The 100809-nt window shown below is 74.5% G+C and carries 89 protein-coding genes and 2 pseudogenes (1 of these 91 cut by a window edge); 46 read left to right on the top strand and 45 right to left on the bottom strand.

The features are described 5' to 3' along the window. On the top strand, positions 1-25 hold the final stretch of the coding sequence (locus ACIA6B_RS28820; RefSeq protein WP_396778096.1) for an inositol monophosphatase family protein. Its footprint begins 872 nt before the window's first position; only the last 25 of its 897 coding nucleotides appear in the window; its start codon lies beyond the left edge, outside the window; the stop codon is at positions 23-25. Between the two features lie 30 nt (positions 26-55). On the opposite strand, the gene ACIA6B_RS28825 is transcribed toward ACIA6B_RS28820, so the two are convergent. Next, positions 56-1012, bottom strand: coding sequence for an SDR family NAD(P)-dependent oxidoreductase (locus ACIA6B_RS28825; RefSeq protein ID WP_396778098.1), 957 nt, complete (start codon positions 1010-1012; stop codon positions 56-58). Between the two features lie 123 nt (positions 1013-1135). Between ACIA6B_RS28825 and ACIA6B_RS28830 the strand changes: the two genes are divergently transcribed. Next, on the top strand, positions 1136-1468 hold the full coding sequence (locus ACIA6B_RS28830) for a winged helix-turn-helix transcriptional regulator (protein ID WP_396778100.1): 333 nt from the start codon (positions 1136-1138) through the stop codon (positions 1466-1468). A 41-nt stretch (positions 1469-1509) separates the two neighbouring features. Here ACIA6B_RS28830 and ACIA6B_RS28835 read toward each other — a convergent pair whose 3' ends face one another. The 3 genes and pseudogenes from ACIA6B_RS28835 to ACIA6B_RS28845 form a co-directional block, all read right to left on the bottom strand. Then, positions 1510-2232, bottom strand: a complete 723-nt coding sequence (locus tag ACIA6B_RS28835) for a methyltransferase domain-containing protein (protein WP_396778102.1) — start codon at positions 2230-2232, stop codon at positions 1510-1512. A gap of 92 nt (positions 2233-2324) precedes the next feature. Continuing rightward, positions 2325-2984: pseudogene (locus ACIA6B_RS28840) on the bottom strand (DUF2064 domain-containing protein); the annotation flags it as partial. Continuing rightward, positions 2981-3655: a glycosyltransferase family 2 protein gene (locus tag ACIA6B_RS28845; protein ID WP_396778104.1), complete on the bottom strand. Its 675-nt coding sequence runs from the start codon at positions 3653-3655 to the stop codon at positions 2981-2983. The pseudogene ACIA6B_RS28840 and the gene ACIA6B_RS28845, both read right to left, overlap by 4 nt. Before the next feature lie 145 nt (positions 3656-3800). Here ACIA6B_RS28845 and ACIA6B_RS28850 point away from each other — a divergent pair, with 145 nt between their 5' ends. Further along, a complete protein-coding gene (locus ACIA6B_RS28850; protein WP_396778106.1) occupies positions 3801-5294 on the top strand; it encodes a hypothetical protein in 1494 nt (497 codons plus the stop codon). Between the two features lie 162 nt (positions 5295-5456). Here ACIA6B_RS28850 and ACIA6B_RS28855 read toward each other — a convergent pair whose 3' ends face one another. Further along, positions 5457-6527, bottom strand: a complete 1071-nt coding sequence (locus ACIA6B_RS28855; RefSeq protein ID WP_396778108.1) for an NAD-dependent epimerase/dehydratase family protein — start codon at positions 6525-6527, stop codon at positions 5457-5459. A gap of 216 nt (positions 6528-6743) precedes the next feature. Between ACIA6B_RS28855 and ACIA6B_RS28860 the strand changes: the two genes are divergently transcribed. Beyond that, the gene (locus ACIA6B_RS28860) at positions 6744-8084 is read left to right on the top strand and encodes a molybdopterin-dependent oxidoreductase (protein ID WP_396778110.1); all 1341 of its coding nucleotides are present in this window, start codon (positions 6744-6746) and stop codon (positions 8082-8084) included. After that, complete coding sequence (locus ACIA6B_RS28865) at positions 8077-8511, top strand: hypothetical protein (RefSeq protein WP_396778112.1); 435 nt, start codon at positions 8077-8079, stop codon at positions 8509-8511. Before ACIA6B_RS28860 ends, ACIA6B_RS28865 begins: the two co-directional genes overlap by 8 nt. Positions 8512-9013: 502 nt before the next feature. Here the strand turns inward: ACIA6B_RS28865 and ACIA6B_RS28870 are convergent. After that, the gene (locus ACIA6B_RS28870) at positions 9014-10246 is read right to left on the bottom strand and encodes an SLC13 family permease (RefSeq protein WP_396778114.1); all 1233 of its coding nucleotides are present in this window, start codon (positions 10244-10246) and stop codon (positions 9014-9016) included. Positions 10247-10355: 109 nt separating this feature from the next. On the opposite strand from ACIA6B_RS28870, the gene ACIA6B_RS28875 reads away from it, so the two are divergent. Continuing rightward, positions 10356-16136, top strand: coding sequence for a TIR domain-containing protein (locus ACIA6B_RS28875; RefSeq protein WP_396778116.1), 5781 nt, complete (start codon positions 10356-10358; stop codon positions 16134-16136). 58 nt (positions 16137-16194) lie between these two features. Here the strand turns inward: ACIA6B_RS28875 and ACIA6B_RS28880 are convergent, their stop codons facing one another. From ACIA6B_RS28880 to smpB, 6 genes are all read right to left on the bottom strand, one after another. Beyond that, positions 16195-16839 carry a GNAT family N-acetyltransferase gene (locus ACIA6B_RS28880; protein ID WP_396778118.1) on the bottom strand — a complete coding sequence of 215 codons (645 nt, stop codon included), beginning with the start codon at positions 16837-16839 and terminating at the stop codon, positions 16195-16197. Positions 16840-16939: 100 nt separating this feature from the next. Continuing rightward, a complete protein-coding gene (locus ACIA6B_RS28885; RefSeq protein ID WP_396778120.1) occupies positions 16940-18175 on the bottom strand; it encodes a ricin-type beta-trefoil lectin domain protein in 1236 nt (411 codons plus the stop codon). Positions 18176-18289: 114 nt separating this feature from the next. Continuing rightward, the gene (locus ACIA6B_RS28890; protein WP_396778122.1) at positions 18290-19552 is read right to left on the bottom strand and encodes an MFS transporter; all 1263 of its coding nucleotides are present in this window, start codon (positions 19550-19552) and stop codon (positions 18290-18292) included. Next, a complete protein-coding gene (locus tag ACIA6B_RS28895; RefSeq protein ID WP_396778123.1) occupies positions 19549-20124 on the bottom strand; it encodes a helix-turn-helix domain-containing protein in 576 nt (191 codons plus the stop codon). Before ACIA6B_RS28895 ends, ACIA6B_RS28890 begins: the two co-directional genes overlap by 4 nt. 46 nt (positions 20125-20170) lie before the next feature. Next, positions 20171-20608: a VOC family protein gene (locus ACIA6B_RS28900; RefSeq protein ID WP_396778125.1), complete on the bottom strand. Its 438-nt coding sequence runs from the start codon at positions 20606-20608 to the stop codon at positions 20171-20173. An 82-nt stretch (positions 20609-20690) separates the two neighbouring features. Next, positions 20691-21182, bottom strand: a complete 492-nt coding sequence (gene smpB / locus ACIA6B_RS28905; protein ID WP_396778127.1) for an SsrA-binding protein SmpB — start codon at positions 21180-21182, stop codon at positions 20691-20693. Positions 21183-21715: 533 nt separating this feature from the next. On the opposite strand from smpB, the gene ACIA6B_RS28910 reads away from it, so the two are divergent. Next, complete coding sequence (locus ACIA6B_RS28910) at positions 21716-22360, top strand: PKD domain-containing protein (protein ID WP_396778251.1); 645 nt, start codon at positions 21716-21718, stop codon at positions 22358-22360. 46 nt (positions 22361-22406) lie between these two features. Here the strand turns inward: ACIA6B_RS28910 and ACIA6B_RS28915 are convergent, their stop codons facing one another. The 3 genes from ACIA6B_RS28915 to ACIA6B_RS28925 are packed head-to-tail and all read right to left on the bottom strand — an operon-like array spanning position 22407 to position 24582. Further along, positions 22407-23039 (bottom strand): lysoplasmalogenase, encoded by a 633-nt coding sequence (locus ACIA6B_RS28915; RefSeq protein WP_396778129.1) that lies wholly within the window; start codon positions 23037-23039, stop codon positions 22407-22409. Then, positions 23036-23863 (bottom strand): sterol desaturase family protein, encoded by an 828-nt coding sequence (locus ACIA6B_RS28920; RefSeq protein WP_396778131.1) that lies wholly within the window; start codon positions 23861-23863, stop codon positions 23036-23038. Before ACIA6B_RS28920 ends, ACIA6B_RS28915 begins: the two co-directional genes overlap by 4 nt. After that, on the bottom strand, positions 23860-24582 hold the full coding sequence (locus ACIA6B_RS28925) for a FadR/GntR family transcriptional regulator (protein WP_396778133.1): 723 nt from the start codon (positions 24580-24582) through the stop codon (positions 23860-23862). The genes ACIA6B_RS28920 and ACIA6B_RS28925 overlap by 4 nt, the downstream gene beginning before the upstream one ends. 144 nt (positions 24583-24726) lie before the next feature. Here ACIA6B_RS28925 and htpG point away from each other — a divergent pair, with 144 nt between their 5' ends. After that, on the top strand, positions 24727-26619 hold the full coding sequence (gene htpG / locus ACIA6B_RS28930; protein WP_396778135.1) for a molecular chaperone HtpG: 1893 nt from the start codon (positions 24727-24729) through the stop codon (positions 26617-26619). Between the two features lie 55 nt (positions 26620-26674). On the opposite strand, the gene ACIA6B_RS28935 is transcribed toward htpG, so the two are convergent. Continuing rightward, positions 26675-28237: an LLM class flavin-dependent oxidoreductase gene (locus tag ACIA6B_RS28935; RefSeq protein WP_396778137.1), complete on the bottom strand. Its 1563-nt coding sequence runs from the start codon at positions 28235-28237 to the stop codon at positions 26675-26677. Between the two features lie 209 nt (positions 28238-28446). On the opposite strand from ACIA6B_RS28935, the gene ACIA6B_RS28940 reads away from it, so the two are divergent. Then, positions 28447-28896 carry a YbaB/EbfC family nucleoid-associated protein gene (locus ACIA6B_RS28940; protein WP_281941528.1) on the top strand — a complete coding sequence of 150 codons (450 nt, stop codon included), beginning with the start codon at positions 28447-28449 and terminating at the stop codon, positions 28894-28896. Positions 28897-28974: 78 nt separating this feature from the next. Here the strand turns inward: ACIA6B_RS28940 and ACIA6B_RS28945 are convergent, their stop codons facing one another. Next, positions 28975-31038, bottom strand: coding sequence for a M4 family metallopeptidase (locus ACIA6B_RS28945; RefSeq protein ID WP_396778139.1), 2064 nt, complete (start codon positions 31036-31038; stop codon positions 28975-28977). A 430-nt stretch (positions 31039-31468) separates the two neighbouring features. Between ACIA6B_RS28945 and ACIA6B_RS28950 the strand changes: the two genes are divergently transcribed. The 4 genes from ACIA6B_RS28950 to ACIA6B_RS28965 all read left to right on the top strand — a co-directional run bounded on the left by ACIA6B_RS28950 (position 31469) and on the right by ACIA6B_RS28965 (position 36440). Beyond that, a complete protein-coding gene (locus tag ACIA6B_RS28950) occupies positions 31469-32386 on the top strand; it encodes a diacylglycerol/lipid kinase family protein (RefSeq protein WP_396778141.1) in 918 nt (305 codons plus the stop codon). Between the two features lie 43 nt (positions 32387-32429). Continuing rightward, complete coding sequence (locus tag ACIA6B_RS28955) at positions 32430-33218, top strand: nucleotidyltransferase domain-containing protein (RefSeq protein ID WP_396778143.1); 789 nt, start codon at positions 32430-32432, stop codon at positions 33216-33218. A gap of 110 nt (positions 33219-33328) precedes the next feature. Then, complete coding sequence (locus tag ACIA6B_RS28960; RefSeq protein ID WP_396778145.1) at positions 33329-36157, top strand: FAD-binding and (Fe-S)-binding domain-containing protein; 2829 nt, start codon at positions 33329-33331, stop codon at positions 36155-36157. A 121-nt stretch (positions 36158-36278) separates the two neighbouring features. Further along, positions 36279-36440 (top strand): hypothetical protein, encoded by a 162-nt coding sequence (locus tag ACIA6B_RS28965; protein WP_396778147.1) that lies wholly within the window; start codon positions 36279-36281, stop codon positions 36438-36440. A 46-nt stretch (positions 36441-36486) separates the two neighbouring features. Here the strand turns inward: ACIA6B_RS28965 and ACIA6B_RS28970 are convergent, their stop codons facing one another. Next, positions 36487-39492, bottom strand: coding sequence for a glycosyl hydrolase (locus tag ACIA6B_RS28970; RefSeq protein ID WP_396778149.1), 3006 nt, complete (start codon positions 39490-39492; stop codon positions 36487-36489). A gap of 226 nt (positions 39493-39718) precedes the next feature. Further along, a complete protein-coding gene (locus ACIA6B_RS28975) occupies positions 39719-40000 on the bottom strand; it encodes a hypothetical protein (protein WP_396778151.1) in 282 nt (93 codons plus the stop codon). Between the two features lie 96 nt (positions 40001-40096). On the opposite strand from ACIA6B_RS28975, the gene ACIA6B_RS28980 reads away from it, so the two are divergent. Together ACIA6B_RS28980 and ACIA6B_RS28985 are read left to right on the top strand one after the other, a co-directional pair. After that, positions 40097-40717, top strand: a complete 621-nt coding sequence (locus tag ACIA6B_RS28980; protein ID WP_396778152.1) for an L-threonylcarbamoyladenylate synthase — start codon at positions 40097-40099, stop codon at positions 40715-40717. Positions 40718-40793: 76 nt separating this feature from the next. After that, a complete protein-coding gene (locus tag ACIA6B_RS28985) occupies positions 40794-42368 on the top strand; it encodes a Na+/H+ antiporter (protein ID WP_396778154.1) in 1575 nt (524 codons plus the stop codon). A gap of 181 nt (positions 42369-42549) precedes the next feature. On the opposite strand, the gene ACIA6B_RS28990 is transcribed toward ACIA6B_RS28985, so the two are convergent. Continuing rightward, entirely contained in the window at positions 42550-43992 is a 1443-nt protein-coding gene (locus ACIA6B_RS28990; protein ID WP_396778155.1) for an endo-1,4-beta-xylanase, read from the bottom strand. A 409-nt stretch (positions 43993-44401) separates the two neighbouring features. On the opposite strand from ACIA6B_RS28990, the gene ACIA6B_RS28995 reads away from it, so the two are divergent. Then, positions 44402-45247 (top strand): S1 family peptidase, encoded by an 846-nt coding sequence (locus tag ACIA6B_RS28995; protein WP_396778157.1) that lies wholly within the window; start codon positions 44402-44404, stop codon positions 45245-45247. 54 nt (positions 45248-45301) lie between these two features. On the opposite strand, the gene ACIA6B_RS29000 is transcribed toward ACIA6B_RS28995, so the two are convergent. Next, positions 45302-45634 (bottom strand): putative quinol monooxygenase, encoded by a 333-nt coding sequence (locus ACIA6B_RS29000; protein ID WP_396778159.1) that lies wholly within the window; start codon positions 45632-45634, stop codon positions 45302-45304. 121 nt (positions 45635-45755) lie between these two features. Between ACIA6B_RS29000 and ACIA6B_RS29005 the strand changes: the two genes are divergently transcribed. Beyond that, positions 45756-46061, top strand: coding sequence for a DUF1330 domain-containing protein (locus ACIA6B_RS29005; protein ID WP_396778161.1), 306 nt, complete (start codon positions 45756-45758; stop codon positions 46059-46061). A gap of 218 nt (positions 46062-46279) precedes the next feature. Beyond that, positions 46280-47908, top strand: coding sequence for an ABC-F family ATP-binding cassette domain-containing protein (locus tag ACIA6B_RS29010; RefSeq protein ID WP_396778162.1), 1629 nt, complete (start codon positions 46280-46282; stop codon positions 47906-47908). Positions 47909-47912: 4 nt separating this feature from the next. Here ACIA6B_RS29010 and ACIA6B_RS29015 read toward each other — a convergent pair whose 3' ends face one another. Both ACIA6B_RS29015 and ACIA6B_RS29020 read right to left on the bottom strand, forming a co-directional pair. Further along, entirely contained in the window at positions 47913-48572 is a 660-nt protein-coding gene (locus tag ACIA6B_RS29015; RefSeq protein ID WP_396778164.1) for a response regulator, read from the bottom strand. After that, positions 48560-49849 carry a histidine kinase gene (locus ACIA6B_RS29020; RefSeq protein ID WP_396778166.1) on the bottom strand — a complete coding sequence of 430 codons (1290 nt, stop codon included), beginning with the start codon at positions 49847-49849 and terminating at the stop codon, positions 48560-48562. The genes ACIA6B_RS29015 and ACIA6B_RS29020 overlap by 13 nt, the downstream gene beginning before the upstream one ends. A gap of 119 nt (positions 49850-49968) precedes the next feature. Here ACIA6B_RS29020 and ACIA6B_RS29025 point away from each other — a divergent pair, with 119 nt between their 5' ends. The 5 genes from ACIA6B_RS29025 (at position 49969) to ACIA6B_RS29045 (ending at position 54366) form a co-directional block, all read left to right on the top strand. Beyond that, entirely contained in the window at positions 49969-50256 is a 288-nt protein-coding gene (locus ACIA6B_RS29025) for a DUF1905 domain-containing protein (RefSeq protein ID WP_396778167.1), read from the top strand. Then, positions 50253-51023: an SIR2 family NAD-dependent protein deacylase gene (locus ACIA6B_RS29030; protein WP_396778168.1), complete on the top strand. Its 771-nt coding sequence runs from the start codon at positions 50253-50255 to the stop codon at positions 51021-51023. The genes ACIA6B_RS29025 and ACIA6B_RS29030 overlap by 4 nt, the downstream gene beginning before the upstream one ends. A 113-nt stretch (positions 51024-51136) precedes the next feature. Further along, positions 51137-52489: an extracellular solute-binding protein gene (locus ACIA6B_RS29035; RefSeq protein WP_396778170.1), complete on the top strand. Its 1353-nt coding sequence runs from the start codon at positions 51137-51139 to the stop codon at positions 52487-52489. Positions 52490-52498: 9 nt separating this feature from the next. Beyond that, complete coding sequence (locus ACIA6B_RS29040) at positions 52499-53452, top strand: carbohydrate ABC transporter permease (protein WP_396778172.1); 954 nt, start codon at positions 52499-52501, stop codon at positions 53450-53452. Further along, positions 53449-54366, top strand: coding sequence for a carbohydrate ABC transporter permease (locus tag ACIA6B_RS29045; RefSeq protein ID WP_396778174.1), 918 nt, complete (start codon positions 53449-53451; stop codon positions 54364-54366). Before ACIA6B_RS29040 ends, ACIA6B_RS29045 begins: the two co-directional genes overlap by 4 nt. Positions 54367-54369: 3 nt before the next feature. Here ACIA6B_RS29045 and ACIA6B_RS29050 read toward each other — a convergent pair whose 3' ends face one another. Then, on the bottom strand, positions 54370-54915 hold the full coding sequence (locus ACIA6B_RS29050) for a hypothetical protein (RefSeq protein ID WP_396778176.1): 546 nt from the start codon (positions 54913-54915) through the stop codon (positions 54370-54372). 73 nt (positions 54916-54988) lie between these two features. On the opposite strand from ACIA6B_RS29050, the gene ACIA6B_RS29055 reads away from it, so the two are divergent. The 5 genes from ACIA6B_RS29055 (at position 54989) to ACIA6B_RS29075 (ending at position 58810) form a co-directional block, all read left to right on the top strand. Then, on the top strand, positions 54989-55588 hold the full coding sequence (locus ACIA6B_RS29055; RefSeq protein ID WP_396778178.1) for a TetR/AcrR family transcriptional regulator: 600 nt from the start codon (positions 54989-54991) through the stop codon (positions 55586-55588). A gap of 10 nt (positions 55589-55598) precedes the next feature. Further along, the gene (locus tag ACIA6B_RS29060; RefSeq protein ID WP_396778180.1) at positions 55599-56528 is read left to right on the top strand and encodes a diacylglycerol/lipid kinase family protein; all 930 of its coding nucleotides are present in this window, start codon (positions 55599-55601) and stop codon (positions 56526-56528) included. Between the two features lie 80 nt (positions 56529-56608). Further along, positions 56609-57361, top strand: a complete 753-nt coding sequence (locus tag ACIA6B_RS29065; RefSeq protein ID WP_396778182.1) for a dienelactone hydrolase family protein — start codon at positions 56609-56611, stop codon at positions 57359-57361. Positions 57362-57392: 31 nt separating this feature from the next. Further along, positions 57393-58019: a maleylpyruvate isomerase family mycothiol-dependent enzyme gene (locus ACIA6B_RS29070; protein WP_396778184.1), complete on the top strand. Its 627-nt coding sequence runs from the start codon at positions 57393-57395 to the stop codon at positions 58017-58019. Positions 58020-58096: 77 nt separating this feature from the next. Then, positions 58097-58810, top strand: coding sequence for an RraA family protein (locus ACIA6B_RS29075; RefSeq protein WP_396778186.1), 714 nt, complete (start codon positions 58097-58099; stop codon positions 58808-58810). Between the two features lie 4 nt (positions 58811-58814). On the opposite strand, the gene ACIA6B_RS29080 is transcribed toward ACIA6B_RS29075, so the two are convergent. From ACIA6B_RS29080 to ACIA6B_RS29110, 7 genes are all read right to left on the bottom strand, one after another. Then, positions 58815-59441, bottom strand: coding sequence for a response regulator transcription factor (locus ACIA6B_RS29080; RefSeq protein ID WP_281941476.1), 627 nt, complete (start codon positions 59439-59441; stop codon positions 58815-58817). After that, on the bottom strand, positions 59438-60667 hold the full coding sequence (locus tag ACIA6B_RS29085) for a sensor histidine kinase (RefSeq protein WP_396778188.1): 1230 nt from the start codon (positions 60665-60667) through the stop codon (positions 59438-59440). Before ACIA6B_RS29085 ends, ACIA6B_RS29080 begins: the two co-directional genes overlap by 4 nt. Positions 60668-60676: 9 nt before the next feature. After that, the gene (locus ACIA6B_RS29090) at positions 60677-61129 is read right to left on the bottom strand and encodes an ABA4-like family protein (protein ID WP_396778190.1); all 453 of its coding nucleotides are present in this window, start codon (positions 61127-61129) and stop codon (positions 60677-60679) included. Then, positions 61129-62058 (bottom strand): hypothetical protein, encoded by a 930-nt coding sequence (locus ACIA6B_RS29095; protein ID WP_396778191.1) that lies wholly within the window; start codon positions 62056-62058, stop codon positions 61129-61131. Before ACIA6B_RS29095 ends, ACIA6B_RS29090 begins: the two co-directional genes overlap by 1 nt. A 104-nt stretch (positions 62059-62162) precedes the next feature. Continuing rightward, positions 62163-63350 carry a DNA polymerase IV gene (dinB, locus tag ACIA6B_RS29100; protein WP_396778193.1) on the bottom strand — a complete coding sequence of 396 codons (1188 nt, stop codon included), beginning with the start codon at positions 63348-63350 and terminating at the stop codon, positions 62163-62165. A 95-nt stretch (positions 63351-63445) separates the two neighbouring features. Then, the gene (locus ACIA6B_RS29105) at positions 63446-66631 is read right to left on the bottom strand and encodes a penicillin acylase family protein (protein ID WP_396778195.1); all 3186 of its coding nucleotides are present in this window, start codon (positions 66629-66631) and stop codon (positions 63446-63448) included. A 269-nt stretch (positions 66632-66900) separates the two neighbouring features. Beyond that, positions 66901-68034 (bottom strand): N-acetylmuramoyl-L-alanine amidase, encoded by a 1134-nt coding sequence (locus ACIA6B_RS29110; protein WP_396778197.1) that lies wholly within the window; start codon positions 68032-68034, stop codon positions 66901-66903. 154 nt (positions 68035-68188) lie between these two features. On the opposite strand from ACIA6B_RS29110, the gene ACIA6B_RS29115 reads away from it, so the two are divergent. The 6 genes and pseudogenes from ACIA6B_RS29115 to ACIA6B_RS29140 all read left to right on the top strand — a co-directional run bounded on the left by ACIA6B_RS29115 (position 68189) and on the right by ACIA6B_RS29140 (position 77571). Further along, positions 68189-69967 carry a hypothetical protein gene (locus ACIA6B_RS29115; protein WP_396778198.1) on the top strand — a complete coding sequence of 593 codons (1779 nt, stop codon included), beginning with the start codon at positions 68189-68191 and terminating at the stop codon, positions 69965-69967. A gap of 238 nt (positions 69968-70205) precedes the next feature. After that, positions 70206-71855, top strand: coding sequence for a serine/threonine-protein kinase (locus ACIA6B_RS29120; RefSeq protein WP_396778200.1), 1650 nt, complete (start codon positions 70206-70208; stop codon positions 71853-71855). Between the two features lie 53 nt (positions 71856-71908). Further along, positions 71909-72985: a hypothetical protein gene (locus tag ACIA6B_RS29125; RefSeq protein ID WP_396778202.1), complete on the top strand. Its 1077-nt coding sequence runs from the start codon at positions 71909-71911 to the stop codon at positions 72983-72985. Between the two features lie 53 nt (positions 72986-73038). Next, positions 73039-73833 (top strand): annotated as a pseudogene (locus ACIA6B_RS29130) (hypothetical protein); the annotation flags it as partial. A gap of 508 nt (positions 73834-74341) precedes the next feature. Beyond that, on the top strand, positions 74342-75652 hold the full coding sequence (locus ACIA6B_RS29135) for an MFS transporter (protein ID WP_396778203.1): 1311 nt from the start codon (positions 74342-74344) through the stop codon (positions 75650-75652). A gap of 56 nt (positions 75653-75708) precedes the next feature. Beyond that, positions 75709-77571, top strand: a complete 1863-nt coding sequence (locus ACIA6B_RS29140; protein ID WP_396778205.1) for a transketolase — start codon at positions 75709-75711, stop codon at positions 77569-77571. 83 nt (positions 77572-77654) lie between these two features. On the opposite strand, the gene ACIA6B_RS29145 is transcribed toward ACIA6B_RS29140, so the two are convergent. Further along, positions 77655-78044 (bottom strand): YchJ family protein, encoded by a 390-nt coding sequence (locus ACIA6B_RS29145; RefSeq protein ID WP_396778207.1) that lies wholly within the window; start codon positions 78042-78044, stop codon positions 77655-77657. Positions 78045-78212: 168 nt separating this feature from the next. Between ACIA6B_RS29145 and ACIA6B_RS29150 the strand changes: the two genes are divergently transcribed. After that, on the top strand, positions 78213-79268 hold the full coding sequence (locus ACIA6B_RS29150; protein ID WP_396778209.1) for a phosphotransferase family protein: 1056 nt from the start codon (positions 78213-78215) through the stop codon (positions 79266-79268). Positions 79269-79359: 91 nt separating this feature from the next. On the opposite strand, the gene ACIA6B_RS29155 is transcribed toward ACIA6B_RS29150, so the two are convergent. Then, positions 79360-79590 carry a hypothetical protein gene (locus ACIA6B_RS29155; protein ID WP_396778211.1) on the bottom strand — a complete coding sequence of 77 codons (231 nt, stop codon included), beginning with the start codon at positions 79588-79590 and terminating at the stop codon, positions 79360-79362. A gap of 73 nt (positions 79591-79663) precedes the next feature. Here ACIA6B_RS29155 and ACIA6B_RS29160 point away from each other — a divergent pair, with 73 nt between their 5' ends. Then, positions 79664-80359 (top strand): TetR/AcrR family transcriptional regulator, encoded by a 696-nt coding sequence (locus ACIA6B_RS29160; protein WP_396778213.1) that lies wholly within the window; start codon positions 79664-79666, stop codon positions 80357-80359. Between the two features lie 10 nt (positions 80360-80369). Here ACIA6B_RS29160 and ACIA6B_RS29165 read toward each other — a convergent pair whose 3' ends face one another. The 5 genes from ACIA6B_RS29165 to ACIA6B_RS29185 all read right to left on the bottom strand — a co-directional run bounded on the left by ACIA6B_RS29165 (position 80370) and on the right by ACIA6B_RS29185 (position 84893). Then, positions 80370-81467, bottom strand: coding sequence for a magnesium and cobalt transport protein CorA (locus ACIA6B_RS29165; RefSeq protein ID WP_396778215.1), 1098 nt, complete (start codon positions 81465-81467; stop codon positions 80370-80372). 75 nt (positions 81468-81542) lie between these two features. After that, positions 81543-82193 carry a class F sortase gene (locus ACIA6B_RS29170; RefSeq protein ID WP_396778253.1) on the bottom strand — a complete coding sequence of 217 codons (651 nt, stop codon included), beginning with the start codon at positions 82191-82193 and terminating at the stop codon, positions 81543-81545. 75 nt (positions 82194-82268) lie between these two features. Then, positions 82269-82754: a hypothetical protein gene (locus ACIA6B_RS29175; protein ID WP_396778217.1), complete on the bottom strand. Its 486-nt coding sequence runs from the start codon at positions 82752-82754 to the stop codon at positions 82269-82271. A gap of 254 nt (positions 82755-83008) precedes the next feature. Continuing rightward, positions 83009-83671 (bottom strand): response regulator transcription factor, encoded by a 663-nt coding sequence (locus ACIA6B_RS29180; RefSeq protein WP_281941436.1) that lies wholly within the window; start codon positions 83669-83671, stop codon positions 83009-83011. Between the two features lie 115 nt (positions 83672-83786). Further along, positions 83787-84893 (bottom strand): sensor histidine kinase, encoded by a 1107-nt coding sequence (locus ACIA6B_RS29185; protein ID WP_396778219.1) that lies wholly within the window; start codon positions 84891-84893, stop codon positions 83787-83789. 171 nt (positions 84894-85064) lie between these two features. Between ACIA6B_RS29185 and ACIA6B_RS29190 the strand changes: the two genes are divergently transcribed. From ACIA6B_RS29190 to ACIA6B_RS29205, 4 genes are all read left to right on the top strand, one after another. Continuing rightward, positions 85065-85481, top strand: a complete 417-nt coding sequence (locus tag ACIA6B_RS29190) for a DUF6069 family protein (RefSeq protein ID WP_396778221.1) — start codon at positions 85065-85067, stop codon at positions 85479-85481. A 182-nt stretch (positions 85482-85663) separates the two neighbouring features. Then, entirely contained in the window at positions 85664-86074 is a 411-nt protein-coding gene (locus ACIA6B_RS29195) for a YciI family protein (protein ID WP_396778254.1), read from the top strand. Between the two features lie 8 nt (positions 86075-86082). After that, positions 86083-87219, top strand: a complete 1137-nt coding sequence (locus ACIA6B_RS29200) for an RNA polymerase sigma factor (RefSeq protein WP_396778256.1) — start codon at positions 86083-86085, stop codon at positions 87217-87219. Between the two features lie 88 nt (positions 87220-87307). Continuing rightward, positions 87308-87853, top strand: a complete 546-nt coding sequence (locus tag ACIA6B_RS29205; protein WP_396778223.1) for a hypothetical protein — start codon at positions 87308-87310, stop codon at positions 87851-87853. A 44-nt stretch (positions 87854-87897) separates the two neighbouring features. Here the strand turns inward: ACIA6B_RS29205 and ACIA6B_RS29210 are convergent, their stop codons facing one another. After that, positions 87898-89079, bottom strand: a complete 1182-nt coding sequence (locus ACIA6B_RS29210; protein ID WP_396778225.1) for an aromatic acid exporter family protein — start codon at positions 89077-89079, stop codon at positions 87898-87900. Between the two features lie 147 nt (positions 89080-89226). Beyond that, positions 89227-90285, bottom strand: coding sequence for a Gfo/Idh/MocA family oxidoreductase (locus ACIA6B_RS29215; RefSeq protein ID WP_396778227.1), 1059 nt, complete (start codon positions 90283-90285; stop codon positions 89227-89229). Between the two features lie 81 nt (positions 90286-90366). On the opposite strand from ACIA6B_RS29215, the gene ACIA6B_RS29220 reads away from it, so the two are divergent. Further along, positions 90367-91590, top strand: coding sequence for a lycopene cyclase family protein (locus ACIA6B_RS29220; RefSeq protein ID WP_396778229.1), 1224 nt, complete (start codon positions 90367-90369; stop codon positions 91588-91590). On the opposite strand, the gene ACIA6B_RS29225 is transcribed toward ACIA6B_RS29220, so the two are convergent. Together ACIA6B_RS29225 and ACIA6B_RS29230 are read right to left on the bottom strand one after the other, a co-directional pair. Further along, complete coding sequence (locus ACIA6B_RS29225) at positions 91528-92655, bottom strand: serine hydrolase domain-containing protein (RefSeq protein ID WP_396778231.1); 1128 nt, start codon at positions 92653-92655, stop codon at positions 91528-91530. The two genes, ACIA6B_RS29220 and ACIA6B_RS29225, sit on opposite strands and share 63 nt — an antisense overlap. 2 nt (positions 92656-92657) lie before the next feature. Next, positions 92658-93431, bottom strand: coding sequence for a tyrosine-protein phosphatase (locus ACIA6B_RS29230; protein WP_396778233.1), 774 nt, complete (start codon positions 93429-93431; stop codon positions 92658-92660). Positions 93432-93535: 104 nt separating this feature from the next. Here ACIA6B_RS29230 and rnhA point away from each other — a divergent pair, with 104 nt between their 5' ends. Next, the gene (rnhA, locus tag ACIA6B_RS29235) at positions 93536-94102 is read left to right on the top strand and encodes a ribonuclease HI (protein WP_396778235.1); all 567 of its coding nucleotides are present in this window, start codon (positions 93536-93538) and stop codon (positions 94100-94102) included. Here rnhA and ACIA6B_RS29240 read toward each other — a convergent pair. The 3 genes from ACIA6B_RS29240 to ACIA6B_RS29250 form a co-directional block, all read right to left on the bottom strand. Next, complete coding sequence (locus ACIA6B_RS29240; protein WP_396778237.1) at positions 94021-94281, bottom strand: hypothetical protein; 261 nt, start codon at positions 94279-94281, stop codon at positions 94021-94023. The two genes, rnhA and ACIA6B_RS29240, sit on opposite strands and share 82 nt — an antisense overlap. Before the next feature lie 36 nt (positions 94282-94317). Beyond that, positions 94318-94554, bottom strand: a complete 237-nt coding sequence (locus ACIA6B_RS29245) for a preprotein translocase YidC (protein WP_281941412.1) — start codon at positions 94552-94554, stop codon at positions 94318-94320. A 257-nt stretch (positions 94555-94811) separates the two neighbouring features. Next, positions 94812-95693: a pentapeptide repeat-containing protein gene (locus ACIA6B_RS29250; protein ID WP_396778239.1), complete on the bottom strand. Its 882-nt coding sequence runs from the start codon at positions 95691-95693 to the stop codon at positions 94812-94814. Positions 95694-96090: 397 nt separating this feature from the next. Between ACIA6B_RS29250 and ACIA6B_RS29255 the strand changes: the two genes are divergently transcribed. From ACIA6B_RS29255 to ACIA6B_RS29270, 4 genes are all read left to right on the top strand, one after another. Further along, positions 96091-97110 carry an ABC transporter permease gene (locus ACIA6B_RS29255; protein WP_396778241.1) on the top strand — a complete coding sequence of 340 codons (1020 nt, stop codon included), beginning with the start codon at positions 96091-96093 and terminating at the stop codon, positions 97108-97110. A gap of 60 nt (positions 97111-97170) precedes the next feature. Then, positions 97171-98916, top strand: a complete 1746-nt coding sequence (locus tag ACIA6B_RS29260) for an ABC transporter substrate-binding protein (RefSeq protein ID WP_396778243.1) — start codon at positions 97171-97173, stop codon at positions 98914-98916. 61 nt (positions 98917-98977) lie between these two features. Further along, positions 98978-99967, top strand: a complete 990-nt coding sequence (locus tag ACIA6B_RS29265; protein WP_396778245.1) for an ABC transporter permease — start codon at positions 98978-98980, stop codon at positions 99965-99967. Between the two features lie 15 nt (positions 99968-99982). After that, positions 99983-100809, top strand: an 827-nt coding sequence (locus ACIA6B_RS29270; RefSeq protein WP_396778247.1) for an ABC transporter ATP-binding protein, incomplete at its 3' end; no start/stop codon positions are given.

Raw genomic sequence — 100809 nt, forward strand, 5'->3', positions numbered from 1 at the left:
CAGCCTGGGCACGGTCGGCTGGTGAGACATCCGCGGTGCGCGTGGCCGGCCCGGCTCACCGGGTGCCGTCCCTACGCGTGACCGGTGTCGGATCGGCATCGGCCAGGATCTGTTCGGTCATGCCGGCGAGGCGTCGCGCCGCGGTCGGGTCGAGGGTCTTCAGGTCGAGCGGCACGGGCCTGCCGCGGTCGACTGCCGTCAACGGGACCGTGGGTGGCGAGTCGAGAAACTCGTGCACCGGCGCGATCGCCCGTGCCACCGGCCGGGCGGCAACCGAGGCGAGGGCCTTGATGACGGCCCGGGTCAGGGGGTTGACCTGCTCCATCGCGGAGTCGCCGCTGCGGGTGAACCCGGGGTGGTAGAGGACGTAGCGAACCCGCTCGCCGAACCGGCCCGCCATCGACACTCCCAGGAGATCGTTGGCGCGTGCTGCCTGGAGTTGTGCCGCGATGGTGCGATATCGGTTCCGCAGCTGCGGATCGTCCCAGTTGATCTTTCCGGAGGTGAGTCCGACACCGGCGATGTTGACGATCACCGGCTTCGAGGCCGCCGACAGCGCGGGCATCAGGCCGTGGCCCAGGAGGTGGCGGCTCAGGTAGTAGAGCGCGAAGGTCGATTCGAATCCGTCGCCGGTCTCGACGCGCCGAGGTGACTGGCGGTTCGCCGCCAGCACCAGGCCGTCGACGGTCCGGTAGGTGGCCGCGACATGATCGATCACCGCCTGGTTGCCGGCGATCGTGCTGAGGTCGGCCGCCAGGAACTCGACCCGGTCACCCGCCCCGGACGCCGTGGCCTCGGCAAGCAGGGACTCGCCCTTGGCCGGGTTGCTCCCGATCGCGAGGACCCGGTCGCCGCGTGCCGCTCGGCCGAGCACGACGCCTCGTCCCATGCCGTCGCTGCCTCCGGTGACGACAACGGTCCGGCCCCGCGCTGCCGCATCCGGGCCGGTGCCGTCGTGCTGAGGGGTGGCCATCTCTTCTCCCTGGTTACTCTTGGTAAGTACCGCCATCATCGGTAACCCGGCTGGATCGCGGAAGAAGGCAGTTCAATGTCAGCAGCGAACACCGATGTGCCTGCCCCACTCGACACCGTGTTGCCGAGCCCGGTGCCCGGGGACGAGCACGATCAGTGCCCGGTGACCGACGTCCTGCGCCGGGTCGGGGACAAGTGGACGGTCCTCGTGGTGGTCCTGCTCGGGCAGCGACCGCATCGGTTCAACGACCTTCACCGAGGCATCGAGGCGATCAGTCAGCGCATGCTCACCCGCACGCTGCGCGGGTTGGAGAAGGACGGACTGGTCCACCGGGAGGTCTTCGCGACGACCCCGCCCAGCGTCGAGTACCGCCTCACACCCCTCGGCAGATCCCTCTTGGAGCCGCTGTCGGGCCTGGCCAGATGGGCCATCGCGCATCAACCAGCCATCGCGGCCAGCAGGCGCGTCAACAACCTCCCGCCCCGTACCGGCTGACGGGCGGCGGTAGCGCCGTGCCACGGTGCGGGGATCGGCGGTCAGGCCCCGGCCAGCTCGGCGAACCACCGGCCGTCCGCCGAGCGCAGGTCCCGCACGGCCAGCCCGGCGGTCGTGGCCGGGCCGTGCACCGCATGGGTGTCCAGCCGCGCCCAGCCGAAGCTGGGCCCCCGCCGCCGCCCGGAGACCACGTGCGCCCGGCCCTGCCAGGCGCCGCTGCCGGGCGGGTCCAGCTCGACCAGCACGGTGCCGTCCGGGTGCAGCAGCTCCCGACACCGCCGCAGCAGCCGGATCGGGTCGCCGCCGATGCCGATGTTGCCGTCCAACAGCACCACGTGCCGCCACCGGCCCTCGGCCGGCAGCGGGCCGAACAGGTCGGCGCGCACCGCGACCGCGCCGCGCGCCCGGGTCGACGCCACCGCCCGCGGGCAGACGTCGACGCCGAGCGCGGCCAGGCCGGCCCGGGTGAGCGCCGCGGTGAGCCGGCCCGGCCCGCACCCCAGGTCCAACGCCGGGCCGTGGCAGCGGGCCACCACCGTGGCGGTCGCCGCCTCGGCCGGGCCGTGCCACCGGTCCACCGGCAGCCGCCGGCGAACCCCGTCGGCCTGCACCAGCCAGTGACTGCCGGTGCGCTCGCGCAGCGCGATGCCGAAGGCGTCCACACCGGCCGGCACGCCGGTCGCGCTCGCCGGGCTGGTCCGGGCCGGCGACTGGCGGGCCCGCAGGCCCGGCGCGCTGGTCGCGCTCGCGGGGCCGGCGCTCACCGAACCGCCTTCGGTCGACGATCGGGTGTCATCGCCACCAGGGCGGGGCTACCCCGATCGCGGTGGTCTCCGGGCTGTCCCGGGCGGCCCGCCGGTCGCAGCGTGGCGACCTCGCGGGCGAACCGGCCGCCGGGCACGCCCCGGGCGACCGCGTGGGCGTCGGCCCAGTCGTCCACGTCGCGCAGCGTGGGCAGGGCGCCCACCCGCAGGCCCGCGTCGCACAACGCCGCGTAGGTGAGCCGCCCGGTCTCGGCGGTGGACATCGGCACCGCGCGCAGCGCCGCCGCGCGGCGCGGGTCGCGTAACCCCAGCGCCCACCAGCCACCGTCCGCCGCCGGGCCGAGCACCGCGTCGACGCCGGGCGCGGCCAACCGGCGTACGCCGTCGGCGAGCAGCGCCGGCGTCACCTGCGGGGTGTCCATGCCGATCTGGAGCACCGGCCGCCCCGGGTACGCGTGCGCCACGTCGGCGTGCGCGTGGGCCAGCCGCTCGGCGAGGCCGTCGCCCCACTGCGGCAGCACCGGCCAGCCGGCGACCGCGGCGGCGAGGTCCGCGCCGTCCTCGGCGTCGGCCAGCCGCCCGGCCAGCGCCAGCACCGGCGTCACCCCGCCGGTGGCGGCGACCGCGTCCAGCGTGTCGCGCAACGCGGCGGCGGCGATCCGGGCCGCCTGCGCCGGGGTGGCCGGCGGGCACAGCCGCGTCTTCACCGCCCCCGGCACCGGGGCCTTCGCCACCACCAGCAGGACGGTCACCGCCGGCCGTCCACACTGCGCAGCACGGTGAGGAAGTCCCGGGTCGCGCGGACCGTGCCGCGTACCGAGCCGGACACCTTGGACCGCGTACCGGCGGCGCGCGGGGCGTAGCGGACGTCGTGCTCGTGGATCCGCCAACCGGCCGCCGCCGCCCGGATCATCAACTCCAACGGATAACCGAACGCCCGGTCGGTGACGCCGAGCGCCAGCAACGCCTCGCGGCGGGCCACCCGGATCGGGCTGAGGTCACGCAGCGGCACCCCACGCTGCCGGAGCAACGCGGCGACCAGCGCGGTGCCGGCCCGCGCGTGCCACGGCCAGGCGCCGGCCGACACCGGCCGACGGCGCCCCACCGCCAGGTCGGCCGTGCCCGCCGCGACCGGGGCGACGAGCGCCGGCAGCTCCGCCGGGTCGAACGAGCCGTCCGCGTCCAGGACGCAGACCAGCTCCGTCCCGGCGGCCTCCAGCCCGGTGTGCACGGCCGCGCCGTAACCGCGACGCGGTTCGCTCACCACCCGGGCGCCGTGCCGGGCCGCCACCTCGGGCGAGCCGTCCCGGGAGCCGTTGTCCACCACGATCGCCCGGTAACCGGGCGGTAACGCGTTCAGGACGCCGGGCAGGGCGGCGGCCTCGTCCAGGCACGGCAGCACCACGTCGATCTGTGTCCGCATGCCGCCGACGCTAGGCCGACCGTCACCCGGCAGAGCCCTCGATCGTGCTTACGGAACCGTTACGAGCAGGCACTTCTTACCATCCCGTGACGGGCCGGCGGTTGCGGTCCCGTCCCGCGCCGGCCCCCCGTACCGTGCGGTCGTCATGAGATCCGCACCCACCCTGCGTCGCGCCCCCGCCGCGGACCGGACCGGCTCCCCGCACCGGGGCGATCTGGTCGTGGTCGCGGTCGAGGCGGCGCTGCTCGCCGCCGCCGTCCTGGTCGGCCTGGTGCTCAACCGGCGTGGCGTGGGCCTGCACGCCGACGCGGCGCCGCTCTACGCCACCTGGCGTCCGCACGCCGGCTGGAGTACGCCGCTCGCGGCGCTCGTCGCGCTCGCCGTGCTCGGACCGGGACTACGCTGGGCCCGGACCGCCCGATGGGGGCCGCTGCTGGCCGTCGGCTGGCTGGCCGCGGTGGCGTGGACGCTGGCGCTGGCCCTGGTGGACGGCTGGACGACCGGGCTGACTCGACGGTTGACGCCGCAGGCGGAGTACCTGCACGAGGTGCCCGGGGTGACCGACATCCCCCGCATGCTGGCCGGCTTCACCGACCGCATCCTGGACTTCCAGCCCGACTCCTGGTCCACCCACACCGCCGGGCATCCGCCGGGCGCGCTGCTGGTCTTCGTCTGGCTGGACCGGGTGGGGCTGGGCGGGGGCGCCGCCGCCGCGCTGTGCTGCGTGCTGGTCGGCGCGACAGTGGTGGTCTCCGTGCCGGTCACGCTGCGCGCGCTGGGCGCCGCCGACGCGGCCCGGGCGGTGCTGCCGTTCCTGGTGCTGCTGCCCGGCGCGGTGTGGCTGGGCGCCTCCGGCGACGCGGTGTTCACCGGCGTGGTCGCCGCCGGGCTCGCGCTGCTGGCGGTACGCGGACCGCTCGCCGCGCTGGCCGGCGGCCTGGTGCTCGGCTTCGCGCTGCACCTGTCGTACGGGTTCGTGCTGGTCGGCGCGCTGGCGCTGACCGTGCTGGCGTTGCGGCCCGACCGCCGCCGAACCGCCCTGCTCGCCGCCACCGCCGGCGTCTCGGTCGTCACGGCGCTGTTCGTGCTCTCCGGCTTCCGGTGGTGGGAGGGGTACGACCGGGTCGTCGAGCGTTACTACCAGGGCTGGGCGGCCGACCGCCCGTACGCGTACTGGGTGTGGGCGAACCTGGCCGCGCTGCTGCTCTCCGCCGGTCCGGTGCTCGGGCCGGCGCTGCGCCGTACCGCCGTCGCGGCACGCGCCGCCTGGTCGGCTACCGGCCCGGCCAGCACCCGCCGCCCCGGTTGGACCGGTCGGGCCGGGCGGGCCGGTCGGACGGGTTGGGCCGGTTGGACCGGTTGGACGGGTTGGACGGGTTGGGCGGGTTGGACGGGTCGGGCCGGGCGACTGGTCGGGCTCGGGCCGACGGTGCTGCTGCCGGCCGCCGCCGCGCTGGCGGTGGCCGCCGCCGACCTCTCCGGGATGAGCAAGGCCGAGGTGGAGCGCATCTGGCTGCCGTTCGTGGTCTGGCTGCTCGTCGCCGCCGCGCACCTGCCTCCGTCGACCCGCCGCCGCTGGCTCGCCGCCCAGGCCGTGACCGCCCTCCTCGTCAACCACCTCCTCCGCACCGTCTCCTGATCCCACCCTCGCCCCTGCCGGCAAGGCCGCGCAGTTTCCCGGAAAGAGTGGCTGTCCCGGGCGGAATGGCCACTCTTTCCGGGAAACTGCGGCCCGAAGGGCGGGAGGGCGGGAGGCCCGAAGGGCGGGAGGGAGGGAGGGAGGAGGGAGGGCGCGGGCGGGTCAGGCGGGTTGGGGGGAGAGGGTGGCGGGGGAGCGGAGGGGGTCGGTGGCGAAGGCGTTGACGCCCTCGGCGAACGTGACCCGGGCGGTGTAGCCGAGCAGGTCGCGGGCGCGGGACGGGTCGGCCACCACGTGCCGGACGTCGGCCGCCCGCGCGCCGCCGGCGATCTCCGGCGCCGGGCCGCCCATGGCCTCGGCCAGCGCGGTGGCCAGGTCGCCCACCGTGTGCGGTTCGCCGGAGCAGACGTTCACCGGCACCAGGCCGTCCGGCGGCGGTGCGGTCAACGCCAGCAGGTTCGCCCGCGCCACGTCCGTGACGTGCACGAAGTCCCGCCGCTGCCGGCCGTCCTCCAGCACGACCGGGGCGCGACCGGCAGCCAGCGCCGAGCGGAACAGCGAGGCCACCCCGGCGTACGGGGTGTCGCGGGGCATCCGGGGGCCGTAGACGTTGTGGTAGCGCAGCGCCCACACACCGCCGCCGGTCTGCCGGGCCCACGCCGCGGCGTAGTGCTCCTGGGCGAGCTTGCTGGCCGCGTACGTGCTGCGCGGCTCCAGCAGCGCGTCCTCGGGCACCAGCGCCGGGGTGAGCGGGTCGCCGCAGCCGGGGCAGGTCGGGTCGTAGCGGCCGGCGGCCAGGTCGGCGGCGCGGCGCGCGGCGGGACGCACCACGCCGTGCCGGGCGCAGGTGTAGCGCCCCTCGCCGTAGACCACCATCGAGCTGGCCAGCACCAGCCGGCGTACCCCGGCGCGGTGCATGGCGGCCAGCAGCACCGCCGTGCCGAGATCGTTGTGCCCGGCGTAGTCCGGCGCGTCGGACGGGTCGAGCCCGTGCCCGACCATGGCCGCCTGGTGGCAGACCGCGTCCACACCGGCCAGCAGCCGGTCCAGCAGGTCGGCGTCGCGGACGTCGCCGACGGTCGGCTCGTGCCGCCGGGACCATTCCGGCAGCGCGCCGCCGTGCGCCTGCGGCAGCAGGGCGTCCAGGCAGACCGGCTCGTGGCCCTCGGCCGCCAGCAGGTCGGCGATCTGCGATCCGATGAAGCCGGCCGCGCCGGTGAGCAGTACCCGCATACCGGCCCACGCTAGGGCACCCGGGTCGGGCCGGCGGCCGGTTCACGTCCGACGTCAGCGGTCCGTAAGGACGACCGCGGTAAGGCGGTCCGTAAGGACGACCGCGGTAAGGCTTCGGTAATGCGGCAAACGCCGTCGCGGGCGACCGGCGGCGTCTAGCGTCCCATCCCGGAAGCGCCGGCCGGCCGGTCGGCCCCGTCGCCGGAGGAGGTGCCCGTGCCCACCGACGTCCCACCGCCGGACGACCCCGCGCCCGCCGCGGTCGAGCCGCGGTACGCCGCGCCGGCCCGGCTCTGGCGGGCCCTGGACCGCCACCGCCCCCCGGGCGTCGACGCGGTCGACCGCGCCTGGCGCAGCCCGGTACGCGGACCGTGGTTGACCTCGATGCTGGGCGCCGTGCTGCTGGCCACCCTGCCGCTGGTGATCGTCACCGGGCTGCTCGACTGGATCGCCTACGGCCCCCGCTTCGACCAGGCGTTCCCCCGGGACGTGGGGTGGCTGCACCCGCCGGTGTTCGACTGGCCGACCCGGCCGGCGTGGCTGTTCCGGGTCACCCAGGGGCTGCACGTGACGCTCGGGATCGTGCTGGTGCCGGTGGTGCTGGCCAAGCTCTGGTCGGTGGTGCCGAAGCTGTTCGCCTGGCCACCCGCCCGTTCCGTCGCGCAGGTGCTGGAGCGGCTGTCGTTGCTGCTGCTGGTCGGCGGCATCCTGTTCCAGAGCGCCACCGGCCTGCTCAACGTGCAGTACGCGTACCTGTTCGGCTTCGACTTCTACACCGCGCACTGGTACGGCGCCTGGATCTTCACGGTGGCGCTGGTGGTGCACGTGGCGGTCAAGCTGCCCCGGCTGGTGACCGCGCTGCGCGGGCCGGGCTTCGCGCGTACCCCGCCGGCCCGGTCCCGGCCGGAGCCGGCGGACCCGGACGGCCTGGTGGCCCGCCGCCCCGGCCCGGCGACGATGAGCCGACGCGGCGTGCTGGCGCTGGCCGGCGGCGGCGCGTTGCTGCTGGCCGCGCTGACCGTGGGGCAGAGCGTGGACGCGCTGCGGGGCACCGCGCTGCTGCTGCCGCGCGGCCGGAGGATCGGCGACGGGCCGACCGGTTTCCCGGTCAACCGCACCGCCGCCGCGGCCGGCGTCACGCCGGACCGGACCGGGCCGGGCTGGTCGCTGACGGTGCGCGCCGGCGACCGGACCGAAACGCTCGACCGCGACCGGCTGCTCGCGCTGCCGCAGCACACCGCCGCGCTGCCGATCGCCTGCGTGGAGGGCTGGTCGACGTCGCAGACCTGGACCGGGGTACGCCTGCGGGACCTCGCCGCGCTGGTCGGCGCCGCGGAGCCGGCCACGGCACGGGTCCGTTCGCTGGAACGCGGCGGGCTGTTCAGCCGGGCCACCCTGCACGGCGGTGAGGTCGGCGACCCGGACGCGCTGCTCGCGTTGCGGGTCAACGGCGTCGACCTGAGCCCCGACCACGGCTTCCCGGCCCGGATCATCGTGCCGGCGCTGCCCGGCGTGCACTGCACCAAGTGGGTCGAGGAGATCGAGTTCGATGGCTGAGTTCCGGCGGGCGTACGGGGCGGCGTGGTGGCACCTGGCGCTCCTGTCCGGTTGCTTCGCGGTGACCGGCTGGATCGCGCTGCGGCTGGCCGGCGAGCCGACCGCGGGGCGGATGCTGCTCTGGTTCGTCGGCGCGGTGATCGCCCACGACCTGGTGCTGTTCCCGGCGTACGCGGCCCTCGACCGGCTGCTGCGGCGCGTCGCCCCGGCGGTGCGCAACCACGTGCGGGTGCCGGCGCTCGGCTCGGGGCTTCTGCTGCTTGTCTATCTGCCCGGCGTGCTCGGGCTCGGTGACGGCACGTACTCGGCGGCCACCGGGCTGACGCCCGAACCACTGCTGCGCCGCTGGCTGGCGCTCAGCGCCGTGCTGTTCGCTGCGAGCGCGCTGCTCTATGCGGTCCGTCGGCTGCGCCACCGTGGACGCTGACCGCCAGGCGACCCGGGCTGGCGGGATATGTCCGGTGCTGCCCGGCTCGGCTCGGCTGGGCTCGGCTGGGCTCGGCTGGGCTCGGGCTCGGCTGGGTCCGGCTGGGCTCGGGTGTGCCTGGCTCGCCCGGTGGCTGCCCGGTCCGGTTCGGCCCGGTGCTGCCCGGTCCGGTTCGGCCCGGTGGCTGCTCGGTCCGGTTCGGCCCGGTGCTGCCCGGCCCGGCGAGCGGTTCCACTGGCTGCGGGTGCTCAGCGGCTGACCGGCGTGTCGCGACGCCTCGGCATCGTCCGGTGAAGCGATATACCGCAGAGGCATAATTATGCCTCTGCGGTATATCGCTGGTACCGCATGCATTGTTCCCTGTCGTTACCCACAGTGATGCCGTGTATCTCGTCGGTCGTCCGAGCGGGCCGAGGCCGTCCGAACGGCCGGGCCGGGCAGCGCCGAGCCGGGCAGCACCGGGCCGAGCGGGTCGGGCGGGCCGCCGGAGGAGAGGGACGGGTCAGGCGCCGGGGCCGATCAGCAGCGCGGCCACCGTGCCCGCCGTGGCGAGGGCGGCCAGCGCGGCGCTGGTCGTCACGAACCGGCCCAGCGGCACCGCCACGCCGGCGGCCCGGCAACGCTCGTACCAGATCAGCGTGGCCAGCGACGCCCACGGCGTGGCCAGCGGACCCACGTTCGTGCCGATCAGCAGCGCCAGCAGTTGGGTGTGCCGGTCGGCGGCGATCACCGCCTCGCCGGCCACGTACGCCGGCAGGTTGTTGACCACGTTGCTGAACAGCGCGCCGACCGCGCCCGCCCGCAGCGCCCCCTCCGCACCCGGATCGGCGCCGATCAGCGCGCCCATCACGCCGTCCAGGCCGTGCCGGCCGATGGTCTGCACCACCAGGAACAGGCCGGTGACGAACACCAGCAGCCGCCACGGCACCAGCGCCGGCCGCAGCCGGTGCCGGGCGCGCGCCGCGAAGCCGGCCACCACGATCGCGGCGGCCACCCCGGAGGCGACGCCGATCTCCACCCCGGCCAGGACGCCGCCGACGAAGAGCAGGCAGGCGGCCAGCGCGGTGCGGTAGAGCAACCGGTCCGGCGCCACGTACGGCGGCGGCGGGACGAACGGGTCGGCCCCGGCGCGGGCCGGTCGCCAGTACCACCACCACAGCAGCAGCATGGTGATTGCGATGGCGACGAGCTGCGGCCACCACATCCGGGCCGCCCACGGCACCGGGTCCAGGCCGATCCGGTCGCTGGCCAGGATGTTGGTCAGGTTGGACACCGGCAGCAGCAGGCTCGCCGTGTTGGCCAGCCAGACCGTGGTCATGGCCAGCGGCGTCGGCGGCACGTTCAGCGTCCGGGCCAGCGCGATCATCACCGGCGTCAGCAGCACCGCGGTGGTGTCCAGGTTGAGCGCGATGGTGGTGACCGAGGCGAAACCGACGCAGAGCCAGAACAGCGCCCGGAAGCTGCCCCGCGCGGTGATCGCCACCCGGGCGGCGAGCGCGTCGAACACGCCGGCCACCGCGGTCAGCTCGGCCAGCACCACCACCGTGCCGAGGAAGATCAGAATGGGCACGATCCGGCGTACGGTGGCCTCGGCGTCGGTGCGGGGGAGCAGGCCGGTGAGCACGCAGAACACGCCGACCACGGCCAGCCCGATCGCGATCCAGTCGAGCACGTGCAGCCGGCTCCGACGGGATCGGGCCGGCGCGGCGGAGGGCGGATCGCCGACGGTCTCCACGAACGACGATCCTCGCACATCCGCCCCGACCGGTCCGGCCCGACATGGGCGGCATACCGAGCTGCCCGAGGGTGTCGATCTGTTGACCGTCGGTGGTCATAATGACCATGTGGCTGTAGGCGCGCACCCCACCCGGTCCGACCGCCCCATCGACTTCTTCATCAGCTACTCGCCGGCCGACGAACGCTGGGCGACGTGGCTGGCGTGGGAGTTCGAGACCGCCGGCTACCGCACGATGATCCAGGCGTGGGACTTCGTGGCCGGCACCAACTTCATCGACTTCATGGACCGCGGGGTCCGTGAGGCCGAGGTGGTGGTGGCGGTGCTGTCCGAACGCTACCTGCACTCCACGTACGGCAAGCTGGAGTGGCAGGCCGCGTTGCGCGCCGACCCGGACGGCACCGGCAACAAGCTGGTCACCGTGCGGGTCGAGGACTGCCCGATCGACGGTCTGCTCGCCACCATCACCTACGTCGACCTGGTCGGCGTGGACGACCCGGCGCAGGCGCGCGCCCGGGTGCTGAACCGGATCCGCGAGACGCTCGACGGTCGGGCCAAGCCGATGCGGCAACCGGCGTTCCCGCACCACCCGGACGATCCCGCCGGGCTGCTCGCCGCGCCCGCCGCCGGGGCCCCCGCGCAGCGTCGCCCCCGGCGTACCCCGATCAACCCGCCGCCGTTCCCGCCGGCCGCGGTGGCGCCGCCCACGGCGCGCGACAGCGTCACGGTGCTCCAGGTGGCCGGGCCCCGGTTCGGCCGCGGCGTGCTCGACCCGGGCGCCCCGGTCACCCCCGGCGAGGTGCAGGAACACCTGATGGGTGACCTGACGCTGCTGATGAACGACGGGGTGCCCCGCCCCGACCTGCTGGTGGTGGCCGGCAACCTGACCGAGTCGGGCAGCCCGCGCGAGTTCTCCGACGCGTTGAGCTTCCTCACCGGGCTGCGGGTGCTGCTCGGCCTGGAACCGCACCGCCTCGTGGTGGTGCCCGGCCCGCGGGACGTGACGATGGCCGCCTGCCGGGCGTACTTCGCCACCTGCGAGGCCGACGACGTCGACCCGCAGCCGCCGTACTGGCCCAAGTGGCGGCACTACGCGCGGCTCTTCGACGACCTCTACCAGGGGCTCGACGACCGGCTCTTCGACAGCGAACAGCCCTGGACGCTGTTCCCGATTCCCGACCTGCGGGTGGTGGTGGCCGGGCTGAACTCCACCATCGCCATCACCCACCGGGAGGAGGACCGCTACGGCTTCCTCGGCGAGGCCCAGTCGAGCTGGTTCGCCCAGCGGCTGCGCCACTACCAGCAGTCCGGCTGGCTGCGGCTGGGCGCGATGGCGCACGCCCCCGGCCCGCGCAGCCCGTACGCCGACGAGGTCCCGCCGGACCGGGTGTCGCTGCGCGACCGTGGCTCGGTCAACCGGCTGGTCGGCCCGATGCTCAACCTGCTGATCTCCGACGCGGCGCCGACCGGCCGGATCGACCCGGTGGTGCCGCTGGCCGCCGCGCCGCGCGACGGCCGGGCGCAGGTGCTGCGGCTCGGCGCGGACGGGATGACCCGCTGGGTGCTGGGCCGCGACGACCGCCTGGACGTCGGCGAGTCGACGGCGGTGAGCTGGCCCCGCGCCGAGGCCACGTTCGGCGCGGCCGGCCCGGCCCAGGTGCCCGACCCCAGGCGACCGGCCCTGGTGGAGGGCGCCACCCAGGGCGCTGCGCCGGCCGCGGCGGCGACGCCGGCGGCGCCGGTGGAGCGGCTGCTGGACCGGCTCGCCGAGGTGTGCGAGGCCCGCTACGACCGGGTGGTGGTGCGGCGTGTCGACGGCGACCCGCCGCACCTGTACGTCAGCTACCGCTCCGACGGGGTGGTCCGGCAGCAGCGGGTCGGCGCGCACGTGGGCACGCCGGGGCCGGACGACGTGGACCGGTTCGCCCGTCGGGTGCACGCCACCGACCCGGACATCGGGTCCGAGCTGGTCTACGACGGCGACCGGGTGCCGCGCGGGCTGGCCGAGGAGGCGCAGCGGCGCGGCGTGCGCGTGCTGCACCTGACCGAGTTCCAGGGCCTGCTGGACCTGCGCGACTACGTCGCCGCGCAGACCGCCCGGCTCCAGGCCGACCGGCTCTACCCGCCCGGGCAGTACGTCCCCCAGCGCTACCGCCACCTGGTCGGCGCGGACCAGCGGGTCCGCGAGGACGTGGTGGACGAGCTGCTGGAGACCGTCTCCGCCCCGGACGGCCGGTTCGTGCTGGTGCTCGGCGACTTCGGCCGGGGCAAGACGTTCGCGCTGCGGGAGGTGGCCCGCCGGCTGCCCACCGCCGCACCGGACCTGATCCCGATCCTGGTCGAGCTGCGCGCGCTGGACAAGGCGCACTCGGTGGACGGCCTGGTCGCCGCGCACCTGGCCAACCACGGCGAGCAGGTGATCGACCTCAAGGCGTTCCGGTACATGCTGCGGCAGGGCCGGATCGTGCTGCTCTTCGACGGGTTCGACGAGCTGGTGGCCCGGGTGACCTACGACCGGGCGGCCGACCACCTGGAGACGCTGCTCCAGGCCGCCGAGGGCGCGGCGAAGATCGTGGTGAGCAGCCGGACCCAGCACTTCAAGACCAACTCGCAGGTGCTGACCGCGTTGGGCGAGCGGGTCGGCCTGCTGCCGCACCGCCGGGTGCTGGCGGTGGAGGACTTCACCCCCGGCCAGATCGAGGCGTTCCTGCGGCACCGCTACGACGGCGACGAGGCCGCCGCCCGCGAGCGGATGACTCTGCTGGCCGGCGTCAAGGATTTGCTCGGACTGTCCCGTAACCCGCGCATGCTCGGGTTCATCGCCAACCTGGACGAGGGCCGGCTGGCCGCGGTGGCCGGCGCCGGGGGCACGTTCAGCGCCGCCGCGCTCTACCGGGAGATCCTGGAGTCCTGGCTGGACTTCGAGGAACGGCGCACCCAGGGCATCCCGGGGGCCCCGGTCAGCCTGCGCCGGCCGGAGCTGTGGCAGGCGGTGAGCCGGCTGGCGTTCCAGCTCTGGGAGAGCGGCGAGTCCTACCTGCGGCTCGCCGAGCTGACCGAGTCCACCGGCCAGCTCGCCGGGCGGGCCGAGTCCCGGCTCTCCGGGCCGCAGGCCGCGCACGCGGTCGGCGCGGGCAGCCTGCTGGTCCGCACCGACGACGGGCTGTTCGGCTTCATCCACACCTCGGTGATGGAGTGGCTGGTCGCCGACGGTGTCGCCGAGCAGCTCAACCGGGGCGAGGAGCCGACCGCGCTGGCGGTCCGGTCGCTGTCCGCGCTGGCCGTGGAGTTCCTCGGCGACCTCGCCGACCCGGCCCGCTGCACCGCGTGGACGGCCCGGGTGCTCGGCGACGAGTCGGCCGGCGAGACGCTGCGCGCGAACGCGCTACGGCTGTCCGCCCGGCTGCGCCTGCCCGACCGGGCCGACCTGCGCGGCGCGGTGCTGCGCGGCGAGGATCTGTCGCACCGGGAACTCGCCGGCGCGGACCTGACCGGCGCGGACCTCACCGACACCCGGCTGGTGGCGACGAACCTGACCGAGGCGCGGCTGGAGCACGCCCGGCTGCGCGGTGCGCGTCTGGACCAGGCGCGGCTCGCCGGGGCGGACCTGCGTGGCGCGGAGCTGGCCGGCGCCCGGCTGTTCCGGGCCGACCTGCGTGGCGCGCGGATCGCCGGCAGCAGTTGGCACCGCACCGCGCTGATCGACGTGAGCGCCGACCCGGCGTTGCTGCGCGCGCCGGAACTGCGCGGCGCGGTCGTCGCGCCGGGGCGGCCGGTCGCGCCCGGGCTGGCGCCGCCCGCGGTGGGCGTCGGGTACGGCTTCGAGGTGGGCCGGCTGCCGGTGCCGGTGGCGTACAGCCCGGACGGCGCGGTGCTGGCGGTGGGCAGCGACGACGGTGGCGTGCTGCTCTGCGACACAGCCACCGGGCTGCCGGTGCGCACGCTCCAGGGGCACCGGTCCCGGGTGTACGCGGTGCGCTACGACGCCGCCTCGCACCAGCTCGTCACCGGCGCGGCCGACCTGACCGTACGGCTGTGGGACGCCGACCACGGCGACGTGCGGCACGTCATCGAGGACGTCTTCACGGGCTGGGTGTGGCCGCTGCTCACCGACGAGCGCCGGGGCCGGCTGGTGGTCGGCGACGCGGCCGGCGTGGTCCGGCTCTTCGACACCCGCACCGCCCGGCTGCGCCACGAGTGGCCGGGGCACGACGCGCCGATCTGGGGCACCTCGTTCAGTCCCGACGGCCGGCGGGTGGTGGTGGTGGACAGCGCCGGCGCGGTCCGCGGCTGGGACATCCACACCGGCCGGCTCGCGTTCGAGGTGCGGGAGCCGGAGGTGGTCTACCGGGTGGTGCACTCGCCGGACGGTCGACTGCTGGCCGCCGTCGGGCAGCACGGCCGGGTCTGGGTCCGCCGGGCCTCCGACGGCGAGCTGCTGCGGCAGCCGCGCGGCCACGAGGCCGACGTGTACGCGCTGGACATCAGCCCCGACGGCACGCTGATGGCCACCGGGGACACGCACGGCGCGCTGCGGCTGTGGGAGACCGAGACCGGTCGGCCGGTCCGGGTGCTCGGCCGGCAGCGCGGTGCGATCTACAGCGTCCGGTTCAACGGGGACGGCAACCTGCTCGCCACCGCGGCCAGCGACGGCGCGATCCAGCTCTGGGACACCGCCGACGGCCAGGTGCGGCACGAGTTGACCCGGCACCGCGGCTCGGTCTGGCCGGTGGTCTGGCGGCCGGACCAGAACCAGGTGGCGACCAGCAGCAACGACGGCACCACCCGACTGTGGGACGTGCGCACCGGGCAGCTCCAGCACACGCTGCGCGGGCACGGCCGGCGGGTCACCGCGCTCTCCTTCCGCGACGACGGGGAGGTGCTGGCCGCCTGCGGCAACGACGGCGTGGTCCGGCTCTGGGAACCGCGCACCGGCCGCCTGCTGCGTCAGCTCGCCACCCCCGCCGACCGCCTGCTCTCGGTGATCTTCTGCCCGGACGAGCCGCTGGTCGCCACGCCCAGCGGCGACGGCGGCGTGCACCTGTGGAACACCGACACCGGCGTGGACGAGCGGGAACTCAACGTGGACACCGACCACGTCTGGGCGGTCGCGTTCAGCCCCGACGGCGACGCCCTGGCCACCGCGAACGACGACGACACGGTCCGCCTCTGGTACCGCCGCACCGGCCGGCACTTCGCCACGCTCACCCCGCACCGGGGCCGGGTCCGCACGGTGGCGTTCAGCCCGGACGGCGAGACCATCGCCACCGGCTGCGACGACCAGATGGTCCGGCTGTGGGACGCGGCCACCGCCACCTGCCGGCTGACCCTGGAGCACCACACCGAACGGGTCTACTCGATCGGCTTCAACAGCGAGGGAACGCTACTGGCCAGCGCCGGCAACGACGGCACCGCCGTGGTGTGGGACGTGGCCACCGGGGAGGCGCGCACGGTGCTCACCGAGCACACCGGTCGGCTCTGGTCGTGCGCGTTCAGCCCGGACGGCAACCTGCTCGCCACCGCCGGCGACGACCTGGTGATCCGGCTCTGGGACCCGGGCACCGGGCGGCTGCACGGCACGCTCGCCGCGCACACCCGGCGGGTCTGGTCGGTGCACTTCAGCCCGGACAGCAGCCTGCTGGCCAGCGCCGGCGACGACGGCACGGTCCGGCTGTGGGACGTGGCCGACCCGGAGCACGCCCAGTTGCGGACCACGCTGATCGGTCTGCCGGACGGCTGGGCGGCGGTCAGCCCGGACGGCCGCTACAAGCTGGACGGCGACCCGGGTGGCCAGTTCTGGCACGTCATCGGCACCTGCCGCTTCGAGGTCGGCGAACTGGACCCCTACCTCACCCAGGTCCGTCGCCTGGCCGTCGACGCCCCCTTCTGACCACCCCGCCCCGCCCCCACTCCGCCTCCGCCTCGGCACGTTGATCAAGGAGTTCGCGTCAGGATTTCGCGTCGTCGCCGACGCGAACTCCTTGGTCAACTTCAGGAGGTGGGGTGGCCGGGCCGGTCCAGCGCACTTCGCCGTCGTGCCAAGTGTCGGTGGGGGAGAGGCCGCAGGCGGTGGCCACCGCCGCCGACGCAAGGTGGTCGGGATGGATGTGGGCCACGAGGGTACGCACACCGCGCTGCCCGAGCCAGCCGGTCATCCCGCGGGCGGCCTCGGTGGCGATCCCGCGCCCCTGCCACGCTGTGCCCACCACCCAGGCGATCTCCGCGACCGGCCCGTCGTCGACCCGGTCCGTGTCGTCGAGGTGCCGGTGCCCGTTGGCCCGCGCGCCCGCCGTGGCCGCGTGACGGGGCGGCCCCAGGGGTGCGGTGACGGTGGCCTGGACGAACCCGGCCAGCCGGCTGTCGTCGCGGAGTTGGATGCCCCAGTTGCACCACGACTCCGTCGGGTCGGGCGAGCCGGCGACCAGCCGCGCGTAGCGGGCGCGCAGCGCCGCCGGGTCGGCGGGGCTGCCGCCGATGAAGGTGTGCAGCGCCGGGTCGGCGAGCACGGCGGCCATCTCCTCGGCGTGCGCGACGGCCAGCGGCAGCAGAAGCAGCCGGGCGGTCGGGACGACTCCGGTGGTGAACCCGCTCATGGCGTCGCCGTCCCGGGAAAGAGGGTGAGGTGGGGTGGCGCCGCGTCATCGTACCGGCGGGGCGGGCGGTGAGCGCCGCCCGCCCCGGCTCACCGGTCGGTCAGCGCCGCCACTTCTGGTTGGCGCCGCCGGTGCAGTCCCAGATCTGCAACCTGGTGCCGTCGGCCGAGCTGTTGCCGGTGGCGTCCAGGCACTTGTTGGCCTGCGGGTTGACGATGTCGCCGGCGGCGCTGAACACCCACTTCTGCGCGCCGGTGCCGTTGCAGTCGTAGAGCTGCACCTTGGCGCCGCTGGCGGTCGACCCGGCGGCCACGTCGAGGCACTTGCCGAGCGCGCGCACCGAGCCGTCGGCGTTCCAGGTCCAGCGCTGGGCGGCGGTGCCGTTGCAGGTCCAGAGCTGCACGGCGGTGCCGTTGGCGGTGCTCGCGCTCGCCACGTCGACGCACTTGTTGCCGTACCCGACGATCGGCCCGCCGGTGCCCCCGCCGCCGGTGTCCCAGGCCTGCACGCGGACGTAGTCGACGGTCATGGTCTGCGGGAACGTGGTGGAGCCGTCCGGCGAGCCGGGCCAGTTGCCGCCGACCGCCACGTTCATGATCATGAAGAACGGGTGGTCGAAGACCCAGCGGTTGCCGCCCGCGTCGGCCGGCGTCTTGCGCGAGTAGGCCACGCCGTCGAGGTACCAGGTGATCGAGTCGGGGGCCCAGTCGACGGCGAACGTGTGGAACGCGTCGGCGAGCGCCTGGCCGTTCGGCAGCGAGGTGGACGCGCCGATGCCGTTGGCCCCGGAGTAGCCCGGGCCGTGCAGCGTGCCCCACACCGTGGAGGGGGCGTAGCCGACGTTCTCCATGATGTCGATCTCGCCGCTGTTGGGCCACGGGTTGCTGCCGATGTCGTTGCCGAGCATCCAGAACGCCGGCCACAGCCCCTGCCCGCGCGGGATCTTGATGCGTGCCTCGAACCGGCCGTACGCCTGGGAGAACGTGCCGTTGGTGAGCAGCCGGGCCGACGTGTACTGGCAGCTTCCGTACCAGCAGCCGTAGCCGGCCGGGTTCTCCTTGCGGGCGGTGATGACCAGGTTGCCGTTGCCGTCGAGCGCGGCGTTGCGGGTGCTGTTGGTGTAGTACTGCAACTCGTTGTTGCCCCAACCGCCGCCGCCGATGTCGTAACGCCACTTGCTCGCGTCGGGGGCGGCGCCGGCCGGGCCGGTGAAGTCGTCGGACCAGGTGACCGCGCCGGGGGCGGCCATCGCCGGGGTGCTCGGGACGGTGGTGAGGGCGGCCGTGAGGCCGACCGCCGCCATCGCCAGGGCGGCGGCGGTACGGATGCTGCGCACGGGGTGCCTCCTGCGGTGGTGGGTCCGCCTACCGTCCGGGCGGCCGGCCCCGCAGAACGGTAAACAAACTATAAAGATAACCTTCGATGAAGGTATGAACGAAGCCACCCGTTGTCAAGAGAGCGCTTCCTCCGGCACGGCGCGCCGCGGCGCCGGCACCGGTCGGCGCATCTCGCGCCACGGGCCGCCGAGCAGCGGGGTCAGCACCACCAGCAGGTAGCAGGCACCGATGGTGAGCAGCGTGGGCGTGGTGCCGAACCGGTCGGCGGCCAGCCCGGCGCCCAACGCGCCCACCGGCATCGCCGCCCAGGCGCCGGCGCCGATCACCCCGTACACCCGGGCCCGCATGGCCGCCGGCACCCGCTCCAGCTCCACCGCGCCCATCAGCGGGTTGAGCGCGCCGGCGGCCAGCCCGGCCACCGCGACGACCGCGACCACCACCGGCAACGGCGGCGCGGCGGCGAGCGCCCACAGCGGCGGGGCGCCGCAGACCGCGTACGCGGTGACGAACGTGGCCCGGCGGGGCAGCCGGTGCCCGATCGCGCTGAACACCAACGAGCCGATCAGCGCGCCGCCGCCCATGACGCCGACCAGCAGGCCGAACGCGGCCGGCCCACCCAGGTCGCGATTGGCCACCACCGGCAGCAGCACGTTGCTCTTGGCCGCGTCGAACAGGTTCGTGACCAGCACCAGCAGCACCATGGCGCGCAGCAGCGGCTCCCGGACCAGGAAGCGCAGCCCGGCGGCGAACTGTCGCCAGTAGCCGCCGGTCTCCGGCTCGGCCTCCTCGGCGGCGGGGCGCAGGCCGCGTGGCACCAGCAGCGTCACGACCAGCGCCGAGACGGCGAACGTGGCCGCGTCCACGGCCAGCACCGGCAGCGCGCCCAGCACGCCGACCAGCAGGCCGGCCACCGGTGCGCCGATCATGCGCGCGCCCCGCGACGTCGCCTCGTGCCAGCCGATCGCCCGCTCGATCGGCACCCCGGCCGCGGTCGCCGCCTCCGGCAGCAACGCGGTGCGGGCGGTCTGGCCCGGAGTGTCCAGCAGCCCGCTGACGAAGACCAGCGCCAGCAGCACCGGGAACGGCAGGCCGACGGTGGCGTGCAGCAGTGGCACGGCGGCGACCGTCACGCCGGAGACCACGTCGGCCAGCACGCTGGACCGGCGGTAGCCGATCCGGTCGACAAGCACGCCGCCGAACGCGCCGCCGAGGACCACCGGCGCGGTGGCGAACGCGCCGGCCAGCCCGGTGGCCGCCGGCGAGCCGGTCTCGGCGAGCACGTAGAGCGGCAGCGCGATGAGCGTCAGCACGTTGCCGGTCAGCGAGACGGCGTGCCCGACCAGCAGCCCGACCAGCGGCCGGCGGTCCCGGCTCACTGCGGCCCCCGGTAGGCCTGCCAGATCAGCGTGACCATCTCCGCGCCCGGTCGGCCGGGCGCACCGCGCTCCCGCCACCGCCGGCCCAGCGCGGACAGCTCGTCGCGCAGCTCGCCCAGCTCGTCGGGGGTCAGGTGCAGCACCGTGTCGCTGCTGGTGGTGCCGCGCACCCAGGCCAGGTCGAGGCTCGCCTCCGACTCCAGGTAGGCCTGGTAGCGCGCCACGTACCGCTCCATGGCGGCGCGGCGCAGCAGGTCGCCGGCGAGCCGGCGTTCCGGGTCGTCGAGCAGTTCGACCGGGTCCCAGTCGGTGGTGGCGTGCGCCGCCCGCCACCACCGTTCGCGGCGGTCGCGGGCCAGGTCGGGGGCCTCGGTCACGAAGCCGTGCTCGGCCAGCTTGCCGACGTGGTAGCTGACCGAGCCGACCGCCTCGCCGGTGCGTTCACTCAACATGCCCACGGTCTGCGGGCCACGCAGGCGCAACTCGCCCAGCAGCCGCAGCCGGGTGGGGTGGGCCAACGCCCGCATGGCCCGGGGGTCGGTCAGGTGCACGTGGTTCGGCTGGTCCGCCATGCCGCCACGCTAGACCGACAAGAGATGAAGTACAAGATGTCTTGTACTAGTCGAGGCAGAACTCGTTGCCCTCCGGATCGGCCAGCACCAGGTGCCCGGCGCCGAGCGGCGGAGCGGGCTCGTGCCGGGCCACCCGGGTCGCCCCGAGCGCCACCAGCCGGTCGGCCACCGCCTCCAGCGCCGCCATCCGGGCCGCCCCGGTCAGCCCGGGCGCGGCCCGCACGTCCAGGTGCACGCGGTTCTTGCCCCGTTTCGGCTCCGGCACCCGCTGGAAGAACACCCGTGGCCCGGTGCCCTCGGGGTCGACCACGGCCGAGGCGTCGCCGTGCCGCTCCGGCGGCACGCCGAACGCGGTCAGCGCCTGCTCCCACGAGTCGAAGCCGTCCGGCGGCCCCTGCACCCGGTAGCCGAGCGCCTCGGCCCAGAACGCGGCCAGCGCGGCCGGATCGGCGCAGTCGAAGGTGAATTGCACGTCGAGGCCCATGGCGGCTCTCCTCTTCCTCGGGTCGGTCCCGGCCAGCGTTCCCGACGTAGCGGTCAGGAGCTGACCGCGACCCGCGGAGGCGTCACGTCCGGCGCGTCGCCGTCCGGCCCTTGAGCCGGCGCCCCATCTCCCGGGCGATCTCCCGCTTGGCGTCCCGCTCGGCGAGCGCCTGACGCTTGTCGTACGACCGGCGCCCCCGGGCCAGGCCCAGCTCGACCTTGGCCCAGCCGTCCGCGAAATACATCGACAGCGGCACCAGCGTGACCCCGCCGTCGCGAAGCTTCTCCAGGATCCGGGCGATCTCCACCCGGTGCAGCAGCAACTTGCGGGTGCGCCGGGGCGCGTGGTTGGTCCAGGTGCCGAAGCCGTACTCGGCGATGTGCAGCCCGTAGAGCCAGAGCTCGCCGTCGCGCTCCTGGGCGAACGCGTCGACGAGCGACACCCGCCCCTCGCGCAGCGATTTCACCTCGGTGCCGGCCAGCACGATGCCCGCCTCGTAGGTCTTGAGGATGTCGTAGTCGTGCCGCGCCTTCTTGTTCGAGGCGATCGCCTTACGCCCGTTCTCCCTGGCCACGCCGGCAGGATACCGGTCGGCGCCGACGCCGGGCTGGCGGCGGCGAGGGGCGCCACTGCCGGCCGGCCGTTACCGAAAATGAGGGGCCCGGGGGTGGAGATGGTCGACGGGTCCGGCCCCTTTGCTCTGCAGCCTTATCCGCATCGGCTACGCATGGTTATCGAAGCAACGCGGCTCGGCGCGGCGGCCTTTCGAACCGGCGCAGCTCACGGCCATGCTGCGTCCGTAGCTGCAGAGCAAAGGCGTGAGACCGACCCGACCTGCGCACCGCGCAGCGTTCACCGTGCGTGAAAAGGCGATCGATCACCCAGCGTCAGGAGATCCGCCGGAACCGACGGGCCGGCCCATGCGCTCGCCGAGCCTTAACCGGAACCAGAGCTTCTCTTGGTCCGACGCTACGGCACGGCCCTCTACCGTGGCCCGGTCGCATCCACAAGGGATACGGGGCCCAGGAGGAGAAAGAGGGCGAGCCGTCGTCCTGCTTCGAGACCGACCGGACGGTCTGGTATTCGTACACTCCGACGGTGACCCGGATGGTCACCGCCAACGCCGGGCCGGACCATCTCGGCGTGGCCGTCTACACCGGCGACTCCCTCGACACCCTGGCCGAGGTGGAGTGGAGCGTCTTCGACGAGGTGGCGTTCTGGCCCCGCCTGTCCGATCCGGCCGGCCTGGGCGTCGACCTGGGTTCGCTGCGCTGGGACTTCGGCGACGGCACCACCTCGACCGAGCAGTACCCCCGCCACCGCTTCGCCGGCGACGGCGACCACCAGGTGCGGTTGACCGCGCGCACGGTCGACGGGCGCACCGCCTCGGCCACCCACACGTCGGTGGTCCGGACCCACGACGTGGCGGTCGTCAAGCTGAACACCCCCTCGACGGCCCGCGCCGGGCAGCTCGTCGGCGTCACCGTTGACGTGCGGAACACCCGTTACGACGAGAACGTCGACGTCCGGCTGCACCGCAGCGGTCCGTTCGGGTACGAGGCGGTGGGCGTCGACACCCGGCCGGTGCCGGCGCGGAGCGGGAGCACCTCGTTCTCGTTCGCGTACACCGTGACGCCGCAGGACGCGGCGGCCGGCAAGGTCACCTTCCGCGCGGTGGCCGCGGTGCGCGACCATCGCGACGCGCTCCCCGCCGACAACGAACTGCTCTCCGCGTCGGTCCGGGTCCGCTGACGCGGGGGTGGCGGTGGGCGACTCCCGCGCACCGCCACCCACCCCGTCAGACGGGCGCCACCTCCGGCTCACGGGTGGTGTCGTGGGCGGCCACCCAGCCGGTGGTGATCAGCAGCAGCGCGGCGCAGTAGGTGCCCATCACCAGCAGGCCCGCGCCGGGCAGCTCGGTGCCGGCCGCGCCCACGCCGATGAGCAGGTCGGAGACGAGGAAGAACGCGCCGCCGGCCGCGACCCGCGCGGACACCCCGGTCGCGGCGGCGGCCATCAGGCACAGCGCCAGGCTGTAGCCGAGCACCGGCAGCCGCAGCGGCCCCAGCGTGCCCCACAGCAGCGCGTTCCCGGCCGCCCAGGCGAGCAGGTAGCCGGCCCAGGCCGGCGCCGGCGGTCGGCCGTGACGCCGGAAGCCGGTCAGGAACGCGAGCTGCGCGACCAGGAAGAACCCCATGCCGACCAGGAACGCGGCCGGTCCGGGCACGAGCAGCGCCACGTCCCCGGCGGTGGCGGCGACCAGCCCGGTCGCCACCGTGTCCCACCGGCCCCGGCGCCGCCAGAGGTACGCCAGCAGCACCGGCGCCAGCAGCGGCTTGGCCAGCCACTGGAGCGCCGTCGAGTCGAGCGCCACCCCGACCAGCTCGACGGCGGCGACGAGCGCGAACAGGGTCAGCCAGGAACGCCTCACCGGGCCGGCTGCCAGCCGGGACGGCCGAGCAGGTAGCCGAGCCGGTGCCGCCAGCAGGTGGCCCGGCGGACATCGGACCAGATCGCGGCGAACTCGTGCGTCGCCACCCGCAGCGGGTTGTAGGTGCCGATGTTCTTCGTCAGCCCGTAGCGCACCGCGGCCCGCTCCGGCGCGAAGCTGCCGAACAGCCGGTCCCACACGATCAGGATGCCGCCGTAGTTGCGGTCCAGGTACTCGGTGTTCGAGCCGTGGTGCACCCGGTGGTGCGACGGGGTGTTGAACACCCACTCGATCGGCCGGGGCAGCCGGCCGATTCGCTCGGTGTGCAGGAAGAACTGGTAGAGCAGGCTGATCGACTGCTGGAGGAAGATCATCCAGGGCGGGATGCCGAGCAGTGCCAGCGGCAGCCAGAACGGCAGCGAGGTCATCGGCGTCCAGCTCTGCCGCAGCGCGGTGGAGAGGTTGTAGTGGACGCTCGAGTGGTGGACCACGTGGCTGGCCCAGAGCACCCGCACCTCGTGGTGCGACCGGTGGAACCAGTAGTAGGCCAGGTCGTCGGCGAAGAAGACGATCGCCCAGGTCCACCAGTCGCCGGGGGACAGGTGCACCGGCGCGACCGTCCACAGCGCCGCGTAGAGACCGACCGTGAGCAGCTTCCACGGGAAGCCGATGAGTTGGCTGCCCAGCCCCATCGACAGGCTGGTGGTGGTGTCGCGCAGCTCGTAGCCGCGTTCGTCGTCGTCGGGCAGGAAGCGGTAGGAGACCGCCTCGATCACGATCAGCAGCAGGAACGCCGGGACGGCGTACAGCACGGCGGGGATCATGCGCGCGCTTCCCTTCCGGTGGTGGGGGTGGGGGTGACCGGGGCGGTCAGCAGCGCCCGGGCCTGCCGGGCCGCCGCCTCACCCCGGCCGGACGCGACCGCCGCGGCGAGCCGGCGGTGCCCGGCGACGTCGAGCAGCTCGGCGGCGCGGGCGTCCGGGGGGACGTCGCCGACCGCGAACGTGCCGGCGACCAGGCTGTTGAAGGCCAACTGGTAGGCGGTGCTGCCGCTGCCGCGCACCACCAGCCGCCAGATGCGGATGTTCGCCTCCGCCATCCGGTCCAGGTCCGGCGCGAGCGCGCCGTACTCCTCGGCGGCCCGGACCAGCGCGGCGACCACCGCCTCGTCGCCGCGTTCGGCGCAGAGCCGGGCCGCGTCGACGCCGACGCAGGCCCGCATCTCCAGCATGTCGCGCACCAGCGTCTCGACCGGGAGTACGTCTCCGGAGCGGGCCAGCGACAGCGCCAGGTCGAGCCCGGCGTGCACCCGCCAGTCGAGCACCCGGGTCGCACCGCCCTGGCTGACCCGGACCAGGCCGAGCTGTTGCAGTCGACGCAGCGCCTCCCGCACCGCGTGCCGGTTCACCGCGAACGCGGCGGCCAGCTCCCGCTCGCCGGGCAGCGTCTCGTCGGGCCGGTGGCGCCCGGACACGATGGCGTCGCGGAGCTGGCCGAACACGTGGTCGGAGACCGAGGCGCGCGGCGCGGGGGTGAAGGCCATGGCCAGCAGTGTGGCCCCGAACACATCAACCCGTCAACTGGTTGGACCAGTTTGCTTCCCCGGGCCGGCCCGGCCGGTGGGTGCCGTCGCGGTCACGCCTCGTATCCTTTTCGCGGTAGGACCGCCACGGTGAAGGGAGTCGGTGTGAGCGACCGGGTCGAGACGTTGGAGTTCCAGGCCGAGGCGCGTCAGCTGTTGCAGCTGATGGTGCACTCGATCTACTCGAACAAGGACGTCTTCCTGCGTGAACTCATCTCGAACGCGTCCGACGCGCTGGACAAGCTGCGGCTGGAGTCGCTTGTCGACAAGGAGCTGTCGGCCGACACGTCCGACCTGCACATCGAGATCGAGACCGACGCCGAGGCCCGCACGCTGACCGTGCGGGACAACGGCATCGGCATGTCCCGCGACGAGGTGGTGGCGCTGATCGGCACCATCGCCAAGTCCGGCACCGCCGAGATGTTGCGCAAGCTGCGCGAGTCGAAGGACGCCGCCGCCTCGCAGGAGCTGATCGGCCAGTTCGGCGTCGGCTTCTACGCCACCTTCATGGTCGCCGACCGGGTGACGCTGCTGACCCGCCGCGCCGGGCAGACCGGTGGCACCCGCTGGGAGTCCACCGGCGAGGGCACCTACTCGGTGGAGGCGGTCGAGGAGGCGCCGCAGGGCACCTCCGTCACGCTGCACCTCAAGCCGGTCGACGCCGAGGACAACCTGCACGACTACACCGCCGAGCGGACCATCCGGGAGATCGTCAAGCGCTACTCCGACTTCATCGCCTGGCCGATCCGGATGGCCGTCGACAAGCCCGGCGAGGACGGCGACACCACCCGCGAGGAGCAGACGCTCAACTCGATGAAGGCGCTCTGGGCGCGGTCCCGGGACGAGGTCGACGAGGCGGAGTACAAGGAGTTCTACCGGCACGTCGCGCACGACTGGGCGGACCCGCTGGAGACCATCCACATGCGCGGTGAGGGCACCTTCGAGTACGAGGCGTTGCTCTTCCTGCCCTCGCACGCCCCGGTCGACCTGTTCTCCCCGCAGGGCCGGCGCGGCGTGCAGCTCTACGTCAAGCGCGTGTTCATCATGGACGACTGCGAGGCGCTGATCCCGAACTACCTGCGCTTCGTCAAGGGCGTGGTGGACGCGCACGACCTGTCGCTGAACATCTCCCGCGAGATCCTCCAGCAGGACCGGCAGATCAGCGCCGTGCGCCGGCGGCTGGTCAAGAAGGTGCTCGCCACGCTCAAGGGCCTGCCGGCCGACTCGTACCGCACGTTCTGGTCCGAGTTCGGGCCGGTGGTCAAGGAGGGCCTGCTGGAGGACGCGGACAACACCGACGCGTTGCTCGACCTGGTCCGCGCCGCCTCCACCCACGACCCGGCCGAGCTGACCACGCTGCGCGACTACGTGGAGCGGATGAAGGACGGCCAGACCGAGATCTACTACGCCACCGGCGACAACCGGGCCACCATCGAGAACTCCCCGCACCTGGAGGCGTTCCGGGCCAAGGGCTACGAGGTGCTGATCCTCACCGATCCGGTGGACGAGGTGTGGGTCGAGCGGGTCGGCGCGTACGACTCCAAGACGCTGCGCTCGGTGGCCAAGGGCCAGGTCGACCTGGAGACCGAGGAGGAGAAGGAGAAGGCCGAGGCGGAACGGCAGGAGTACGCCGAGCTGCTCACCTTCCTCGGCGGCGCGCTCGCCGACAGCGTCAAGGAGGTGCGCCTGTCCACCCGGCTGACCACGTCACCGGCCTGCGTGGTGGGCGACGCGTACGATATGACGCCGACGCTGGAGAAGATGTACCGCGCGATGGGCCAGGAGGTGCCCCAGGTCAAGCGCATCCTGGAGCTGAACCCGACCCACCCGCTGGTCACCGGGCTGCGCAAGGCGCACGGCGAGGACGGCGACAGTGCCGCGCTGACCGAGACCGCCGAACTGCTGTACGGCATGGCGCTGCTCGCCGAGGGTGGCGACCTCGCCGACCCGGCGCGCTTCACCCGGATCCTCGCCGACCGCCTGGCCCGCGGCCTCTAGTGACGAAAGGAGGGGCCCCTTCTTGACGCCCGGCGTTAACAAGGGGCCCCTCCTTTCACAGCTGGCCGGGGAAGAAGCCGTGGCGGGCCAGCGGCTCGACGATCTGGTGCTCCTCGTACGACAGGTGCGACAGCAGCGTGTCGGTGAGCAGGTCCACCGCGTCCTGGAGTTCGGTGAAGTCGCCGGGGGAGCGGATCAGTTCCACCAGCGCCCGGTCCACGCTCTCCACCACGTCGTGGATCACCACGTGTTCCTCCGTCAGGCGGTCCAGCACCGGCGCCAGCCCGCCGTCGGCCCGGCGCAGGTGCGGGAAGATGGAGGCGTCCTCCAACCCGTGGTGCTGGGTCACCACCGTGCAGTAGGCCGCGCAGTAGGCGCCCAGCGTCCAGTTGTTCTGCCGCATGGTCATCTCGTTCAGCGCGGCCCGCGCCCGACCGGGCGAGACCGCGCCGCGCCGGACCTGGTCGAGCAGGTCGCGCACCTGGGCCAGCTCCCGGCGCAGGTGGTCGTGCACGTCCACCAGGTGCTGCCCGGCCGCCTGCCCGCCGGCCGGGTAGACCTGACCGGCCGGCGCCGGCGGGGCGGTCGGCCGGGTCGACTCGTCCCAGGGGCGGCGCGCGCTCAGGCGTACCCCGGGGTCGGGGGTGGGGGTGACCGCGAGCGCGGTCGGACCGCCGGCTGCGGCCTGCTCCCCGGCGACGGCCCGGGCCCCGCTGCCGGGCGTGGTGCGCTCGGCGGCGACCAGCTCCCGCACCGCCGGCGCCACCTCCTGCGCGAAGAGCTGGATGGCGCGTGGCTCGTCACCGGCGAGGATGAACGTGGTGATGCCGTGCGCCAGCGTGAGCCCGGCCAGCTCCTCCACCCACTGCTCCGGCGGGCCGGCGAGGAAGCCGGTGGACGAGCGGGCGAACGTGCCGTTGACGTTGAGCATCCGGCGGATCGCGCCCGGGTCCCGGCCGGCGGCCCGCGCGCCGTCGTCGACAAGCGCGTTGAGCGCCGGCAGGTCGTCCGGCCCGTTCGGCAGGTACGACAGCGACGGCAGCCAGCCGTCCGCGGTGCGGCCGACCAGCCGCAGCATCCGCGGCTTGTACGCGCCCACCCAGATGCCCACCGGATGCGCCGGGGCCGGCCCGCGTTTCGCCCCGACCACCCGGTAGTGCTCGCCGGGCAGGCGGACCATGTCGCGCCGGTCGGTGTCCCACACCTCGCGGATGACCCGGATCGCCTCGTCGAGCGCGTCGACCGCCGCGCCGGGGGAGAGCCGCCGCCCGCCGGCCGCCTCGATCCCGTCCCAGAACGCGCCCGCGCCGAGCCCCAGCTCGACCCGGCCGCCGGTGAGCAGGTCCAGGCTGGCGACGCTGCGCGCCAGCACCACCGGTTGGCGCAGCGGCAGGTTGAGCACGTTGCCGGCCAGGCGGATCCGGTCGGTGGCGGCGGCCACGTACGACATCAGCGTCCAGGTGTCCAGGAAGGCCGGCAGGTAGGGATGGTCCTGGAACGTGACCAGGTCCAGCCCGGCCCGCTCGCAGAGCGTGGCGAGCGCCACCACCTGCTCGGGCTGCCCGGCGGCCGGCGTGAGGAAGCTGCCGAAGCCCAGCTCGGGTCCGTGGTCGGTCATCCACCCGCCTCTCGCGCGATCTTGTCCGGTCCCGCCCACGGTAGCGCCGCTGCCCGCCCGGCGTCCGCCGTCCCGCGACACGCCGGGCCGTCGGGTGTCCGTGCTGCTCCGGGCGCCGGTGACCGGCCGGGGTGGCCGGGGACCCGGTTCCGTCGCCGCCGGTTGCTATGGTCACGGGTGCTTGGCTAAGACGTGAAGAAAGCGCGGATATGACCAACGATGCGTTCTCGGCCGCCGCGAGCCTCGACGAGCTGCTGACCCGCACGCAGCAGGCGTTGGCCGCAATGCGGTCCCGGGCCACCGTGCACGCCGACGGCGAGCCGGGCGACCTGCTGCGGGCCGAGGGCGTCGCGGCCGGCGGCCGGGTCCGCGCGGTCGCCGTCCAGGGTGGCCGGCTGGATTCCGTCGCGGTCGACCCGGAGTTGGCCGGCGAACCGCTGGAGGCGCTCTGCGGGCACGTCGTCGCCGCCGTCAACGCCGCGCTCGCCGAGTTGGACGCTCAGGTCAGCGCCTCGGCCCGGGCGGACGCCGACGCGCTCGCCGCCCGGCTCGGCGGGCTGCCCGACCAGGCGGAGCTGTTCAGCGCGACGATGCACGAGGTGGCCGCGCGGATCCGCCGCGACCGCGCCGCCGCGTCCCGCGCCGCACGCCCGGTCTGATCGGCGGCGGGCCGGTCGCCGGAGACGACGGAGCGGCCGGCCGTCTCCGAGGAGGACGACCGGCCGCTCGCGTTGCGGTCAGCTCAGGTTGACCGCGGTGTCGTCGACGACGAAGGACGTCTGGAGGGAGGCGTCCTCCACGCCGCTGAACGAGATGGTGGCGGTGGTGCCGGCCAGCGACGAGATGTCGAAGGACCGCTGCACGTAGCCGGTGGCCTTGTTCAGGTTGGAGTAGGTCGCCAGCGTGGTGCCGCCGGCCTTGACGGTCAGCTTGTCGTACGCGGTGCTCGTGGTGGACTCCGCGCTGTCGATGTGCAGCCAGAAGCTCAGCGTGGCCCGGCAGCCGGCCGGGATGCTGACCGACTGGCTGAGCGTGTCGGTGTGCGAGGAGCCGTAGCCGTCGAGCCACGCCTTGTACGAGCCGCCGTGCGCGGCCTGGCCGCTGTCGGTGGTGATGACGCCGGACGAGGCGCTCCAGTTCACGTTGCCCGACTCGAAGCCGGGGTTGGCCAGCTTGTTGCCGGAGCAGCCGCCCGACGGCGGGGTGGAGGTGGTCGGCGTGGGCGTCGGGGTGCCACCGCCGGAGCAGGTCGGGTCACCCGACTGCGCCGGCACGCTGACCGCGTCCCAGGCCGCCTTGACGGTGTTGAACTCGGTGCAGCCGCTCGGGTAGAGGTTCTTCGCCGCCTGGAGCGTCCAGGTGCGGTACTTCAGGTACGACGAGGACGAGGTCTTCAGCAGCATCGCGTTGTACATGATCTTGATGGCCTTCTGGATGCCCAGGCCGGTCACGCTGCCGCCGTTGCAGGTCGAGCTGGACGGCTGCCCGTTGGTCGGGCTGTTGCCGTTGGCCAGCAGGTAGAACCAGTGGTTGCCCGGCCCGGCGGAGGCGTGCACCTCGCCACCGGGGACGCTGCTGGAGTAGCAGTTCGGGTCGCCGAGCGCCCCCGGGTTGTACATGTTCCGGATCGGGCCGGAGCCGACCAGGTTGATCTTCTCGCCGACCAGGAAGTCCGGCGCGTCGTAGCTGGACGGCTCGTTGGCGAACCACTCGGTGGCCGCGCCGAACGTGTCCGCCACGAACTCCTGCGTGCCGCCCCGGGAGATCCCACCCGGGGTGTGGTCGTCGATGCCGTGGCCGATCTCGTGGGCCACCACGTCGAGCGAGCCGATCCACTGGCCGGCGGTGTTCTTGCCGATCTGGACCTGGGTGCCGTCGTAGTAGGCGTTCTGGTCGTTGAGGCCCACCCGGATCGGCCAGTAGCCGCCGCTGCCGTCGGCGCCGTTGCGACCCAGCCACTGGTTGAGCATCTTGTGCTCGGTCTGCGCGGAGAACAGCGCGTCGACGCAGCCGGTCTCCTTGTTGGTGGCGGTGCCGTTGCCCCAGGCGTCGTCGGTGCCGCTGAACGTGGTGTTGTTCGCGGCGTCCTGGCAGCTGAGGTTGGTGACGGTCGGGTCCTTCATGGTGTACGTGCTGCCCGACTGGGTGGTGTTCAGCGTCAGCGGGCTGGGCCCGTTCCAGGCGCCGGTGCCGGTGCCGGCCACGATGTGCTCCTGCGTGTCCAGCACCGCGCCGGTGCGGGCGTCGACGTCGACGGTGAGCCGGCTCGGGCCGTGGGCGCCGGTGCCGCGCACGGTGGTCTCCCAGGCCAGCGTCGGGCTGGCGCCGAGCGTGTAGACCACGAGCGTGGTGCCCTCGACCGCGCTGACGGTCTTGAGCTGGGCGCGCGCCGTCTTCGCGCCGGCGGCCGAGGTCAGCTTCGGGGTGGTGGCGAGCGTGCCGATCGGCCGCTGCTGGGCGACCGAGGCGTACTTCAGGTTGCCGGTGGCGTCGGTGGCGAGCACGAAGTCGCCGCCGACCACCGGCAGGCCCCGGTAGGTGCGCTCGTAGGGCACGTACTGGGTGCCCTCGGAGGAGATCACGGGCTGCTGCACGAACGCGTCGTCGGAGCTGGCCTGGAGGTAGGCGGGACGGTTCGCGACCAGCGCGCGGGCCGAGTCGGCGGCTGCCGCGCGGGCCTGGGCGGGGTTCGGGGCGGCGGGCCCGGGGGGCGCGGCCTGCACGGCCGCGGCGGTGCCGGCGGCCAGCACGCCGGCCGCGGCCGCGCCGGTGAGCGCGGCGAGGCGGGGTGAGAGCTTCAAGAGGGTGTGCTCCTGTTCCTAGGCGCGCCGCACGGAGCCCGGTGGGGACGGGCGGCGCGATGGTGCGAGGCGGGGTGACGGTCGGTCACCGGAGCTGCCGGCGTGGCTCCGGGTCGACAGATCGACCGTCCGGGCCGTCGGGGGTCGGCGGCTCGTTGGCTGCACAATCACACGGCGCGTGAGCCGGGAGCAATGGGTGACCGGGGCAACCGACACCTGCCGGACGGTAGGCCGTCGACGCGAATTCAGGAAGCCATGATCTTCAATAGGCCCTGATCAGGGTGAACATTGTCGTCCGTGGACGGTGGCCGGTTCGAGATGCGAGGATTGCCGCTCTACGCGACTGGTGCACATAGATTCAGCGTGGACGGGCGGCCGGGCGGTCCCGGTGGCAGGCGTGGGCCGGGCGTGCTCCGGGTACGAGGGCGCCATGACAACGAGCACCACCGACCGCCCGGCCCGCACGGGCGTGATCGCGGTCGTGGCCCACCGGAAGAAGACCTTCGGCGGCGGCCTGGACGAGCTGCGCGCCCGCCTCGTCGGCGCCGGCGTCGGCCGGCTGCTCTGGTACGAGGTGCCGAAGAGCCGCAAGGCGCCGAAGCGGGTCCGCGCGGCCCTCGACGAGGGCGCGGAGCTGGTGCTGGTCTGGGGCGGCGACGGCATGGTGCAGCGGTGCGCCGACGCGCTGGCCGGCACCGACGTGCCGATGGGCATCCTGCCCGCCGGCACCGCCAACCTCTTCGCCGTCAACCTCGGCATCCCCGCCGACCTGCCCGAGGCGGTCCGGGTCGCGTTGCACGGCCGGCGCCGCCGGCTGGACCTCGGCCGGATCAACGGGGAGCACTTCGCGGTGATGGCCGGCGCCGGGTTCGACGGCGACCTGATCCGGGACGCGGACCGCCGGCTCAAGGGCCGGCTCGGCCGGGTCGCCTACGTCTGGACCGGGCTGCGCCACGTGCGCGGCGAGTGCGTGCGCACCCGCGTCCGGGTGGACGGCGCCGACTGGTTCGACGACGAGGCGAGCTGCGTGCTGTTCGGCAACGTCGGCACCATCACCGGCGGCATCCCGGCCTTCGACGACGCCCGGCCCGACGACGGCGCGCTCGAGGTGGGCGTCGCCACCGCCAGCGGCGCCGTGGACTGGGCCCGCACGCTGGGGCGGATGGCCGCCGGGCGCTCCGACGAGTCGCCGTTCGTGCGGATCACCCGAGGCCGGAAGATCACCGTACGGTTCGCCGCGCCGAAGACGTACGAGCTGGACGGCGGCGCGCGGGGAACCGCGAAGCGGCTCAAGGTCAAGGTGGTGCCGGGCGGGCTGACGGTCTGCTGCCCGGAGCCGGTGGACTGACCCGGCCGCCGGCGCCGGTGACCGCACCGGGCAGGATGCCGACATGCGTGACGACGTCCGCGACTACCTCGCCGACCTGGTCGAGCGCGCCCGCGGCGTGCTCGGCGACGACCTGACCGGCGCGTACGCGGCCGGTTCGGTCGGGCTGGGCGGCTACCAGCCGGGGCGCAGCGACGTGGACGTGGCGTTGCTGGTCGCCGGCCCGGTCCCGGCCGCCGCGAAGCGGGCGCTGGTGGACCGGCTGCGGCACGAGGCGCTGCCCTGCCCGGCGCGCGGCCTGGAACTGGTCGTCTACCGGCGGGACGTGGCCGACTCCGGCACCCCCGAGCCGGGCTTCGAGGTGGAGCTGAACACCGGCGCCGCGATGGCGTTCCGGGCCACGTTCGACCCGGCCGACCGGCCCGCCGCCGACGGGCGGTTCTGGTACGCGCTGGACCGCAGCATCCTGCGCCAGTCCGGGCTGACCCTGCTCGGCGCGCCCGCCGCCGACGTCTTCGCCGACCCGTCCCCGGCGGCGCTGCGGACCCTGCTGGTGGACGCGCTGCGCTGGTGGCTGGCGCGGCCCACGCCGCCCGGCGACGGGCCGGCGCCGGGCGCCGAGGACGCGGTGCTCGGGGCCTGCCGCGCGCTGGTGCGCCACCGCGACGGGGTCTGGCTGGGCAAGGTCGACGCCGGCCTGCGGGTGGCCACCACCGACCCGGACGCCGCGTTGATCCGGGCGTCGATCGCCGCCCGCCGCGGGGCCCCGCCCCCGACCGGCTCGGCCGCCCGCGCGTTCCAGCGCCGCGTCCTGTCCCGCCTCACCGCCGGCGGCGACCCGCGACGATCATGAGGTTGGCAGCCGCCGCCGTCCGGATCCTCGCGGCCAACCTCATGATCGCCGCCCGACCGACCGGAGCGGACCGGGGACGGGACTAGGGTGGGGTCGGGAGGTTGGTGATCATGGGAGAGTTGAGCGCGTCGGTCCGCGCCGGGCTGGAGACGGCGGTCCCCGGCGGCGTGAGCACCCGGGCCGCGGACCGGCTGCGGCTGGCCCACGACGCGTCGCACTACCTGCTGCACCCCGGCGCGGTGGCCACCCCGGCCGACGCCGGCCAGGTCGCCGCGCTGCTGACGCAGAGCCGCCGCACCGGCACCCCGCTGACGTTCCGCTCCGGCGGCACCAGCCTCAGCGGCCAGGCGGTCACCGACCGGCTGCTCGTCGACGTCCGCCGGCACTTCCGCGACCTGACGGTCCTCGACGACGGGCGGCGGGTACGGGCGCAGCCGGGCGTGGTGCTGCGGCAGGTCAACGCGCGGCTCGCGCCGCACGGTCGCCGGCTCGGCCCGGACCCGGCCAGCGAGTCCGCCTGCACGGTCGGCGGCGTGGTCGCCAACAACTCCAGCGGCATGACCTGCGGCACCGAGGCCAACACCTACCGCACGCTGGAGTCCCTGGTGCTGGTGCTGCCCAGCGGCACCGTGCTGGACACCGGCGCCCCGGACGCCGACGCCCGGTTGCGCGCCGCCGAGCCGGCGCTGCACGCCGGCCTGCTCCGGCTGCGCGACCGGGTCCGCGGCAACCCCGACTCGGTGCGCCGGGTCCGCGCCCAGTTCGCCATGAAGAACACCATGGGGTACGGCGTCAACGCGTTCCTCGACCACGACGACGCGGCCGACCTGCTCACCCGGCTGGTGGTGGGCAGCGAGGGCACCCTCGCGTTCGTCGCGTCCGCGACGTTCCGCACCGTACCCGTGCACCGGCACGCCGCGACCGGCCTGCTGGTCTTCGACACCCTCAACGCGGCGATGGCCGCCATGCCGGCGCTGGTGGCCGCCGGGCCGGCGGCGGTCGAGCTGCTCGACGCCGCCGCGCTGCGGGTGGCCCAGCGCGACCCGAAGGCGGACGCCGCGCTGCGCGCCCTGGCCGTGCGCGGGCACGCCGCGTTGCTGGTGGAGTGGCAGGAGTCCGCGCCGGACGCGCTGGCCGACCGGGTCGCCGCCGCCGGGCCGGTGCTCGCCGACCTGCCGCTGACCACCCCGGCCCGGCTCAGCGGCGAGCCCGCCGCCCGAGCCGCGCTGTGGCACATCCGCAAGGGGCTGTACGCGGCGGTGGCCGGTGCCCGCCCGTCCGGCACCACCGCGCTGCTGGAGGACATCGCGGTGCCGGTGGCGGCGCTCGCCGACACCTGTGCGGCGCTGGCCGACCTGTTCGGCCACCACCGCTACGCCGACAGCGTGATCTTCGGGCACGCCAAGGACGGCAACCTGCACTTCATGCTCAACGAGCGGTTCGCCGACGGCGCGGCCCCGGCCCGCTACGCCGACTTCACCGAGGAACTGGTCGACCTGGTGCTCGGCCACGGCGGCACACTCAAGGCCGAGCACGGCACCGGCCGGGTGATGGCCCCCTACGTGCGCCGACAGTTCGGCGACGAGCTGTACGACGTGATGCGGGAGCTGAAGACGCTCTGCGACCCGTACGGGGTGCTCAATCCGGGCGTGCTGCTCAGCGACGACCCGACGGTGCACCTGCGGCACCTGAAGACCGTGCCGACCGTCGAGGAGGAGGTGGACCGCTGCGTCGAGTGCGGCTACTGCGAGCCGGTCTGCCCCAGCCGCGACCTGACCACCACGCCCCGCCAGCGCATCGTGCTGCGCCGGGAGATCGCCGCGGCCGAGGCTGCCGGCGACGCCGCGCTGGCCCGGGAGCTGACCGACGCGTACGACTACGACGCGGTGCAGACGTGCGCCGTGGACGGCATGTGCGCCACCGCCTGCCCCGTGCTGATCAACACCGGTGACCTGGTCAAGCGACTGCGCGCCGAGGAGCAGGGCCGGGCGACGCGGGCCGGCTGGCGCGGCGCGGCCCGCCGTTGGGGCGCCACCACCCGGGGCATGGCCCGTGGGCTGGACCTGGCCGGCGCGCTGCCGCCGGCGCTGCCCGAGGCGGCCACCCGGGCGGCCCGCGCCGTGCTGGGCGCCGAGCGGGTGCCGCAGTGGCGGCGGGACCTGCCGCGCGGCGGCACGCCCCGCCGACCGCACCACGCCGACGAGCCGGACGCGGTATTCGTCCCGTCCTGCCTCGGCACGCTGTTCGCCCCCGCCGAGGGCGGGACCGGCGTGGCCGACGCGCTGCGCGCCCTCGCCGACCGGGCCGGCGTACGCCTGCTCGTGCCCGATGGCGTCGGCGACCTGTGCTGCGGCACCCCCTGGTCGTCCAAGGGGCTCACCGACGGGTGGCGGGCGGTGCGGGACCGGGTGCCGGCGGTGCTGCGCGCGGCCAGCCGGGACGGGGCGCTGCCGGTGGTCAGCGACGCGGCCTCCTGCACCGAGGGCTTCGACCGGCTGCTCGCCGACGCCGGCGGGCTCCGCGTGGTCGACGCGGTGGAGTTCACGGCCACCACGCTGCTGCCACGGCTGACCGTGCGCCGCCGGCTCGGCTCGCTGGCGCTGCACCCGACCTGCTCGTCGGTGCGGCTGGGCCTGGACGACGCGGTCCTCGCGGTGGCCCGGGCGGTCGCCGACGAGGTGGTGGTCCCGGAGGGCTGGCAGTGCTGCGGCTTCGCCGGCGACCGGGGTCTGCTGCACCCGGAGCTGACCGCGTCGGCGACCCGCGCCGAGGCCGCCGCCGTCACGGCCCACGCCTTCGACGGGTACGCCTCGGTGAACCGCACCTGCGAGATCGGCCTGACGCGGGCCACCGGGCAGCCGTACCGGCACCTGCTGGAGCTGCTGGCCGAGGCCACCGTCGGATCCGGCGGGTCTGCCGGGCACGGCGATCGTGTCTAGGCTCGGGCGATGCGTCGGTCCCGCCTGTACGCCCTGATCATCGACGCGCCGAAGGAGTCGGCCGGGGAGGTGAGCGCGTTCGGGTCCGCCCCGGCACCACCTCGACATCGGGACCGACGACGTGCCCGCCGAGGTCGAGCGGCTGCGCGGGCAGGGCGCCACCCCGGTCTCCCGCTGGCAGGACTGCCACGTGCTGCGCGCCCCCGGCGGTCACCTCGTCTGTGTCATCCCGGTGGCCAGCGACCCGGAGCTGTTCGAGGCCACCGCCAGCCGCTGGCCGTGACGGCCGGCGCCCCGACCCGTCGACGGGTCGGGGCGCCGGTCCCCGGTCACCGGGAGTAGGGCAGGGTGATCGTCGAGCGGTCGCCGGTGCCGACGGTGCTGGGGTTGTTGCCGATGGCGTTCCACACCTCGACCTTCACCGTGCCACCGGCCAGGTTGCCCAGCGTGCCGGTGGCCGAGGCCAGGCCCTGGGTCTGGCGGTAACGTTCGAACCCGACGATCGGGTCGGTGGCGAAGTACCGGTAGGTCTCCACCCGGTCGAAGCTGCCGTCACCGGTCAGGTCGTACGAGACCCGGGCCTGGACGCCGTTGCCGACCGCGGTGCCGGCGTCGACGCCCAGGTCGAAGGCGGTGGTCCCGCCGGTGTACGTGCCGGTCAGCCCGGTGGCGGTGAAGACCTGCGGGCTGGTCGGCGTCCCGTCGTGGTTGCCGTTCGCGGCGACGACGGTGACCGTGCCGGCCGGGCCGGCGGTGCCGGCCAGCCCGCCGCCGGCAGCCAGGTAGCGGGTCGGCTCCAGCGTCGGCGTCGAGGTGCTCGGGCTGGGGCTCGGGTTGGTCGGCGTCGGGCTGGCGGTGGTCGGGGTGGGCGTCGGGGTGGTCGGGGTCGGCGTCGGCGTGCCGGTCGGCGGGGGACCGGTCGGCACGGTCACGCCGCCGGTGGCGTTGCCGCCGCTCCAGGTGTACGCCCCGGAGGTGGCGGTCTTCCCGGCCGGCACGGTGAGCCGGGTGCCGTCGGAGAACGTGACGGTCAGCGGCGCGGCGGTGATGTTCGACGCCACGTAGGTGCGCGCGGTGCCCTTGCGGAACACCTTGGCCAGCGGGTGGTTCGCGGTGACCGTGGTGTCCACGTTGCCGAGCGCGGCCAGGTTGCGGATCCAGTGGAAGGTGTGCGCCTTGCTCTCGCCCTCCTCGCTGGCGAACGTGCTGTTGGCCCGGAAGTTGCGCAATGCCTCGTCGCCGTCGCCGAGCGCCAGGAACTCCCAGATGATGTCCTGCCACACCGTCGGCGGGCCGTTCTTGTTGGTGAGCAGTTCGGCGTAGTTGGCCTTGACGTACTCGGGGTGGTCGCCCAGGTAGAGGTGACCGCCGGTGATCGGCAGCATGTTGATGCCCTGGATCATCTCCGGCGCGGAGGAGAACCAGGTGGAGTACGCGCCGCCGTCGCCCCACACCATGCCGACGGTCTTGTGCCCGAAGCCGGCCGGGAAGTTCTCGTCGTGCACGTCGAACCAGTATTCGGAGATGGCCGCCGACTGCGTGGTCCACAGGTAGACGCCGGCGTCCCGGACGGCGGTGTCGCCGGTGGCCTGTCCCCACTGGATCAGGGCGTTGGCGAAGTTCATCCCCTCCGAGGAGGACTCCTGGTTGTTGCCGGCGAAGAACGGTGCCAGGCCGGAGGCCCAGTCGTGGCCGGCGTAGATGTCGAAGTCCCGCAGGTACGGGAAGCGCCGGTCGGCCCGGTCGTAGTTGTTGGCGTCGCGGATGAGCAGGTCCACCATGCCGCCGTAGCGGGTGTCGTCGGCCCAGCCGGGGTCGAACTTGGCCACCGTGGCCGCCGCGGCGACGAAGTAGCCGTAGTGGAAGTGGTGGTCGTTGAGGTCCTCGTCCGAGCCGTACGAGGCGGGGTAGCCGATCAGCGTGCCCCAGTTGCGGTCGTAGTAGAAGAGCTGGCCGGTCTCGCCGGAGCCGGCGGTGAGCCAGTTGGTGAGCCGGGTCTTCATCGCCGCCACGGCCGCGTCACGGACGGTGGTGATCCCGAGCTGGTCGGCGATCTCGGCGATCCGGGCGGCCCGGCCGAGGCCCTTGCCGGCCCAGTAGGTGTCCGTGCCGCTGATCCCCTCCGGGTTGGCCAGCTCGGCGTTGAGATAGTTGGTGACCGTGCTCAGGTCCGCGCCGGCGGCGTCGCCGACGGCCGGCACCTCGGGCAGCACACCGGTGAAGCGCATGGCGGTGGTGAACGACGGCACGCCGGCGAGCACCCGCATGGCGCCGCGGGGCGAGACGTACGTCGGGGTGATCGGCGTGGCGCCGCTGAGGCTGCGCCACTGGTGCGGGTAGAGCGCCACCACCGTCTTCGTCTCGGTGCCCTCGCGGGGCGTGGTGGTGAACGCGTACGTGGTGCGCACCGAGCCGGTCGCCGGGTCGTAGGCGTAGCTCATCCGGGTGCCGGTGACGTGCGCGTGGGCGTACCGGCCGTAGGTGTCGGCCAGGGCGGCCCGGTCCGCGCCGCCGGGCAGCACCGCCACCGAGAAGTAGCCCTTGCCGGCCAGCGTGGAGCTGATGCCGGCGCCGTTGACGGTCCAGCTCGACCCGGTGGGCCCGTACGCGACGTAGTCGTGGCCGTTGACGGTGAAGCCGATGGTGGCGCCGGAGTTGCGCCACACGGTCGGCGTCGCGGTGGCGGTGAGCTGCGCGGCGCCGCCGCCGGTCACGGTGTAGTAGCTGAACGGCAGGCCGTGTCCGATGGTGGCCCGCATGCTGCGGGTGCCGTCGCTCCAGTCGGCGGTGACGGTCCAGTCGGTCCAGTCGGCGGCCTTGACCACCGGCGCGGCCAGCCCGGGCACCCCGACGCGGACGTCCTCGCGGTACGGGTAGTGGTACTCGCCGACCCCGGTCGCGGTGCCGCTGATCGCCGGCGTGGTGGTGTAGGACAGCCCGAGCCCGTTGTTCTCGGCCTTGAACGCCAGCGGGTGGGCCTGGAGGTTCTCACTGGTCCCGCAGTTGTTGCGCTTCCAGATCAGCGAGGACCACCAGTCGTTGGTGGGAATCGCGCCGGCCGGCGCGTCGGCGGTGGCGAAGATGCGGGGGTTGGTGCTGACCGTGCCGCAGCCCTTGGGCAGCGCGGCCCCGGGCGGCAGCGTCTCGGTGTAGCTGCCCGCGCCGACGGTGCCGGCGGTGGCGGTGCCGCCACCACCGACCACGACGCCGAGCAGGCCGGCCGCCAGCAGGGACGCGGCGGCGAGGGCGATCGCCCGGCGACGCCGGGGAGTGGACGGGAGCGGGGTGGACGGCGGTGCGGCGCCGGGGGAGACGTCCCGCAGGGGGAGTGTCATGGAGGTCCCCTTCAGAGGAGAAGGTGGTGTCCGGATGGTGGTCCGACGGTGAGAGAGCGCTCTCTTGAAAAGCGAGGTTAGGTTCCGGTTACGCGTCCGTCAATGTCTTGTTGCCAAAGAGAGCGCTCTCCCGCCCTCACCCACACCCTCACGAGCGCCCTCTTTTTCACGGAAAGAGTGGCTATCCGGTGCCCGATAGCCACTCTTTCGGTGAATTTGGGGTGGGTCAGGCGGCGGGGGCCAGGCGCTGCGGAGGGGTGGTGGGGGTAGTGGGGGCGGTGGGGGCCGCTTCGGTCGGGGACGAGTGGGGACGGGCGGCGCTCAGCCCCGCCTGTGCGGTGTCCCAGGCGGCGCACGGCCAGGCCGCGCCGGCGCAGCTCGGGCTGGCGCACGCCCGCTGCGCGTCCGGCTGGTGCGCGTCGGCCACCGCGGCGGACAGATCCCACAGCAGTGGGTCGGTCACCTCCGCCGGACGGGCGACGGCGCGGGCGGTGCTGGATTCGGACATGGTCGATCCCCCCTGTGGTGAACGGCCCCCACCTGTTTCCGGAACCGGCCCCCGGCAAACCTGCGGATGATCGGGACGGGGCATAGGCTGGCCGGCGTGGCGCGGTACTACGACCTGCATCCGGACAATCCCCAGCCCCGGGTGATCCGGCAGGTGGTGGACCTGCTCCGGGCCGACGGCGTGATCGTCTACCCGACCGACTCCTGCTACGCGCTCGGCTGCCGGCTCGGCAACCGGGCCGGCGTGGAACGGATCCGGGAGATCCGGCGACTCGACGAGCGGCACCCGTTCACACTGGTGTGCCGCGACTTCGCCCAACTCGGCCAGTTCGTCAAACTCAGCAACGCGGTCTTCCGGCAGGTCAAGTCCGTGATCCCGGGCAGTTACACGTTCCTGCTGCCGGCCACCTCGGAGGTGCCGCGCCGGTTGCAGGACCCGCGCCGGCGGGTGGTCGGGGCGCGGGTGCCGAAGCACACCGTCACCCAGGCGCTGCTCGCCGAGCTGGGCGAGCCGCTGCTCTCCAGCACCCTGCTGCTGCCCGGTGAGACCGAGCCGATGACCCAGGGCTGGGAGATCAAGGAACGCCTCGACCACCTGGTCGAGGCCGTGGTCGACGCCGGGGACTGCGGGCTCGAACCAACCACCGTGGTCGACCTGTCCGGCCCGGAGCCGGAGATCCTGCGCCGGGGCGCCGGCGACCCGTCCCGCTTCGAGTAGCGATCGGCCCGTTCCGCCGCACCGGGCCCACGAGGTGCGGCACGGTGGTTCCGGCGGACGGTGACGGGGGTACGGCGTGGACGCACTGGTGCTGATCGGCGTGCTCGGCGCCACCGTGCTCGTCGGCACCACGATCGGTGGCCGGTACAGCGTCGCGCCGCCGGTGCTGCTGATCGTCATGGGCGCGCTGCTCGGCCTGCTGCCCCCGTTCGAGAACGTGGTCCTCGAACCCGAGGTGGTGCTGGTGCTGTTCCTGCCGGCGATCCTCTACCGGGAGAGCCTGGTGATCAGTCTTCGCGAGATCCGGGCCAACCTCGCGGTGATCGTGCTGTTGGCCGTCGCCCTGGTGATCATCACGATGGTCGCGGTCGCGTACGTCACCCGGGCCCTCGGGGTGGAACCGGCCGCCGCCTGGGTGCTCGGCGCGGTCCTGGCGCCCACCGACGCCGCCGCCGTCGCCGGCCTGGCCAAGCGGATGCCGCGGGGCATCCTCACCACGCTGCGCGCGGAGAGCCTGGTCAACGACGGTACGGCGCTGGTGCTGTTCGCGGTGGCGGTGGGCGTGATCGCCGGCGGGAAGGTGCCCGGGGCGCTCTCGCTGACCGGGCAGTTCGTCGGCAAGTCGTTGGGTGGGGTGGCCGCCGGGCTGCTCGTCGGTGGGCTGGTCGTGCTGATCCGCAAACACGTCGACGACGCGATGCGCGAGGGCGGGCTGAGCATCCTGACCCCGTTCGTCGCGTTCCTGCTCGCCGACGCGGTGCACGCCAGCGGCGTGCTCGCGGTGGTCGTCTCCGGCCTGCTGCTGTCGTGGGCGGGCCCCCGGGTGATCCGGGCCCGCTCCCGGGTCACCGCGTACGCGTTCTGGGACCTCTCCACCTTCATGATCAACGGCAGCCTGTTCGTGCTGCTCGGCATGCAGGTGCCGCGTTCGCTGCGCAGCATCACCAGCCACTCGCCGGTGGCGTCGTTCGGCATCGCGGTGCTGGTGGCGCTGGTCGTCGTGGTCACCCGACTGGCCTGGGTGCACCTGTCGGTCTCGGCGCTGCAAGGGGTGGACCGGCGGGAGTCGCGGCGGTCGCGCCACTTCGACGCCCGGATGCGTACCGCGGCGGGCTGGGCCGGGTTCCGGGGCGCGGTCTCGCTCGCCGCGGCGCTGGCCGTGCCGGTGGCCACGCACGACGGCACGCCGGTACACGAACGTGACCTGATCATCTTCGTCACCGTGGTGGTGATCGTGCTGATCATGGTGGTGCAGGGCACCACGCTGCCCGCGGTCGTGGGCTGGGCCGGCCTGACCGGCGACCGGGAGCGCGCGGACGAGACGCGGGTGGCCCGGATCCGGGCCACCGAGGCGGTGCTGGAGGCGCTGCCGGGAACCGCAGCGGAGCTGGGCGTCGCGCCGGACACCGTGGCGCGGCTCCGCGCCGCTTACCAGGACCACCTGGACGACGTCCGCAACCCGCGCGACGAGGCGACGGACCGGGAGCGGGAGCTGGCCCGGCGACTCCAGTTGGAGATGCTGGACCGCAAGCGTCGGGAGGTGACCCGGCTGCGCAACACCAACCAGATCGACGAGGCGGTGCTGCGGGAACTCCAGGCGGCCACCGACATCGAGGAGCTGCGCCTGCTCGGCCCCGAACTGGAGGACTGAACGTCACGTCGACGGCCAGTCCCGCCCCCGCCCGCGCCCCGTCCGCCGGCGCCGCGCCCGCCCGCGCCGCGCCCGCCCGCCGCGCCCGCCCGCGCCGCCCGCGCCCGATTCACGGAAAGAGTGGCTATCCGGGCCCGGATAGCCACTCTTTCCGTGAAACAGGGGGACAGCGAGGGAGGGATCAGCCGGCGGTGCAGCTCGGGGCGCCGGCGGGGGCGGTGCCCGTCCCCTGGAACCCGAACTCGGTGCTGCCGCCGGCGCCGACCTGGCGGTTGTAGTCGACGTTGCGGAACGTCACCGCGCCGGTGGAGCCGCTGGCCTGCGCGCTCCACGCGTTGGTGACCGACGAGCCGGAGGGCAGCGTCACCGACACCGACCATCCGTTGAGCGGACTGCCCCCGGCGGTGACCCGCACGGTGGTGACGAAGCCGCCCTGCCACTGGTTCGTGGTCAGCGTCGCGGTGCAGGCGCCGGCCGGCGGGGGCGTCGTCGGCGGCTCCGACGTGGGCGGGGTGGTGGTGGGCGGCGTGCTGGTCGGCGGCGTCGTGGTCGGCGGGGTGCTGGTCGGCGGCGTGGTGCCACCGGCGTTCAGCGCGTTGAGCACCGACGTGTACGCGGCCTTCTTGTTGCCGTTGCCGTCGAACAGCAGCGGCGTGCCGCTGGCCCGCCACGAGTCGCTGTCGCGGATGCCCCAGACCGTGATGCCGTTGCAGCGCGCCACGGCCAGGCAGTCCTTGACCACGTTGCCGTACGTGGTGGCCTGGGTGGTGCCGGAGCCCTCGATGTCCAGCTCGGTGATCTGCACGTCGACGCCGAGGTCGGCGAAGTTCTGCAACGTGGTGCGGTAGTTGCCCGGGTAGGGCGAGCCGCTGTTGAAGTGCGACTGGAAGCCGACGCAGTCGATCGGCACGCCGCGGGCCTTGAAGTCCTTGACCATGTTGTAGACGCCCTGCGTCTTGGCCCAGGTCCAGTTGTCGGTGTTGTAGTCGTTGTAGCAGAGCTTGGCGCCCGGGTCGGCGGCGCGGGCGGTGCGGAAGGCGACCTCGATCCAGTCGTTGCCGGTGCGTTGCAGGTTGGAGTCGCGCCGGCCGCCGTTGCTGTCGTCGAACGCCTCGTTGACCACGTCCCAGGCGTAGATCTTGCCCTTGTAGTGCGTGGCGACCTGGGTGATGTGGTTGACCATGGCGTTGCGCAGCGCGGTGCCGGACAGGCTCTGCGCCCAGCCCGGCTGCTGCTGATGCCAGGCCAGCGCGTGCCCACGCACCCGCATGCCGTTGGCCTGGGCGTGCGCCACGATCCGGTCGGCGCTGGAGTAGTTGAACTGGTTCTGGGACGGCTCGGTGGCGTCCCACTTCATCTCGTTCTCCGGCGTGACCATGTTGAACTCGCGGTTCAGGATGCCGACGTACGTGCTGTCGGACAGCTTGTTCGCGGCCACCGCGGTGCCGAAGTAGCGGCCCTGTTCCGCCGCCGACGCGCCGAGCGTCGTGCCGGCGCTGGCGCTGGTCGCCACCGCGATCGTCGCGGCCACGGCCGCGGCTCCGGCCACGATCGACACCACCGCGGCACGCGGACGCGACCGGGCTGCCGCGCCTCCGCTGTCGCGGGCGAGCACCTTGTCCATGTGAAAGCCTTTCCTAGCTTGGGCGAATGGGAGGTCGCCCCGACCACCGCCCGTCACGGTGTCGGCTCGTGCGCAGCCGCCCGGAGGCCGCGCGGGATGGGGAGTGACTCCCCGCCACCGTGGGTCGATCGAAGCAGATCCCTGGCCGGAGAGCCTACCGGAACCGTTCCGAAAACTTAACGGCGTCGATGCCCGAGTTTCCCGGCGGGGCCGGCGGACAAGAGTGTGAAGATGCGGGTCGGGTGGTCGGCCCGACCGGCGTGCCGCCGCCGGAAGTTTCGGCGTCGGAGATGCCCAGCCGGCCGGGGTGTGCCGCTGTCCGGGACCGGACGGGGGCCGGCGCTTGAACGCGGGCGGACCGGGGTCGATGCTGAACGGAATCGACTTCCACCGATGGAAGGATCTCCGGATGCGCCGACCGTCGCTCGTCGTCCTCGTCCTCACCGCCCTGCTGGCCGCCACCCCGGCCGCCGCCCGTGCCGCCGCGTCGACGCCGCCACCGGCGCCCTCGACGCTCGCCGAGGCGCGCACCGTCGGCACCGCCTGGGCCCACGACCCGGCCACCGGCCGCCTGACCGTCACCGTCGACGACACGGTACGCGGGGCCGCGCTGGCCGCCGTGCGCCGCGCCGCCACCCGATCCGGCGCGGTGCTGCGGCACGAGCCCGGCCGGCTGCGCCCGCTCATCGCCGGCGGCCAGGCGATCTACAGCGGCGGCGGGCGCTGCTCGCTCGGCGTGAACGTCCGCAGCAGCAGCGCCTGGTACTTCGTCACCGCCGGACACTGCACCACGATCGGCGCCACCTGGTATGCCGACAGCGCCCGCACCACGGTGCTGGGCAGCCGGACCGGCAGCAGCTTCCCCGGCAACGACTACGGCGTGGTCCGCTACACCGGCACGGTCACCCACCCCAGTGCCGTCTACACCTACCCGGGCCAGGTGACCATCTCCGCCGCCGGCAACGCGTACGTCGGGCAGGCGGTCTGCCGCAGCGGCGCCACCACCGGCGTCCGCTGCGGCTCGGTCACCGCACTGAACGCGACAGTCAACTACGCCGAAGGCAGCGTCACCGGGCTGATCCGCACGAACATCTGCGCCGAGCCGGGGGACAGCGGCGGCCCGCTCTACGTGGCGGCGACCGGCACGGTGCTCGGGATCCTCTCCGGCGGCAGCGGCAACTGCACGACTGGCGGCACCAGCTACTACCAGCCGATCCTGGAGATCCTCGCGGCGTACGGCCTCAGCATCCCGTGACCGGCGCGGGCCGGGCGGGCGACGGCCGACCGCCCGGCCCGGCGGGCACCCGGGTCAGTCCTCGCCCGGCACGGCCATCTCGCCGAGGCGCGACCAGTCCTGCTGCGGCACGGTCACGTTGACGACCCGCGGCGTCTCGACCAGGTGCGGCGGCAGCGTGCGCTGGGCCTCGCGGAAGTGTGCCGACCGCACGTGCGCGGCGCCGGCCTCGTCGTCGCGGAACGCCTCGACCAGCACGTACTCGGTGGGGTCGGCCAGGCTGCGGGACCAGTCGAACCACAGGCAGCCGGGCTCGGCCCGGGTCGCCTCGGTGAAGTCGGCCGCGATCTGCGGCCAGCGGTCGGCGTCGGACGGCCGGACCCGGAACTTGGCGGTAATGAAGATCATGGGTGCAGGCTACCCAGGCGGGGCGCCCCGATCCCTGGTCACCGGCCCCACCAGCTCGCCCGCCGCCGGTCGGCGGACGCGGCGGGCATCGGGCGCGTCTACCGATCGGTAGCCTGACCCGGTGACCGTCTACGCCCTCGCGCAGCTCACCGTCCACGACCGGGCACGCTACGACCGCTACGTCGCCGCCTTCCTGCCGGTGCTGGCCCGGCACGGCGGCCGGCTGCTCGCCGCCGACACCGCCCCCCGCGTGGTGGAGGGCGACTGGCCGCACGACAAGGTGGTGCTCATGTCCTTCGACAGCCGGGAGGACTTCGAGCGCTGGTCCACCTCACCGGAGTACCAGGCGATCTCCCGGGACCGGGAGGCGGCCACCGACGGGGTGGTCCTGCTGCTCGACGGGATCGGCCACGCCTGGCCGGCCTGACCCACGCCACCGGCGGGCCCCGGACGGCCCACCGGTGAGCTAGGGTTTAGCGGTCCGTCGAGGATCGGAGTGGTCATGGCAGGTGACGACGACATCTCCGGGTGAGAGCCCCGGACGGCCGCCGACGCGCGCATCCCGCGCCGTCGCCGCGGCCCCCTTCGTCGTCCCCTGTCCACGCCGGCGCACCGCGCCCGCGGCTCTCCCTCCTAAGGTTGATCATGTCCGACGCCTACGTCGTCAGCTCCGCGCTCTCCTTCTCCTGGCCGGACGACACGCCGGTCCTCACCGACCTGACCTTCTCCGTGCCCGGCGGCCGTACCGGCCTGGTGGCGCCCAACGGCAGCGGCAAGACCACCCTGCTGCGGCTCATCGCCGGCGAGCTGCGCCCGACGGCCGGCGCGGTCACCGTCCGGGGCGTGCTCGGCTACCTGCCCCAGCACCTGCCGTTCGCCGTCGACCAGACCGTCGCCCAGGTCCTCGGCGTCGACCGGGCCGTCGCCGCGCTGCACGCCATCGAGGCCGGCGACGCCCGCGAGGAACACTTCACCGCCGTCGGCGACGACTGGGACGTCGAGGAGCGCACCCACGCCGAACTGGACCGCCTCGGCCTCGGCGGGCTGGCCCTGGACCGCCGGCTGGGCACGCTCAGCGGTGGTCAGGTGATCTCCCTGGGGTTGGTCGGGCAACTGCTGCGGCGGCCGGACGTGCTGCTGCTCGACGAGCCGACGAACAACCTCGACGAGGCGGCCCGTGAGCGGTTGACGGCGGTGCTGCGCGGCTGGACCGGCTGCCTGCTGGTGGCCAGCCACGACCGGGCGCTGCTGGACGAGATGGACCGCATCGCCGCGTTGGCCCCCGACGAGCTGCGCTGGTACGGCGGCGACTTCACCGCGTACGAGCAGGCCGTGCGCGCCGAGCGCGAGGTGGCTCAGCGGCAGGTTCGCGGCGCCGAGCAGGACCTCAAGCGGCAGAAGCGCGAACTCCAGCAGGCCCGGGAACGCGCCGCCCGCCGCGCCGCCACGGCCGCCCGTAACCTGCCCGACGCCGGGCTGGCCCGGATCGTCGCCGGTGGCCTGAAGCGGGACGCCCAGGTCTCCGCCGGCCGGGCCGCCGAGACGCACGCCGCCCGCGTCGGCGACGCGCAGCACCGGCTGGACCAGGCCAGCCGGGCCGCCCGCCAGGACGACAAGATTGTGATCGACCTGCCCGACACCGCCGTGCCGGCCGGCCGGACCGTCTTCCACGGCGAGCGGCTGTGCGCCGAGTACGCCGGCCGTCAGGTGTTCGACGGCCTCGACCTGACCGTCCGGGGGCCGGAACGGATCGCGCTCACCGGCGCGAACGGCACCGGCAAGTCCACGCTGCTGCGCCTGGTCAGCGGCGACCAACAGCCCACCGCCGGGACCGCCACCCGGGTCGAGGGGCGGGTGGCGTACCTGTCGCAGCGGCTGGACCTGCTCGACCCGGCGCGTACCGTCGCGGAGAACCTGGCCGCCTTCGCGCCCGGGCTCGCCGACGCCGAGCGGATGAACCTGCTGGCCCGGTTCCTGTTCCGGGGCGACCGGGTGCACCTGCCGGTCCGCGTGCTCTCCGGCGGCGAGCTGCTGCGCGCCACCCTGGCCTGCGTGCTGAACGCCGAGCCGGCGCCGCAGCTGCTGCTGCTCGACGAGCCCACCAACAACCTCGATCTGGACAGCGTGGCCCAGTTGGCGGACGCGCTCGGCGGCTACCGGGGAGCGCTGCTGGTGGTCAGCCACGACCCGCGGTTCCTGGCCGACCTCGGGGTGGACCGGTGGCTGCGGCTGGCCGACGGCGCCCTGACCGAGACCGGCGGCCCGCGGCGGTAGCCCGTCAACCCTCGGCGCGCAGGTAGGCGAGCACGGCCAGCACCCGGCGGTGGGTGTCCTGGTCCGGCGGCAGGTCCAGCTTGGCCAGGATGTTGCCGACGTGCTTGCCGACCGCCGCCTCGGTCACGTGCAGCCGGGCCGCGATCGCGCCGTTGGAGTGCCCCTCCGCGACCAGCCCCAGCACCTCCCGCTCGCGCCGGGAGAGCGCGTGGAGCGGGTCGCGGGGGCGGCGCAGCAGGTGCCGCACCACGTCCGGGTCGACCGCGGTGCCGCCGGCGGCCACCCGACGCAACGTGTCGGCGAACTCGGCGACGTCGGCCACCCGGTCCTTGAGCAGGTAGCCGACCCGCCGCCCGTCGCCGCTGTCCAGCAGCGCCGCCGCGTACCCGCTCTGCACGTGCTGGCTCAGCACCACCACCGCGAGATCCGGCCGCTCCGCGCGCAGCGTGACCGCCGCGCGCAGGCCGTCGTCCCGGTGCTCCGGCGGCATCCGGATGTCGGTCACCAGCAGCTCGGGCCGGTGCGTGCGGACGGCGTCGAGCACCGCCGGGGCGGAACCGACAGCGGCGGCCACCGCGAACCCGAACCGGGTCAGCAGGCCGACCAGACCCTCCCGGAGCAGGACCTCGTCCTCGGCGAGGACGACCCGGATCACGGACGGCACGGCAGCTCCACCCGCACGAGGGTAGGCCCGCCCGCCGGGCTGGCCAGCAGCAACCTACCGTCCACCGCGGCCACCCGGTCGGCGAGCCCGGTCAGGCCGGTGCCCCGCGCCGGGTCGGCGCCGCCCCGGCCGTCGTCCTCGACCTCGACCACCAGGAGGTGGCCGGTCCGGGTCAACCGCACCGCGGCGCGCGTCGCGTGGGCGTGCCGGGCCACGTTGCCCAACGCCTCGGAGACCACGTACCAGGCGGTGGTCTCGACCAGCTCCGGCGCCGGGCGGGGCAGCTCCGCGCGTACGGTGACCGGGACCGTCGAGCGGGCCGCCAGGTCGCCGACCGCGCCGGCCAGCCCCAGTTCGGTGAGCTGCGGCGGGCGGAGGCCCTGCACGATGCCACGTAACGTCACCATCAGCTCCTTGGCCTGCTCGTGCGCCAGGTCCAGCGGCCGTGCCGCCGGCGAGTCGTCAGGCACGTCGAGGCGGGCCAGCCCGAGCTGGAGCGTGAGGCTGGTCAGCCGGGGCTGCGCGCCGTCGTGCACGTCCCGCTCGACGCGGCGGCGTTCCGCCTCGTACGCGCCCACCAGGCGGGCCCGGGACCGGGTCACCTCGCGCAGCGCGGTGGCGTCGGGCGCGTCGTCGAGCAGCCACCGGGCCACCGCCGCCTGCCCCGCGACCAGCAGACCGGCGAGGTAGGCCAGGGCCGGCACGGCGAGCACCCCGGCGACCGCGTACGGGACCGCACCGGCCGGGGAGTCGACGGTGGCCCAGACCAGCACGATCCGGTCCTCGCCGCCGGCCAGCCACGGGCCGGCGACGAGCGCCGCGTCGAGCAGCACCAGCAGCGCGAACGTGCCGTACGCCACCGGCACCACGGTGCCCAGCCAGCCGGCGTACGCGACCTCCCGCCAGGCGGCGGCGCCGGTCCAGCGGGCGGCCGGACCACGCCGGCCCGGCGCGCGTACCGGCCGGCCGTCGACCAGGCCGAGCCGCCACCGCTCGACCGCCGCCACCGACGCGCCGACCAGCGGGGCGACGGCGAGCCCGGCCAGTGCCACCAGGGTGAGCACGACCAGGGCCGGGACGTCGACCGGCCGGCCCTGCCGCAGCGCGCTCACCACCAGCAGCAGCGGCGCGGCGAGCACGCCCGCCGCCACCGCCAGCACGCCGGCGACCGGCAGGGTGGTCACGGCGTACGCCAGGGCCCGCCACGGCCAGGCGGAGCGCAGGTATCGGCGCCGGCGCAACGCCCCGGCCAGGTACGACGGTCGGTCCTCGGTCATGGACTGACGCTAGCCAGGCGGCGACCGCCCGGCCCAGCCGTCCAGACCCCGGTTGTCGGGTGGGGCTGGCCCCACCCCGCCGGGCCGGGCCCGTCGTACCCCGTCCCTATCCTGAGCGGATGGAGCTGGCGTTCAGCGGCGAGGTGTGGTTCTGGCGCGGCCCGGCGCCCTACCACTTCGTCACCGTGCCCGACGAGCAGTGCGCCGCGTTGGCGACCGCCGCCGCCTCGGTCAGCTACGGCTGGGGCATGGTCCCGGTCGGCGTCCGGATCGGCGGCACCGACTGGCGGACGTCGCTGTGGCCCAAGGACGGCCGCTACGTGCTGCCGCTCAAGGTGGCGGTGCGCCGCGCGGAGCGGATCGAGCTGGGCGACCGGGTGGACGTCCGGTTGACGGTGGACGGGTGAGCGCCGGCGATCTCGCCGCGGCGGCCCGGCTGCTGGCCGCCGCGACCCGGCCGGTGGTGTTCACCGGCGCCGGCATGTCGGCCGAGAGCGGCGTGCCGACGTTCCGGGACGCGCAGGTCGGCCTCTGGCGGCGCTTCGACCCGGCGCAGTTGGCCACTCCGGCCGCGTTCCACGCCGACCCGGCGCTGGTCTGGGGCTGGTACGAGGGCCGGCGGCACGGGGTGCGCCGCGCCGCGCCGAACCCGGGGCACCGGGCGGTGGCCGCGATCCAGGCGCGGCTGCCGGACACCGTGGTGGTCACGCAGAACGTCGACGACCTGCACGAGCGGGGCGGCGCCCGCGCCCCGGTCCGCCTGCACGGCAGCCTGTTCGCGCCCCGCTGCTCCGCGTGCGACCGGCCGGCGCCGCTGCCCGACGACGCGGGGGAGCCGGCCGGGCCGCTCGACCCGCCGGCCTGCGCCGACTGCGCCGCACCGGTCCGGCCCGGCGTGGTGTGGTTCGGTGAGGCGCTGCCCGAGGCGGCGTTGGCGGCGGCGGTCGAGGCGGCGTCGCGCTGCGACCTGCTGCTCACCGTCGGCACCTCGGCCCTGGTCCACCCCGCCGCGGAGATCCCGCTGGTGGCGGCCCGCCTCGGCGCGCCGGTGGTGCAGGTCAACCCGGTGCCGACGCCACTGGACGCGGTCTGCGCGGTCAACCTGCGCGGGCCGGCCGGCGAGGTGCTGCCGGCGCTGGTCCGGGCCGCCTGGCCCGACGCGCCCGTCGGCTGAACGAGGTGGCCGCCCGACGGTAAACGTTGTGCATCGATCGGTTTAAGAACCGCACCTTCGGAGAAGTGCACGTCGCGTGGGCAGAGCGGCCCGCGCGACCACGGGAGGTGGCGATGTCACGGAAACTGCGGGCGACCGCGTTGGTCGGGGTGCTGGCCCTGGCGATCAGCGGCTGCGGCGGCGTCGGCGGGGGAGGTGACTCCGACGGCGGCGGCGCCGAGGGCAGCGGCGCGCTCAGCACGATGGGCTTCAGCCTGTCCGACGAGATCGCCACCACCCGGGTGGACGCCTTCAAGCGCGACCACTCCGACGTCCGGCTCACGGTCACCGAGGGCGCCTTCGACGAACAGCAGTTCCTGTCGGCGGTTGCCTCGGGCAACCCGCCCGACCTGGTCTACCTGGACCGCAAGCTGATCGGCACGTACGCCAAGCGCGGCTCGATCCAGCCGCTCACCGACTGCGTCGACAAGCAGCGGATCGACATGGGGCAGTACCGGCAGTCCGCGAAGGACCAGGTGACGCTGGACGGCACGGTCTACGGCATCCCCGAGTTCGCCCAGGTCCGGGTGCTCTACCTGAACGAGACGCTGCTCAGGAAGGCGGGCCTGACCGCCGACGACGTGAACCTGGCCGACTGGGCCGGCCTCCCGGCGCTGAACGCCAGGCTCGCCGCCGTCGCCAACGGCCGGCTCAGCCGCATCGGCATCGACCCGAAGATCCCGGAGTTCCTGCCGATGTGGGCGAAGGCCAACGGCGCGGAGATGATTTCGGCCGACGGCACCAAGGCCAACCTCACCGACCCGAAGGTGGTCGAGGCGCTCACCACCGGCGTCAAGCTCGTCCAGGACCAGGGCGGCTGGGGCAAATTCAAGTCGTTCCGCGACACCTTCGACTTCTTCGGCGCGCAGAACCCGCTGGCCAAGAACCAGATGGTCGCCTGGCCGATGGAGGAGTGGTTTCTCAACCAGGCCGCCAAGAACACCCCGAAGGCGGAGCTGGTGGTGAAGCCGTTCGTGGACCGGCAGGGCCAGCCGCTGAGCATGTCCTCCGGGCAGGCGTGGGTGATCACCAAGGGCGCGAAGAACCCGGAGGCGGCCTGCGCCTTCGTCAAGCAGATGACCGCCACCGACACCTGGCTCGCCGCCGCGCGGGCGCGCGCCGAGGCGCGCAAGGCCGCGAACCTGCCCTTCACCGGGCTGTGGACCGGCAACACCGCGGCCGACAAGAAGATCTTCGACGAGGTGTACCAGCCGACCGGCAACAAGCGCTTCGACGACGCGGTCGCCGCGGTCCGCCAGGCGCAGGACGTCGCGTTCGCGATGCCCGCCTCGCCGGCCGGGGCCGAGTTCGACAAGGCGTGGACGGACGCGGTCAACCGGGTGCTCTCCGGCCAGCAGCAGCCCGCCGAGGCCCTCGCCCGAGCCCAGCAGGAGGCGACCGCCGCGCTGGACAAGGCCGCGGGCTAGGGGCTCGAGATGGCCACCACCACCGTCACCCCGTCCGCGCCGGGCCGGCGGCGTCGCACGCCGCTGGCCCGGCGGGAGGCCCGCTGGGCGTACCTCTTCCTGGCGCCGTGGATCGTCGGTTTCCTGGCGTTCACCGCCGGGCCGATGGTCGCCAGTCTCTGGCTCAGCTTCACCGAGTACGACGTGCTCAACGCGCCCCGCTTCAGCGGCCTGGACAACTACCGGCAACTCGTCGCCGATCCGCAGGTGGCGCGCAGCCTGGGCAACACCGTCTACTACACGGCGCTGCACGTGCCGCTGGTGATGGTGATCTCGCTCGGGTTGGCGCTGCTGCTCAAGCGCGTCGGCCGGCTCCAGGGCTTCTTCCGTACCGTCTTCTACCTGCCGGTGATGACCCCGGCGGTGGCGGTCGGCATCCTGTTCCTGCTGCTGCTCAACACGCAGGACGGCCTGATCAACCGTGGGCTGGCGCTGATCGGCATCGACGGTCCGAGCTGGACCACGGACCCGGACTGGGTGATGCCGGGCATCGTGCTGATGAGCCTCTGGAGCCTCGGCTCCACCGTGATCATCTATCTGGCCGCGTTGCAGAACGTGCCCCGTGACCTGTACGAGGCGGCCGACCTCGACGGCGCCGGCGGGTGGGCGCGGTTCCGGCACGTGACGCTGCCGATGATCTCCGGCGCGCTGTTCTTCACGTTGATCGTCAACACCATCGCGTCGCTGCAGATGTTCACCGAGGTCTACACCATGTACTTCGGCAACCGGCAGACCGCCGGTTCGTTCAGCAGCGACGCGGCGTCGTTCTATGTGATCCACCTGTTCCGCGAGGCGTTCCAGTTCCTGCACATGGGCTTCGCCTCGGCGATGGCCTGGCTGCTCTTCCTGATCATCCTGGCCATCACGCTGGTCCAGGTGAAACTCGGCAACCGGTTCGTCTACTACGAGGGGGAGGATCGGTGACCACGACGACCCGACCGGTGGAGGTCGGCACGGTGGTGGCGCCGGTGGCGTCGCCCCGCCCGGCGGGCCCGCCGGACGACGGTCGGCGTCCGCGCTGGCAGCGGCTGCTGTTCGTGCTCGGCCTGGCGACCGCCGCGGTGGTCTTCCTGCTGCCGTTCGTCTGGCTGGTCAGCGCCTCGCTGCGACCCCGGGAGTACGTCTTCGCGCCGGGCCTGTTGCCCACCCCGTTCGCGCCGGACAACTACGCCGCGGCGTGGGACGCGATGCCGCTGCTCACCTGGCTGTTCAACAGCCTGGTGGTCGGCGTGGCGGCCGCGGCCACCGCGACGCTGTCCAGCGCGTGGGTCGCGTTCGGCTTCGCGTACTTCCGGTTCCCCGGCCGCAACCTGCTGTTCGGCCTGGTGCTGGCCACCATGATGCTGCCGTTCGCGGTCACCATGATCCCGACGTACCTGATCTGGAACCGGCTCGGCCTGGTGGACACGCAGGTGCCGCTCTGGGCCGGCAACCTGTTCGGGTCCGCGTTCTACATCTTCCTGCTGCGCCAGTTCTTCCTGTCGCTGCCCCGGGAGTACTTCGAGGCCGCCCGGGTGGACGGGGCCAGCTATCCGCAGCTGTTCTGGCGGATGGCGTTCCCGCTGGTCCGCCCCGCGTTGCTGGTGGCGTTCGTGTTCGAGTTCAAGGCGAGCTGGACCGACCTGGTGAAGCCGTTGATCTACCTGCGCAACGAGCAGCTCTACACGCTGCCCCGGGGGCTCAAGGTGATCCTCGACCGGTTCGGCTACGGCGGCGAGCAGCAGTGGGAGATCGTCCTCGCCGGCAGCGTGATCGCCACCGTCCCGATGATCGTGCTGTTCTTCCTGGCCCAGCGGCACTTCGTCGAGGGCATCGCGACCACCGGCCGCAAGGGGTGAGCGTCAGACGTCGCGGGGCGCCCGCTTGGGGAACACGGTGTAGGCGAGCGGCCAGAACACCAGCCAGGCCGCCATGGCCAGGGTGAGCCGACCGGCCCAGGCCCACAGCTCCGCGGTCCGCTCGGCGTCGCCGACCAGCGCGACGCCGCCGAGCAGCACGGCGCAGGCGACCGCCCAGCCGAGCATGCCCTTACCCCACTCCCGCCACTCGTGCCGGGCCCGGGCCCAGCCGTGTCGGGGGGCCCGGCGCGGCGGCGGTCCGCCGGCGAACCGGTGGGCGAACCGCTCGTCGGCCCAGCGCACCATGCTGTGCCCGAAGGCGACGGAGAAGCCCAGATACGCGGCGGCGAGGCCGTGCGCGAACGTGGCGGTGCCCCCGCCGCGCAGGTCGATCATCGTGACGGCCAGCAGCACGAGGTCGACGGCGGGCACCGCGAGCAGCAGCGCGGCGCCCAGGCGGGGCCGCCGCAGCGGGTAACGGGCGACCAGCCCGGCGACCAGGAACAGCCAGAACGCCACCTCACAGGCGATGATCACTCCGACGAGCATGTGGCCTCCAGGTTTTAGTACGCTGTGCGACAACAACCGTAGCAACAGTCGTCCACCCGCCGCCGGAGGGGCCGTGCCCAAGATCGTCGACCATGACGCCCGCCGCGCCGAGCTGGCCGAGGCGCTGTGGCGGGTCGTCTACCGCGACGGCGTCGGCGCCGCCACCGTGCGCAGCATCGCCGCCGAGGCCGGCTGGTCGCCCAGCGCGCTGCGGCACTACTTCGCGACCCAGACCGAGCTGCTGGTCTTCGCCATGGAACACGTGATGGCCGAGGCGACCGAGCGGTTCACCGCCGGGGACCGCACCGGCCCCACCCGGCAGGTCGTCCAACGGATGCTCGAGGAACTGCTCCCGCTGGACCGGCAACGGGCGCGGGAGGCCGAGGTGTGGCTGCTGCTCGCCGCCCGGGTGCCCGTCGACCCCGCCGCCCGCGAGCGGATGACCGAGGCCGACGACGGCGTACGCCGGGCCGCCGAACTCGCCGTCGCGCTGCTCACCGGCGCGGACCCGGCCGACGCGGCCACCGCCGCCCGGCTGCACGCCCTGCTCGACGGCCTCACGCTGCACGCGTTGCTGCATCCCGACCGGATGCCGCCGGCCCGGATCCGCAAGCTGCTCGCCGCGCACCTCGACCAGCTCGCCGAGGGGTCGGACACCGGCGTCGGCGGATAGGGTCGCACCCGTGCGGACCAAACAGGAGCTGTCCACGGCGATCCGGGAACGACGGCGGGCGGCGTTGGTGGTCAACGCCCACTCCCGTCGGGGCCGCCGGCTCTACGACACCGTCCACGCGCGCCTGCGCACGGCCGGGTTCACGCTGCTCGGGGCGTACCCGGTGGACCGGCCGGGCGAGCTGGACCGGGTGCTCGCCGAGGCCGCCGACCTGGGCCCGGACCTGCTGGTCACCGGCGGCGGCGACGGCACGGTCGGCGCGGCGGCCCGGCTGCTCGCCCACCGCGACGTCGCCCTGGGCCTGCTGCCGCTGGGCACCACCAACAACTTCGCCCGCACCGTCGGCGTCCCGCTCGACCTCGACGCGGCGATCGCGGTGCTCACCGGCGGCAAGGTCATCGACGTCGATCTCGGCCTGATCGGCGACACCCGGTTCACCAACCACGTCGGGATCGGGCTGTCGGCCGACATCATGCTGACCGCGCCGCCCCGGCTGAAGCGCGCCGTGGGCCGCCTCGCCTACCCGCTGACCGCGCTGGGGCTGCTGACCCGGCACCGCCCGCTGCGCGTGACGGTGCGCGCCGAGGGGCGGGACCACGCGTTCCGCACCCACCAGGTGTACGTGGCCAACGGCGGTTTCCACGCCGGCCGGCCGATCACCGCCGACGCCAACGCCGACGACCGGCTGCTGGTCGCGTACCCGGTCGGTGGGCCGAGCCGGCGCGGGCTGCTGCGCGACACGGCCCGCAACGCGGCGGCGGGCCGGCGTCGCACGCTGCGCGACGAGCCGTTCCTGGCCGTACGTCAGCTGTGGTTGGAGACCGACCCGCCGGCCCGCATCGAGGTCGACGGCGAGCCGTACGGGCGGACGCCGGTGCGCATCGGCCTCGACCCGAACGCGCTGCGGCTGATGGCGCCCGCGGACAGCCCGGACCACTGACCGGCCGCGGCCTCGACGTGCCGGCCGCCGACGCCGGGAGTAGCGTGCGACGCGGAAAACTCAGCGAGGAGGTTCGGACCGTGCAGCCGACGATCGTGGACGTGCCCACCCCTGACGGGACGGCGGACGCCTACCTGCTCCGGCCGGACTCCGGCGGCCCGTTCCCGGCCGTGCTGCTGTTCATGGACGCGTTCGGGCTGCGGCCCCGGCTGGCCGAGATGGCCGCGACCATCGCCGATCGGGGATACGTCGTGCTGGTGCCCAACCTGTTCCACCGCGCCGGCCCCGCCGCGCCGGTCGACACGTCCGCGCTGGCCGACGCCGACCGGCGCGCCGAGCTGTTCGCCCGGCTCGGCCCGCTGATGGCCGCGCTGACACCGGACGCGGTGGCCCGGGACACCGCCGCCTACCTCGACTTCCTCGCCGCCCAGCCGGACGTCGCGCCCGGCCCGGCGGCGATCACCGGCTACTGCATGGGCGGCACGAACGCGTTGCGGGCGATCGAGGCCCACCCGGACCGGATCGCCGCGGTGGCCGCCTTCCACGCCGGTCACGTGGTCAGCGACGCGCCCGACAGCCCGCACCGGGGCGTCGGCGCGGTGACCGGCGAACTCTACTTCGGTCACGCCGACCAGGACGCGTCGATGACCGCCGAGCAGATCGCCACGCTGGAGCAGGCGCTGGACGCGGCCGGCGTCACCTACCGCTCGGAGGTCTACCGGGGCGCCCGCCACGGCTACACGCAGGCGGACACCCCGATGTACGACGAGCAGGCCACCAAGCGGCACTGGGCGGCCCTGTTCGACCTGCTAGACCGCACTTTCCCGGGCTGACCCGGCCGGTCGGCGCGGCCACAATGGGGTGGTGGAGACCGACCTGTTGCCGATGATCGCCGCCGAGCGGCGTCGCACGGCCGACCTGATCGACTCGCTCACCCCGGCCCAGTTGGACACGCCCAGCCTCTGCCAGGCGTGGACCGTCCGGGAGGTCGCCGGTCACCTGGTGTCACCGCTGGTCTCCACGCCGTGGCGCCTGCTGCCACTGCTGGTCGGCGCCGGGTTCCGGCCGCACGTGGCGAACGCGCGGCTGGCCCGCCGGGTGGCCCGCCGGCCGCCGGGCGAACTGGCCGCCGCGCTGCGGAAGCACGCCGACCACCGGTTCCGCCTGCCGGTGGTCGGCTGGCCCGGCCAGCTCACCGGCCTCCAGGTGCACGGGCAGGACATCCGCCGGCCGCTCGGCCTCCCCGCCGACCTGGACCCGGAGCGGCTGCGCATCTCGCTGGACTTCCTCACCGGTGGCCGGGCGGTCGGGTTCGTCGACCGTCGGCGGGTCGCCGGGCTGCGCGTCGAGGCGACCGACCTGGGCTGGTCGGCCGGGGACGGGCCGGTGGTGCGGGGCCCCGGCGCCGCGCTGCTGCTCGCGCTGACCGGCCGCCGGGTGGCGCTGGCCGACCTCACCGGGGACGGCGTGGCGCGGCTCGCCGCCCCCTGACCGGCCTCAGCGGGCACAGGCCACCGGCGCGCAACTGGCACCTGCCATCCCCGTCCCCGGCTGGCTAGCGTCGGCCCATGGACGCCGATCACACCGCCGCGGCCGATCGCTTCGCCGCGCTGACCACCGCCCACGTCGCCGACGCCTGCCTGCGGGCCGGCGTCGCGGTCCGGTGCGCCCCGGCCGCCGTACGCCCGGTGCTGACCGGGCGGCGTCTGGCCGGGCGGGTCCGGCCGGCCCGGCACGCCGGCAGCGTCGACGTCTTCCTGGAGGCGATCGACCGGGCCGAGCCGGGGGACGTGCTGGTGGTCGACGACGGCGGTCGCACCGACCGGGCCTGCGTCGGGGACCTGGTGGCGTGGGAGGCGCGGGCCGCCGGCCTGGCCGGCCTCGTGGTGTGGGGCGCGCACCGGGACACCGCGGACCTCACCGTCGTCGGGCTGCCGGTGTTCAGCCTCGGCGCCACGGCGAGCGGGCCGCTGGAGCTGGACCCACGGCCGGCCGGCGCGTTGGACGCGGCGCGGGTCGGGCCGTGGACGGTCGACGGCGGTGATCTGGTGCTGGCCGACGACGACGGTGTGCTCTTCGTGCCGGCCGACCGGGCCGGGGAGCTGTTCGACCTGGCCGGGTCCATCCGGGACACCGAGCGGCGGCAGGCCGACCGGATCCGGGCCGGCCGGTCGCTGCGGGCGCAGGTCGGGTTCGACGACTACCTGACCGCCCGTGCGGCGGACCCGACGCTGACGTTCCGGGCGCACCTGCGGGCGGTCGGCGGCGCGATCGAGGAGTGACCGCTCAGCCGCCGCGTGCCCACAGCGCCAGGCGGACCCGGTTGGGGCTGCCGGTCTTCGCCATCAGGCTGGTGATGTGGGTCTTCACCGTGGTCACGCCGATGTGCAGCCGCTCCGCGATCTCGGTGTTGGCCAGCCCCTCCGCGACCAGGTCGAGCACGTCCTGCTCGCGGGCGGTCAGCCCGGCCGACCGCCGGGGCGTGCCGGCGCGGGCGTGCACCGCACGCTGGACCAGCCGGCGCAGCACCTCGGGGCTGAACGGGCTGTCCCCGGCGGCGGCCCGGCGGAGGCCGTCGAGCAGGTCGGCCGGGGGCGCGTCCTTGAGCAGGAAGCCGCAGGCGCCGGCGGTCAACGCGGGATAGAGGTGGTCGTCGTCGCCGAACGTGGTGAGCACCATGATCCGGGTGGCCGGCCGGTCGGCGAGGATCCGGCTGGTCGCGGTGATCCCGTCGACGCCGGGCATCCGCAGGTCCATGACCACCACGTCCGGTCGCAGCCGGGCGGCGGCGGCGATCGCGTCGCGGCCGTTGTCGACCTCGCCGACGACCTCCAGGTCGGGCTGCGCGTCGCAGAGCATCCGCAGGCCGGCGCGGATCAGGTGCTGGTCGTCGGCCAGCAGCACGCGGATCACGCCGGCTCCGGCGCGGCCGGCCGCGGCCCCGGCGCCACCCGGGCGGGCCGGTCCCTGGCGCCGCCCGGCGGCAGCACCGTCCGCACCCGCCACCCGTCGCCGGTCGGCCCGGCCTCCAGCCGCCCGCCGAGCACCTCGACCCGCTCCCGCATCCCGACGATCCCGTGGCCGCCGCCGACCGGCACCACGGTCGGCGCCGCGCCGCGCCCGTCGTCGGAGACCGCCCAGTGCACCGCCCCGTCGACCATCGACACGCTCAGCCGGGCCCGGGCCGTCGCGCCCGCGTGTTTCGCCACGTTCGTCAACGCCTCCTGGGTCAGTCGCAGCACCGCCTGGCCGCGGACCGCGTCCAGGGTGCCGATCGCCGGGTCCACGTCGGCCTCCACGGTGACCCCGGCCTGCCGGGCCCGGTCCACGGTCACGCCGAGCGCGGCCGGCAGCGCCGTCGGATCGATCGCGGTCAGCGCCGCGTCGCCCCGGACGCCGTCCGGGTCGCGTAGCACCGCGACCAGCCGGCGCAGGTCGGTCAGCGCGGCCGTGCCGGTGCGGTGCACGTCGTCGAAGACCGCGCCGACCCGCGGGTCGAGGTCCGGCAGCACGTGCCGGGCCACCCCGACCCGCAGCACCATCGACGCGACGTGGTGGGCGATCACGTCGTGCAGCTCCCGGGCGATCGCGGCCCGCTCGTCGGCGCGTGCGGCCCGGCTCTCCGACTCGCGTCGGCGCTGCTCCGCCACGGCCCGTTCCTCGGCCTGCCGGCCGAGTTCCCGGGTGGTCCGCACGACCAGGCCGATCAGCAGCGGCAGCCCGACGGTGACGGCGAGGCCGAGCAGGCCGGTGAGCACCTGCCGGACCGGGGCCCCGATCAGGCCGGTCAGGTCGACGGCGGCCAGCAGCCCGGCGCCCAGCCAGAACGTGCGGGGCCGCGCGGCCCGCATGGTCAGCTCCAGCAGCGCCCAGCTCGCCCCGACCTGGTTGATCATCACGTCGTCGACGAGCGGGAACGCGACCGCCAGCAGGGCCGACTGGAGCAGCAGGTTCAGCAGCGGCCGGCGGTGACACAGCAGCGCCAGCACGAACGCGCCGATCGCGAGGACCCACTGCGTCGTCGTCGCCCCGGGCCGGCCGTGCACGCCGACCACCAAATAGGCGACACCGCTGAGATTCAGCAGCAGTCGGCGCGCGAGCGTGTCACTTGCGTCGAGCAGCCGACCCACCCAGCCCACGACGTCAGCCTAGGCAACCGGTGCGGCCGGGGCCACCACCACGGCCCGCCGCCGCCACCCGGCCCGCAGTCCGAGGTGGACGGCCAGCCCGAGCGGGCCCAGCAGGATGGTGAGCACCAGCACCGGCGCGGCGAGCAGCGCCGGGATGCCCCGCTCCCGGCCGTCGCGCCAGATCCACCGCCCGACGAACAGGTCGAAGCCGATCATGTGGGCCCAGGCCGCCGCCGCGCCGCTGTCGGTGCCGAGCAGGTCCCGCACACCGTCCAGGGTGGGCAGTGCCACCACCGGCAGCACCGTGCCGAGCGCCGGCAGCACCAGGATCGCGTAGACCAGCAGGACCGGCGCCACGATCAACGGCGAGTCGACGATCCGCGCGGTCCACGACCAGCGGGGCGCCACGATCATCAGCGCCCAGAACGGCGCGGCGAGGGCGAACGTCAGCCCGAACAACGTGGCGGCCATCAGACCAGCACCGCCGTGGCGTGGTCGGACCGGCGGGCCAGGACCAGGCCGGTGGCCGCCGCGGTGGCGGCCACCAGCGCCCCCGCCGCGGTCAGCGTGATCTCGTCCGGCCGCAGCAGTGGCTGCCCGCGCAGCGCCTGCGCGGTGGCCAGCAGCGTCAGCCCGGCGTAGGCGAACCCGCCGACCAGCACCAGCCGGGCCCGGACCAGCTCGTCCAGGCGGGCGCCGAGGAACCGGTCGAGCAGGATCGCCAGCAACGGCAGCGCCTGCAACGCGTGCAGCCCGATGAAGTGACCGACCCGCAGGTCGCCGCCGGTGGTGCTCCAGCCGACCACCGGCAGCCCCGGGCCGCCGTCCGGCACGCCGACGCTGTGCGCCCCGGTGATGCCGGCGGGCGTGCCGTCCGGGTGCTGGGTCAGCATCGGGAACGCGACAAGCATGCCGAGCAGCGACACCGCGAGCCCGGCCCGGATCGCGTACCCGCCGGCGCGGTCCGGCAGGGGCCGGCGGGCCAGGACGACCGCGAGCACGACCTGGGCCAGGAACAGCACCGTGATGGCCGTGCCCATGACGTTGTAGAGCACCGTGTCCAGCGGCGTGCCGGTGTTGAAGTGGCTGGTGGTGCCGCGCAGCACCTGGAGGACGATGAGGACCATCTCCAGCACCGCAGCGGCCACGATCACGGTGACCGCCCGTTCGGTGAGCCGGCTGCGTCGGGGCAGCAGGGAGAGCATCCAGGCCAGGGTGCCGCCGTAGAGCGTGAGCGAGACCGCGAACTTCAGCGGCTTGAGCCAGACCGGCGCGCCGGTGAGCACGCGGGGATCGGTGACGAGGCCGATCGCGGCGACGACGGTCAGCGCCGCCATCATGGACACGAGGAGCAGCAGGGGGCGGGGCCAGCCGGCCGCCCGGTTCCGTACGGTAGTCATGTCTGTAGATGCTCGCGGCCGGCGAGGGTGGTCGCGCCCGACCGGGGGTCACGGTCGCGGCCACCGGTCCGAGCCGGGTCTCCTCCCGGGGTAGGAGGAGGCGCTCAGTCGGGCAGTCGGGGCATCTCCACGCCCGGGTCGCGGCCGAGCAGCACCCCCCGGGTCAGCGCCCGTGCGCCGAAGCGGTCCCGGACGGCGTCGACGGCGGCGTCCAGCGCCGGCCCCGGCTGGGCGGTGAACGGCAGGGTGAGCTGGGTGTGCCCGGCGTCGAGGTTGGCCACCGAGACGCCCAGCAGGGTGATGCCGCGTTGCTCGATCTGCGGCAACGCGGCGCGCAGCAGCGCCCGGGCGGTGGCCCGCAGCGGGGCGGTCTGCGCGGTCGGCTTGTCCAGCGTGTGCGAGCGGGTGGCCCGGGTGTAGTCGGCGAACCGCAACCGCAGCGTCACCGTGCGGCCGGTGCGCCGGGCGTCGCGCATCCGCCCGGTCACGCGGTCGACCAGGCCGGCCAGGACCGCGTCCAGCTCGGCGGGGGAGTGCGGCTCGCGGCTCAGCGCGTGCTGCGCGCCCATCGAGGAGCGGCGGCGGCCCACCTGCACCGCGCGTGGGTCGCGGTTGTGGGCGAGGGCGTGCAGGTGCCGGCCGGCGCCGCCGCCGAGCAGCGACACCAGGGTCGGCTCGTCGAGCCGGGCCACCTGCCCGACCGTACGGATACCGCGCTCGCGCAGCTTCGCGGCGGTGATCGGGCCGACGCCCCACAGCCGCTCGACCGGCAACGGGTGCAGGAAGGCCAGCTCCCGCGCCGGCTCGACGACCAGCAGGCCGTCCGGCTTGGCCACCCCGCTGGCCACCTTGGCCAGGAACTTCGTGCGGGCCACGCCGACCGTGATCGGCAGGCCGACCTGGCGGCGGACCCGGTCGCGCAGCTCGGCCGCGATGCCGGCGGGGGGCCCGACCAGCCGCCGCAGCCCGCCGACGTCGAGGAACGCCTCGTCGATGCTGATGCCCTCGACCAGCGGGGTGGTCTGCCGGAAGATCTCGAACACCGCCCGGCTGGCGGCCGTGTACGCGGCCATCCGGGGTGGCACCACGATCGCCTCCGGGCAGAGCCGCCGCGCCTGCCGGCCGCCCATGGCGCTGTGCACGCCCCGCGCCTTCGCCTCGTAGCTGCACGCGAGCACCACGCCGCCGCCGACGATCACCGGCCGGCCGCGCAGCCGGCTGTCGTCGCGTTGCTCGACCGAGGCGTAGAACGCGTCCAGGTCGGCATGCAGGATGGTGGCCTCGCCCGACACCCGACCATCTTCGCACACCTGTTCGACGGATGGGTGCTGACCTGCGGGGAAATGGTGACCGGCCGGCGGAGGATCCCACCGGCCGGTCACCGTCGTCACCGCCCGTAGACCTCGAACTCGTAGAGCGAGAAGCCGTACGAGGTGGCCCGCTTGACCCCGTACACCCGCACGTAGCGGGCGCTGACCGGGGCGAAGGTGACGTTGTCGACGCCGCCGTTGCCGGTGGTGGTGGCGAACACCGGCGTCCAGGAGCTGCCGTCGCCGGACACCTCCACCCGGTACGACGTGCCGTACGCGGACTCCCAGCGCAGCACCGCCCGGCTCACGGTGCGGGCCGCGCCGAGGTCGACGCGCAGCCACTGGTTGTCGTTGTAGCTGCTGGCCCACCGGCTGCCCAGGCTGCCGTCGACCGCCTTGTCCGGCGTGTTGCTGGTCAGGAACTGGGTGCTCGACGCGCTGGCCGGGCGACCCTGGGCCAGGTTGGTGACGTCGTCGCCCCGGCGGGCCGGGAACGAGACGACCTGCTGGTAGGTGGGACGGTTCTGCCAGGCGATCAGCGGGTGGGTGATGCCGCCGAGCCCGGACTGGGCGATCGAGTCGGCGCACCACTGGTCGCCGGCGGAGCACGACTTGTCACCCGGGTAGACCGTGGTGGCCGGCACCGCGGCGGCCTGGCCGAGCGCGCCGAGCAACGCCGTCCGGCAGGCGCCGAGGTCGCCGTTGCCGCAGTACGCGCGCCCCAGCCCGCCGGCCACCGGGTCGCCGAGCACGGTCCGCACGTCCTTGTCGACGTAGCCCCACCAGCCGTACTGGAACGACGAGCCCTTGTGCGCCTGGCCCTGCAACGCCCAGCTCGCCGCGCCGTCGCGCCCGCCGTTCTGGCCACCGGAGGGCGCCTCGTTGACCTCGATGGCGTCCACCAGCGTGGCGTACAGGTCCGGCCCGAGGCCGGGCCGGAACTCGGCCGAGGCCAGCAGCGGCCACCAGGCGTCGAAGATCCGGATGGCGTCGGCGTGCTGGTAGACCTTCGAGCCGGGCGACGTCTCCACCCGCCGGCTGCCGGCCTGCTGCCAGGCCCGCAGCTTGCCGACCGCGTCGGCCAGCGCCGGGTCGGTGACCGGCGCGCTGTCGAGCACCCGCAGCAGGTCGCCGAGGACCTGCTGGCCCCGCAGGTCGGTCACCGCCGCGTCCGCCATGATCTTGACGACGTCGGCGCGGCCGAGCTTGCGCTGGGCGATCGCGGCGCGCACCGGGCCGTCCAGCAACTGACCCCGGTGTACGGAGCCGAAGCTGAAGTTGCCGTCCGCCGCCCCGAAGTCCCGCGCCTGCTTGTTGTTCCAGCTCACGTAGTAGTCCTGGTTGACCGACTGCGGATGCGCCGACGCCGGGGCGTAGCTGGCGTCGTTGGTGTCCGGGTTCCAGCCGGCCCACTCGTACGCCGGTTCCGCCTTCGTCGGCAGGTTCGGGTCGGTGACCGACGACCGGACCGGGTTCGAGCCGGAGTTGTAGTACGCCGCCTCGGTCGAGTTGACGTAGAACCAGTTGAACGCGTACCCGACGCTGCCCGCGGACGCCTGGAACGCCGCCGCGCTGCCCATCGCCGACGGGTCGTTGAACGCCTGGAAGCCGATCGCCGAGTCGGCCTCGTGCCGGTAGGTGGAGCGCAGCTTGGTGAACGCGGTCGGCTGCCCGTTCACCAGCCCCCGGTACGCGACCAGCCCGTACTTCGTGCGCAGCGCGCGCAGCGTGTACGAGCCGGCCGGGGTGGAGTCGGCGAGCGTCGGCGACCAGGAGTTGCGCTGCTCCAGCGCCTCCATGGCGAGGCACTGCCCGTGGTAGAGGTAGCGGTTGGTGCGCAGCGTCGGCGCGCTGCCGTCGGTGGTGCACAGCGGCACCGCGTACGTGTCGGTCAGGTCCTGCGAGGCGGAGGTGGCGCTCCACGCGTAGTCCTGGCCGCGACCGAGCAGCACGTAGAGGTTGAGCCCGGCGAACGCCGCGCCCCGCGCGCTGATCCCGGGGCCCTGCAACTCCTGGAGCATCAGCAGTTGCGGCGCGAAGTAGCCGGTCTGCGGCCCGAACACGGCGACCGGGTTGCCGGTGGTGGTGTGCCGGCCGGAGACCACGACCGCGTTGGACATGCCGTGCGCGCGCAGGTTGGCCAGGCCGCCGAGCAGGTCCTTGGTGGCGGTGCTGGCGCCGGTGCGGGCGGCGGCCCCGCCGGTGGCGTCGTAGGCGAGTGGCTCGGCGACCACGGAACCGGCGTCGGGCAGCACCGCGCTGGTCGCGCCCGGCGGCGTCGCCCCGTACGGGAAGCTCTGCCCGTCGTGCAGCGTGAGCACGGTCTCCGGGTCGTTCTGCGACCGGAACGCCGCCCAGACCTTGTCGCCCTCGGTGACGCCGTACTTGGCCCGGGCGGCGACCCGGACCAGCGCGGACTGGATCTCGCTGCCACCCCCGCCGCCGAACAGGCCGCCGATCACGCCGGCGGTGGCGATCAGGTCGGTCATGGTGAAGTGCTTCGGCTTGCCGGCGCCGGCCAGCACGTACTCGCCGGGGTAGTTGTCGTCGGCGATCGACTTGTCGATGTAGGCGTTGATGCCGGCGATGTAGTCGACCACGTCGGTGTAGAGCTGCTGGCCCCGCGTGCCCTTGGTGCGCAGCGCGTCCACCTGGGCCTGGAGGTCCGCCTCGGTGTAGGGCGAGTTGGCCCAGACGCTCTGCTCCAGCTCCCGGTTGCCGGGGGCGCCGCCGGCGAACGAGGTGACGTTGCCGCGGCCGACGTGCCGCAGCAGGTCCATCACCCAGAGCCGGTCCTGGGCCCCGGCGTACCCGGCGCCGAACATGGTGCCGCCGCGGGTGGTGCCGGTGACGTGCGGGACGCCGGTGGCCTTGTCCCGCACGATGGTGACGTCCGAGCGTGGCGAGACGGTGCTCTCGACCTGCGCGGCGGGGACGCCGAACGAGGAGTCGTTGTAGAACTGGGCGATCTGCTCGTCGGTCAGCCCGGCGTAGTTGTAGACCAGGTTGGCGTACTCGTCGAGCTGGTCGCTGGAGTGCGCCGGGCGGGTGCCGAGCGTCTGGTGGGCCAGGATGGCGACGAGCGTGGCGTTGCCGTTCTGCCCGGGGGGCAGGATGTCGGCGCACTGGCCGAGGCAGTAGTCGTTGGCGGCGAACGTGGTGGCCGCCAGCGCCGGTGACGGCGGGGTGACGGTCAGCACGCTCGCGGTCAGGGCGGCGGCGGTGAGCGCCGCGAGCCGGGCACGGAGTGGGGGTCGGGGCATGGCGATCCTCCGGGGACGCGGAGTCGGGCCTTCGGTAACGCCCGGCTGCCGGTTGCCGACGTCTCGCCCTCCGCGCCCGGGCGTTCCACCCGGAGGTGAGAATGACTCACATCTATCTCCGGGCAATGATCGGCGGCGGACCGCCGTCCGGGATACCCGTTGTTCACCAGCCGCGAATGCCGACGTTTCGCACCCGGCGCGGGTCCGGACGCGACGGTGGGGGGCGGCGCCGTTGCCACCCCCCACCGTGCTCCCCGCCGGTGCGACCGTCAGCCCTTGTGGAACGACTGGCGCACCACACCCCCCACCAGCGCGCACCAGGTGCTGGTGCTGAGCTTGCCGGTGGGCGGCAGCCCGTGCAGGCGTTGCAGGTCCTTCACCGCGGTCCGGGTCACGTGGTCGTACTCGCCGGTCGGGAGCACCTCCGCGTAGCCCTTGGAGGCGAGCATGAACTGCGCCGCGACCACCGGAACGCCGGTGTCGTGCTGGTCCAGCTCCGGGGCGAGCGTCTCCCAGGTCGGCGCCGTGAGCGTGGCGTCCACGTCGACCGCGATGCCGTTGCGGGCCTGCCAGTCCTGCACCGCCGCCACGGTGGCGGCGTCGAACACGCCGGTGACCGGCACGGCGTAGCCGCGGAACGTGAGCAGGTACTGCGCGACCTGGACGACCGGGCCGCCGACGAAGCGCCAGATGTCCGGCCAGCGGCGCGCCGGCACGTCACCCAGGCTGGTGCCGAGCTTGCGGAAGACCTCGCGGCGCAGCCGGGGGAACTCCCGGTAGAACATCGCGCCCGGGCACTGGGTGGCCCGGAAGTCCCAGTGGCCGAAGATGTCGTGCGCGTGCAGCCCGTACTGCCGGCAGATCGCGGTGCAGAGCCGGACCAGGCCGTCGAGCAGCTCCTCGGGCGGCGTCTCGGTGACGTAGGTGCCCTCGTTCTCGATGCCGATCGCGCGGCCGTTCTCACCCGGGCAGTGCGCGGCGATCATCTGCCGGTCGCCGGCCTGCAACCGCTCCAGGCTGCCGTGGCGTCCCTCCAGGACGTGACCGCCCCGGCTCACCGTGAAGTGCTGCCCGGTGTCCGACCAGCCGTTGCCGTCCATGTGCAGGTCCTGGCAGTCGCGGGCGAGCTGCTTGGCGTGGTCCTCGGAGTAGTCGGTGACGTTCGGGAACGCCATGTGGTGCACGATGATCTTGTTGGTCGGGATCGCGCTGACCGACAGCGGGTCGGCCGGCGGGCGGGCGGCCCACTCGTCACAGCTGATGATCCAGTCGAGGTCCGCGCCCGGCGCGGCCTGCGCGGCGGCCGGAAACGCGAGTTCGCTCCCGACGACCGCGACCGCGGCGGCGCCGAGGCCGGCCCGCAGCAGCGTACGGCGGTCCAGCTCGGGGTGGTCGAAGTGCATGGCATCTCCTCGATGACCCGACCGACGCCGGGCGATGTAAAGGAACTCCAACGTAAGCGCGCGAGTCGAAGAATATTGCCACCACGCCGCGCCGCGCCAGAGGACAAATGCCATCACCTCTACGCTGGGGCGCGGGCGGGGTCGGGGAGGGCGTGTGCGGGGACTGGATCGGCGTGGGGTGCTCGCCGCCGCGGGCGGGTTGGTGGTCGCCGGGGTCGGCGTCCCGGTGGGGCTGGCGCTCGGCCGCGACCGAGGACGCCCGGTCGCGACCGGACGCCGGCCGGTCAGCATGGCCATGCACCTGCACGCCTCGTTCAGCGAGGGTGTCGCCAGCTACGCCGCCCACCTCGACCAGGCCCGCCGCAACGCCGTCGACGTGCTCTGGTGGACCGACCACGACTTCCGGGTGGCCGCGCACGACCACCGCCGCGTCGTCCACTTCGACGGGCCGGAGGAGCCGGAGGGCGGGCTCGCCTGGACCTGGCGCCCGGCCACCGAGGGGCGGCTCACCGACTCGTCCGCCGACTTCGTCGCCGTTCCGGACGCCGACGACGGACCCGGCCGGGCGTTGCGCCTCACCGCCGCCGGCGCCGGCGCCCACTGGTACGCCGGCAAGGCGTGGAACTGGACGCACACCGGGAACATCGCCGACACCACCCTCCACCTCGACGTACGACCCGAGTCGACCGGGCCGGACGCCACGCTGACCGTCGAGATCGCGTTGTCCCACCATCCGGCCGGGCCCGGCCGGCCCGCCGGCCAGTTGGTGCTGCGCTACCGGCTCGGCGGCACCGGCGCGGCCCGGCACACCGTCGACGGCCGGCACGGCACCGTCGACCGGCCCGCCCCGGCCGGCGTCTGGCGGCGGCACACGTTCGACCTGCTCGCCGACGTCCGGCGGCTCTGGCCCGACCTGGTGGCCGGCGACAACTCGCTGCGCGGGCTGCGACTCGGCGTCACCGTCGCCGGCGGCGCGCGGGGCGCGTACCTGGTCGACCGGCTGGTCTTCGACCGGGCCCGCCGCGCCGGGCAGGCCGGCGAGGAGCTGCGCGCCGAGGTGCTGCGCGGCTACGCCGGGGCGTACCCGGAGGTGACCCACCACCGGGCGTACGAGGTGTCGATGGTGCGGCACCTCAACTGGTTCGGCGGCGACGGCACCCTGCCCCGCTTCCCGTCCCCGCCGGTGCGGGACAACGACGTCGACGCGACCGAACGCATGGTGGAGTTCCTGCACGCCCACGGCGGCGTGGTCTGCTGGAACCACCCGCTGGACGTGGAGCGGCGCGACTCACTGGCCCGGCTGCTGGTGGCGCGGCGCGGGCTCGGCGTCGACCTGATCGAGATCGGACGAACGCCGGTCGAGGACCACCTCTGGGCGTACGACGTGGCGGCCCGCAACGCGATCCCGCTGACCGCCGTCGGCGTCACCGACGACCACGACGGCACCGACTGGCGGGCCGGGCGGGACCGGTGGATCACCTCCGTCTGGGCCGGCTCCACCCGGCGGGACGACCTGGTCGCGGCGCTGCGCGCCGGGCAGGCGTGGTTCGCCGACCTGGCCGCCTACCGGGGCGCGCTGGACCTGGAGCTGGGCGGTCGCAGCGCCATGGGCGCGTTGTCCACCGTCGCCGACGACACCGCGACGGTGCGGGTGCGCGCCACCGACCTGCCGGCCGGGGCCACCCTGGAGGTGGTCACCGGCGACGTCGACTCCGCCGGCGGCACGGATCCGACACCCGCGATCCGGACCGGACAGGTGTCGTGGCGTCAGCTCCGCCAGGGTTGGCACGACCTGCCGGTGCGGGTGGGCGCCGGCGTGTACCTGCGCACCCAGGTCCGCGACCGGGAGGGCGGCGTCGTCGCGGCGAGCAACCCGGTCTGGCTGCTGCGCCGACCCCCACCCGGCGGCGTCCCCCCGACCCGCCGCTTCTGAGCACCCCGCCGGGTCGCGCCGCTGACCGGGAGCGACCGACGGGCGGACACTTGCCGGTGTCTGCTAGCACTGGCGGTGTGTCCGTTACCGACCATCCGTCGCCCGGGGCAGGGTCCGGGGCCGCCGTCCGGCGAGCGGAAGTATCCGTTGCGCCGATGGCCGGCAGCCCCGGCGCGACCAGAATGACCAGCGAGGCGGCCACCGACATCCGCCCCTGGGACGCCGTGGAGTGGGTCGCATGAGCGGCTGGCAGCTGTCCGGCTACACGCCGGTTCGCACGCTCGGCTCCGGGGCGTCCGGCAGCGTCGTGCTGGCCACCCACGACAGCACCGGCACCCCGGTCGCGATCAAGTACCTGGTCCGCGATCTCGGCGCCGACTCCTCGTTCCGGGCCGCCTTCCGCGACGAGGCCCGGCTGCTCGGCGAGGTCGACGACCCGCACGTCAGCCGGCTCTACGAGTACGTCGAGTCCCCGCACGGCGCGGCCATCGTGATGGAACTGGTCGACGGCGTGTCGTTGCGGCAGATGCTGCGCGCGCACGGCCCGACCACGCCCGAGGCCGCGCTCTGCGTGCTGAAGGGCTCGCTCGCCGGGCTCGCCGCCGCCCACGCCCACGGCGTCGTGCACCGCGACTACAAGCCGGAGAACGTGCTCGTCTCCGGGGCCGGGCTGAGCAAGCTCGCCGACTTCGGGATCGCCATGCCGATCGGTCGGGGTAGCGACACCACGGTCTCCGGCACACCCCGCTACATGGCGCCGGAGCAGTGGACCGGCGCTCCGGCCAGCCCGGCCTGCGACATCTACGCCGCCACCGCCACGTTCTTCGAGTGCCTCACCGGGCGACCCCCGTACCAGGGACCCGGCCTGCTCTCCCTGCGCGACCAGCACGCCAGCGCGCCAATCCCCACCGACCCGGCGCCCGCGCCGGTGCACGAGCTGCTCCGCCACGGCATGGCCAAGCGCCCCGACGACCGGCCGCAACCGGCCGCGGTCTTCCTGGAGCTGCTGGACCGGGTGGCCGGCACCGGGTACGGGCCCGACTGGGAGGAGCGCGGGCTGCGCGAGCTGGCCCGGCGGGCCGCCCTGCTGGCCGCGCTGTGGCCGTTCCCCGACCGGGCGGAGGGCGCCACCGCGGTGGCCAGCACCGCGCTCGGCGCCACCACCGGCCGGGGCCGCCTGTTCCGGCGGGGACGCAAGCGTGTCCTGCTGGCGACCGGCGCCGTGGTCGCCGCTGTGCTTGTCGGTGGCGCCGGCTACAGCTACGCCGCCCGCGAGACCCCGGCCGCCGAGGCGCCCGCCGACCCGTCGCCGGCCGGCGCCGGCCCCACCGGCCCGGCCGGGCCGGACCCGACGGACACCGCGGCGCCGGACACCACCGCCACCGCGTCGCCCACGCCGTCCGTCCCGCCCGCTCCGCCGACGGGCACGCCGTCCGCCACCCCCGACGGCACGCGGTCGCCGACCCGGCCACCGGTACGCACCAGCGCGCCGTCCCCCACCCCGTCGCGCCGCACCGCGCCGCCGCCCCCGCCGGACGTCACCGCGCCGGCCGTCGGCGGGGTGACCGTCGACCCGGGCCAGCTCGAACCGAAGGGCTGCCCGTACGGTGTGCAGAGCAGCACCGTCACGGTCATCGTCACCGACGACCGCAGCGGCCCGGCCGCCCTGACGGTCACGTTCCGCTACCTGCTCGGCGGCGCCACCGGCACGGTCCGGATGGCCGCCGCCGGACGCGGCGTGTTCACCGGCACGCTCGGCCCGCTGGCCGCGCCGAAGCAGAGCACCCGCATCCCGATCGAGGTCACCGCCGTCGACGCCGCCGGCAACGCGGCCACCTCGGCGTCCCCGGTGTACGTGACGCTCTACGACTACTGCACCCCCGGCTAGGAGGACGACGTGCCCGCTGCCCCGCACCGTGGCCCGGACCGGGGACGGCCGGCGTGACCCGGCCGGAGGAGCCCACCGAGGCGCTGCCCGCCCGCGCCCTGCCCGCCGACGGCCCGGCCCGGGACGAGCCCACCGTCCACCTCGTCCCGCCCCGGCCGCCGGTCGACGCGGACGTCACCACGCCGCTGAGCGTCGACTCCGCCCGGCAGCAGACCGCGCGCCCCGCTCGCCCGCCCGCGGCAGCCGACGCGACGGCGCACCTAGCCCGCCCGCCCGCGGCAGCCGACGCGACGGCGCACCTCGCCGGCCCCGCCGCGTCCGGGCCGGCGGACGGGGAGTCGACCGTGTACCTCGGTAGCGGCACCGCCGGTGGCGGGGAGTCGACCGTGCACTTCGGCAGCGGCACCCCCGGCGGCGCGGCACCGACCGTGTACTTCGGCGGCGGCACCGCCGGTGGCGGCGAGTCGACCGGGCACCGGACCGAGCCGGGGTCGGCCGGTGGGCAGCCGACCGCCGGGTACCTCCCGACGGCCACCGGACCGGCCGGGCCGACGGCGGGGGCGACCGCCGAGGCGTACCGGGAGACGACTGTGGACGCGCGGGCGGTGAGCGGCGTTCCGGCGCCCCCGCCCGGCGGCGAACTGCGCTTCGGGCCGGGCGTGCCGGCGACGCCGCCGGCCCCGGCCTGGCCGACCGCGCCGCCGGGCCGCCCGCCGCGCCCGGTCTGGCGCCGCGTCGTCTCGGTGCTGTCCACGCTGCTCACCGCCGCGTTGCTGGTCACCGTCGGGCTCTACCTGTGGCAGCGGCTGCGACCGCTGGAGATCGAACAGGTCGCGGTGGCGGTGCCCCGACCGGCCGGGGTGGCCTGCGACGTGACCGTCGACGTCGTCGCCACGGTACGCACCAACGGGCGCGCCGGCACGATCCGCTACCAGTGGTTCCGTTCCGACGCGCCGCCCGGCGCGCTGCTCGCCGAACGGGTCGGCAGCGGCCAGCGGACCGCGACGCTCACCCTCAGGTGGACGTTCGGCGGCGTCGGCGCCACGACCGGGACCGCCACCGTCAACATCGTCGAACCGACGCCGGTGCAGGCCGGCACCCGGGTCAGCTACCGCTGCCCCGGCGGCTGAGCGTTTCCCCGCGCGCCGCCCAGGGTAGGCCCACCCGGGATGAATCTGACCCCATGCGTGGAGGCCCTTCGATGAAAGACAACTTCGGTGACGCGGTGGGCGACGCGTTCCGTTCGGTGATGCTCTTCCTGCCCAAGGCGGTCGCGTTCGTCGCGATCCTGGTCGCCGGCTGGCTGATCGCCAAGGCGGTGCTGAAGCTGGTGGACAAGGTCCTGGAGCGGGTGCACTTCGACCGGGCGGTCGAGCGCGGCGGCATCAAGACCGCGCTGGCCCGCTCGAAGTACGACGCCAGCGACATCGTCGCCAAGCTGGCCTACTACGCGGTGCTGCTGGTCACGCTCCAGCTCGCGTTCGGCATCTGGGGGCCCAACCCCATCTCCGACCTGATCGCCATGGTGGTCGCCTGGCTGCCGCGGGCGTTCGTCGCGATCGTCATCGTGGTGGTGGCCGCGGCCATCGCCCGCGCGGTGAAGGACATCATCTCCAGCGCGCTCGGTGGCCTCTCCTACGGCCGGGTGCTGGCCAACCTCGCCTCGGTGTTCATCCTCGGCCTCGGGGTGATCGCCGCGCTCAACCAGATCGGCGTCGCCACCGCGGTGACCACGCCGGTGCTGATCGCGGTGCTCGCCACCGTCGGCGGCATCCTGGTGGTGGGCGTCGGCGGCGGTCTGGTCCGGCCGATGCAGAGCCGCTGGGAGAGCTGGTTGACCCGGGCCGAGGAGGAGTCCCGGACCATCGCCACGCACGCCCGCGCCTACCAGGCCGGCCGGCGTGACGTCGAGGCCCGGCTCGCCACGACCGACCCGTACCGCGAGGCCGAGCTGACCCAGCCGGTGGCCGGGGACGCCGAGGCGGACCCCACCCAGCCGGTGTCCCGGGACGCCGAGCCGACCCAGCCGGTGCCGGCGTACGCGGGTGCCGCCGAGCCGACCCAGCCGGTGCCGGGCCCGGGCGCCGAGGACGCCACCCAGGTGATCCCGCCGCTCGGTGACGCCGGGCGTACCCCGCCGGCCGCGCCGCGCCAGCCGACCGCCGAGCAGGCGGCGGACAGCGAGGCGACGATGGTCATCCCGCCGGCCGACGTGGACAGGTTCCGCCGCTGAGCCGAGCGCACGACCGGGGCGGGATCCGATGCGGGTCCCGCCCCGGCGCGTGTTCCGCCCGGATGGCTGTGCTCGGCCCCGACGCCGGCCGTCGAGGGTGGGCGCAGCTCCGCGTGTTCGTCGAACGCGGAGTCCGGTTAGGATCGTCGGCATGACCTGGCGATGGTGATCCCTTCCTGACCGACGAGGCCGCGGGCCGCCGCGGACACCGTGCACTCCGACCGGTGTCCGTCACGTCCCGTGGGAAGGCCCCATGCTCGTCGCTCCTGCCCGCGTACCCGCGACCCGCCGACTGGCGGCGACGCTCTACGGCTACGCGTTCCTCACCGACCTCGTCCTGCTGTACCCGCTCTACGTCCTGCTGTTCGCCGACACCGGGCTGTCGGTCGGGCAGATCTCCTCGCTGTTCGTCCTCTGGTCGGCCGCCGGCATCCTGCTGGAGATCCCGTCCGGCGCGTGGGCCGACGCGCTGTCGCGGCGGCTGCTGCTCTGCCTGGCGCCGCTGCTCACCGCCGTCGGCTTCGCGCTCTGGGTGCTGCTGCCGTCGTACCCGGCGTTCGCCGTCGGCTTCCTGCTCTGGGGCGCGGGCGGCGCGCTGCGCTCCGGCGCGTTGGAGGCGCTGGTCTTCACCGAGCTGGACCGCCTCGACGCGGCCGACCGGTACGCCCGCCTGATCGGTCGCGCCCGCACCGCCGAGGTGCTCGGCGCGGTCGGCTCCGGAGTGCTCGCCGGCCCGGTGTTCGCGCTCGGCGGCTACCTCGCGGTCGGCGCGGCAAGCGTGCTGACCTGCCTGCTCGCCGCCGCCGTCGCGGCGCGCCTGCCGGAGCGCCGGACGCCGGTCACCGCCCCGGCGGCCGACCGACCGGTGCCGGCCACCGCCGGCCCGGTCGAGACCGTCGCCGGCGTCGCCCCGGGGGAGACCGCCCCCGGCGTCGACCCGGCCGAGGACGCGGCCGACGACGAGCCCGGCTGGCGGGAGAGCCTGCGCGGCGGGCTGGCCGAGGTACGGGCCGACCGCGCGGTCCGCGCCGCCGTGCTGCTGGTCGCCGCCGTGGCGGCGATCTGGGGCGGACTCGACGAGTACACCGGGCTGCTGGCCCGCGACACCGGCGTCACCGAGGCGGCCGTGCCGCTGCTGCTCCTGCTGCTGTGGGGCGGGATGAGCGTGGGCGGGCTGCTCGCCCCGCTGGGCGAGCGGCTGTCGCACCGCGGGTACGCCGGCCTGCTGGTGGTCGCGGCGGTGGCGACGGCGGCCGGGGCGTTGCTGCGCCACCCGGCCGGGTTCCTGCTGCTGGCGGTCGCGTTCGCCGCGTTCCAGCTCGCCACCGTGCTCGCCGACGCGCGGTTGCAGGCGCGGATCACCGGCGACGCCCGGGCCACCGTCACCTCGCTGGCCGGCATGGCCACCGACCTGACCACCGTCGCCTGCTACGCCGGGTACGGCCTGCTCGCCGGTGTGTTCGGCAACCCGGTCGCGTTCGCGGTGGCCGTGCTGCCGTACCTGGTGGTGGCGTTCCGGTTGCTCACCGGACGGGGGGTGACTCGCCGGAAAAAGGAACAATAGCCGCATTCGCCACTACGGTGAGTGGCGGACCCGACCGACCGCGGGAGACGATTGCGGTGACCCTGGAAGCAGAGCGCACGCTGCGCGACGAGGACCTCAGCGGGCTGGCGGAGCTGGCGGCCCAGCTACGGGTGGACGCGATCCGGTGCAGCACCATGGCCGGCTCCGGCCACCCCACCTCCAGCCTCTCCGCCGCCGACCTGCTCGCCGTGCTGGTCGCCCGGCACCTGCGCTACGACTGGTCCTACCCGGGCAACCCCGGCAACGACCACCTGATCTTCTCCAAGGGCCACGCCTCGCCGCTGCTGTACGCGGTGTTCCGGGCCGTCGGAGCGATCAGCGAGCAGGAGCTGCTGGAGACGTACCGCCGCGCCGGCTCGCGTCTCCAGGGCCACCCCACCCCGGTCCTGCCCTGGGTGGACGTCGCCACCGGCTCGCTCGGTCAGGGCCTGCCGGTCGGGGTGGGCGTGGCGCTCGCCGCCCAGTACCTCGACCGGTCGACCGCCCACGTCTGGGTGCTCTGCGGCGACAGCGAGACGGCCGAGGGCTCGGTCTGGGAGGCGCTGGACAAGGCCGGTCACTACGGCCTGCGCAACCTCACCGCGATCGTCGACGTCAACCGGTTCGGCCAGCGCGGCCCGACCGAACTGGAGTGGGACCTGGACACCTACCGTCGGCGGGTCGAGGCGTTCGGCTGCCGGGCGATCGTCGTCGACGGCCACGACCTCGGCGCGGTCGACGACGCGTACCGGCAGGCCCGCGACGCCACCGGCCCGACCGTGGTGCTGGCCCGCACCGTCAAGGGCAAGGGCGTGCCCGAGGTCGAGGACGACCCGTCCTGGCACGGCAGGGCGTTCGACCCCGAGCTGGCCGACCGGGCGGTGCGGGCGCTCGGCGGGCCGACCCGGATCCGGGTCACCGGGCCCCGCCCGCCCGCCGCGCCGCGCGCCACCGGGGCCGCGCCCGGTCAACCCGACCTGCCCCGTTACGCCCGCGGCGCGAAGGTCGCCACCCGGGACGCGTACGGGGACGCGCTGCGCGCGCTCGGCGCCGCCCGGCCGGATGTGGTCGCGCTCGACGGCGAGGTTGCCGACTCCACCCGGGCCGAGCGCTTCGCCGACGCGTACCCCGACCGGTTCTTCCAGATGTTCATCGCCGAGCAGCAGCTCGTCGCCGCCGCCGTGGGCCTGGCGGTCCGCGGTCGGCGGCCGTTCGCGGCCACGTTCGCCGCGTTCTGGTCCCGCGCCTACGACTTCATCCGGATGGCCGGCGTCTCCCGCGCCGACATCGCCCTGGTCGGCTCGCACGCCGGGGTGGAGATCGGCCCGGACGGGCCCTCCCAGATGGGGCTGGAGGACATCGCCGCGCTGCGCGCGGTCCCCGGCTCCACGGTGCTGTGCCCGTCCGACGCGGTCTCCTGCGCGGCGCTCGTCGCCCAGTTGCCGGACCGGCCGGGCGTCAGCTACCTGCGCACCACCCGCGGCGCGTACCCGGTGCTCTACGACGACGGCGAGGCGTTCCCGATCGGCGGCAGCCGGGTGGTCCGCGCCGGCGCCGACGTGGCGCTGCTCGGCACCGGCGTCACCGTGCACGTCTGTCTGGCCGCCGCCGACGAGCTGACCCGGGAGGGGATCGACGCCCGGGTGGTCGACCTCTACTCGATCAAGCCGGTCGACCGGGAACGCCTGTTCGAGACCGCGCGGGACACCGGCGGCCGGCTCGTCGTGGTCGAGGACCACTACCCGGAAGGCGGCCTCGGGTCGGCCGTGCTGGAGGCGTTGGCGGACCGGGCCGACCCGGTGCGCGTCCAGCACCTCGCGGTACGCGGGCTGCCCGGCTCCGGCACCCCGACCCAGCAGCTCGACCGCGCCGGCATCGGCGTGCACGCCGTCGTCGCCGCCGCCCGCGCCCTCGCCTGAGGTGTAGGGAGGGGCCCCCTGTTAACGCATTCTGCATAACAGGGGCCCCGCTCAACACGTGTGGGCCAGCGCGCCGGGCATCGTCATCCGGGCAGCGCGTCGACGTAGACCCATCGGCCGTCCTCCCGGGCGAAGCGGCTGTGCTCGGTCAGCACGCCGGGTCGGCCACCCTCCCGGTAGTGGGCCCGGAACCGCACCGTGCCGGTGCTGTCGAACAGGCCGCCCTGCCCGGTCTCCACCACCTCCAGCCGGGTCCACCGGGTGCCCGGGTCCAGCTCCAGCCGGTCGGGCCGGGTGCCGGAGTGCCAACTGTGCCGCAGGTAGTCGGCGTCACCGAGCGCGAACGCGCTGAACCGGGAGCGCATCAACGCCTCGGCGGTGGCCGCCGTAGCGACACCCCGGTGTACCGGGGCGCAGCAGTCCTCGTACGGCCGGCCCGACCCGCACGGGCAGGCGGCGTTCCGTTTCGCCATGCCCCGATTCTCACCCGCCGCCGACAGGGTGCGAGGAGGGGCCCGCTCATCGCCGGCATGTCAAGCGGGGCGCCTTTCTCTACCGGACGCGTTAACCGAGGGCCCTCCTTTCCCGCCGGCCGGCGGGGGCAGCGGGCACTGGAGCGGCGGACTAGGGTCCGAGGCACCATGAGTGGCAGTCCGACCCGGCGCGACCTCGACCCGGAGCAGGTCCGGCACTACCTGGCCGCCTCGCTCGGGCCGGCCGGCGAGGTCGCGGCCTGCGGTCCGCTGACCGGCGGCGGGTTCGCCGCGGTCTGGTGGGTACGCCTCACCGACGGGCGTGAGGTGGTGCTCAAGGTCGGCCCACCGCCGGGCGTGCCACTGCTGCGCTACGAGCGCGACATGATCGGGGCGGAGGCGCGCTACCTGCGGCTGGTGGCCGACCGCGCGCCGACCGTGCCGGTGCCGCCGCTGCTGCACCACGGACGCCATCCCGAGCTGGGCGACTGGCTGCTCACGGCGCGCCTGCCCGGCCGTACCCTGTGGGACCTGACCCGGGCCGGCGCGGACGTCGCCCCGCTGCGGGCGGAGTTCGGCCGCGCCCTGGCCGCCCTGCACGCCGTGCCCGACGGGCGGCACGGAGCCGACGGACGGCACGTCGGCGGGCGGCACGGAGCCGGCGGACGGTACGGCTACGACGGTGGGCGGGCCGCCGGCCCCACCTGGCGGGGCGCGTACCTCGCGATGGTGGACGACCTGCTCGCCGACGCGACGGACTGGGCGGTGCCGCTGCCCGCGTCCCGGATCCGGGCGTCGGTCGCCCGGCACGCGGCAGTCCTCGACGCGGTCCGCCGTCCGGCGCTGCTGCACGTGGACGGCTGGGCGGGCAACGTGCTGGCGGTCGAGGGCCCGGACGGCACGCCCCGACTCAGCGGCCTGGTCGACGGGGAACGGTACCTGTGGGGCGATCCGCTGCTGGACCTGGTCTCGCCGCTGCTGTTCCGCCGCGCCGAGGACGAGCCGGACGATCCGCTGGTGCGGGCGTACCGGGCGGTGGCGCCGTTCCCGTTCGACGCGGCGGTGCGGCGGCGGCTCGGCCTCTACCGGCTGCACCTCTATCTGTTGATGACCGTGGAGATGCCCAGCCGTGGCATCACCGCCGCGTCGGACCCGGGCCGGGTGGCTCGGCTGGCCGAGCTGCTCGACGCCGAGCTGGCCGACCTGTCCGGGCCGCCCGGCTGACCGGCGGCCGGCGGAGCCCGGGCTCGTCCACCGCCGGCCGGTTGACCGCCGGCCGGCGGGGCATGGACGCGGCCACCCGCCCGGCTGCCGCTCACGGGACCGTGTCGACATGGACCTCGACGTCGTAGAGCAACCGCAGGTGACGGCGGCCGTTGGTGACGCCGACGAAGACCGGCTCGCCGGCGGGGGTGCGGCCCTGCCGCCACACCTGCTGTCGGGCCGCCTCCCGCGACTCGTGATGGGCCTTGCCCTGGCGGTGCAGGAGCAGCACCCGGCGGGCGGTGGTCGGGTCGGTGTCGAGCTGGACGCGCAGCAGAGGCATAGCGGACCTCCCCGGTCGGTGTTCAGCCAACTTACCGTCGTTAAGTTGGCTGTCCACCGTTTATGATGGCGTCGTGACCGCCACCCAGCCGCCGGTGTGGCTCCGGACGGAGTCGACCCGGGCGCGCCGCCGACCGCCGTTGACCCGGGAGCACATCGTGGACGCGGCGGTCTCCCTGCTGGACCGGCACGACGTCGATGGGCTGACGATGCGCCGCCTCGCCGAGCGCCTCGACGTGACACCCACGGCGCTCTACTGGCACGTGCGGACCCGGGACGACGTTCTGGACCTGGCCGTCGACCGGATCTTCGGCGAGGTGCCGATCCCGCCGGTCGGCGACGACTGGCGGGACGACGTCCGGGCTCTCGTCCGCGCGTGGCGCGCCGCGATGCTCGACCACCCCTGGGCGCCGGGGCTGGTCGGTCGGCCGATGCTCGGCCCCAACGTGCTGGCCCGCACCGAGTTTCTCCAGGCCACGCTGGTGCGCGGCGGTTGCCACGGCCGTCAGCTCGCGGTGGTCACCCGGATGCTGGCCAACTACGTCATCGGCGCGTCGCTGACCGAGGCCACCTGGCGCCGGACCGCGCACCCCGACGCGCGGGCCGCCGCCCGCGCCCACGTGGCGGCGAGCGCCGATGCCTATCCGACGCTGACCGCCTCCGGTCACCTCGACGAGGGCCGGTGGAGCGACGACCTGCTGTTCGAGGAGGGCCTCACCGGCCTGCTCCGGGCCGCGGTCGGGCCCGGCACGTCGCCCGAACCGCGGTGAACACGGCCGGTCAGAGCCAGCCGGAGCGGCGGAACAACCGGTGCAGCGTCACCGCCAACGTCGCCATGAGCAGCAGCGCGCCACCGTAGCCGTACCGCCAGTGCAGCTCCGGCATGTGTGCGAAGTTCATCCCGTACACGCCGGCCACCGCGGTCTGCGAGGCGGCGATCGCCGCCCACGACGCGATCCTGCGCATGTCGTCGTTCTGTTCCACCGCGAGCTGCGCCAGCCGGGACTGGACCAGCGAGGTGAGCAACTCGTCGTAGGCGCCGATCCGCTCGACCACCCGGGTCAGGTCGTCGGCCACCGCGGCGAACCGGGACCGCAGCGCGGTCGGCGGGCCGGCGTCGGACGGGTCCACCAGCGCGCGCAGCGGGGCGCCCAACGGCAGCACCGCCCGCTTGAACTCGACCACCTCCCGTTTGAGCTGGTAGAGGTGCTGGATGTCGGCGCCGTGCTCGCGGGCGAAGACGCTCTCCTCGACCCGTTCCAGATCACGTTCCAGGTGCTCGGCGACCTCCCCGTACAGCTCGACCATCCGGGCGCAGACCGCGTACGCCACCGCCCACGGCCCCTGGGCCAGCACGTCGGGGCGGCGCTGCACCGCCTCGCGTACCGGGGCGAGCGCGCCGGTGGCGCCGTGCCGGACGGTCAGCGCGAAGCGGTCGCCGAGGAACACCAGCACGTCCCCGGTGTCGACCACCTCCGAGGTGGCGGTCAGCTCACCGTGCTCGACGTACCCGGCGCTGCGCAGCACCAGCAGCGTCACGTCGCCGAGGCGTCGCACGGTGGGCCGGTGCCCGTCGGTGAGCGCCTGCTCCACCGCCGCCTCGTCGAGACCGAACGTCCGGCCGACCGCGGCCATCACCGCCGCGCCCGGCTCGTGCAACCCGAGCCAGACGAACGCGCGGCGGCCGTGGCGGGCCCGGGCGTACGCGTCGGCGTAGTGCGGCCGGCCCGGCTCCCGGCGCCCGGCGACGTAGACCGCGCAGTCGACCACCGCGTCCGGGTTGGTCCGACGTGGACGCTTCCCGGCCACCTGACGGTCGCGTCCGAGCAGGCGCCCGACGAGGCCGGGCAGCCGTTCCCGCCACCGGATCCGGTCCACCGCACACCTCCGCCCGCCGGGAAACCGACGGCCTACCGTACGGTGCGGCGGTGTGGCGGTGGGGGCCGGGCCGGGTCAACCGGCGGCGGTGGCGAAGACCACGATGTTGTCGGGGTAGCTGCCGGTACGCGGGTCGAACCGACCACCGCAGGTGATCAGCCGCAGCCGGGCCGCCGCGCCGCCGCCGTACACCCGCTCGGTCGGGAAACGCGCCTTGGGGTACGCGCCGACACCGTCCACGGTGAACGCCACGGTCCGGCCGTCGGCCCGGACCACCCGGACGGCGTCGCCGGGACGCAGCCGGCCGAGGTCGAAGAAGACCGCCGGCCCGCGGGTGGAGTCGACGTGGCCGACCAGCACCGCGTTGCCGGCCTGCCCCGGCGCCGGCCCGGGCCGGTACCAGCCGGCGACCTCCGGGTGCTCCAGCGGCGGCACCTCCAGCGCGCCGTCGTCGTCGGTGGCCACCGCGACGATCTCGGCGTCGACGCCGATGCGGGGGATGACCACCCGCAGCGGTGCCGCGCGGGGGAGTGCCGGACCGGCCGAGCCGGGGCGCTCGGTGGCCGGTGCGGCGGACGCGCCCGGTTGGGGCGGCGACGCCGAGGTATTGCCGAGACCGGCCGAGAGCAGCCCGACGCCGGTGGCCCCGGCCAGGGTGACGGCGGTGACGACGGCGGCGGTGCGGGCCCGCGACGGCCCGCCCGTCCGGCGCTCTGCTGGGGACAGGGTCCTACCTCCGTCCGGCGGGGACGCGGGGCCCGCGCCGGACGGACCGGCGCGGGCGACCCACTCGACGAGCCTTCAGGCGGTGCCGCCCGCCCGGCGCCGGCGACGGACCAGGACGTACGCCCCGCCGGCGAGCGCGCCGGCGGCCAGCGCGCCGCCCGCGACCAGCACTCCGGTGTCGCCGTCCCGGCCGCCGGCGCCGGCCTGCGCGCCGCCGATCGGGGTGACGGTGAACGTGGCGCTGCCGCCGTCGCTGCCGTCGCCGCAGGTCGTGGCCACCGTGTACGTGCCGAGCGTGAACCCGGCGGTGAACAGTTCCGCGCTCAGTCCGCCGCCCGCCGCGGCCGTGGTGGACCTGACGTTCTGATCCCGGTCCGGCCCGGTGACCCGGAAGATCGCGTCACCGGCGTTCGGGTTGCACGTCGAGGTGAGCACCACCGTGCCGCCGACCGGGGTGGTGGCGGGTGAGACTCTGGTGTCCGCCAGCGCGGCGGCCGGGAGCAGCAGTGCGCCGAGACCCACGCCGACCGCCGCCGATCCGAGAATTGACTGTGCCTTCATCCGCGTCTTCCCTCACTTTTCGTCCGCTGTCTGCGTGGGACGTCGTTCGGGTGGCCAACTCCGTGACGAGCACCGGTGTGGCCAACACTAGGAGGGTTGGGGCGGTCACTGGGGGTAATTGAGAAATCTTCGTTGCCGTCCGGTGTCCCCCCTCCCGCCACCGGACGGCGGACATGCCGGCCCACGCGGCGCCGCGACGGACAAAACGCCGAGCCGCGCCGCGCGGGGGTGAGCGCCGCCGCGCCCGGCACGGCTCAGCCGGCCGGCCGGACCAGCCCGACGTCGTACGCGAGAACCACCGCCTGGATCCGGTCCCGCAGGCCAAGTTTGGTGAGGATCGCGGAGACATGGGTCTTCACGGTCGCGGTGCTCACATGCAGCCGCTCGGCTATCTCGGCGTTGGACAGCGCACGGGCGGTCAGCGTGAGCACCTCCACCTCGCGGGCGGTCAACGCGGCGAGGGCCCGCTCGGCGGTGGGCGCCGGACCGGGCAGCCGGTCGGCGAACCGGTCCAGCAGCCGCCGGGTCACCGTCGGCGCCAGCAGCGCCTCGCCCCGGGCCACCACCCGTACCGCCTCGGCCAGGTCCGCCGGGCGGGTGTCCTTGAGCAGGAAGGCGCTCGCCCCGGCGCGCAGCGCGGCGTAGACGTGCTCGTCGACGTCGAACGTGGTGAGCATGACGATCCGGGCCGGGCTGCCGGCGGCCACCAGCTCCCGGGTGGCGGCGATACCGTCCCGCCGGGGCATCCGCACGTCCATCAGCACCACGTCGGGCCGGGTCCGGGTGGCCACCGCCACCGCCTCCACGCCGTCCGCGGCCTCGCCGACCACGGTCAGGTCGGCCCGCGCGTCGAGCACCGTACGCAGCCCGGCGCGGATCAGCTCCTGGTCGTCCACGACCACCACGCGCACGGTCACCGGATCTCCTTCCGTGCGCGGCTGCGGGGCTCGCCGGCCCGGCACGCTCCTCGCGCTCGCGGGGCCTCGCTCGTTCGCGGCTGCGGGGCTCGCCACCCCGGCTCGCTCCTCGCGCTCATCGGGCCGCGCCGACCGGCAGGCGCGCGTGCACCCGGAAACCGCCGGTCGGCAGCGGGCCGGCGTCGAGGGTGCCGCCGAGCAGCCGGGCCCGTTCCCGCATGCCGACGATGCCGCGCCCACCGGTCGTCCCGGGCCGGCGGGCCGGCGTCGAGCCGTCGTTGACCACCTCGAGCCGCAGCACCCCGTCGTCGTACCGGACGTCGACGTCGGCCTGGGTGGCGTGCCCGTGCCGCAGCGCGTTGGTGAGCGACTCCTGCACGATCCGGTACGCCGAGAGCTGCACCCCGCCGGGCAGCTTCCCGCAGTCGCCCTCCCGGCGCAGCGTCACCGGCAGCCCCACCGCCCGCACGGCCTCGACCAGCGCGTCGAGTTGGGCCAGCCCGGGCTGCGGCCCGTTCGGGTCGGTCCCGTCGTCGGCGGTCAACGCGTGCAGCATGGCGCGCAGCTCGGTGAGCGCGGACCGGGCCGCCGCGTGGATGGACCCGAGCGCGGCGCGCGCCTGCGCCGGCTGTTCATCGAAGACGTCCTCGGCGGCGACGGCCTGCACGGCGATCACCGCCACGTGGTGGGCGACCACGTCGTGCAGCTCGCGGGAGATCCGCTCCCGCTCCCGTGCGCGGACCTGTCGCTCCCACTCGCAGCGCCGCTGTTCCCGGGCGCGCATCAGCTCGCCGACCGACCAGCTAAGGCCGAGCGCCGTCACCGCGAGCAGCAGGTCCCGCCACCCACCGGTGACGAGTTTCCACGGCGTGGGCGCCAGCAGCAGGCCGAGCGCGACGAGCGAGAACCGGGGCGGGCGCAGCCGGGCCACGTAGGACAGCGGCGCGGCCACCAACCCGAGCCAGCCCAGCGCCGGGCAGAGCGCCTCCAGGCCGACGCCGGCCGCCGCGGCCATCGCGAGCGCGTACCCGGGTCGGTAGCGGATCCACAGCAGACAGCTGGCCTGCCACGCGGCGAGGCCGACCGCGACGGCGGTGCCGCCCGGCGTGGTCGGGCGGGTGTCCGACGTCAGCAGCACGAGCAGCGACACGCCGAGCACGACGGCGGCGATGCCGCCGTCGATCAGCAGCAGCACGGAGCGGGACCGGTGCGGGCACCTCATGCCCCGGATGCTAGGCCGTCGACCCACCGCCGTTCATCGGCCGGGAGACGGAGATACGGCGGGTCACTGGGCCCCGGGACGGAGACGGGAACCGCTCCCCGGCGTGATCCGCGCGGTGCCCGGCCGGACCTAGCGTTTCCGCCAGCAGAACCGACCGAAAGGTACGCACTGATGGAGACCACGATCCCGAACGCCGGCTTCCGTCCGGCCCGTCGCCGTGACCGGCTGCTCACCGTGCTCGCCGCCACCGTCGCCACGCTGCTGGGCTGGGTCGTCGCGGTGCCGCTGGCCGGGGTGGCGCTGGTGGCGCGCAGCGGTGCCGGCGAGCAGCGCGTCACGCCGTTCGCCGTCGGGGTCAGCACGCTGCTCGCCGGCCTGGCCGGTTGGGCGTTGCTGGCCCTGCTGGAGCGCTTCACCGGGCGGGCCCGGACCGTCTGGACCGCGGTCGCGGCGCTGGTGCTGCTGCTGTCCCTGCTCGGTCCGCTGGGCGGGGGAGCGGGCGGGCCGGCGACGGTGACGCTGGTGCTGCTGCACCTGGTGGCCGGTGCCGTGCTGGTGCCCGGGCTGCGACGGACGGCCGCCGGCTGAGTCGGGTCGGGGTCGCCGGCACGGGGGTGGGCGACCCCGACCCGACCGTCAATCCAGGATCCTAGGACGCTCTACGGAGGGTGCGGAAAGTTTTCCGACCCCGATGTCGAGAACCGGCGACCGGCTCCGTCCCCGGGGTGAACGCGGCCAGAATGGGCCGCACCTGCACCGAGGAGACCACCATGGCGAAGTACCTGCTGCTGAAGCACTACCGCGGCGGCCCGACCCCGGTCACCGACATGCCGCTGCTGGACCGGTGGACGCCGGAGGAGGTGACCGCGCACGTGCAGTACATGAAGGACTTCGCGGCCCGCCTGGAGGAGACCGGCGAGTTCGTCGACTCGCAGGCGCTCGCCCCGGAGGGCACGTTCGTGCGCTACGACGGCGAGGGTCGACCGCCGGTCACCGACGGTCCGTTCGCCGAGACGAAGGACCTCATCGCCGGCTGGATGGTGATCGACGTGGACAGCCACGAACGCGCCCTCGCCCTGGCCGCGGAGTTGTCCGCCGCGCCGGGGCAGGGCGGCAAGCCGATCCGCGAGTGGCTGGAGCTGCGCCCGTTCCTGACCGCGCCGCCCACCATCACGGAGTGACCCGACCGATGGACGACGTGCTGCCGCGCAGCCTCATCCCGGGCGTCCTCGGCGTCCTCGTCCGCCGCGGAGCCGACTTCGCGACGGCCGAGGACGCCGTGCAGGACGCCCTGGTCGAAGCGCTGCGCGTCTGGCCGGCGGACCCGCCGCGCGAGCCGAAGGCGTGGCTGGTCACCGTGGCCTGGCGGCGGTTCCTCGACACGGCCCGCGCCGACGCCGCCCGGCGTCGGCGCGAGGACGCCGTCGACGAGGAACCGCCGCCAGGCCCGGTGCCCGGGGTCGACGACACGCTCCGGCTCTACTTCCTCTGCGCGCACCCGTCGCTGACCCCGTCGTCCGCGGTGGCGCTCACCCTGCGCGCGGTCGGCGGGCTCACCACCCGGCAGATCGCCCGGGCCTACCTGGTGCCGGAGCCGACCATGGCGCAGCGGATCAGCCGCGCGAAGCGCACCGTGTCCGGCGTCCGGTTCGACCAGCCGGGTGATGTCGCCACCGTGCTGCGCGTGCTCTACCTGGTGTTCAACGAGGGCTATTCGGGCGACGTCGACCTGGCGGCCGAGGCGGTCCGGCTCACCCGACAGCTCGCCGCCGCCATCGACCATCCCGAGGTGGCCGGGCTGCTCGCCCTCATGCTGCTGCACCACGCCCGCCGGGCCAGCCGGACCGCGCCCGACGGCGGTCTGGTGCCGCTGGCCGCGCAGGACCGCCGCCGCTGGGACACCGGCCTGATCGCCGAGGGGGTGCGGATCCTCCAGGCGGCGTTGGCCCGCGACCGGCTGGGCGAGTTCCAGGCCCAGGCCGCCGTCGCGGCGCTGCACGCCGACGCGCCCACCGCGGCGGAGACCGACTGGGTGCAGATCGTGGAATGGTACGACGAGCTGGCGCGCCTGACCGACAGCCCGGTGGTACGGCTCAACCGCGCGGTCGCCGTCGGCGAGGCGGACGGTCCGCGGGCCGGGCTGGCCGCGCTCGCGGAGCTGGACGAGACGCTGCCCCGGTACGCGGCGGTGGCCGCGTACCTGCACGAACGCGACGGTGACCGGTCGACGGCGGCCCGCCGCTACGCCGAGGCCGCTCGGCGGGCGACCAATCTGGCCGAGCGTGACCACCTGATCCGCCAGGCCGCCCGCCTCAACACGCGGTGACCCGGCCGTTCCGGGGTGGACGGCGGCCGGTTCTCGCGGGGTGCGCTGCGCAGGGGTCGGCGGGTCGGACGCACGCTAGCCTGCGGGCATGGATCTGGGGCTGGACGGCGAGCGGGTGGCGGCGTCCCTCGCGCACCGACTCGACGGGCTGACCTTCGTGGATCTGACCACCGACCAGGTGACCGCGCGGTTGGTCGACGCCGTGGCCGAGTGGGCGACCGGCGAGGGTTGGCGGGTCTACCGTCGGGCGGCGAGCGTGGTGCCGTTGCCGCCGCCGCTGTCCGGGCGGCAGTCGGTGCTCGACGTCGCCTGCGCCCGGCCGGACGGTCCGCCGGTCGTTGTCGAGGTCGACCACACCGACCGTCGACGGACCGTGGAGAAGTTGCTGGCCGAGGCCGGCGCCGGGCGGGTCCCGATCTGGTTGCGCTGGGGCGTGTCCGGGTTCACCGCGCCGCCCGCGCCGGTCCGGATGGTGGCGGTCGAGGTGTCGCGCCGCAACGGTCCGGCCGGCCAGGGGCGGCGGTACTCGCGGCGACCGGTGGTGGACCGGCCGGCGCCGCCGCACTCGGCCCCGGCGGGTGGTCCCGGTGACCCGGTCGCGCTGCCGATCCCCACCCTGGACGAGGCCGACTGAGCTGAGCGGGGACGCGGCCGGCCCGGCAGCGCCCCGCGCCGCCGTCATGCCGCCATCGTCGTCGGCGTGGTCCCGGGATCGGCGCGAGACGCCGGCGGGCCGTCGGCACCCGGCGCGGTGGGTGACTCCGGCAGGCCGAGGGCCTCGTCGATCCGGCCCAGGACGGGGTCGTCGGTGCCGACCGCGCGCAGCAGGTCGATGGCGGTGGCCCGGATCTGTCCGATGATCATGATGAGGGGCAGCGGCGGTTGGGACTCGAACAACTGCGCGGCGATCCGGACCGCCTCCAGGGCGGCGGCGTCGGCCCGTTCGGCGCACTCGGTCGCGTCCTCGTCGCCGGTCAGGCTGTGCACCATGGCCTCGCCGGCGGCGCGGAGCGCGTCGGCGAGTTCGTTGATCGCCAGGGCCAGTTCGGGTGGGGTGGCGGTGTGCAGCCGGGTCAGGTGCACCCCGGCGCGGGCCAGCACCCGGATGTTGCGGGCGGCGTAGTCGAGTTGCCGGGTGGTGGCCTCGACCTCCCGGACCTGGCCGATGTGCCGGCGGCGGCGGACCCGTAGTCGCAACGTCTCACCGGTGGCCGCCACCGCCTCGCGCAGCCGGTCCACGCAGTCGTCCACCTGGCGGGCCCGCTCCAGGGTCGCGCGGGCGGCGTCCTCGTCGCACCGGCGCAGCGCGTCGTTGATCCGGTCGAGCAGGTCGGCCAGGTCGGCGAAGGTCTGCCGGGCCTCGGCCACCAGCGGCGCGAGCGGGTCCCGGGCGACGATCAACTGGCTGGCCGCGATCGCCACCGCGCCGCCGATCAGCGCGTCGACGAACCGGAACGGCATCAGACTGCCCTTCGGCGCGGCCACCACGACCAGGTACAGCGCCGAGACGGCGGCCTGCACGGTCAGCGTGGTGCTCGCGCCGAGCAGCACCATCAGGCCGAGGGTGCAGCCCAGGACCAGGAACACGGTGGTGGTGGTCGGGCCGAGGGCCTGCACGACGACGTCGGCCACCAGGATGCCGGCGGCCACCCCGAGCAGGATCTCGACGGTCTGCCGCAGTCGTTTGCCCCGGGTCTCGCCGAGCACCACCAGCGCGGCGGACGGGGCGAAGAACGGATCGGGGTGGCCGATCACCCGGGAGGCGAGGACCCAGGCGACGGTGGCGGCGACGGTCGCCTCGACCACCGACACCCAGTCCCGGCGTACCCGCCCGGCGGCGGCCCGCACCCAGTTCCGCATGTCCGTACCTCACCTTGGTCGCACCGGTCGGGTTCACCGGGCCGGCCCGGTCGTCGCCCGCAGGTACCCCGCCCGGCCCGCGGCGTAACGAGAGCACGCCCACGTGCGAGGTGGGGGCCCGGCCCTCATCGAGCCGGGGGTGGGTGGTCAGCGCAGCGGGGGGACCGGCAGTGTGAGGTTCTGCGCGGCGGCCTCGTGCGCCAGCTCGATCAGTTCGACCACGGCGACCGCGTCGGCCGGGTCGACCGGCATCGGTGTGCCGTCGCGCAGCGCGGTCGCCACCTGGGCGTAGAAGTCCGGGTAGCGGCCCGGTTCGGTGGGTACGGCCCGCAGGTCGTCGTCGGCGCCGAGCCGCCCGTACCGTTGCGGGTCGACCTCGCCCCAGCCGGGTTCGTCGGGGCGCCGGCCGGCGCGCAGCGCCGCCTCCTGCGGGTCCAGGCCCCAGCTCGTGTAGGCGGCCCGGTCGCCGAGCACCCGGAAGCGGGGGCCGGGCTGCGCGGTGACCGCGCCCGTCCAGAGGTGCGAGCGCACGCCGCCGGCGTGGGTGAGCGCGACGAACGCGTCGTCGTCCGCCTCGGCGCCGGGCCGCCGCCGGTCCACCTCGGCGTAGACGTGTGCCACCGGCCCGAACAGGTGGACCGCCTGGTCGATGAGGTGCGCGCCGAGGTCGAACAGCGCGCCGCCGGCGTCGCCGGGCGCGCCGCTCTCCCGCCAGCCCGGCTTGATCGTCGGCCGCCACCGTTCGAAGCGTGACTCGAACCGGGTGACCCGGCCCAGCTCGCCGGCCTCGACCAGTCGGCACACGGTGCGGTAGTCGCCGTCCCAGCGTCGGTTCTGGAACACGGTGAGCGGCACGCCGGCGGTTTCGGCGTCGGCCAGCAGCGCCCGGCCCTGTTCACCGTTCGGGGCGAGCGGCTTGTCCACCACGACCGGTAGCCCGGCGGCCACCGCTGCCCGGGCCAGCGGCACGTGCTGCCGGTTCGGCGCGGCCACCACCACCAGGTCGAGCTGGTCGGCGGCCCGCCACAGGTGGTCCGCGTCGTCGACGACCCGGGCGTCGGGGTGGTCGGCCTGGGCCTGCGCGCGGCGCTGCGGGTCACGGGTCACCACCGTGTCCAGCCGCAGGCCGGGAGTGGCGGCGATGAGCGGGGCGTGGAACACCCGTCCGGCCGTGCCGTACCCGAGCAGTCCCACCCGCAGCGTCATGCCGCCGAATCTACGCGGCGCGGCGGCGCCGGGCGGCGGGGTCCCCGACGGCGCTGCCCGCCGGTGTGACAGCGTGGGCGGATGCCCGCATCCTCCCCGGTCGACGTCGACCTCGCGCTGGTCGGCGGCGGCGGCGCCGCGTCGCTGGTCCTGGCCGCCCTGGACCGGCACGGGGTGACCGGCGTGCGGGTCGCGGTGGTCGACCCGGTCCGCAAGCGGGGCCAGGACCGCACCTGGGCGTTCTGGGGCACGCCGGGCGGTGACCTGGACCCGCTGTTGAGCGCGAGCTGGTCGCGGGTGGAGGTGGTCACCGCGGCGGGCCGCCGCGTCCTGCCGCTGGCCCCGCTGCGGTACGCCATGGTCCGATCCGCCCCGGTCTACGACCGGGCTGCCGAGGCGGAGCGGCGGCTGGACGCGGTCCGGGTCGCCACGCCGGCGGGGGAGCTGCGCGACGACGGGGGGCGGGTCACCGTGTGCGACCCGTCGGGGCGGGCGTTGGTGCGCGCCGGTTGGGTGCTGGACTCCCGACCGCGCCCGCCGTCGCGGCCGGGGCGGACGAGCTGGTTGCAGCACTTCCGGGGCTGGTGGTTGGCGGCGGAGCGGCCCACGTTCGATCCGGGGCGGGCGGTGCTGATGGACTTCCGCACCCCGCAGCCGGCGCGCGGGGTGTCGTTCGGGTACGTGTTGCCGGTCGACGAGCGGTTCGCGCTCGTCGAGTACACCGAGTTCGGGCCGGCGGTGCTCGACGACGCCGGCTACGACGCGGCGCTGCGCGGCTACGCCGGGCTGCTCGGGCTGGATCTGGGCGCGGTGCGGGTGCGGGAGGTGGAGAACGGGGTGATCCCGATGACGGACGGCCCGTTCGTGGTCCGGCCGAGCCGCCGGGTGGTGCGGTTGGGCACCGCCGGCGGGGCGACGCGCCCGTCCACCGGGTTCACGTTCTCGGCGATGCTGCGCCAGGCCGACCAGGTGGCCCGGGCGGTGGCGGCGGGCCGGCCGCCGGTGCCGCTGCCGGCGTACCCGGGGCGGCACCGGTGGATGGACGCGGTGGCGTTGCGTGCGCTGGACCGGGGGCACGTGGCCGGGGTGGAGTTCTTCGACCGGCTGTTCGACCGCAACCCGCCGGAGCGGGTGCTGCGGTTCCTCGACGGCGCGACCACGCCGGCCGAGGATCTGGCGGTGATGCGGTCCAGCCCGCTGCTGCCGATGACCGGCGCGGTGCTCGGCGACGCCGCCGGGCGGCTACGCGCCCGGCTGCGCCCCGCTCAGGGTCTCGGCGACCCGGTCGCGCACCAGCGCCCGTAGCCGCTCCATCGGGTCGCCGTCGCCGGCGCCGAGGCGGTTGCGGACCGCCGCCACGGTCAACCCCAGTTCCGGGTACGCGAACGCGAGGCTGCCGCCGCTGCCGGCGGTGCCGAACGAGCCGTCGTCGTCGACCGCGTAGCCGAGCCCGAACGTGCTCTCCTGCCCGAACACCCACTCCTGGGCGCGGACGGCCGGCGCGGACACCGCGCGCAGCCGCGCGGGGGAGATCAGCCGGACGCCGTCGACGGGGCCGAGCAGCGCCGCGTACATGCGGGCGACCGCGCGGGCGCTCATGGTGCCGACCGAGGGCACGTCGGCGCGCAGCACGTCGGGGTCGCTGCCGGTCGTGGTGTCCGGGCGGACCGCGGGCGGGGCCACCGCGTCGAAGTGCGGCAGGTGCGCGCCGGCCCAGGTCATCAGCGCGGCCAGGCCGGCGTCCTCCAGCCGGGCCAGCCGGGGCAGCTCCGCGTCGGGCACGCCGAGGAACAGTTCCCGGGTCACGCCGAGCGGCCCGGCCACCTCCTCGGCGAGCACCTGGGAGACCGGTCTGCCGGTGACCCGGCGGACCACCTCGCCGAGCAGCCAGCCCCACGTCCACGCGTGGTACGCCAGCCGCTCCCCGGGGGCCCACAGGGGTGTCGCGTCGGCGAGCAGGTCGCACATCCGGGACCAGTCGGTGAAGTCGGCGGGGGTGACGTCGGCGGGCAGCGCGGGCAGGCCGGCGGTGTGGGTGAGCACGTGCCGCAGCGTGATGCTGTCCTTGCCGTGCCGGGCGAACTCCGGCCACACCCGGGCCAGGGGCAGGTCCTCGTCGAGCCGGCCCTGCTCGGCCAGCACGTGCACCACCGTGGCGGTGAGGCCCTTGCCGGTGGAGACCGCGTGCACGGGCGTGTCGGCGGTCATCGGCCGGCCGGTGGCGGTGTCGGCGAGGCCGGCCTGCTCCTCGACGATCGGCGCCCCGTCGAGGTACGCGGCCACCTGCACGCCGGCCTCCCGCCCGGAGGTGACGAGGTCGTCGAGCGCGGTGCGCACCTCGGCCCGCAGGCCGTCCCAGCGACTGTCCACGATCAGCGAGCCTGCCAGAGCGTCGTGTCGCCGTCGTGCGGTTTTTCGTCGTCGGTGAGCAGCCGGGCGCGCAGTGCGGCGATGGTCTCCTCGGCCACCCCGAGCCGCCCGGTGACGTAGCCGTGGACCGAGCCGTGCGCCGCGGTCAGTTCGGCGAGCACCAGCCGGATGAGCGCCTCGGGCGCCCGCCCGTACGCGGGCCAGCGTGGCGTCGCGCCGCCGTTGCGGTCGCGCCACTCGGCGACCAGCCGCCCGGTGGCGTGTTCGGTGCGCGCGAAGTCCGCCGCGATCTGGTCGGTGCCCACGCCGAGCAGGGCGAGCACCAGCGCGGCCAGTAGCCCGGTGCGGTCCTTGCCGGACGCGCAGTGGAACACCAGCGGGTGCGCGTCGTGGGCGATCACCTCCACCGCCCGGCGCAGCTCGACCACGCCGTCCTCGGCCACCTCGGCGTACCGGTCGGCCAGGTAGCGCCACGGGTCCACGTCGGGGTCGATGTCGGCCTGGACGTAGGTGCGGTGCTCGATGCTCAGGTTGTGCCAGGTGACGTCGAGGCTCTCCGGTGCCCGGCCACGGTCGGCGATCTCCCACGGGTAGCGCAGGTCGATCACGGTGCGGACGCCGAGCGCCGCGAACCGGGCCAGGTCGTCGCCGGCGAGTTTGGCCAGGGAGTCGGAGCGGTAGAGCCGGCCGCGGGCCACGGCGCGACCGTCGTCGGTGCGCCAGCCGCCGAGGTCGCGGAAGTTGCACAGGGTGCTGAACTCCAGGGGTGCGGTCATGGCTCCGCACGCTAGCCGGGCGACGCGCCGCGGGTGGTCCGCCGGGGCCCCGGGCACGTGGGCCGGGCGGTCGGGCTCCGGCGGCGTACGGGTAGGTTGCCGGCATGGTGGAGGCGGACAGCGGCCGGGTCGTGGAGATCTGGACCGACGGCGCGTGCAGCGGCAACCCCGGGCCGGGCGGCTGGGGCGCGCTGCTGCGCTGGGGCGGGCACGAGCGGGAGCTGTGCGGCGGCGAGGCCACCCCGACGACAAACAACCGGATGGAGCTGACCGCCGCGATCCGGGCGTTGGAGAGCCTGACCCGGCCGGTCACGGTGCGGCTGCACACCGATAGCACCTACGTGCGCAACGGCATCACCGGCTGGCTGGACGCGTGGAAGCGCAACGGTTGGCGCACCGCGGCGAAACAGCCGGTGAAGAACGCCGACCTGTGGCAGCGGCTGGAGGCCGCCGGCGCGCGCCACGACGTCACCTGGCTGTGGGTGAAGGGCCACAACGGCCACCCGGAGAACGAACGTGCCGACGCGCTGGCCAACCGGGGGATGACCGAGGCGCGGGCGGCCGGCGCACCGGCCGCCCCGCGCGCCGCTCAGCGCAGCGGCCGGCCCTCCTCGCTCTCCTCCGGCTCGTCGGCCGGGTCGCCGGTGCCGGAGACCGCGTCGACGTCGTAGCCGGCGCGGCTCGTGTCCTGCGCCGAGCGGCGGTCCTCGGCGGGCAGGTCGGCGAAGTCGTCGCCGGTGTCGTTGGTGGTGTGCAGGGATTCGCCCGGCGGGCGTAGGGACGCCTCGTAGGCGGTGGCGCCGTCGGGTTCGTCGCCGGCGGCGCGGCCGAAGGACTCTTCACTGGTCATGTCGCACTCCTGCCCGCCCGCGGGGACGGCAAACGTTCAGCGGGCCGCGTCGGGGTGGGTCGGCATCGACGAGCCGCCCGAGCTGCTGCCGGACGCCCCGCCGGCCATCCCGGACCCGTCGTCCTCGGTCACCTCGTCCGGCGCCGGCGTGTCCGGGGCGGGGGCCGGCACGTCCGTGTCCGCCGCCACCTGCACCAGGCGGGCCTGACCGGCGGCGTCCTCGGCGTGCGCCGGGTCGACGGGTTCCTCGCCGTCGCGTGCCCGATATCCCATCGCTCCGCCCCCCGCTCGCGTCGACCCGTGCCGCCGCCTACCCACCCCACCCCCACCAAAACCCCACCCACCCACCCACCCCACCCCACCCACCCACCCACCCCGGCCCGGCCCACCCGGGCCGGTGGTCGTCGATCAAGGAGATTGCGTCTCGACGTGGCGGGCTTCCTGACGCGAACTCCTTGGTCAACACTCCGGCGTGCGCTGCGGGCGGGTGGTCGCGGGGGAGCGCGTCGGGAGGTTCGGCGGTCTTTTCGTCACCGGGGGCGGCGGGGGGTGGGGCGACGGGGGGACGGGCGGGTGGGGGTGGGGAGCGGGGTGGGGGACCAGTGGGTGGGGCGGCGCAGGGTGGCGGGCAGGAGCGTGCGGTGGTCGCCACGGGCGGCGTCAAGTTGGGACTGGTGCACGAACAGGCACCCGCTCAGGTCGGCGCCGCGCAGATCCGCCCCGCGCAGGTCGGCGCCGGTCAGGTCGGCGGCGCCGAGCCGTACGCCGCGCAGGTCCGCGCCGATCAGCGTGGCGCCGCGCAGGTTCGCCCCGGCCAGCGCGGCGCGGCGCAGGTCGACGCCGATCAGCGCCGCGCCCCGCCGGTCGGGGCCGGCGCGGCCGGCCCGGGCCCGCTCGCCGGCGCTCGACAGCAGCCGGTTGACCCGGCCCCGGTGGGCGTCGACGTCGACGGCGAGCAGGTCGTCGGGCGTGCCGTCGGTGAGCCGGCCCGTCTCGTCGAGCGTGGCGACCAGGTCGTCGCGCAGCGGGCCGGGTGGGGTGATCCGCACCGCCTCGGTCAGGTACCACAGCAGCTCGTGCAACGGCCGCAACACGGCGAACGTGTCGAACATCCGCCGCCCGGTGACCGGATCGGCCCGCCAGTCGCGGCCGGCGAACGTGCCCTGGGTGAGGTGCTGCCCAGCGCCGAAACAGTCGAACACGGTGCACCCGGGGAAGCCGCGTTCCCGCAGCTCGGAGTGGATGCCGCAGCGGGAGTCGGCGCGCAGGTTCGGGCAGGGCCGCCCGGCCGGTTTGTCGACGGCGAAGTCGGCCGAGGCGGCGAACGCCGGCGCGACGCAGCAGACCCCGGCGCAGCGCGCGCAGTCCGCCCGCAGCTCCCGGCCCACACCCGCGTCCGACCCTCCGGTCATCGCCTCACCCTCCCCGAATCCTCCGCTCCGCCCGCGCCCATTGTCCGCCCACCCCCACCCGCCCGGCCCGGCCCTCTCGTGATCACGACGGTGGCGGCGGCGAGCCGGACGGCGGGCACCGCCACGGTCCGGACCGGCGCCGGCCGGGGCGCGGAATGGCTGAACGGGTGACAACCGTGGCCGGGATTCGTGGCAACGCATTGCAGAATCAGCGGCACGAATGGCTGAACGGTTGACAACCGGATAGCGCCGTTATTGCGCCGATGCATTCCGTAGGCCAGATCGTTGTCGATGTACGACAACCGGAGCGGCCGTTACCGTAACGATTCTTTTCGTCGTTCCCAGGCGCATTACCGTCAGATGGCAGGGACGTTTTCCGCTCCCCGGGAGGATCCTCATGAGCGACCTTTCCCATCCGCCGTCGCCGAACCCACCCGTCGACCCGGCCGCTCCGGAACCGGTGGCCGGAACCGTCGCCGGCCACCGGGAGGTCGTCGGCCGGTCGCCCAACCAGCTCGCCTGGCTGCGGCTGAGGCGGGACCGTACGGCCCGGGGCAGCGCCGTGACGCTGGCCGTCGCCGCCGTGGTCGCGCTCGGCGCGCCGCTGCTGGGCCACCTCACCGGAATCGACCCCACGGACAAGTTCGTCGACCGGCTCAACGATTTCGGAATGCCGATCGGCTATGCCGGCGGCATCAACGCCGACCATTGGCTCGGGTTGGAACCCGGCAGTGGCCGCGACATCGCGCTCCAGTTGGTGTACGGGCTGCGTACGTCGTTGTTCATCGCGTTCGCCTCGGCGCTGCTGGCCTCGCTCATCGGGGTCGCGGTCGGGGTGCTGGCCGGCTGGGCCCGGGGCTGGCTGGACAGCGTCGTCAACTGGCTGGTCGACCTCACGCTGGCGTTCCCGTTCCTCATCTTCGCGCTCGCGGTGATCCCGATCCTCCAGGACCGTTTCTACTCCGACCGGGAGTCCCCGTCGCCGGCGTTCCGGGTGGCCCTGATCGTCGCCACCTTCGGGCTGTTCAGCTGGACGTACACCGCGCGGTTGGTCCGCGGGCAGGTGATCTCGCTGCGGGAGCGGGAGTTCGTCGAGGCGGCCCGCGCGGCCGGCGCCGGCACCGGGCACATCCTGCTGCGGCAGCTCCTGCCGAACATCTGGGCGCCGATCCTGGTCACGGTCTCGCTGATGGTGCCCCAGTTCATCGCCATCGAGGCGGCGCTGGCCTTCGTCAACATCGGCGTCACCGAACCCACGCCCGACCTGGGCCGCATGATCTTCAACAGCATCGGCTACGTCGCGAGCGACCCCTGGTACACCCTGTTCCCCGGGTTGACGATCTTCCTGCTGGTCCTGGCGTTCAACCTGCTCGGTGACGCGCTGCGCGACTCGCTGGATCCCCGCTCCACCCGGTAGTCCCACCCGGCCACCACATGCCCGGCCGGCGGGGGCCGCCGGGCAGGAAGGGAGCACTCCGTGCGTACCCGAACCCGGACACTGACCGGTGTCCTCGCCGCGGCGGCGCTGGTCGCCGCCGGTTGCAGCCCCACCACCGACGGCGGTGACGGCGCGGACCAACAGACGAAGACCCAGAGCGGCTCGATCTCCTACCAGGCCGCCGACAACCAGGGCCCGGCGAAACCCGTCGACGGCGCCGCCCGGGGCGGCACGCTGACCGTCATGCAGCCGGCCGACTTCGAACACCTCGACCCGGCCCGCAACTACGTCAACACGCAACAGGTGACCGGCGGGCAGCTCTACCGGGCGCTCAACGGCTACAAGGAGGACGGCAGCGGCAAGTTGCTGCTCGTCGGTGACCTGGCGACCAACCCCGGAAAGGACGTCGACGACGACTGCAAGGTCTGGGAGTTCACCCTCCGCGACGGCGTGAGGTACGAGGACGGCTCGGCGGTGACCAGCAAGGACGTCGCCCACGGCATCGCCCGGTCGTTCGCGCCGGCGCTCAACGAGGGCCCGCACTACATCCAGCAGTGGCTCTACCCGGGCGGCGCCTACAACGCGAGCTACCAGGGGCCGTACGACGGGGGCCGGCCGATGCCCGACGGCGTCGAGACCCCCGACGACAGGACGATCCGGTTCACGTTCCCGCAGCCGCACTGCGACCTGCCGTACGCCGCCGCGCTGCCCACCAGCGCGCCGGTGCCGGCCGCCAAGGACACCCGGGCCAACTACGACCTGCGGCCGTTCTCATCCGGCCCGTACCGGGTCAAGTCCTACCAGCGGGACGTGGCGCTGGAACTGGAGCGCAACCCCCACTGGGACGCGGCGACCGACCCGATCCGCAACGCGTACCCGGACGCGATCCGGGTGACGTTCGGGCTGGAGCAGGCCCAGATCTCCGAACGGCTGGTCGCCGACGGACCCGCCGACCAGGCGGCGCTGAGCTGGGCCGACGTGCCGCCGTCCGTGCTGCCCCGCACCACCGGCTCCGGCGTCGCCGACCGGGTGGTCAAGGGTCCCACCCAGTACACCTGGGTGCTCAGCATCAACACCCAGCGCGTCACCGACCTGGCCGTCCGGCGGGCGCTCAACTACGCCGTGGACAAGGACGCGCTGCTCAAGGTGCTCGGCGGGCAGGCCGCCGGTTCCCCGGCCACCACGCTGATGTCACCGACCACCGCCGGCTTCCAGAAGTACGACCTGTTCAACGCGCCGGCCACCGGCGACCGGGCGAAGGTCGCCGAGCTGTTGGCCGGCAAGCGTCCCAAGCTGGTGCTCGCCCACTCCAACCTCGAACTGCGCACCCAGCAGGCCGAGGCGTTGCGCAAGAACCTCACCGACATGGGCTTCGACATCGTGATGAAGCCGATCGACAACAGCAGCTACTACGACGAGATCGGCCGCCGGAACAACCCGTACGACATCTACCTCAGCGGCTGGGGCTCGGACTTTCCGTCCGGCTCGACGATCATCCCGCCGGTCTACGACGGCCGGGAGATCGTGGCCGAGGGCAACCAGAACCTGTCGTACCTGAACGAGCCGTCGATCGGCGCGGAGATCGACCGGGTCCGCAGCCGGCCCGCCGCCGAGCAGGACGCCGGCTGGATGGCCCTCGACCGCACCATCATGCAGGAGTACGCCCCGGTCGTGCCCTGCTACTACGACGCCACCTACGAACTGCACGGCTCCAAGGTCGGCAACGCCTTCCTCAGCGACGCGTTCGGCATCATCTCGCTCAACGGGATCCACGTGAAGCAGTGACCGTCGTCGGCGGGGGCGGCCACGCCGGCCGCCCCCGCCCCACCCGGGGGAGGTGTTTCCCGTGCTCCGTTTCGTTCTCCGGCGACTGCTCGTCGCCGTCCTGACCCTGGTCGTCGTCAGCCTGGTCACGTTCGGTCTGTTCTTCGCGGTGCCGAGCAGCCCGGCGAAGGTGATGTGCGGCAAGAACTGCACCGCCGCGGACATCGCCCAGGTCGAACAGCGGCTCGGCATCGACCGGCCGCTGCCCCGCCAGTACGCCGACTTCGTCCACGGCGTCTTCGCCGGCCGCAGCTACGGCGAGGGCGACTTCCGGCAGGACTGCCCGGCGCCCTGCCTGGGCTTCTCGTTCCGCAACAACCAGCCGGTCACCGAGATCGTCGTCCAGCGTGCCCCGGTGACGTTCAGCATCGTCCTCGGCGGCGCCGTGCTCTGGCTGGCCCTCGGCATCTCGCTGGGCATGGTGTCGGCGCTGCGCCGCGGCACCGCGTTCGACCGGGCCGCCATCGGCATCACCCTCGCCGGGGCGTCCATGCAGGTCTACTTCTTCGGCCTGATCCTGCTGTACCTGCTCGTCTACTCCACCGGGCTGCTGCCGTTCCCCAGCTACACCCCGCTGACCGAGAACCCGGTCCGCTGGGCGGCCGGACTGATCCTGCCCTGGATGACGTTGGGCTTCCTCAACTCGGCGCTCTACGCGCGCCTGTCCCGCGCGCAGATGCTGGAGACGCTGTCGGAGGACTTCGTCCGTACCGCCCGGGCGAAGGGACTGCCGGCGCGGCAGGTGCACACCCGGCACGCGTTACGCGCGGCGATCACCCCGATCGTCACCATCGCCGGGCTGGACATCGGCACCAGCCTCGGCGGCACCTTCATCACCGAGACCATCTTCGGCCTCCAGGGCCTCGGCAAGGCCACCGTGGAGGCGGTGCAGTTCCTCAACCTGCCGGTGGTGATGGCGACCGTGCTGCTGGCAGCCGTGTTCATCGTGGTCGCCAACATCGTCGTCGACGTGCTGTACGCGGTGATCGACCCGCGCGTCCGGTTGAGCTGAGCGGGAGGAGCCGACATGAGAGTGCCAGAGGATCCCTATCTCCAGGTCCGGGATCTGCGGGTGCGGTTCGACACCGAGGACGGTGTGGTGCGGGCCGTGGACGGGGTGTCGTTCGCGGTGGAGCGGGGTCGCACGTTGGGGATCGTGGGGGAGTCCGGTTCCGGTAAGAGCGTCACGTCGTTGGCGATTCTGGGTCTGCACGGCACGTCGAGGCGGGCGACCGTGACGGGGGAGATCTCGGTGGGCGGGCGTCAGCTTGTCGGCCTGCCGGAGGAGGAGGTGCGGCGGCTGCGCGGTCGGGACATGGCGATGATCTTTCAGGATCCGTTGTCGGCGCTGCATCCGTACTACTCGGTGGGGCGGCAGATCGCGGAGGCGTATCGGGTGCACCATCCCCGGGCCGGCCGGCGGGAGGCCCGTACGCGGGCGGTGGAGATGTTGGGTCGGGTGGGGATTCCGCAGCCGGCCAAGCGGTTCGCGCAGTATCCGCATGAGTTCTCGGGTGGGATGCGGCAGCGCGCGATGATCGCGATGGCGTTGGTCAACGACCCGGATCTGCTGATCGCCGACGAGCCGACCACGGCGTTGGACGTGACGGTGCAGGCGCAGATCCTGGATCTCCTCGCGGATCTGCAGGCGGAGTTCCGGTCGGCCATCGTGTTGATCACGCACGATCTGGGGGTGGTCAGCCAGGTGGCTGATGACGTTCTGGTGATGTACGGGGGGCGGGCGGTGGAGCACGGGAGCGTGGCGCGGGTGTTGCGTTCGCCGCAGCATCCGTACACCTGGGGGTTGTTGTCGAGCGTGCCGTCGTTGCACGGTGACGCGGACGCGGACCTGGT

The organism is Micromonospora sp. NPDC051141 (assembly GCF_044455765.1).
Taxonomy (GTDB): Bacteria; Actinomycetota; Actinomycetes; order Mycobacteriales; family Micromonosporaceae; genus Micromonospora.

Excerpts from the sequence above, each read along its gene's own strand:
- ACIA6B_RS28825 (WP_396778098.1), bottom strand. The coding sequence starts at position 1,012 with ATGATGGCGGTACTTACCAAGAGTAACCAGGGAGAAGAGATGGCCACC.
- ACIA6B_RS28845 (WP_396778104.1), bottom strand. The coding sequence starts at position 3,655 with ATGCGGACACAGATCGACGTGGTGCTGCCGTGCCTGGACGAGGCCGCC.
- ACIA6B_RS28850 (WP_396778106.1), top strand. The coding sequence starts at position 3,801 with ATGAGATCCGCACCCACCCTGCGTCGCGCCCCCGCCGCGGACCGGACC.
- ACIA6B_RS28855 (WP_396778108.1), bottom strand. The coding sequence starts at position 6,527 with ATGCGGGTACTGCTCACCGGCGCGGCCGGCTTCATCGGATCGCAGATC.
- ACIA6B_RS28865 (WP_396778112.1), top strand. The coding sequence starts at position 8,077 with ATGGCTGAGTTCCGGCGGGCGTACGGGGCGGCGTGGTGGCACCTGGCG.
- ACIA6B_RS28880 (WP_396778118.1), bottom strand. The coding sequence starts at position 16,839 with ATGAGCGGGTTCACCACCGGAGTCGTCCCGACCGCCCGGCTGCTTCTG.
- ACIA6B_RS28895 (WP_396778123.1), bottom strand. The coding sequence starts at position 20,124 with ATGGCGGACCAGCCGAACCACGTGCACCTGACCGACCCCCGGGCCATG.
- ACIA6B_RS28900 (WP_396778125.1), bottom strand. The coding sequence starts at position 20,608 with ATGGGCCTCGACGTGCAATTCACCTTCGACTGCGCCGATCCGGCCGCG.
- ACIA6B_RS28910 (WP_396778251.1), top strand. The coding sequence starts at position 21,716 with ATGGTCACCGCCAACGCCGGGCCGGACCATCTCGGCGTGGCCGTCTAC.
- ACIA6B_RS28920 (WP_396778131.1), bottom strand. The coding sequence starts at position 23,863 with ATGATCCCCGCCGTGCTGTACGCCGTCCCGGCGTTCCTGCTGCTGATC.
- ACIA6B_RS28925 (WP_396778133.1), bottom strand. The coding sequence starts at position 24,582 with ATGGCCTTCACCCCCGCGCCGCGCGCCTCGGTCTCCGACCACGTGTTC.
- ACIA6B_RS28935 (WP_396778137.1), bottom strand. The coding sequence starts at position 28,237 with ATGACCGACCACGGACCCGAGCTGGGCTTCGGCAGCTTCCTCACGCCG.
- ACIA6B_RS28940 (WP_281941528.1), top strand. The coding sequence starts at position 28,447 with ATGACCAACGATGCGTTCTCGGCCGCCGCGAGCCTCGACGAGCTGCTG.
- ACIA6B_RS28950 (WP_396778141.1), top strand. The coding sequence starts at position 31,469 with ATGACAACGAGCACCACCGACCGCCCGGCCCGCACGGGCGTGATCGCG.
- ACIA6B_RS28955 (WP_396778143.1), top strand. The coding sequence starts at position 32,430 with ATGCGTGACGACGTCCGCGACTACCTCGCCGACCTGGTCGAGCGCGCC.
- ACIA6B_RS28960 (WP_396778145.1), top strand. The coding sequence starts at position 33,329 with ATGGGAGAGTTGAGCGCGTCGGTCCGCGCCGGGCTGGAGACGGCGGTC.
- ACIA6B_RS28970 (WP_396778149.1), bottom strand. The coding sequence starts at position 39,492 with ATGACACTCCCCCTGCGGGACGTCTCCCCCGGCGCCGCACCGCCGTCC.
- ACIA6B_RS28975 (WP_396778151.1), bottom strand. The coding sequence starts at position 40,000 with ATGTCCGAATCCAGCACCGCCCGCGCCGTCGCCCGTCCGGCGGAGGTG.
- ACIA6B_RS28990 (WP_396778155.1), bottom strand. The coding sequence starts at position 43,992 with ATGGACAAGGTGCTCGCCCGCGACAGCGGAGGCGCGGCAGCCCGGTCG.
- ACIA6B_RS28995 (WP_396778157.1), top strand. The coding sequence starts at position 44,402 with ATGCGCCGACCGTCGCTCGTCGTCCTCGTCCTCACCGCCCTGCTGGCC.
- ACIA6B_RS29000 (WP_396778159.1), bottom strand. The coding sequence starts at position 45,634 with ATGATCTTCATTACCGCCAAGTTCCGGGTCCGGCCGTCCGACGCCGAC.
- ACIA6B_RS29010 (WP_396778162.1), top strand. The coding sequence starts at position 46,280 with ATGTCCGACGCCTACGTCGTCAGCTCCGCGCTCTCCTTCTCCTGGCCG.
- ACIA6B_RS29020 (WP_396778166.1), bottom strand. The coding sequence starts at position 49,849 with ATGACCGAGGACCGACCGTCGTACCTGGCCGGGGCGTTGCGCCGGCGC.
- ACIA6B_RS29025 (WP_396778167.1), top strand. The coding sequence starts at position 49,969 with ATGGAGCTGGCGTTCAGCGGCGAGGTGTGGTTCTGGCGCGGCCCGGCG.
- ACIA6B_RS29035 (WP_396778170.1), top strand. The coding sequence starts at position 51,137 with ATGTCACGGAAACTGCGGGCGACCGCGTTGGTCGGGGTGCTGGCCCTG.
- ACIA6B_RS29040 (WP_396778172.1), top strand. The coding sequence starts at position 52,499 with ATGGCCACCACCACCGTCACCCCGTCCGCGCCGGGCCGGCGGCGTCGC.
- ACIA6B_RS29050 (WP_396778176.1), bottom strand. The coding sequence starts at position 54,915 with ATGCTCGTCGGAGTGATCATCGCCTGTGAGGTGGCGTTCTGGCTGTTC.
- ACIA6B_RS29075 (WP_396778186.1), top strand. The coding sequence starts at position 58,097 with ATGGACGCCGATCACACCGCCGCGGCCGATCGCTTCGCCGCGCTGACC.
- ACIA6B_RS29090 (WP_396778190.1), bottom strand. The coding sequence starts at position 61,129 with ATGGCCGCCACGTTGTTCGGGCTGACGTTCGCCCTCGCCGCGCCGTTC.
- ACIA6B_RS29095 (WP_396778191.1), bottom strand. The coding sequence starts at position 62,058 with ATGACTACCGTACGGAACCGGGCGGCCGGCTGGCCCCGCCCCCTGCTG.
- ACIA6B_RS29105 (WP_396778195.1), bottom strand. The coding sequence starts at position 66,631 with ATGCCCCGACCCCCACTCCGTGCCCGGCTCGCGGCGCTCACCGCCGCC.
- ACIA6B_RS29110 (WP_396778197.1), bottom strand. The coding sequence starts at position 68,034 with ATGCACTTCGACCACCCCGAGCTGGACCGCCGTACGCTGCTGCGGGCC.
- ACIA6B_RS29120 (WP_396778200.1), top strand. The coding sequence starts at position 70,206 with ATGAGCGGCTGGCAGCTGTCCGGCTACACGCCGGTTCGCACGCTCGGC.
- ACIA6B_RS29135 (WP_396778203.1), top strand. The coding sequence starts at position 74,342 with ATGCTCGTCGCTCCTGCCCGCGTACCCGCGACCCGCCGACTGGCGGCG.
- ACIA6B_RS29145 (WP_396778207.1), bottom strand. The coding sequence starts at position 78,044 with ATGGCGAAACGGAACGCCGCCTGCCCGTGCGGGTCGGGCCGGCCGTAC.
- ACIA6B_RS29150 (WP_396778209.1), top strand. The coding sequence starts at position 78,213 with ATGAGTGGCAGTCCGACCCGGCGCGACCTCGACCCGGAGCAGGTCCGG.
- ACIA6B_RS29155 (WP_396778211.1), bottom strand. The coding sequence starts at position 79,590 with ATGCCTCTGCTGCGCGTCCAGCTCGACACCGACCCGACCACCGCCCGC.
- ACIA6B_RS29175 (WP_396778217.1), bottom strand. The coding sequence starts at position 82,754 with ATGAAGGCACAGTCAATTCTCGGATCGGCGGCGGTCGGCGTGGGTCTC.
- ACIA6B_RS29185 (WP_396778219.1), bottom strand. The coding sequence starts at position 84,893 with ATGAGGTGCCCGCACCGGTCCCGCTCCGTGCTGCTGCTGATCGACGGC.
- ACIA6B_RS29190 (WP_396778221.1), top strand. The coding sequence starts at position 85,065 with ATGGAGACCACGATCCCGAACGCCGGCTTCCGTCCGGCCCGTCGCCGT.
- ACIA6B_RS29195 (WP_396778254.1), top strand. The coding sequence starts at position 85,664 with ATGGCGAAGTACCTGCTGCTGAAGCACTACCGCGGCGGCCCGACCCCG.
- ACIA6B_RS29200 (WP_396778256.1), top strand. The coding sequence starts at position 86,083 with ATGGACGACGTGCTGCCGCGCAGCCTCATCCCGGGCGTCCTCGGCGTC.
- ACIA6B_RS29205 (WP_396778223.1), top strand. The coding sequence starts at position 87,308 with ATGGATCTGGGGCTGGACGGCGAGCGGGTGGCGGCGTCCCTCGCGCAC.
- ACIA6B_RS29210 (WP_396778225.1), bottom strand. The coding sequence starts at position 89,079 with ATGCGGAACTGGGTGCGGGCCGCCGCCGGGCGGGTACGCCGGGACTGG.
- ACIA6B_RS29215 (WP_396778227.1), bottom strand. The coding sequence starts at position 90,285 with ATGACGCTGCGGGTGGGACTGCTCGGGTACGGCACGGCCGGACGGGTG.
- ACIA6B_RS29220 (WP_396778229.1), top strand. The coding sequence starts at position 90,367 with ATGCCCGCATCCTCCCCGGTCGACGTCGACCTCGCGCTGGTCGGCGGC.
- ACIA6B_RS29230 (WP_396778233.1), bottom strand. The coding sequence starts at position 93,431 with ATGACCGCACCCCTGGAGTTCAGCACCCTGTGCAACTTCCGCGACCTC.
- rnhA (WP_396778235.1), top strand. The coding sequence starts at position 93,536 with ATGGTGGAGGCGGACAGCGGCCGGGTCGTGGAGATCTGGACCGACGGC.
- ACIA6B_RS29240 (WP_396778237.1), bottom strand. The coding sequence starts at position 94,281 with ATGACCAGTGAAGAGTCCTTCGGCCGCGCCGCCGGCGACGAACCCGAC.
- ACIA6B_RS29245 (WP_281941412.1), bottom strand. The coding sequence starts at position 94,554 with ATGGGATATCGGGCACGCGACGGCGAGGAACCCGTCGACCCGGCGCAC.
- ACIA6B_RS29250 (WP_396778239.1), bottom strand. The coding sequence starts at position 95,693 with ATGACCGGAGGGTCGGACGCGGGTGTGGGCCGGGAGCTGCGGGCGGAC.
- ACIA6B_RS29255 (WP_396778241.1), top strand. The coding sequence starts at position 96,091 with ATGAGCGACCTTTCCCATCCGCCGTCGCCGAACCCACCCGTCGACCCG.